The following is a 113,983-nucleotide window of genomic DNA, read 5'->3' as shown; positions in this document are numbered from 1 at the left end:
GACGTCCTCGATGGCCCCCGGCAGCGCCTCTTTGACGTGCGCGCCCAGCTCATTCAGCGTCTCGTCCATGTCTTTCCCGTAGTCGGTTCTTGTTGAGACCGGCGATCAGCGTTCGATCGTACCCGTACGGCGAATCTTCTTCTGCAGCAGCAGCACCCCGTAGAGCAGCGCCTCCGCGGTCGGCGGGCAGCCCGGAATGTAGATGTCCACCGGCACGATGCGATCGCAGCCGCGCACCACCGAATAGGAGTAGTGATAGTAGCCGCCGCCATTGGCACAGCTGCCCATGGAGATGACATAGCGCGGCTCCGGCATCTGGTCGTAGACCTTGCGCAGCGCCGGGGCCATCTTGTTGGTCAGCGTGCCCGCAACGATCATCACGTCCGACTGGCGCGGAGACGCGCGGGGAGCAAAACCGAAGCGCTCCACGTCGTAGCGCGGCATGGAGACCTGCATCATCTCCACCGCGCAGCAGGCCAGGCCGAACGTCATCCACATCAGCGAGCCGGTGCGGGCCCAGTTGATGAGATCGTCCGTAGCCGTGACAAGGAAACCCTTGTCGGCCAGCTCGGCATTCACCTCCACGAAGAACGGGTCGGTGGCGCCGATCGGCTTGCCGGTATTGGGGTCGATGATGCCCTTGGGTGCGGGAGCGACCAGCGGGCTGTTCGCGCTCAATCCCATTCCAGCGCTCCCTTCTTCCACTCGTAGACAAAACCGACGGTGAGAACGCCGAGGAAAATCATCATCGACCAGAAGCCGAGATCGCCCAGGCTGCCGAACGTGATGGCCCACGGAAACAGGAAGGCCACTTCGAGATCGAAGATGATGAACAGGATCGAGACCAGATAGAAGCGGACGTCGAACTTCATGCGCGCGTCGTCGAACGCATTGAAGCCGCATTCATAGGCCGACATCTTCTCCGGATCGGGACGGCTGAAGGCGACGAGGAACGGCGCGACCAGAAGCGCGAGGCCGATGACGGCCGAGACCGCGATGAAAATGACGACGGGCAGATAATCCTGCAGCAAGCTGCTCATGGACGGCTCCCTCCCCGGTCAACATACGTCATCCGACGCTGTATCGCAGTTGCGAAATATTCAAAGCACGCGGCAGGCTTATCGCACCGCCCTAGCCGAGGCAAGGGCATCCGATCCCATTCCCTCGGCACTGGTATACAGAATTCACAGCTTGAGCGCGACGGCAAGCGAGACGCCCCCACCCTTCCCAGACCCCCTGGCAAAAGTCGGGCGCTTTCCGGCACTTATTGCATCCGGCCGATCTGCCCTCCGCGCGGGGCGCCGAGAGCGTCTCGGGTATCCGCCGCCAACCATGACGGGCTGATGATACCGTATGCGCCTATGCCGCGATCATGCCCCGGCGGCGTCAGGCCGCGTCAGTGGCATGGGTGCCCGTGCAGCCCTGCATGACGCGGCGAGCCCGCCGACCTTCGACGGACGCGAAGACAGCCGCTCCCTACCCCGCGGCCAGCGCCACCACGGGATCGAGTCGCGAGGCGTTGCGCGCCGGCAGGTAGCCGAAAATGATGCCGATCGCCGAGGAGCAGAGCACCGCCAGGACGATGGACTTGGTCGAGTAGATCAGGCTGAAGCCGGTGTCGAACGCATCGAACGCCGCGCCAAAACCGAGCGCCAGCGTGATGCCGAGCACACCGCCGAGCAGGCACACCAGTATCGCCTCGATGAGGAACTGCTGCAGGATATCGCTGCGTCGCGCGCCTACCGCCATGCGTACGCCGATCTCCCCGACCCGCTCCGATACCGACACCAGCATGATGTTCATCACGCCGATTCCTCCCACCAGAAGCGAGATGACGGCGATGACGGCCACCAGCAGCGTCAGGGTTTCCGTGGTCGAGGTAATGGTGCGGCGGATATCGTCGGTATTGAGGATGAAGAAGTCCTTGCCCCCGTGCCGCTGGGTGAGCAGCGTCGTCACCGCCTGCTCGGCGAGACTGGTCGACACATCGTCCGCCACGCGGATGGTGATGCTCCGGAGCGAGCTGGAGCCGAGCAGGCGTGCCTGCACGGTCGTGTAGGGCAGATAGATCGAGAGATTCTGGCTGCCACCGAACCCGCCCTGCTGGGTCTGGATGATGCCGACCACGCGGGCGAGCACCTTGCCGATGAGAATCACCCGTCCCAGCGGGCTGCCCGCCTCGTCGGCGAACAGGGTCTTGCGCGTATTCTCGTCGATCACCGCTTCCTGCGAGAAGTCATCGACCGCCGCCGCCGAGAAGAACCGCCCTTGCGCCAGCTTGGTGCCACGGGCGGCGAAATAGCGCTCGCTCACACCATTGACGAGCGCATTGGCCTCCTTGGAGCCGTAGCGCACCACCGCCGAGCTGGAGACCGTAGGCGTGACGGCGGCCACATAGGGCTGGCCGGCCAGCGCGTCGGCATCGGCCACTACCAGCGTGCTGATCTTGGCCGAGCGCACATCGCCGAAGCTGCGGCCGGCAAACACCTCCAGCGTGTTGGTGCCCAGGCTGGAAATATTGGCGAGCACGCGCTGGCGCGACCCCTCGCCCAACGCCACCACGCACACCACGGAGGCGATGCCGATGATGATGCCCAGCATGGTCAGCAGCGCGCGCAGGCGGTGCGCGTTCATGGCGAGCAGCGCCATGCGGAAAGCCTCGCGCAGCCGCCCCGTCGCCGCGCCCACGGCGCTCGCCTTCGGCGCCCGCCGGTCGGCCATGGAGGCCGCGGCCAGCGCGCGCGGGGATGCCGCCGTGTCGGTGCGGCGATCGGAGATGATGACGCCGTCGCTGATCTCGACAATGCGCCGGGCCCGGCTCGCCACCACCGGATCGTGCGTCACGATCACCACGGTGCGGCCTTCGGCGTTGAGTTCGTCGAGGATGCGCAGAACCTCCTCGCCGCTGCGGCGGTCGAGCGCGCCGGTCGGCTCGTCGGCGAGGATCACGTCGGGGTCGTTCATCAGCGCCCGCGCGATCGACACGCGCTGCTGCTGGCCGCCCGAGAGCTGGCCCGGCCGGTGCCCGGCGCGGTTGGTAAGGCCCAGCCGCTCCAGCAGCGCATCGGCCCGCGCGCGCCGCCGTCCCGCCCCCGCCCCGGCATAGACGGCCGGCACCTCGACATTGCCGCGCGCGGTCAATTCGCCCAGCAGATGATAGCGCTGGAAGACGAAGCCGAAATGCTCGCGGCGCAGGGCGGCAAGCTCGCCCGCGTCGAGTTCGGCGGTCTCGCGCCCGTTGATCCGGTAGCTGCCGGCGGTCGGCCGGTCGAGACAGCCCAGTATGTTCATCAGGGTCGACTTGCCCGACCCGGACGCCCCGACGATGGCGACCATGTCGCCCGCCTCGATGGAAAGGTCGATCCCGTTCAGCGCGGATAGCCGATCTTCGCCGGCCGCATAGTCGCGCCGCACGCCTTTGAGCGTCAGCAGGGGCTCGCCCATGTCAGAAACCCATGGGAGGCGGAGGCCCGCCGGCCCCGAAGCCGGATGAGACCGCGCTCCCTTCCTGCAGGACGACGCGCTCGCCTTCCGTCAGTCCCGACCGCACCTCGACGGTGATACGGTCATCGAGCCCGGTCTCGATCTCGCGCGGCGTCGCGCGGCCATCCGGGCCGATCACCCGCACCTGCGCCTTGCCATCGACAGCGGTTCCCACCAGCGCCGCCGAGGGAATGGTGAGCACGCCCCGCGCTTCGCCAAGCACGATATGGACCTCGGCGGTCATGTAGGTGCGCAGGCGCCCGTCCGCATTGGGAACGTCGAATATGCCGTTGTAATAGACGGCCTCGGAGCTGCTCGAACTGGTGCTGCTCGACGACAAGGAGGAGCTTGAGGACGAACTGAAGCTCGAATCGCTGCGCACCGATTCCGGCGCCGGCTCAATGAACTCGAGCTCCGCCTCGTAGCGCCGGCCCGGCTCGCCGAGGATGGTGAAATAGACCGGCTGGCCGGAATGCACGCGCACCACATCGGCCTCGGAGATTTCCGCGCGGATCGTCATCGTGTCCAGCTGGCCGAGCACGACGATGGTGGGGGCGGACTGGATGGCGTTCACCGTCTGGCCTTCCTGGCTGACGATGGCCAGCACCGTGCCGTCTATCGGGGCGGTGATGCGCGTATAGGCAAGATCGGCCTCGGCGATCGCCACCGCCACTTCGGCCTCGCTGATCTGCGCCTGCAGCGCGGCGATCTGCGCCCGCGTCACCGCGACATCCGCCGTCGCGGTGTCGAACGTGGTGCGCGAAATGGCGTTGGTCTCGACGAGCGTGCTCTGGCGTTCCAGCGTCTTCTCGTTCAGGGTAAGGGTCGCCTGCTTCTCGGCCAGTTGGGCGCGCACCTTGGCCAGCACCGCCTGCGCGGTGCGCAGCTCGTTCTGCTGGGTGATGGAATCGATCTCGGCGATGAGGTCGCCACGCTTGACCCGCTCGCCGAGCTTCACCTTCACCGAGGTGATGCGCCCCGATACCTGCGCACCCACCGCCACCAGCTTGGAGGGCTTCAGCGTGCCGGTGGCCAGCACCGTCACCTCGACATCGCCCCGCGTGGCGGGCGTGCTGATATAGGCCGGCGCGGCGGTCGCGAACAGCTGCGAGCGCAAGGACCACCAGCCGCCGCCGGCGAGGAACAGCAGAAGCAGCAGCGGAACCAGCCAGCGGGCGCGGGACTGGCGGGGAGACGGGGGAAAAGCGATGGTCATGGCCTTCGGTCGGTTGGGTCATTGTCCGGCCGGGCAATGGCCACTCCGGAATAGGGAAAGCGTTCGGTCCACGAGATGTTCCCGATCAAACGATCGGCTCCAGCGGAGATGGGCAGTCTGGCGCGGCTACGCACCCCACGCCGGGCAGGACGAAAGGGGATGGCGGGCGCGCCGGATCGACGCGCCCGCCTCCGGAGGCCGATCAACGGGGGGGGATGTGATCGGGCTCCGGCTCCTCCGGCCGGGGTGGGGCCGGAAGAAGGGGGGTCGCGCCGCGAATGGCGCCGGGCGGCGGGCCGGGCATCCAGGCCGCGGCCTGAAGCCGACCGATCTGCTCGGGAGAGAGTTCCGCGCGCAATACGCCGATGGCGGCGGCCAGCCGGGTGGCCTGCTCGCCCTTGCGCACAAGCTCCTGCGCCAGCCGCTCACCCGGAAGATCGCTGCCGCCGACCGCGGAGGACAGGACTTCGGGCGGCATGGCGCCGAACGCTACGTCACCGGGCGGCATGGCGCCCGGCGGCGGCGTGTCCGGCCGGGTGTCGCCTGACGCTTTAGCCTCGGCCATGCCGGTGGGCAGGGCCGGGAGCGGGAGCGCCATCATCGCCTGGAGAGCTTCAGTATAGGCCCGCCAGCCATCCAGCTGGTCACGGGTGATGCCGAGATAGGTTTCCATCGCGGCGAGATGGCCGGCAAGGACCAGCGGGCCGCCCGGCGGCGGCGCGAAACCCGGGGGCGGACCGAATGGCGGACCCGGACGGAAATCTCCGGGCGCATCGCCGGGCGCGAATGCCGGCGACGGCGGACCGGGATTGGCCGCGAGGGTCGACACGCGCGCCTCGACCGCCACGCCGACAATGGCCAGCACAGCCATGACGAGAGTGAGGAGAACGGGCGTCAGGCGCATGGACATGATTTTCCTCGCATCCATCGGGGATGCCTGACATTCCCAGCCTTCCATTGCCGCCAGTGGTCGTATGATTGCCGAACGTGGACGGTTCAGGCCTTTTTGTTTCTCTAGGTGTCTGTAGCCTTTTGAGCAAAGTTGGCTTGCCATTCGTGCGTTGGAATGGGGAGCGCTGCCGGCCATTGATGGCGGGGCACCGGGCCATCAGGGAGCCAATCTTTCGGGAGCCAATACGTGGAAGCCAGTCCGCATATCCTGGTCGTCGACGACGACCAGGAAATCCGCAAGCTGCTCGGCCGCTATCTTCAGGGCCAGGGGTTTCGCGTGACACTCGCCCAGGATGGACGGCAGGCCGAAAAAAGCCTCACCTCGAACCGCATCGATCTGGTGGTGCTCGACCTCATGCTGCCCGACACGTCCGGGCTCGACTTCTGCCGGGCCCTCAGGGCGCGCTCGCAGGTGCCGATCATCCTGCTCACCGCGCTGAAGGAAGATGTCGACCGTATCATCGGGCTCGAGGTCGGTGCCGACGACTATCTTGGCAAGCCGTTCAATCCGCGCGAATTGCTCGCACGCATCCGCGCCGTGCTGCGCCGGACGGCGGCGCGCGAGGCCGCCGTGCCCGTGGCCCAGCAGCAAACCTATCGTTTCGCGGGCTTTGTCGCCTATCCCTCCACCCGCCGGGTGATCGACGCCTCCGGGGAGGACGTGCCGCTGACGGCCGGGGAGTTCGAGCTGCTCCAGGCCTTCCTGCTACGGCCGGGCCGCATGCTCTCGCGTGACCAGTTGCTCGACATCACGCAGGGGCGCAGCGGGTCGACCTTCGACCGCTCGATCGATGTGCTGGTCAGCCGGCTGCGGCGCAAGCTGGGCGACGTGGGGAGTTTCCGCATTCTCAAGACGCTGCGCAATGGCGGCTATCAACTCGCCGTCTCGGTTGAAACCGTCGACGCGCCGTCCCCGCCCGGACAAGAGCCATGAACACGCTGCGCGCCAAGATCACCGCCCTGCTGGTCGCCTCGGTGCTGCTGGTGGTTCTGGCCGCGACGGGCCTGTCGGTCCTGCTGCTGGCGCCGCCGCGCATGGACCAGGTCGACGACGCCATCGCCGCCCAGTGGGGCCTGGTGGCCGAGATGGTGGCGCGCGGAGCGCTGCCGGATACGCTGCAGAACGAATTCGTCGGCATTCACGACAGCGAGCCCGCCGGCGACATCATCGAGAACGCGACACACGGAATCAACGCCGCCCTCGCGCATAACGGCCGCAGCGAGCGAATCGTCGTGAAGGATGGGGCAGGCCTGCCCTGGCCCGTCGTCGCGGGCCGGCTCGCCGATGGCCGATGGCTGGCGATCCCCCTCGGCATGCCGCCACCGGGCCCGAAAAACGGCGGATGGGCGCTGGCCGGCTGGGCCCTGTTCATCGCGATCGGCACCACGCTGGTCATCGTCGTCGCCGTGCGCCGCCTCACCGAGCCGTTGGCGCTGCTGGAGCGCACGGTCGCGACATTGGGACCGGACGGCGAGCTGGAACCCTTGCCCGAGGCCGGGCCGACCGAGGTGCGCGCGGCGGCGCGGGCGATCAACCTGCTGTCGACGCGCCTGAAACGGGCGATGGAAAGCCGCATCCGCATGGTGGCGGCCGCGGGGCACGACCTGCGCACGCCGATGACCCGCATGCGGCTGCGGGCCGAATTTCTCGACGAGGAAGAGCGCGCCAACTGGATCGCCGACCTCGACGAACTCGACCGCATCGCCGACAGCGCGATTCGCGTGGTGCGGGAGGAAGTCGAGCGCTCCTCGCGCACATGCCTGCGCCTCGACGAACTGGTGAGCGAGGTCGTCGCCGAACTTGTGGCGATCGGGCTGGCGATCAGCCTCGCGTCCACCGCACCCGCCAGCGTCGTGGCGCGACCACTCGCGCTTCGGCGGGCGATCCGCAACCTCGCCATCAATGCCGCCACGCATGGCCACAAGGCAATCATCCGCGTCGAGGCGGAGCACGGGCGGGCCGCCGTGGTGATCGAGGACGAGGGCCCCGGAATTCCGGAGGAACTGATGCTCAGGGTGTTCGAGCCGTTCTTCCGGATCGACACGGTCAAGGATGCTCCGGTGCCCGGCGCGGGACTCGGGCTGGCCATCGCCCGCGAGATCATCACCGGCAATGACGGCACGCTGGAACTGCGCAACGGCCCGCGCGGGGGCCTGGTGCAGCGGATCGGCCTGCCCACCGTGATCACCAGCTGAGGTCCCTACCCGCGCCGGCTACGTGCCCTAGGTGGGGTCCTGCGCGGGATAAAGCCGCGCGATCAAGGCACTGGCGGCGTTTGCCGCGACATTGATTCATCAAACCACGCACATTCGCGCCACGCGCGACGGCACCCGCGCGCTGGCGCCCGCGCGGGAATGCCATCGGCGCCACCAGCGCATAAGGCGCCCGGTAGACGACACGCGCGACGGCGCCCGCGCGGGAATGCCATCCGCAGAACATGCCATCCCTGGGACGGCAGCGGAGATGTTGGGAAGCGCGCGGATCAGGAGGAGACGACCACCGAAAATGTCACACGCCGTTCCGGCAAGGTGTCACAGATTTCGAGGAAAAGGAGACAAGCCATTGAAGCAAATGGCGGGAGTGACGGGGCTCGAACCCGCGACCTCCGGCGTGACAGGCCGGCGCTCTAACCAACTGAGCTACACCCCCAAAGCGCCCCCGGCAAAGGAACCGCGTGGAGTGGGGCGGGTGTTAAGGCAGCCGCCGCCGGGTGTCAAGCGCCTCGAAAGTCATCCACAGCCCTCCCCTCATCCCGGCAGATCGGGACGGCGGCGGGCGATGACGCCGTCGGCCAGCGCCATGGCGGCGATCAGCAGCGGCACCGCAAGGAAAGTACCCGCCGGACCCCACAGCCAGGTCCACAGCGCCATGGACAGAAACACCGCGAAGGGATTGAGCGATACGCGACGGCTGATGATCAGAGGCGTCAGTACATGCCCTTCGATGCTGGTGAGGGCGACGAAGGCCGCGGCGGGGAGCAGCGCCTGGACGATGCCGGGAAAGCTCACGATGCCCGCAACGGCCAGAATCAGGGCCATCACCGCCGGCCCGAGATAGGGGATGTAGTTCAGCAGGCCCGCGAGTGCGCCCCACAGCAATGGACTTGGCAGGCCGAGCGCCCAGGTGATGAGCGTGGTCGCCACGCCGAGCCCGATATTGATGAAGGTGGCGGTGACGAGATAGGCGCCGAGGCGGTCCTCGATCTCGCGAAACACTCGCAGCGCCGCCAGTCGGGTCGAGCGCGGGCCGATGGCCTGCACCAGCCGGCGCTTGATCTGGATTCGCCCGGCGAGAAAGAACACCAGCGAACCCGTGAAGAGAATCAGCTCGCCGATGGCCGGCGTCACCAGCCCCAGCGCGCTCTCCAGCATGCGCGAATCGGCCAGGCGCACCGTCATGGGCGGCTCGGCGGCGCGGCCGATCGATTCGATCGTCTCGACGAAGGAACTCACCGTGTGCAGAGCCGGCTTCAGCGCGGCGAAGCGATCCTGCACGATGGCGCCGATTTCCGGGGCCCGGGCCGTCCAGTCCGCCAGCGGCGCCGCGAGAATGACCGCGGCCCCATAGAGCAGGCCCCCGAGCATGGCGACGATCAGGGCGGAGCCGAGCGGGGTCGGGACGCCCCGGCGCGCCATCGCTTCCATGGCCGGCCCGATCACGCTGCCGATGATGACCGCGGCGACGATGGGGACCAGCACGGCGCGCGCCACCACCATGGCGGCCGCGAGCACGATGACGGCGGTGACGATGATCGCGACCTGCGTGGCCCGGCGCCAAAGCCTCTCGCCGCGCTTCTCCTCGGGCGGCAGATCGCCGGGCCCGCCTCGCGTGCCGATCTGCCGGGCGCCACCCTGGCGCGGCTCCGCCGCCGACACGATGTGCCGCTTCATGTCCATTGCCCGCCCCCGCCTGTGCCCATCGAATGGAACGCGGCGTCGACCCTTCCAGTTCCCGCCGAAAGCGTGACAATAACGTGGACAAATTGACCTTTTGCGGCATGCTGCGGCGCGTCAACTGCGGCGCCATGCCATGCATCGTCAGATGTGTGCAACGGCGCGCGTCGCGTCAGCCGCCATGCCGTGCCGAAAGGGTCCGGCAACTTGCGAGGAACCTCATGTTGAGCACGGCCCCCATCCTTCCCGTCATACTTGCCGGGGGCTCCGGGACGCGGCTGTGGCCGGTCTCGCGCGACAGCCTGCCCAAGCAGTTCCAGATGCTGACCGGCGGCCACACGCTGTTTCAGCAGACCCTCAAGCGCGTGTCGGACCGCGCGCTCTTCGCCGCGCCGCTGGTGCTGACGCATGAGGATTTCCGCTTCTTCGCCCGCCGGCAGGCGCAGGAGATCGGCATCGAGGCGACGGTAGCGCTGGAGCCGGTGCGGCGCGATTCGGGCCCGGCGCTGATCGCCGCCGCGCTCATCGCCCAGCGCCTCTCCGGCGAGGGCGCGCTGGTGCTGGCGCTGGCCGCCGACCACGCGGTGCTCGACCCCGAGCTTTTCCTGGATGCCTGCCGCGCCGCCGCCCGCGCCGCCCGCGAAGGGCAGATCGTCACCTTCGGCATCACCCCGGCCGAACCCTCGACCGCCTATGGCTATATCCGCCCCGGCGAGCCGTCCGGCGAGAGCGGCGCCCGCAAGGTCGAGGCCTTCGTCGAGAAGCCGGATGCCGCCACCGCCGCGCGCTATCTCGGCGAAGGCTATCTGTGGAACTCGGGCAATTTCCTGTTCCCCGCGGCCCTGCTGATCGAGGAGGCCGAGCGCTTCGAGCCCGAGATGGTCGCGGCCGTGCGCGAGGCGGTGGAACTCTCCGGCGAGGATCTCGGCTTCATCCGGCTCGACGCCAAGGCCTTCGGCGCGGCGCCGGCGAAATCGATCGACTATGCCGTGATGGAGCGCACCAGCCGCGCGGCGGTCATCGAGGGGCGCTTCCGTTGGTCGGATATCGGCAGCTGGGACGCGCTCAGGGCGCTGGAGCCGGGCGACGCCGCCGGAAACGTGGTGCACGGGCCGGCGACGCTGTTGGACACCCGCAACAGCTTCGTCCACACCGATGGCCCGCTGGTGGCCACCGTCGGCCTCGACAATGTGTCGGTCATCGCGACCGACGATGCCGTGCTGGTCATGCCCTCCGACCGCTCGCAGGATGTGAAGGCGCTGGTCGCGCGGCTGAAGGCCGAGAACCACAACTCCGCCAACGAGCATCTGAAGGCGCACCGGCCCTGGGGCACCTACCAGACCATCTGCCGGGGCGATCGCTTCCACGTGAAGATGATCGTCGTCGAGCCGGGCGGGCGGCTCTCGCTGCAGAAGCACTATCACCGCGCCGAGCACTGGATCGTCGTCAAGGGCACCGCCGAGGTGACGCTGGACGAGCGGGTATTCGAGGTGCGCGAGAACGAATCCACCTATCTGCCGCTGGGCGGCGTGCACCGGCTCGCCAATCCCGGCAAGATCCCGCTGGTGCTCATCGAGGTGCAGACCGGCTCCTATCTCGGCGAAGACGACATCGTCCGGCTGGAGGACGTCTATAACCGCGGCTGAGGCGGGGCGTCGGTCCCGCGATGCCGGCCCCGCAGCTGGGGCGGGAGATGCCTGCGGAGGACGGCTGCGTTGCATCCGGCGCCAAGGCCGCTTATGACCCCCTCCGGCGGGTGGACATCAAGGCGGGCGCGGCACGGCTTCACGCCGGCGCCCGCAGCCGAGGGAGTAACGCTCAGGGCATGACCGCTCAAGGCAGCATCACGCAGGACGTCACCGCCGCGAACCTCCCCAGCGAGGGCCGCCCGGTGCGCGAGGCCTCCCCCCGCGATCCGGCCCGCGCCGCGCCGGCCTCCGGCGACGTCGGCCAGTCCACGGGCCAGTCCACGGACCTATCCGGCGGCGTGCCGGCGGTCGAGGGGGGCCCCGTCGATGCGGCGACGCTCGATTCGGTCCGCACCAGCGCGCTGCGCACGCTCGCCATCGAGGCGCGGGCGCTCGCCGCGCTCACCGCCAGCGTCGAGGGCGCGCTTGGCGACGCCATCGCCCGGGCCGCGCAGATCGTGGAGGCCGCGCGCGGCCGCATCATCGTCACCGGCATGGGCAAGAGCGGGCATATCGGCCGCAAGCTCGCCGCCACCTTCGCTTCCACCGGCACGCCGGCGCTGTTCCTGCACGCCGCCGAGGCGAGTCATGGCGATCTCGGCATGGTGACGCCCGACGATGTACTGCTCGCGATTTCCTGGTCCGGCGAGACCGCCGAACTCTCGGACATCGTGCATTATGCCGGTCGTTTCGCGGTGCCGCTCCTCGCCATGACCTCGCGGGCCGAGAGTTCGCTCGGGCGCGCGGCCGATGTCGTGCTGGCGCTGCCGCGTGTTGAGGAGGCCTGCCCGAACGGGCTCGCCCCCACCAGTTCCACTCTCATCCAGCTGGCGCTGGGCGACGCGCTCGCGGTCGCGCTGCTGCAGCGGCGGGGCTTTTCCGCCTCCGATTTTCGCGTGTTCCATCCCGGCGGCAAGCTCGGGGCGCGGCTTCTCAAGGTCGCCGACCTCATGCACCGGGACGAGGCCCTGCCGCTCGTCCGCCTCGGCACGCCGATGGCGGAAGCGCTGATCGAGATCACCGGCAAGCGGTTCGGCTGCTGCGGGGTGGTGGATGCCACGGGGCATCTGGTCGGCATCGTCACCGATGGAGACCTGCGCCGCCACATGAGCGCCGCCCTGCTGGCCCAGCCGGTGGAGAATGTCATGACCCGCTCGCCGCTCGTGGTCGAGCCGGCCGAACTCGCCAGCGCCGCTCTCGGCCTGATGAACCGGCGGCCAGTCACGGTGGTGTTCGCGGTGGCCGAGCGCACGCCCGTCGGCATCCTCCACATTCACGACATCCTGCGCGCCGGCGTCATCTGACCGCCCGCGCCCTTATCCTTAGCGCCTCGAGGGCCTTCCCATGAGCGGCACCCCCGCCAATTCCACCGTCGCCATTGGCGATGTCCGCTTCGGCAACACCCTGCCGCTCGCCCTCATTGCCGGCCCCTGCCAGATGGAAAGCCGGGAACACGCGCTGGAATGTGCCGCCGCGATCCATGAGATCGCCCGGCGGCGGCATATCGGCGTGGTCTTCAAGACCTCGTTCGACAAGGCCAACCGCACCTCGATCCACGGCCAGCGCGGCATGGGGCTGAAGGCGGCGCTGCCGGTCTTCGCCGAGATCCGCGAGCGCTTCGGCATGCCCGTGCTGACCGACGTGCACGAGAACGACCAGTGCGCGCCGGTGGCGGAGGTGGCCGATGTGCTGCAGATCCCCGCCTTCCTCTGCCGGCAGACCGACCTGCTGCTCGCCGCGGCCGCCACGGGCCGGGTGGTCAATGTCAAGAAGGGCCAGTTCCTCGCCCCCTGGGACATGAAGAATGTCGTCGCCAAGCTCACCGAGGGCGGCAATGCCAATGTGCTCGTCACCGAGCGGGGTGTTTCCTTCGGCTACAACACGCTGGTGAGCGACATGCGCGCGCTGCCGATCCTGGCGGCGACGACCGGCGCGCCGGTGATCTTCGACGCCACCCATTCCGTGCAGCAGCCGGGCGGCCAGGGCACCTCCTCTGGCGGGCAGCGCGAATTCGTGCCGGTGCTGGCCCGCGCCGCCGTGGCGGTGGGGGTGGCCGGCGTCTTCATCGAGACCCACCCCGACCCCGACAAGGCCCCCTCGGATGGGCCGAACATGGTGCCGCTCAACCAGTTCGAGGCGCTTGTCGCCCATCTCCAGGCCTTTGACCGCATCGCCAAAGGCGACGGCAACTGAGGGCCCGTCAGAGCCGGAGGGAGTGAGGCGATGCGCGTGGCCATTTTCCGCGACAGGGCGGCCTTCACACGGGCGCTCGAAGGGCTGGCGCGGCTGGGCGCCCTTGCCTGCCTCATCGCCCTGCCGCTGCTCGCGCTGCTGCCGGCGGGGGCGATCGAGCGCACCGGCGCGGGCAAGAATATCGAGCATTTCATCGCCTATTGCGGCACCGGCGCCCTGCTCTGCTTCGGCCTGGCCACGCCACGCCAGCGGCTGATCGGGGTGCTGGGGCTCATCGCGTTGGCGGGCGCGCTGGAATATGCTCAGAGCTTCACCGCCACCCGCTCATCGGAACTCGCGCAGTTCATCGCCAGCTCGATCGGCGCGGCCACCGGCTTCGCCGTGGCGAGCGTCGCGCGCGCGCTGCTGCGCACCAGCTGATTTCCGCGCCTTCCGCCTCAGCCCGCGCGCGCGGGCGCCGCGTCGAAGGCCGCGCGCAGCGGCCGTGCCCCGCGCCAAAGCTGCCATAGCCGGGAGAGCGGCCCGGCCGCCGGCACGCTCACGAAGGGATCGTGCGCCCGTTCCATTCGCGCGAGATCGCCCGGCACCAGCACCAGCGGCAGGAAGGCCGGCAGCAGCGCGGGATCGCGCCCGGCGAGATGGCCGAGCGCCAGCTCGTAATGCTTGCGCGCCAGCACGCGCATTTCGCCGAGCGCCGCCCTGAGCGCCGGACTGACCTTGCCGGACACCGCATCCGCCCGCTTGAGCCCATGGCTGGCGAGGATGTCGAGCGGCACATAGCACTGGCCCCGCCGCGCATGGATGGGGAAGGCTCGCAGCAGCCCGACGACCGCATAGGCGACGCCGGCATGGCCGGCGGCATCGGCCGAATTCGGGTCGGCTGTTCCCGTCAGGATGAGGCCGGCGAGCCGGATGAGCGCCGAGGAGGTCTCCCCGGCATAGCCCTCCAGGTCGTTCATCGTCGGCATCGGGTCGTCATAGAGATCGAAGATGCGGGCATCGAGCAGCGAGAAGAACGTCTCGCGCGGTAGGCGGTGGGCCTCGATGGCATCGAGCAGCGCCGCCGCCACCGGATTGGCCCGCACGTCGCCGCGCGCGCCGCCGATCAGCGCATCGCTCCACCATTGCAGCCGCACCTCGCCCGCCATCGGGTTGGTGATGGCCTCGCGCACCCGCGCCACCTCGACATTGAAGGCGTGCAGCGCGAACAGCGCCCCGCGCCTGTCGGCCGGCGCGAACAGATCGGCGATATAGCGGTCCCGGTCGAGCGCGCGTACCAGCTGCGCGCAATAGGCGGTATCCGGCTTGCCGCTCTCGGCCATGTTCATCGACCCGCCTCCGTCCGGCGTCACGGCAGCGCCAGCAGCGCGCACGCAACCGCCCGGCCCTCGCCCAGCAGCACATTATAGGTGGAGGCGGCGGCGCGGGTTGGCATCGCATCGACGGAAATGCCGACATCGCGCAGCCGCCAGCGCAGCGCGTCGGGGATCAACCAGGGATCGGTGCCGGTGCCGATGATCAGCAGCTCGATGCGATCCGCCTGGTCGATCACCAGTTGGAGCGCCGCGGCATCGATGTCACCGGGCGCCAGCGGCGTCCAGGCATGGATGCCGGATGGCAGGGCCAGCACCGAGCCAGCCGACGCCATGCCGGCGAAATGAAACAGCCCGCGCCCATAGCCGTCGATCGGCACCTGGTAGGGCAGATGAGCGTCGGGCGTCGCCATGTCGGGCTCCGGCTGGGCGACCCGCTCAGGGCGTGACGCGTTCGGCCTTCGACTTCGCCGCCTTGGCTTCCTTCTCCAGCTTCTCGGCATTCGCGCGGGTGGACACGCCGAGATAGATCAGCAGCGGCGAGGCGATGAAGATCGAGGTGTAGGTGCCGACCAGCACCACGCCGAACATCATCGTGACCGAGAAGGAATGGATCGCCCGGCCGCCGAACAGCACCAGCGCGAGCAGCGCCAGGGTGACGGTAACGTGGGTGATGACCGAGCGCGACAGGGTCGAGTTGATCGACTGGTTCAGCAATTCGTCCGTCGGCATCTTCTTGTAGCGCCGCAGCATTTCGCGGATGCGGTCATAGATGACGATGGTGTCGTTGAGCGAATAGCCGAGAATGGTCAGCAGCGCGGCGACGCTGGTCAGATCGAAGTCGATCCGGAAGATCGCCATGAAGCCGATGGTGAGCACGATATCGTGGAAATTCGCGATCGAGGCGCCGAGCGCGAACTGCCATTCGAAGCGGAACCACAGGTAGATCAGGATGCAGAGCACCGCCATCATCAGGCCGACAATGCCGTAGCTGAGCAGTTCCTGCGACACGCGCGGGCCGACCACCTCGATGCGACGATACTCGACGCCCTCTCCGAGCGCGGCACGCACCCGGCCGACCACGGCCTGCTGGGCCTGCTCGCCGCCGGGCTGCTGGGCGATGCGAATCAGCACCTCGCCATCATTGCCGATCGCCTGGATCTGCACCTCGCCGAGGTCGAGCGCCTCCAGCCTGGAGCGCACGTCGCCCATGTTCAGTGAGCTCGCGGGGTAGCGCACCTCGAGCAGCGTGCCGCCCTTGAAGTCGATGCCGAAATTGAGCCCAAGCGTGAGGAACGCCACCAGCGCCACGATCGACAGGAGCGCCGAGATCGGGAAGCTGATGCGCCGGAAGCGCATGAAGTCGAAATGGGTGTCGTCCGGGACGATGCGGAGCAGACGCATGGGTTTTCGACTTTCTCAGATCGGCACGTGCTGGGGGCGCCGCCAGCGCACCCAAACCGCCACCATCAGGCGGGTCAACGTGAAGGCGGTGAACACGGTGGTGATGATGCCGATGCCGAAGGTGATGGCGAAGCCGCGCACCGGGCCCGACCCGATATAGAACAGCACCGCCGCCGCGATGAAGGTGGTGATGTTCGAATCGAGGATGGTCGCCAGCGCGCGCGAGAAGCCCGCGTCGATGGCGGAGATGGCCGAGCGGCCCGCCCTCGCCTCTTCGCGGATGCGCTCATAGATCAGCACGTTGGAATCCACCGCGATGCCGACGGTGAGCACCACGCCGGCAATGCCGGGCAGCGTCAGGGTCGCGCCGAGCATGGCGAGCACGCCGAAGATCATGCCCACATTGATCGCCACGGCGACGACGGCGACGACGCCGAACAGGCCGTAGGTCGCGATCATGAACAGCGCAACCGCAGCCGCGCCCACCAGCGAGGCGATAAGGCCGGCGCGGATCGAATCGGCACCGAGGCCGGGGCCGACCGTGCGCTCCTCCACCACCTGCAGCGGAACGGGCAACGCGCCCGCGCGCAGCAGGATGGCGAGGTCGTTCGCCTGCTGCACGGTGAAGCTGCCGCTGATCTGGCCCGAGCCGCCAAGGATCGGCTCGCGGATCACCGGAGCGGAGATCACCTTGTTGTCGAGCACGATGGCGAAGGGCTTGCCGACATTGGCCTGCGTCGCCTCGGCGAAGCGGCGCGCGCCGTTGGTGTTGAAGCGGAACGTCACCACCGGCTCGCGGGTCTGCTGCTCGAAGCTCGGCTGGGCGTCGGTCAGGTCCTCGCCCGCGACCAGCACGCGCTGCTCGACGAGATAGGGAACCGGCGGGTTGTCCTGGGAATTGAGCACCTCGGTGCCGACCGGCGGCCGGCCCTGCAGCGCCTGCTGCGCGCTCATCGACGTGTCGACGAGCCGGAAGGTCAGCTTGGCGGTCTGGCCGAGCAGCGCCTTCAGCCGCGAGGGATCCTGCAAGCCCGGCACCTGCACCTGGATGCGGTCGGAACCCTGGCGCTGGATCGAAGGCTCGGTGGTGCCGAGCTGGTCGATGCGCTTGCGGATGATCTCGATGGATTGCGCGACCGCCTGGATGGTGCGCGCCTGAATGCCGGCATCGGTGGGCGCGAGGGTGATCGCGTCGCCGCTGAGCGACACCGTGGTGTCCATCTGCCCGCTGGTCGACATCGGGCCGCCGATCGGCGCCACGAGCGTGCGCAGCTGGGTCAGCGCCGCATCGCCATCCTGGGGATCGCGCAGGCGAACCTGCACGGCATCGCCCTGGATGTTCAGCCCGCTATAGCCGATCTTGGCGTCGCGCAGCACGCGCCGCGCATCGTCGCGCAGTTGCTCGAGGCGAGCCTTGCGCAGATCTGCGGCTTCCACCTGCAGCACGATGTAGGAACCACCCTGCAGGTCGAGGCCCAGCACGATCTTGCGCTGGAGGACGTGCGGCAGGCTGTCATAGGCGCTCGTCGACAACAGGCTCGGAACGACCATCAGGCAGATGATCGCCGAGACCGCGAGGATGGCGAGAGCCTTCCATTTCGAGAAATAAAGCATGTTCTTCCTTCCGGCCGCGCCCCGCGCCGCCGCAAGAGGTCAGCGTCAGGCGGCGCCGTCATCCTTGGCGGGCTCGCCCTTGGCACGCACTTCGGAAATCATGCTGCGCAGCTGGCGCACCTTCACGCCATCCCCGACCTGAAGCTCGATCTCGGTTTCGTCGACGACGCGGGCCACTTTGCCCACGAGGCCGCCGGAGGTGACAATGGTGTCGCCGCGGCGCACGTTCTTCACCATTTCCTGATGCGCCTTCACCTTCCGCTGCTGCGGACGCAGGATCAGGAAATACATGATCACGAAGATCAGAACGAAGGGCAGGAGCGACATCAGCATGTCGGTACCGGCGGGACCGCCGGTCTGCGCATAAGCGGGCGTGATGAACATGTCGGTTCCCTAGGTCCGTCGAAATCAGGCGGGCGAAAGGCCCGGCGAAGCGGCGCGGACTATACTGACGCGCCGGCCGAATGCAAACGGCGTCGCCAAGGCCGCAGCGTCACGTCTGCGACAGGCGTAACGGAGGTTACGGTTGTGCTTGTGCCGCGCGCCGCGGATGGCTATTCCGGCAGCGCCAAGGAGCACGCTCATGACCCCCACCCCGGACGATCTCGCGCATACCCTTTCGCGCATTGCCGACGCGCTGGAGCGCATCGCCCCCGCCCGCGCGGCCCGTGCCGATTTCACGGCCGCCGACGCTTTCGTGTGGATTGCCGCCGAGAAGCGCCTGGAGCCGGTGCCGCGGGTCAACCGCGTCGACATGGCCCTGCTGAGGGGGATCGACCGTACCCGCGATTCGCTGGTGGACAACACGCTGCGCTTCGCGCGCGGCCTGCCGGCCAACAACGCCCTGCTCTGGGGCGCCCGCGGCATGGGCAAGAGTTCGCTGGTGAAGGCCAGCCATGCGCAGGTGAATGGCGAGGTCGTCGCGCAGGGTACGCCGCCGATCAAACTGGTGGAGATTCACCGCGAGGATATTGAGACGCTGCCGGTGCTGATGGGGCTGATGCGCCCGGCGCCGTTCCGCTTCATCGTGTTCTGCGACGACCTGTCCTTCGATGGCGACGATACGTCCTACAAATCGCTCAAGGCGGTGCTGGAAGGCGGCATCGAGGGACGGCCGGAGAACGTGATCTTCTACGCCACCTCCAACCGCCGGCACCTGCTGCCGCGCGACATGATGGAGAACGAGCGCTCCACCGCGATCAATCCCGGCGAGGCGGTGGAGGAGAAAGTATCGCTGTCCGACCGGTTCGGCCTGTGGCTCGGCTTCCACAAATGCAGCCAGGACGAGTATCTCGCGATGGTCGAGGGCTACATCGCCCATTTCCACGTTCCGCTGGACGCGACAACGCTGCGCCGCGAGGCCCTGGAATGGTCGACCACGCGGGGCGCTCGCTCGGGTCGCACGGCGTGGCAATATGTGCAGGATGTCGCGGGGCGGCTGGGCGTCTCGCTTTCCGAGCCTCCTGCCGCCCCGCGCTGACCGGCGCCAAGGTCCTAGCGTCGCGCCGGTATTCAGGAGAACGGGGGCACGCCCCCGTCTCGAAACTGCGCGCGTGGATCAGAGACCGGCGAGATATTGCGAGGGATCCACCGGCTCGGAGCCCTTGCGGATCTCGAAATGCACCTGCGGCGAGTTGACGTTGCCGGTCTGTCCCGCCTTGGCGATCACCTGGCCGCGCTTCACCGCGTCGCCCTTCTTCACGTCCAGCTCGCTATTGTGGGCATAGGCGGTGACGTAGCCGTCGGCGTGCTTGATCAGCACGAGATTACCATAGCCCTTCAGCTCGCTGCCGGCATAGGCGACGACGCCGTCCTCGGCGGCCTTCACCGACGTGCCTTCGGGCACCGAGACGTTGATGCCCTCGTTCTTCTGCCCGCCGGGCTTGGGACCGAAGCCGGAGATCACGCGGCCACGCACCGGCCAGCGGAACTGGGCGCCGCTTGCGGTGCGCGCATCGTCCGGCGTCTCGGCCGGCTTGACGGCGGCAATGGTCTGCGGCTTTTCCACCGCTGGCTGGACCGGAGCCGGCGCGGGAGCGGCCGCGACGACGGCCGGCTTCTGCGCGGCGGGCGCGGCAGCGACGTGCGGGGTCGGCGCCGCCAGCGGCGCGGGCTTGGAGCCCGTGACCGGCGCGGCGGAGGCGACCTCATGGGTTGCCGGCTTGGGCGCGGCGGCAACGGGATTGCCGGCGGCACCGGCGCCGGGCACGACGAGCTTGCGGCCGATCTGCACCTGCGCGTTGAAATCGACGCCGTTGGCCGCGGCGAGAGCCGAGCGCGAAATGCCGTAATTGCGGGAGATCGAGCTCAGCGTCTCGCCCGGCTGCACAACATGGGCACCGGTCGTGGCGGCCGCCACCTGCGGCGCGCGGACGGGGGCCACGGCCGGCGCCGCGAGCTGCTGGGGCTGCGTGCCATAGAGCGGCTGCTGCTGCGCCACGGCCGGCGCCGGGTATTGCGGGGTCTGATACTGGGCGTTCGGGTATTGCGGCGCGGGCGCGGCGGCGTTCGGATAGCCCGGGTTGGGATAGGCCGGATTGGGATAAGCCTGCGCCGGGTATTGCGGCGCGGCATTGGCCGGGGTCGCGCTGGCGAGCTGCTGCTGGCTGTAGGGCGCGGGTGCGGCGCCATAGGGAGCGGGCGCGCCATAGGCTGGGGCGGGATAACCGGACGCGACCGCCGGCCCGCCGGGGGCGGTCATCGGCGCGCTCTGCACGGCACCGGTCGGCGCGGCGGCCAACGAGCCGGTATAGGCCGGTCCGCCCTGCCCCGCCGGGGCGCCGGCGCTGCTGAAACGCGCGCTATCGGAACTGCAGGCAGCCGCCGTTCCGCCGATGAGCGCGACAACGGAAAGCCGCATGAGTGGCTTGCAACCGGACGCCGACAGAATGTTACGCATCGCACCACACCCGAACTCTGATACCCGTCCGGATTAAAGGGTCGTATAGGTAAACGTCCGCTTAAGCCGCGCCGATTCCCGCCAACTCCGCGGCGGATTGACGGCAGTGTGTTCAAAGAACCGCCGCGATTCCCGGCAGCATCGGCACGAAGCGCACACGGGCCAGATCGCGCCGCTCCACCCCTTCGCGCCCACGGGTGAAGCGCACCAGCGTCTGGGTGTCCTCCGGCGGGCCGATCGGGGCGACGAGCACGCCCTCGGGCTCCAGTTGGTCGAACAGCGCGGCCGGCACCTCGCTCACCGCCGCGCTCAGCACGATGCGGTCGAAGGGCGCGCGCAGCGGATAGCCCTTGAGCCCGTCGGCCACCGCCACCTCGACATTGGCCAGGCCCAGCTCGCGCAGCCGCGCGGCCGCGGCCGTGGCGAGCGAGCGGAAGCGCTCCACGCTCACCACGCGCCGGGCGATATGGGCGAGAATGGCGGCGTGGTAGCCCGAGCCGGTGCCGACCTCCAGCACGCTATGGGCCGGCAGCAGGTCCAGCGCGTCGGTCATCAGCGCGACCACGGTGGGCTGGCTGATGGTCTGGCCGCAATCGATCGGCAGCGCCTGGTCGATCCAGGCGATGCGATGCATCACCGGCTCGATGAAGCGGTCGCGCGGCACCTGCTCGAAAGCGTTCATCACCAGCCGGTCGCGAATGCCGCGCTGGCGCAGCGAGAGCAGCAGCCGCGCGCGCTCCACCGCATCGTCGGTCTCGGCAGCTTCCACAAGCGGGTCCCCAGCCAACGCCTCTCCCCGCCTATCGGATCAGCGCGCGAAGACCTGCGCAAGCCGGGTCATCATCGGCTCGTCGGTCATGTCGAGGCGCAGCGGCGTCACCGAGATGAAGCCATTGTCGAGGGCGTGAAGGTCCGAGCCGTTCACCGTCTCGAAGATGCGCTTCTCGAAGGCGATCCAGTAATAGGGATTGCCGCGCCCGTCGGCGCGCTGGTCGATGCGCAGCAGGTTCTGGTCGCGCCTTCCCTGCGCGGTCACGGCGATGCCCTTCACCTCGTCCACCGGGCGGTTGGGGAAATTCACGTTGGCGACGATGCCGGGCGGCAGCCCTTCGTCCAGCAGCGTGCGCACCACCTGCGCGCCCCAGTGCTCGGCCACGGTGAAGGGCGGGGCCTGCTTGGTCTCGAAGCCATAGGCCTGCGACAGCGCGATGGAGGGGATGCCGAGCACCGTGCCTTCCATGGCGCCGGCCACCGTGCCGGAATAGCCGACATCCTCCGCCACGTTCTGCCCGCGATTGACGCCGGACAGCACGAGATCGGGCTTGTGATCCCTCAGGATGTGGCGCACCGCCATGATCACGCAATCGGTCGGCGTGCCCTGCACGGCGAAGCGCTTCTCGTCCACCTGCCGCAGCCGCAGCGGATCGGACAGCGAGAGCGAGTGCGACACGCCGGACTGGTCGGTTTCCGGCGCCACCACCCACACATCCTCCGACAGATCGCGCGCGATGCGCACGCAGGCCTCAAGCCCGGGAGCGTGGATGCCGTCGTCATTGGTGACCAGAATGCGCATGTGCCGTTCCATTTCCGCTCTTCAAACGTCATCCCGGCCGGCGGCCAAACCAATGGTCAAGCCGCTGGGCGGGATCGCTCGCCACTCGTCATACGCCCCCCGATCGCGCGGCGCGCGCCCGGAATGACCGCGAGACGTCAGGCCCGCTCGATGCGGGTGACGCCGCCCATATAGGGCACCAGCACATCCGGCACGGTGACGGAACCGTCCTCGTTCTGGTAATTTTCGAGGATCGCCACCATGGCGCGGCCGACCGCGACGCCCGAGCCGTTGAGCGTGTGCAGGAAGCGCGTGGATTTGGCGCCCGCAGGCCGGTAGCGCGCATTCATGCGCCGGGCCTGGAAATCGGTGCAGGTAGAGACCGAGGAAATCTCGCGATAGGCATTCTGCCCCGGCAGCCACACCTCGATATCGAAGGTGCGGGCAGACGCGAAGCCCATGTCGCCGGTGCACAGCGTCACCACGCGGTGATGCAGACCGAGCTTCTTCAGCACGGCCTGCGCACAGGCCAGCATGCGCTCCTGCTCCTCCAGCGACGTCTCCGGCGTGGTGATGGAGACCATCTCCACCTTGTTGAACTGGTGCTGGCGGATCATGCCGCGCGTATCGCGCCCCGCCGAACCGGCCTCGGCGCGGAAGCACGGCGTGAGCGCGGTGAAGCGCATGGGGAGCTCTTCCTCCGCGACGATGGACTGCGCGACGAGATTGGTCAGCGGGACTTCGGCGGTGGGGATGAGCCAGAGGTTGCTAAGTCTTGCTGCACGCTCACCGAACAGAGCAACACCTTCCTCATTCAAACCATAACGATGCCCGTCAGAAACGAGGTATCTGCTGATCCCCCCAAACCGCTCAATAAGATCGGAGTCATGGAAGATGATCTCTTTGAATAGCTCTCGTTCTTCCTCAGCAGAAAGAACCCGCTTGGCCGCAAACTGATCCTCGCGGAACTTCGGCAACTGCGCCGTGCCGAACATCGCCTCGTCCTTGACGAGAACCGGCGGCGCGACCTCGGTGTAGCCGTGCTCTTCCGTATGGGTGTTGATGAAGAACTGGCCGATGGCGCGTTCCAGCCGGGCGAGCTTGTTCTTCAGCACCACGAAGCGCGCGCCGGAAAGCTTGGCGGCGGCCTCGAAATCCATCTGGCCGAGCGCTTCGCCGATCTCGAAATGCTGCTTCGGCGCAAAGGCGAAGTTGCGCAGCGCCGGCATGGGCAGCGCGCTGTCGGGCGCTTCCGCATGCGCGGGGGCGTCGAACGGCACGTTGTCGTGCTCGTCCCGGCCCTCCGGCACGATGTCCAGCGGCACGTTGGGGATGGCGGCGAGCGTGTCGTTCAGTTCGGTCTCGACCGTCTTCACCTGCGCTTCCAGCGCGGGAATGTCGGTCTTGAGCGCGGCCACTTCGGCCATCAGCGCCTCGGCGCGATCATTCTCACCCGCCTTCTTGGCGGCGCCGATTTCCTTGGACGCGCCATTGCGGCGGGCTTGCAGCTCCTCAAGCTTCGCGATGCCGGAGCGGCGGCGCTCGTCCAGCGACAACAGGCTGTCCACCAGCGCCTGCGCTTCGGCGGCGGCGGTGCCGCGCCTCGTGAGCGCGCGGATGAGGCCCTCGGGCTCCTCGCGGATCCATTTGATGTCGTGCATGGACGTCTCGCTTTCGCGTCTGATCGGTCTGCGGCCGTGACGGGAACTATCCCGGGATGGGGACTACCCAATGACGGCGCCCGCGACAAGTGCGGCGCGCCCTGCCGGGCGCCCGCGCCGATGCGATGAATGGGTGTGCGCGTCAGGTGGCGGCGTTTTCCGCCGCCGCTTCGGCCGCCGCGCGCTTCTTCTCGATCATGCGCACCAGCACGACCGAAATCTCGTAGAGCAGCAGCGTCGGGATCGCGAGGCCGAGCTGGCTCACCACATCCGGCGGCGTGAGCACCGCGGCGGCCACGAACACGCCGACAATGGCGTAGCGGCGGAATTTCTTCAGCTGGTCGGAGGTGACGATGCCGATCTGCGCCAGCAGCGTGAGGATCACCGGCAGCTGGAAGCAGATGCCGAAGGCGAAGATCAGCGTCATGATCAGCGAGAGATATTCGCTGACCTGCGGCAGCATGGAGATTTCCGGCGAGTTCGGCCCCGCCGCCTGCTGCATGGAGAGGAAGTAGGTCATCGCCAGCGGCATGGCGACGAAATAGACGAAGGCCGCGCCGATGCCGAAGCATACCGGCGTCGCGATCAGATAGGGGCGGAAGGCGTTCTTCTCGTGGCTGTAAAGGCCCGGCGCGACGAACATGTAGATCTGCGTCGCCACCACGGGGAAGGAGATGAACGCCGCTCCAAACATGCCCAGCTTGATCTGGGTGAACAGGAATTCCTGCGGCGCGGTGTAGATCAGCTTCACGTGCTCGGTACCGCCGGCCGCGAACTCATACGGCCAGAGCAGGATGTTGTAGATGAACTTGCCCAGCATGAAGCAGGCGATGAACGCGACGAAAAACGCGATCAGCGACTTGATCAGCCGCGCGCGCAGCTCGATCAGGTGCTCGATCAGCGGCGCCTTGCTGGCGTCGATCTCATCCTGGCTCATGCCTGCGGCTCTTCATTTCCGGTCGTATCGCGGCCGGCGGGCGCTGCATCGCCCGGCTGGGTCACCGGCGGCTTGGATGCGCGGGGCTGGGCTATGCGGGGCTGGGCTACGCGCGGCTTGGATGGCTTGACGGCAGCCCCCTGCGTGGCCGGCGATGCGGGAGCACTCTCCGTAGCGGGCAATGCCGGCTTGGCACGCGCGCGGGTCAGCGCCGGTTTGGCCGAGGGATGCACGGCCGGATCGGCGGCCGTCGTCGCCGTCTTGCTCGCGACCCGGTTCGCTCGCGCGGCAGGCTTCGCCGCCTCGGTGGCCTCAACCGATGACGCATCGCCGAGGGCGAAAGCGGTCTGCACCCCTTCCACCTCCACCGGCGCCACAACCTTGCGACGCGGCACGCGCTTGGGCTTCTCGTCCGCCGGCGCATCGGCGATGGCGGACGACGGTTTCACGCTCGCAGGCTTGATCTCGGCCGGCTTGACGTCAGCCGGCTTCACCTCGGCCGGCTTCACCTCGGCAATCACCGGCGGGCTGACCGCGAGCGCGGGCACGGGCGGCGCGATGACAGGCGCCGGCGTGGTTGCCTCGGGCAGGTGAGCGGCAGCGGCGCGCACCTCGTCCTCGATCGATTCGAAGGCGTTGGGCTCCAGCTCGCTCGCCTCGGGGGGCAGCCCCTCCACCGCATCGGGAGGCAGATCCTTGCGCTCGACCGGCGACGTCGGCGCTTTCAGCGAATCCTCGATATCGTGCAGAGGATTGGTCGGAATGGCGCTGGCGATGCTCTTGTGCGCATCGGCGGCGAGATTGCCGAGATCGTTCTTCAGACCGGTGATGTTGTCCTTGAACTCGGACAGCTCCGCCTCGCGCAGCGCCTCGTTGAACTGACCCTGGAAATCGCCCGCCATGCGGCGCAGCTTGCTGACGCCCTGCCCAACCTTGCGCAGGACGGCCGGCAATTCCTTGGGTCCGATCACGACGAGCGCGACGACGCCGATCACCAGAAGCTCGGACCAGCCGATATCAAACATGAGCTACGCACGGGCCGCACAGCGCGGCCCTCCCCGATCGCTAAGGCACGCCCGCTAGAATCAGCCGACCTTGGTGCGCTCGGCGTCGCCGGTCGCCTGATGGTCGAGCGTGCGAACCGGCTCGGCCGGCTTGGCGGGCGGCGTTTCGTCATCCGCCATGCCCTTCTTGAACGCCTTGATGCCCTTGGCGGCGTCCCCCATCAGCTCCGACAGCTTGCCGCGACCGAAGAGGAGGAGCACGACAACCAGCACGATGATCCAATGCCAGATGCTCAACGAACCCATTTTACAACTCCCTGTCCAAAGCGCAGTCGGCCCCTCGCGGCCGCGCTTCGCAATCAGGAGCGGACACTAAGGGCCGGTTGCGGCGAAGACAAGGACTTCCGCCGGATCTATGTGCACGCCTACGTCATGCCCGCGAAACAGGCCCGCCAGGGTGCGACGCCGGGCCACAAGCGGGCGGTCCACCCCCTCCACCGCAACCTCGTAGAGATCGAGTTCCCCGAGAAACCGGTGCACCACCACGCGGCCGGGCGTACCCGAGCCGGGTGCCTTGAGATCCACGCCCTGCGGACGGATCGCCGCCACCGCCCGCGTGCCCTCGGCCAGGCCCGGCGCGGCAAAACTGCCGAGCGGCGTGTGAATCCGCCCGCGCTCGACCTCTCCCTCCACCTCGTTGATTTCGCTGAAGAAACGCGCCACCTGCAGATCCACCGGCCGCCGGTACAATTCCTCCGGCGTGCCGACCTGAATGAAGCGTCCCTGCCGCATCAGCGCGATGCGGTCGCCCAGCCGCATGGCCTCCTCGGGATCGTGGGTAACGATGATGCAGGTGGCGCGCGCCTCGCGCAGCACGTTCAGCGTCTCGGTGCGCACGCTGCTGCGGAGACGGCTGTCGAGGCCCGAGAACGGTTCGTCCATAAGGAGAATGCCGGGGCGCGGCACGAGCGCGCGGGCCAGTGCCACGCGCTGCTGCTCGCCGCCGGACAGGGCATGGGGAAAGCTCGCCGCGTGGTTTTCCAGCCGCACGCGCTGGAGCGCCCGCAGCGCCTCCCCCTGCGCCTCCTCGGGCTTCAGCGCCCGCAGGCCGAAGGCGACGTTCTGCAGGTTGGTGAGGTGCGGGAACAGCGCGTAATCCTGAAAGACCAGGCCGATATTGCGCTTCTCCGGCGGCACATAGGCGCCCGGCCCGGCCAGCACGGTGCGGTCGAGCAGGATCTGCCCGCCGGTCGGGCGCTCGATGCCCGCGATCAGCCGCAGCAGGGTGGTCTTGCCGCAGCCGGACTGGCCGAGCAGGCAGACGATCTCGCCGGGATGCACGACGAGCGAGATTCCACGAACCGATGGCCGCTCGCCATAGGCATGGGTGACATCGTCCAGCGTCAGCCGGTTGGCGAGCGAGACCGGGGTGCGTGCCAGCGCCTGCTGCATGGGGAAATCCTTGGGCCTTGGGCCTTGCGTCGCGTGCCATGGGTCCGGGGGCAGCCGGTGCCGCCCTATCCGCCCGGCTCGTCCCCGCCTTCCTCACGTTCCGGCTCGGAATCCGGCTCGGGAGCCAGCGACAGGTCGAAGTCGGATTCGAGCGGGTCCTCGTCGTCCTGCAGCGCGGCGTCGTCATTGGGCAGCGGAACGGTTAAGCCGGCGGAGACGCGCGCGTCAATGAGGCCGGTACCGCGCAGCTCGTCGAGGCCCGGCAGGTCGCGGATCGTATCGAGGCCGAAATGGACGAGAAAGGTCTCGGTGGTGCCATAGGTCACCGGTCGCCCCGGGCTGCGTCGGCGTCCGCGCAGCCGCACCCATCCGGCAGCGAGTAGCACGTCGAGCGTGCCCTTGTTGGTGGAGACGCCGCGAATTTCCTCGATCTCCGCCCGCGTCGCCGGCTGGTGATAGGCGATGATGGCCAGCGTCTCCAGCGCCGCGCGCGAGAGGCGGCGCGGCTCGGGCTTATCGCGGGCCAGCAGGAAGCCGAGGTCGGGCGCGGTGCGCAGCATCCATTTGCCAGCCACCCGCACCAGATTGACCCCGCGCGGCGCGTAATCGGCGGCAAGTTCGGCCAGCAGCGCCCGCACATCCGCCCCCTCGGGCAGGCGCGCCATCAGCGTCGCCTCGTCCAGCGGCTCACCGGCGGCAAACAGCATCGCCTCGACAAGGCGCAGCGCCGTGGGGCGATGCGGCATCGGGGCTGGTTCGCGCGGGGGCTGCGGCTCGCGTGCCGCCTCGCCGCTCACGCCTCCTCCCCGCCGATTTCCCCGCTCCCGCCATCGCCGGCGGTCCCTGGCTCGCCCGGCCCCGCCAGCCGGGTGCGGATCCAGATCGGCGCGAAGGCGCTTTCCTGCTGCACGTCGATGAGCCCCTCCCGCACCATTTCCAGCGTCGCGGAGAAGCCGGAGGCCAGCGCGGTGGCGCGCATCTTGGGGTCGGCGATCCAGTTGATCAGGAAGCCGTCCAGCCGCGCCCATTCCCCGCCGAGCGCGAGCCGGCCGAGGAGACGCTCCAGACGCGCCCGGGCGTCCGCCAGAGCGATGACGTTGCGCGGGGCGAAGCGCACCTGCGAGAGCGTGGCGCGCTGGCGCTGGGCACCATAGGCGGCGAGCAGGTCATAGAGCGTCGCCTCGAATACCGGCACGCCGGAGCGCGTCAACGGCTCGGGCGCGCCGCGCGCGAACACTTCATGTCCGATGCGGTCACGCGTCGCCATATGCGCCGCCGCCGCGCGGATCCGCTCCAGCCGACGCAGTCGCTCGGTGAGATCGGCGGCAAGATCGGCGGCGCTCGGGCCCTCTTCCCGTGGCGGCTCGGGCAGCAACAGGCGCGACTTGAGATAGGCCAGCCACGCGGCCATCACCAGATAATCGGCGGCGAGTTCCAGCCGGATGCTCCGGGCCGCCTCGACATAGGTCAGGTACTGCTCGGCCAGATCCAGAATGGAGATGCGCGACAGGTCCACCTTCTGGGTGCGCGCCAGCGCCAGCAGCAGATCGAGCGGACCCTCGAAACCGTCGACATCGATGACGAAGGCGGAATCCTCCCCCGGACGGAGCGGCTCCTGCTCGAACGCGAACTGGCTTTGGTCCATCTGAAAATGCGGCCACCGTTCAGGATGGCGCGATCATATCCGAAAAACGCGCGCGCGCCTGCGCCAGTTCGAGGTTCGCCGACGGGGCGAGGCACGCCAGCGCCGCCGCGCAACGCCGCGCCGCGTCGCCTTCGAGCCGCGGCGAATGGGCGGCCACGTCGCGCATCTCATCCAACCGGCCATTGCAATGGAGCGCGAGATCGCAGCCCGCCGCGAAGGCGGCTTGCGCGCGGCTCGCCAGCGAGCCGGCCAGCGCGCCCATGGAGAGATCGTCACTCATCAAGGCGCCGTCGAAGCCGATATGGCCGCGAATGACCTCGTCGATCACGCGCTTCGAGGTGGTGGCGGGATGTTCGGAATCGATCGCGGCGTAGACGACATGCGCGGTCATGGCGAGCGGCAGGTCGGCCAGCAGGCGAAATGGCTCGAAATCGGTCGCCTCCAGCTCGGTACGGGAGGTCTCCACCACCGGCAGGCTCTCATGGCTGTCGGCACGCGCGCGGCCATGGCCGGGAATGTGCTTCAGCACGGGCAGCACGCCGCCGGCGATCAGCCCTTCCGCCGCCGCCCGCGCCAGCGCGGCCACTTGCTCCGGCGTGTCGCCATACGCCCGGTCGCCGATGATACCGTGGCCCTCCGGCAGGCGCAGGTCGGCGCAGGGCACGCAATCGACGTTGATGCCGAGCGCCGCAAGGTCCTGCGCCATCAGCCGCGCCCCGAGCCGGGCCGCCTCGGCGCCGCGCGCCGCGCCCTCTTTCTCGGCAAGATCGGCGAAGACCGACGCGGGCGGATAGACCGGCCAGTGCGGGGGCCCGAGCCGCTGCACGCGCCCACCCTCCTGGTCGATCAGCACCGGCGCGTCCGGCCGGCCGACAAGCGCGCGAAAGGCCCGCACCAGATCCGCGACCTGGGCCGGCGTCTCGATGTTGCGGCGAAACAGGATGAGGCCCCACGGGGCCGTGTCGAGAAGGAAAGCCTCCTCCTCGACGCTGAGCCGGGTGCCGGCACAGCCGGTGATGAAGGCACGGGGCGGCACGGATACGGTCATGAACGAAGGTACCGCTCGATCAGTTGCGCTGGACGAGGCAGGAACCACCCTGCGCCTTGAGCGCCTCGCACAGGCTCACCGCATCGGCGCGGTTGGCGAAGGAGCCCACCTGCGCACGATAGGTGACGCCGCCCGAGGAGAGATCGGCGCGACGCACCGCTCCGGCCTGGCCCGCCAGCAGGCTGCCGAAGCGCGACTGCGCGCTGCGCAAAGCCGCCTGGGCGTCGGCCTCCGACGGCACCGAGGCCACCTGCACGACGAAGGCGCCATTGCCCGTGGAAGCCGCAGCCGCCGGGGCGGCGGCGGTGGTGGCAGCAGTGGCCGGCGGCATCTGCGACGGGCGAACCGGCGGCACCGGCACGTTCGGCACGATGGACGGGCGGGCGGACAGCGGGGTCGGATCAGTGGAGACCGGCGCGCCGGAGCCGGCGGAGAGAGCGATCGGCGTGGAAGCCGTTGGCTGCGACGACGAGACCGGCGGAGCGCCGCCCGGGACCGGCGCGGGCGACGCATCCTCGACGATGGTGCCGTCGGCCCGCACGGTCAGGGTACGCACACGCTTGGGCTCGGTCGCCGGATTGGCGCTGCCGGAAGCCTGGCCGGACGGCGTCGGAATCACGCGCGGCTGGGCCGCCTGCGAGACATCGACCGGCTGCTCCTCGCTGGAAACGACCTGCTCCTTGCCCGTGGTGGCGTTGCCGCCGACCCGGTCATAGATCAGCTTCTCGCCGGTCGCCGAAGGCTCCTGCGCGGCCTTGTCCGGCACGACCTTGGTCGGGCCACCCTCGGCATGGATCATCGGCGGCTCGCCGCCGATTCCGGTCGAGGAGCCGCCCGATCGCGACAGCAGCACATAGCCGGCCGCGACACCGCCCAACAGGATGACGACGGCCGCGCCAGCCAGAAGGAGGCGGCCGCGCCCGCGACGGGGGGCTTCCTCTTCCTCGACATCATAGCCCGCGCCGTCCGCCGGCTCGTCCTCATAAGTCTCTTCCGCGACGGCCGAGCTGCCATAGTCATAGGCTTCCTCGGCGGCGCTGAACCCGCGGGAGGCCGGCGCCTCGGCGCGCGTGGACGGCGCGGCGGCCGTAGCGCCGGGCGCGCCCCGGCTCATCCAGGCCGGCGGCGGCGCGGTCTCGGCCACAGGCTCCGTCCGCGGACGCGCCTCCGGACGGGGCTCCAACCGGGGTTCCGGACGGGGCTCGTCGTCGAATTCGAAAGGCTCGGCCAGCGCGCGCGAGACGGCATCGGCGGCGCTGTCGGAGAAATTGGGCGGCACGAAGCCGGCAACGGGTGCCGTGGGAGCGGGACGCGGCGCCACGGGACGCGGATCCGGCGCGCGCAACTGCGGGGCGCGGGGCTCTGGCGTACGCGGATCCGCAATCCGCGGCTCCTGCGGCGCGCGAGCCTCCTGCGGGGCGCGGAATTCCGGCGCGACGCGCGGCTCCGGCGGGGCACGGAACTCCGGCGGGGCTCGAAACTCCTGCGGAGCACGTGGCTCGTGACGGGGTTCCGTCGGCACCCGCGATTCGCGGGCGAGGCGCGGATCGGCCGTCCGGGCTTCCGGCGCGCGCGGTTCGCTTACGCGCGGCTCGCTGATCCGAGGTTCCGTGATCCGAGGTTCCGTGATCCGAGGTTCACTTGCCCGCGATTCGTGGGCAAGGCGGGTATCCTGGGACAGGCGGGGATCCAGCGGCGGACGCGGCTCATACCCGCGCGGCTCCACCGGACGCTCGGTGGGGCGCTCCGGGCGCACGTAATTGCGATTGAGGTCGCGCGCGGCATCTTCCAGCGACTGGCGCTCGGGACGCGGCGGCGGCGCGGCCGGGCGACGCGGGGACTCGGAATAAGCTTCGGCCGCCAGCGCCGAGAAGGAACTCGGCGGAGGCGCCGCCGGACGGCCGCCCATCGGCGGTGCGACGGGGCGGGTCGGGGCCGGACGCGGGGGCATGGGTGCCGCGCGCGTCGGCGCCGGCGCCGATGTGCCGCTTGCCGGCGCCGTGGGACGCGAGGCGGGCAGCTGGCGCAGCAGGTCGGCGAACTCGTCCTCCTGACCCATCAGGCGCGCCAGTTCGGCAAGCGGATCCTCGGCCGGATTCTCCTGCCGATTGCGCGTTGTGTCGTTGGCCATGTTCACCGAACCCGTTCGCTGCGTCTCACTACACCGCCGCCGGAGACGGCATCACCGCGGCGGCACACCCGCCACGCCGTCGCGACTGCTCACCGCATCTCCTCGGGAGCATCGACCCCAAGGATAGAGAGTCCTGAAGCGATGACCAGCGCAACCGCATGCACCAAAGCGAGTCGAGCATAGGTTGAATTTCGATCATCTTCTATAATGAAGCGTAAATGTGGCAAGTCCTTGCCGCGATTCCACTGCCCATGCAGCGCACTGGCCAGATCGTAGAGATAGAACGCGACCCGGTGCGGCTCGCGCGCCGCTGCGGCCTGATCAACCAGTCGCGGATAGGCGGCGATCAATTTGGCCAGCCCCACCTCTCCTTCGTCGTCGAGCCGCGACAGTTCGGCTTGCGCAAAAGCAGCTGGCTCCAGCGGCAGATCCGGGAAAGCTTCCTTTGCGTTGCGCAGGATCGAACGCGCGCGGGCATGGGCATACTGGACATAGAAGACCGGATTGTCGCGCGACTGCTCCACCACCTTGGCGAGGTCGAAATCGAGCACCGCGTCGTTCTTGCGGTAGAGCATCATGAAGCGAACGGGATCGACGCCCACTTCGTCGACCACGTCGCGCAGCGTGACGAAGGTGCCGGCGCGCTTCGACATCTTCACCGGCTCGCCATTGCGCAGCAGGCGCACCAGCTGGCAGATCTCGACATCGAGCTGGCCCTCGCCGGCCGTCGCCGCCTTCACCGCCGCCTGCATGCGCTTGATATAGCCGCCGTGATCGGCGCCCCACACGTCGATCATCTGGCTGAAGCCGCGATCGAACTTGTCCTTGTGGTAGGCGATATCCGCAGCAAAATACGTATAGGCGCCGTCCGACTTCACCAGCGGCCGGTCGATCTCGTCGCCGAACTGGGTGGCGCGGAACAGCGTCTGCTCGCGGTCTTCCCAGTCCTCCACCGGCGCGCCCTTGGGCGGCGGCAGGCTGCCCTGGTAGACGAGGTCGCGCGCGCGCAGTTCATCCATCAGCCGGTCGATGATCGAGGAATTGCCCCCCTCGCGGGCGTGTAGGGTGCGCTCGGAAAAGAACTTGTCGAAGCGGATATTGAGCGCGGCCAGATCCGTGCGGATCATCGCCATCATGTCGTCGATGGCGATGATGCGAACGAGCGGCAGCCACTCGGCCTCGCTCTTGTCCAGCAGCGTCCGGCCGTATTTGGCGACGAGGTCGCGGCCAACCGGCTTGAGATAGTCGCCGGGATAGAGCCCCTCGGGAATAGTGATCTCTTCGCCCAGCGCCTCGCGGTAGCGCAGATAGGCGGAGCGGGCGAGCACGTCGACCTGCGCGCCCGCATCGTTGATGTAATATTCGCGCGTCACGGCGAAACCGGCAAAGGCGAGCAGGTTGGCCAGCGCGTCGCCGAACACCGCGCCGCGACAATGGCCGACATGCATCGGCCCGGTGGGGTTGGCCGAGACATATTCGACATTGACCCGCGCGCCGGCACCGATCGACCCGCCGCCATAGCCGCGTCCCCGCGTCAGCACCGCGGCGAGGACGCGCGGCCAGAACGAGCCGTCCAGCGCGATGTTGATGAAGCCCGGGCCGGCCACATCCACCCGGCGCACGCCCGGAATGGCCCCGAGCCGGGCCGCCAGACTCTCGGCGAGATCGCGCGGCTTCATTCGCGCGTCCTTGGCCAGCACCATGGCGGCGTTGGTGGCGAGGTCGCCATGGCTCGGGTCGCGCGGCGGCTCGACCACGACGCGCGTGACGTCGAGCCCGGCGGGCAGGATGCCTTCGACCGCCAGCTCGCCGACAACGGCGCGAAGATGATCGGCGAAAATCGCGAAAAGGTTCATTCAGCACACTCCCGGCACGGCGGGCCCTTATGAGGCGACGCGGCGGCTGGCGCTACCCCAGTTCAATCGGCAAGTCAAAAGCGACCAATCTTTGCCGCACGCCCGGTCGGCCCGCGCACCCTCATGCCGAGCCCTGACGCACCGGTGCGTCCGCCCGCGGCACCGGCGCGGAACCCAGCAGCCGACGGTGCTCGGCAAGCGCATAACGATCGGTCTGGCCGGCGATGAAGTCGGCGATGCGGCGCGCGCGGGCGCCCTCGGTGCGCCCGGCGACACTGGCGCGCCATTCCGGTGGCAGCGCGCCGGTGTCGTCCATGTAGCGGTGGAACAGGTCGCGCACCACCTCGCCGGCGGCGTTCATCTCGGCCATCACGCGCGGATGGCGGTACATGCGTGGGAACAGGAAGGCCTTGATCGCCCGCTCCGCCGCCACCAGCCTCGGCGACAGGCCGACCAGCGCCGCCCCGGAATGGCGCACCGCTTCGGCGCTGGTGGGCTGGGTCAGCGCGGCGCGCCGGCTTGTCTCGGCGACGACGTCCTCGATGAGCGCGGTGATGACCCGCCGGCCGATCTCGTGGATGAACCGCGACCGGTCGATCTCCGGCCAGCGGGCGCGAATGTCGGCGATGATGTCGCCGACCAGCGGCAGCGAGGCGAATTCCTCGATGTCGAACAGCCCGGCGCGCAGCCCATCGTCGAGATCGTGCACGTCATAGGCGATGTCGTCGGCGATGGCGGCGACCTGCGCCTCGGCGCCGGGCCAGCTCCACAGCCACAGGTCCTGCCTCTCGGCATGCACCTCGATGGCGTGGGGAAGCGGCCCGGTGAGCGGCCCGTTATGCTTCACGATGCCCTCAAGCGTCTCCCAGCTAAGGTTCAGCCCGTCGAAATCGGGGTAGCGATTCTCCAGCCGCGTGACGACCCGCAGCGACTGGGCATTGTGATCAAAGCCGCCATAGGCCGCCATGCAGGCGTCCAGCACACGCTCGCCGGCATGGGCGAAGGGGGGATGGCCGAGATCATGCGCCAGCGCCAGCGCCTCGGCGAGGTCCTCGTCGAGGCCCAGCGCGCGGGCGATGGAGCGCGCCACCTGCACCACTTCCAGCGTATGGGTGAGCCGGGTCCGGAAATGGTCGCCCTCGTGATAGGAGAAGACCTGCGTCTTGTAGGCGAGCCGGCGGAAGGCGGAGGAATGGATGATGCGGTCCGCGTCGCGGCGAAAGGCGCTGCGGCTGCCCGCATCCGGCTCGGGGAACAGGCGCCCCCGGCTTTCCTCGGCCTTCGACGCCCATGGCGCACGCGGCTGTGCTCCGGCCACCGCCATGCGCGGACCTCCCCTGCAATGATCCCCCTTTGACTCGGGGGCGGCAGCACTTAACTATCCACCCAAGTCATATTCAACCCGAAGGCACGCGACATGAGCGCCAGCCCGTCGATTTCGGCCGGTTCCACCGACATTCCCTCCCTGCCCCCGGGCGTCGGCGTCACCGCCAGCGCCGCCCGACGCATCGCCGAGATCCTCAAGGGCGAGCCGCCCGAGAGCGTGCTGCGGGTGAGCGTGGAAGGGGGCGGCTGCTCCGGCTTCCAGTACAAGTTCGACATCACGACCGAGCGCGAGGCGGACGACATCCTGCTCGGCGATGGCGCGGCGCGCGTGGTGATCGACCCCGTGTCGCTGGAATACATGTCGGGATCGCAGCTCGATTTCGTCGACGACCTGATCGGCGCCTCCTTCCGCATCAACAACCCGCATGCCACCGCGTCCTGCGGTTGCGGCACCAGCTTCGCCCTGTGATGAGCCCGGTCGGCGTTCTCTGCGCGATCCCGCAGGAGCTGGCCTATCTCGCCGACAACCTCATCGCCCCGGAGATTTCCGAGGCGGCGGGCATGCGCTTTCACACCGGCCGCCTCGACGGCGCGCCGGTGGTGCTGGCGCAGGCCGGCATGGGCAAGGTGAATGCCGCCATCGCCTCCACCTTGTTGATCGAGCGCTTCGGCTGCCGGCTGGTGCTGTTCTCCGGCATTGCCGGCGGGCTCGACCCCGACCTCGCGGTGGGCGACGTGGTCATCGCCGATCATGTCGTGCAACACGACGCCGGCTACCACTCGGAAGCCGGCTTCACCGTCTATCAGGCCGGCCACCTGCCCTTCTTCAGCCCGCATGAGGGGCTGGGCCTCATGGCCGACGCGACGCTGCTCGCCCGCGTGCAGGGCGCGCTGGCCGACCTCGCGCTGGCCCCGCTTGCCGCCACCGATTCCCCGCGCCCGCCGCGCCTGCATGTCGGCCGGGTGCTCACCGGCGACCAGTTCATCGGCAGCGAAAGCCTGCGCGAGCGCCTGTTCCGCGAGCTCGGCGGAGCGGCGGTGGAAATGGAAGGCGCCGCCATGGCGCAGGTCTGCGCGGCGTTCGGCGTGCCCTGGCTGGTGATCCGCGCGCTCTCCGACCTTGCCGGTGCGCAATCGCATTTCGACTTCCGGCTGTTCCTCGAGGAAGTGGCGCTGTCCTCCGCGCTCATCGTCCGCCGGCTGCTGCCGGTGCTATAGAGAACGCGCCGATTCACGACTGCAGAAGGCCCGCCGATGCGCATCGCCACCTGGAACATCAATTCCATCCGGCTCCGGGTCGACAACATGATCACCTGGCTCAACGAGACCCGGCCGGATGTCGTGTGCCTGCAGGAGATCAAGTGCCAGGACGAGCAGTTCCCGCGCGAGGCGTTCGAGGGACTGGGCTACAATGTCGCCGTTCATGGCCAGAAGGGCTTCAACGGCGTCGCCGTGCTCTCGCGCCTGCCCTTCGACGAGGTGACGACCGGCCTGCCGGGCGGGGATGGCGACGTGCAGTCGCGCTTCATCGAGGTGGTGGTGTCGACGGCCGAAGGCGTGGTGCGGGTGTGCGGCCTCTATCTGCCGAACGGCAATCCGGTCGACAGCGAGAAATATCCCTACAAGCTCGACTGGATGGCCCGGCTCAAGGCGCATGTGGCCGGCCGGCTCGCCTTCGAGGAGCCGCTCGTGGTGTGCGGCGACTTCAACGTCATCCCCGAGCCCGAGGACGCCGCCCATCCGGAGGCGTGGGTCAATGACGCGCTGTTCCTGCCGCAGACCCGCGCAGCCTTCCGCGAACTCCTCAATCTCGGCCTCACCGACGCACTACGCGCGACGAGTGACGCGCCGGGGCTCTACAGTTTCTGGGATTATCAGGCCGGCGCCTGGCCGAAGAACAACGGCATCCGCATCGATCACCTGCTGCTCTCGCCGCAGGCCAGCGACCGGCTGGCGGCGGTGGGTATCGACAAGCATGTGCGCAGCTGGGAGAAGCCGTCCGACCATGTGCCCGTGTGGGCGGACCTCGCCATCAGGGCGTGAGGGGCGGCGAGCCGGATTAGCGCGCGGCCGGGGCGCCGCAGGAAGAACGACAGCTGCGCTCTCTCCGTCGGCGAGAGTTGGGTGAGAATTTTCCGGGGTCCGCCATCGCACAGCCCCTCCCCGACCCGCTTCGCGGGCCACCTCTCCCCAACGTGGAGAGGGAATTACAGGGCGCCGATCGCCATGGAGCGCCGCCTCAGCGGCCGGTCTTCACATATTGTTCGAGATAGACCAGCGCCATGGCACGCTCGTCCGAATCCGCGGTCGAGAACGCGTCATCATAGAGGTCGACCACCCATTTGTCGTCCGGGCCGGCCGCCGCTTCGCGCGCCAGAGTCAGCCACATCAGGCCGCGCGCGCCCTGGCGGGGCACGCCCTCATCGCCCTTGAACAGCAGCCCGCCAAGCGTCGCCTGCGCCTGGTACTGGCCCTTGTGCGCGGCCAGCCCGAGCCAGCGCGCGGCAAAGCGGGGATCGCGCGAGACGCCGTCGCCGTCGATATAGAGACGGGCGAGGTGATACTGCGCTTCCGGATCGCCGAAATAGGAGGCGGCATAGGCGAACATGTCGCGCGCCCGGCCGGGATCGCGGCGCACCTTGCTGTTGGGAATGCCTTCGAGATAATAGGCGCCGAGCGCCACGAAGGCATCGGCCACGAAGCGCGCCTGCGGTGTCGACGGATTATCGTCGGCGTGCATGTTGGCGACCTGGGTGAAATACTCGAACGCCTTGATGTCGTTGCGCTCGACCCCCTCGCCCTCGGCATACATGCGCCCGAGCTTCCACTGCGCGCCGGCATGGCCCTGGTCGGCCGCGTAGCGCAGCGAATCGATGCCCTTCTCCATGTCGCCGGACCTGAGCGCCTGCGTGCCGAAGCGCACGGCCTCCTCCAGCGGGCGAGCCTTCGCGGGCGCCACGACGCCGGGAACCACGGCCTTGGGAAGCGCGGGAGCCGCGGCGGTATCCGTCGACCCGTCGAACGCCAGCGCGGCGACGGGCGCGAGCGCGACCGCGGCGAGAGCGCCCATCAGGGCGAGGAGAGATGAACGGTCAAACATCCGCATAGCACGATGTCTCTGCCGCGCCGCCGGGATGGGTGACCGCCCCGTCACGGGCGGGTCCCACGGCTTGCGCGAACTTCCAGATGGCCCCCGAGCCGACGGGCGAAGGACGCGGCTTCCACTGCGCCTTGCGGGCCGCGAACTCCTCGTCCGAGAGCGCCACGTCGAGCGTGCCCTCAATGGCATCGATGGTGATGATGTCGCCGTCGCGGATGAGCCCGATCGGCCCGCCGACCGCCGCTTCCGGCCCGACATGGCCGATGCAGAAGCCGCGCGTGGCGCCGGAGAAGCGCCCGTCGGTGATCAGCGCCACCTTGTCACCCGCGCCCTGCCCGTAAAGCGCGGCGGTGGTGGAGAGCATTTCCCGCATGCCCGGCCCGCCCTTGGGGCCCTCATAACGGATGACCAGCACGTCGCCATCTTCATAGGCGCGATTAGCGACCGCCTCGAAGCAGGCCTCCTCGCCGTCGAAGCAGCGCGCGGGGCCGGAAAATGTCAGCGTCTTCAGGCCCGCGACCTTCACGATGGCGCCGTCCGTGGCGAGGTTGCCTTTGAGGCCGACCACGCCGCCGGTGACAGTGATGGGATCATTGGCCGGACGCACCACGTCCTGGTGCGGGTTCCATTTCACCGAAGCGAGGTTCTCGGCGATGGTGCGGCCGGTCACGGTGAGGCAGTCGCCATGCAGGAAGCCGTGCTCCAGCAGCGTCTTCATCAGCAGCGGAATGCCGCCGGCCTCGAACATGTCCTTGGCGACATAACGCCCGCCGGGCTTGAGGTCGGCGATATAGGGCGTGCGCTTGAAGATCGCGGCGACGTCGAACAGGTCGAACTTGATGCCGGCCTCATGCGCCATGGCCGGCAAATGCAGCGCGGCATTGGTCGAGCCGCCGGAAGCGGCGACGACGGTCGCGGCATTCTCCAGCGCCTTCAGCGTGACGATGTCGCGCGGGCGGATGTTGCGGGCGATGAGGTCCATCACCTGCTCGCCGGCGGCCATGCAGAAACGGTCGCGGATCTCGTAAGGCGCCGGCGCGCCGGCCGAATAGGGCAGCGCGAGGCCGATCGCCTCGGATACGGTCGCCATGGTGTTGGCGGTGAACTGCGCGCCGCACGCTCCAGCAGAAGGACAGGCGACCTGCTCAAGCTCGTCGAGGTCCTCGTCCGACATCAGCCCGACCGAGTGCTTGCCGACCGCCTCGAACATGTCCTGCACCGTGACCGGCTGGCCGCGGAACGAGCCCGGCAGGATGGAGCCGCCATAGATGAAGATCGACGGCACGTTGAGGCGCAGCATGGCCATCATCATGCCGGGCAGCGACTTGTCGCAGCCGGCAAGACCGACCAGAGCGTCATAGGCATGGCCGCGAATGGTGAGCTCGACGCTGTCGGCGATCACCTCGCGCGAGGCGAGCGAGGCCTTCATGCCCTCGTGCCCCATGGCGATGCCATCGGTGACGGTGATGGTGCAGAATTCGCGCGGCGTGCCGGCGGCGGCGGAAACGCCCTTCTTGACCGCCTGCGCCTGGCGCATCAGCGAGATATTGCAGGGCGCCGCCTCATTCCAGCACGAGGCCACGCCGACCAGCGGCTGGTGAATCTGCTCGCGCGTCAGACCCATCGCGTACAGATAGGACCGATGCGGCGCGCGCGCCGGGCCTTCCGTTACGTGACGACTGGGCAAATGCCGCTTGTCGATTATGGTCCTGACTTCCATTTCTGGTCGAGCATCCCGGTGCGGAGGTTATTCTCGGGTGACCACACCCGGAAATTACTTTCCTCCGTCTATCCGTCGGATTTCGTGCCGGTTTGTGGCGGCTTCACGGCATGGCGGACGACGCTTCGGAACATGGTTGCGAATGCATGACGGTGTTGCCGACGAGTCACAAATCCGCGATAGGAGATTTCTTAGATGTCCACCGGCCCGCCCGTCATCGAGACGCCGATTGCCGGCGGCCGCGGAAGCCTTTGCGATCCCGGTTTCCACGCGTTTTCGCGATGCGAACCGGGAGCCACATCACGCGGAAACTCTGCGCCCGGCGGGGCGGAACTCGGGGAGACGGACATGTCGAGCGGAAATATCGTCGAACGCCTGCGGGCCATGGCCGCCCATCTCGATCAGTTCCGCCGCGACAAGGTGGAGGACGAGCTTTCGGAAGCCGCCGACGTCATCGAGCGCCTGCGCGCCGAGCTGGACCGCATGGAGCAGCGGCTCGCGCGGGCCGGGCTGACCGATCCATCCGCCGGCACGGCGTCGGGCAGCACCACGCCGCCCGGCGCCTGACCCTCCCCTCGCCTCTCCGCCGAGGCAGGGGGCTCGTTCAGTCGGCGGCGCTGCGCGTCCAGGTGGCGGAGACGACCTCGGGCAGATGGCGGATGCGGGAGATGACCGCATCAAGCTCGGAAATGCGCACCGAGGTGTTGACCAGCGTCGCCCGCAGCTCGAACGAGCCATCCGCGCGCTCGTCCGGCTCGATCACATCGACCGGGAACTGCGCCTTTTCCAGCAATGCCGCGAGCTTGCCCCGCAGTTCCGCGGGGTCGGCGCGCGTCACCACGATGACGCCATAGGTCGCCTCGGTCTCCTCCTCCGAGCGCGGGATACGCTCCAGCGCCGAGACCAGCGGGCGCAGCATGGTATTGCCAGCCAGCACGAAGGCCGTCAGCAGCACGGCCTGCGCGATGAGGTCCGCGCCGGCGCAGGCGCCCACCGCCGCCGAGCACCACAGCGTCGCCGCCGTGTTGAGGCCGCGAATATTCGCGCCCTCCTTCATGATGACGCCGGCACCCAGGAAGCCGATGCCCGAGACGACATAGGCGACCACACGCACCGCCCCGTCCGGGCCGGCCAGGTGCATCGCCATGTCGACGAACTGGCAGGCGCCGATCGCCACCAGCACGTTGGTGCGCAGCCCCGCCGTGCGCTGGCGATACTGGCGCTCGGCGCCGATCAGCGTGCCCAGTCCGAACGCGGCGAGCAGGCTGACCAGCGTCGCGAAGAAATCGCCCGCGTTGAAGCTCTCGATGAACGGCATCGTCGATTCTCCGCCGCTCCCGGCTCCAGTACCCGCCCGTCTCAGGCTGCCTTGCCCAGCCGGCCCCCGCCGCCCAACTCAGGCTGCCTTGCCGAGCCGGGCCAGCGCCTCGCGAATGCGCGCGGCGCGTGCCTGCGCCGTCTCGCGACGCTCGCGCTGCTCCTCGATCACCTCTTCCGGCGCCCGCTTGATGAAGTCGGCATTGCCGAGCTTGGCATCGACCTTGGCGACGTCGTCCATCGCCTTGGCCAGTTCCTTGGCGAGGCGCGCGGCTTCCGCGTCCATGTCGATGATGCCGGCCAGCGGCAGCGCCGCCGTCTCGCTGCGCACCACCACCTGCACCGAGCCGGCCGGGGCCTCCATCTCGAACGCGACGCCGGACAACCGCGCCAGGCGCAGCAGCACGTCGTGCCAGACGACGATGCGGGCCTTCGCCTCCTCGCTGGCGCCCACCAGAACAAGCGGGATCTGCGCGCCGGCCGGCACGTTCATCTCGGCGCGGACGGAGCGGATCTCCGTCACCAGCTCGATCAGCCAGCCGATCTCCGCCTCGGCCTCCGGCGCTTCCAGCCCCGCGAGGCTCGACCACGGAGCCAGCACCAGCAGCCCCGCGCGCGGCGTGCCGGTCTCGGCGGTGCGCGCCCACAATTCCTCGGTGAGGAAGGGCATGAACGGGTGCAGCAGCTTGAGGATCTCGTCGAGCACGAAGGCGGTGGTGGCCCGCGTCTCGTCCTTCCAGCCGGCCCCCTCGCTCATGAATACCGGCTTGGCGAGTTCGAGATACCAGTCGCAGAAGATGTTCCACACGAAGCGATAGGCCGCGCCGGCCGCCTCGTTGAACTTGTAGGCTTCCAGCGCCGCGGTGATCTCGGCGCCGGCCTTCTGGGTCTCGCTGACGATCCAGCGGTTGAGCGTCGATTCCGCATTGCGCGGATCGAAGGCCGGGTCGCGCCGGCACTCGTTCATCTCGGCGAAGCGGGCGGCATTCCACAGCTTGGTCGCGAAGTTGCGGTAGCCCTCGACACGCGAGGTCGCGAGCTTGATGTCGCGCCCCTGAGCGGCCATCGCGGCCAGCGTGAAGCGCAGCGCATCGGCGCCGTACTGGTCGACCAGCGACAGGGGATCGATGACGTTGCCCTTGGACTTCGACATCTTGGCGCCCTTCTCGTCGCGGACGAGGGCGTGGATGTAGACGTCCTTGAACGGCACCTCGGGCATGAAATGCAGGCCCATCATCATCATCCGGGCGACCCAGAAGAAGATGATGTCAAAGCCGGTGATCAGCACCGATGTCGGGTAGAAGCGCGCCACCTCCGCCGTCTCGTCCGGCCAGCCCAGCGTGGAGAAGGGCCACAGGGCCGAGGAGAACCAGGTGTCGAGCACGTCCTCGTCGCGGGTGATCAGCGCCGCGCGCCTCGAAGGATCGCCCGCCAGTTCGCGGGCCTCGGCGTCCGTGATGATGCCGGCCTGCACGCAGTGCGCGAGTGCGCTGGCGACGGCCGCCTCCTCGGTCTCCTCGACGAACACCGTGCCATCCGGCCCGTACCAGGCCGGGATCTGGTGGCCCCACCACAGCTGCCGCGAGACGCACCAGGGCTGGATGTTCTCCAGCCAGTCGAAATAGGTCTTCTCCCAGTTCTTCGGCACGAAGGACGTGCGGCCCTCGCGCACGGCGGCCAGCGCCGGCTGGGCCAGCGTGTGCGCGTCCACATACCACTGGTCGGTCAGCCACGGCTCGATGACCACGTTGGAGCGGTCGCCATGGGGCACCATGTTGGTGTGCGGCTCGATCCTGTCGACCAGCCCGCGCTCCTCGAACAGCGCGACCACGGCCTTGCGCGCGGCCTCGCGGCTCTGGCCGTCCAGCGCCAGCGCGATGTCGAGTTCCGGGCCGGCCGCGACGCCGTCGAGGAATTCGGCATTGTCCTTCAGCGTCAGGCGCGCTTCGGCGTCGAGCACGTTGATCATCGCCAGCGCATGCCGGCGGCCGACCTCGAAGTCGTTGAAATCGTGCGCCGGGGTGATCTTGACCGCGCCGGTGCCCTTTGTCGGGTCGGAATAGGCGTCGGCGACGATGGGAATGAGCCGGCCGACCAGCGGCAGGCGCACCTTCGCCCCCGCCGCGACCAGGCCCTGATAGCGCGGATCCTCGGGGTGCACGGCGACCGCCGTGTCGCCCAGCATGGTCTCGGGCCGCGTGGTGGCGACGACGATATAGTCGCGCGTCTCGAATTCGAAGGGCTGGCCATCCTCATCGAAGGCGATGGGATGCTGATAGGTGACGCCATCGGCGAGCGGGTAGCGCAGGTGCCAGAGGTGGCCCTTCACCTCGACCTGCAGCACCTCAAGATCAGAAATGGCCGACTGGAACTTCGGGTCCCAGTTCACAAGGCGCTTGTCCTTGTAGATCAGCCCTTCCTTGTAGAGCTGCACGAACACCTTGACGACGGCGCGCGAGAGGCCCTCGTCCATGGTGAAGCGCTCGCGCGACCAGTCGCAGGAGGCGCCCAGCTTCTTCAGCTGGTTGATGATGGTGCCGCCGGATTCGTCCTTCCACGCCCAGACGCGCTCGACGAAGGGGCCGCGCCCCATGTCCCGCCGTCCGGGCAGCTGGCGCTCGGCGAGCTGGCGCTCGACCACCATCTGGGTGGCGATGCCGGCGTGGTCGGTGCCCACCTGCCACAGCACGTCCTTGCCGCGCATGCGCTCGAAGCGGCAGAGAATGTCCTGCAGTGTGTTGTTGAGCGCGTGCCCCATATGGAGCGAGCCGGTGACGTTGGGCGGCGGGATGACGATGCAGTAGGGATCGGCACCTACCCGCTCGGGTCGACCCGCCTTGAACGCATCGGCCTCCACCCATGTGCGGTAGATGCGGTCTTCCACGGCGGCGGGATCGAACCTGTTGTCGAGCATGATGGCTCCGGCACCTCAAATTGAACAGGTGCGAGACAAAGCGGAGCCTTGGCTGCAAGTCAACACGCCAAACCGTCAACCCATCCGCGACGGCCGGTAAAGCGCCCGATGAGGGCCGCGGACCCGCACGCGGCAGGTCGAGCACAAGCGAACCGGAGGAAAAGCCGCCGGCGCGCCCGTCATCAAAGTGGGATCACTGACCCTGGCGGGTGACGCGCTCGATCTCGGCCCGCACCAGCCGCTCGACCAGGGCCGGCAGGTTCTCGTCCAGCCATGCCTTGAGCATCGGGCGGACCGCCTCGGCGACGAGGTCGTCCACCGAGCGCGAATTCGACGCCACCGTGCGCGCCAGCGTGCCGAAGGCGTTGGAGACCGCAGCCGTGGTGATGTTCGACACCAGTCGCGAGTTGCCCTCGGCGACCGACGCCTCGGCGGCGACCGAACGCAGCGAGGGAGCGAAGCGGGGCTCGGCGAAGCGGCTGCCCGCGTTGGCCTCGGGCGCGCGATTGTCTTCCGCCGACTCGGCGGCATATGCACGCGACGAGACGGGGACGGGCTTGGCAGGCACCTGCATGTCGACGGTCTCCGGAACGGATGTAGCTTCAATCATGGCGAAGGCGGCGCGCAGCGACGCCGGAATATCAGTCAGGCCGTCCGCGGCGCGGGGCACGAAAGCAGAACGACGCTCATCCTTTACCGCTGCGCCCGACGGCACCAGCGAGCCCTCGCCGACACGAGATGACACCGCCGCATCCACGGCATCGGGCGCGTCCGGCAATCCGGCAAACCCGTCGGTCGCAAACGAGCCATGGCGCGGGTCGAAGGCATCGACGACCGGCTCGTTTTCGAGAGACGCATAGGCCAGATCATCGGCGGACGAAACCGAATGGGCCTCCTCGCCCCAGGAGGCCGGTGCCTGTTCCGGCGCGAGCGCATCGCCGGACGGCTCCCCCTCCTCACGCGGCAGCTCGGTAGCGCGCGAACGGGAACTCATGGCCATCTCGACCCGCGACGATTCAGCCGGCGCGGAAGGTGGGTCACCGGCAACATCGTCCGAGATGATGCGCCGGATGGAGGCGAGTATTTCCTCCATCGACGGCTCACTGGCCCGTGCATTCGCCGACATGTCCAAAATCCAGTCTCGAATCGCCACGCCGCCGTCTCAAAAACTGCGCGACCCGCACGAATCACTCGTGAACGCTTCGTAAATATGACACCGCCTATAGCATGGCGCCACGCGCAGGCCGGCGGTCATTTTGAAGAAGAGCAACCCCACACACAGGTTCCATCGCCCCGCGCGGACATGATGCACGACAAGTGCGCTCGGAGGCGCGGCGCTGGAGACGCGAGGCAGGAGACGCGAGGCAGGAGACGCGGCGCCCGGCATCCGACGGAAGACTTCCTGCGCGCCCTGCCCGCCCCGTGCACACAGGTCTGCCTATGGCCGGGAATGCCAGGGAACACCGAGACGACAGACAGATCCGCATGAAAAAGGGGCGGCTCATCGCCGCCCCTTTTCGTGTCTCGCGAATGCCGTCTCGCAAAGACGCCCGCTACCGGGCCGGTGGCTCAATCGCCGCCGGGGGTGCGCACGCCAACCCAGGCGTCGCGAACCTGCTCGTAGTGAACCTTGGGATTGTAGGTGGCAATCTTCAGCCCGAGCCGGGCCGCATTGAGGTCGCCCGTCGCCGACAGCACGGCGTAGGAGGCGACCACGCGGTCGCGCTGGGCCGTGACCAGGCTTGCGCGGGCGTTGAACAGCGCGGTCTGCGCGTTCAGCACGTCGAGCGTGGTGCGCTGGCCGACGCGCCATTCCTCGCGCACGCCGCGCAACGCGATCTCGTTCGCCGCAACGGAAGCCTGAGCCGATTCGATGGCCGCCTTGGAGGCCTGCAAGGCGCCCCAGTACTGGACAATATTGGCGCGAACCTGCTCGCGGTTGACATCCACCTCGATGCGCAGCTGGCCGAGCGTTTCCTTGGTCTGCCGAATGTTCGCATACTCCGCGCCGCCCTGATAGATCGGCACGTTGAGGTTCAGCGTGGCCGCGGCGGAGGTCGTCCGCTGGACATAGGACTGGCTGTTATAGTCCGAGGAGGCCTGCCCATTGAGGGTAAGCGTCGGCGAAAGCGCCGCCTCGGCCACCTTGACGTTGGACAGTCCCGCATCGACGGCGAACTGCGCCGACTTGATGGCGGGATGCTTGCCGATGCCGGTCTCCACCGCCAGCGGCAGCGTCTTGGGCAGCAGGCCGTCGATCGGGCGGCCCGGCGACAGCTTGTTCGGGCGCAGGCCGATCACCTGGAAGAACACGGCCTGCGAGGTGTTGAGGTTCGATTCGGCCAGAGCCAGTTCGCTCTGCGCCGTGGCGACGGACGCCTCGGCCTGGGCGACATCGGTGCGGGTGATCTCACCCACCGAGAAACGGTCCCGGGCCGCGCGAAGTTCCTCGCGCAGGGCCTGCAGGTTCTGCTTCTGCAGTTCCAGCAGCGCGGAGTTCTGCAGCACGTTCATGTAGGCGGTCGCCGCGTCGAGCAGCACGAGCTGCTCGGTGTTGCGAAGCAGCTCTCGCTGGCCACGGACCTGCGATTCGGCGCTGCGAACCGAGTTCGCCGTCTTCAGGCCATCATAGATGGTCTGACTGATCGTCACGCCGACGCCATACGGCCAGAGTGTTGAGTGAGTGGTTCCGCTGACGTTCTGAGACGTCAGCGTGGAGCTCCCCACCTTACTCTCGCTCCACTGCGTTCCATAATAAGCCGTACCGAAGATCTGCGGGCGATACCCCGCCAGAGCGATCGGCACGTATTCGTCGGTCGCGCGCGTTGCGGCGCGCTGCGAGTTCAGCGTCGGATTGTTCTTGTAGGCTGCCGCCAATGCCTCATCGAGAGACTGAGACCGGGCAGGATGGGAAATTCCCACAAGACATACGACCGCTGCGCACGCAAAGACCCTGCCCCCGGCAGCTGACAGCCACATCATCCAAACCCCTGCGAACGCTAGTTCGATGCGGAGCCGCCTGCCCTGGGCGACTCTCAGTTCATTTTCACACGGTGGTAGAATATGTGGTCGGTAACGAACTGTGAACCTTTGGCCCGGCCCACGCGTCGATTTAATCGCACACGCGGCAGATCAGCCACAGAGGGGTACTAAACCCTTCAAAACACAAAGCTTAAACGCGCTTCGAAGCCCGGCAAGGTGGGCACGGCGGCATCAAACACGACACGGCCGCCAATACTACCTGTGGTTTTGGTAAACACAGTCGCACGCCCGGCACGTCCCCGGCCGACCACGGCAACCAGCCGCCCGCCCGGCTTGAGCTGCGCGAGCAGCGTATCCGGGGCCGAATCGACCGAGCCGTTGAGCAGAATCACGTCGTAGGGAGCCTCGGCCGGCCAGCCGGCCGTCATCGGCCCCTGCACATAGGCGGCGTTGAGCAGACCGAGATCGACCAGCACGGCGGACCCTTGCGCGGCAAGCTCGGCATCTTCCTCCAGCGCCACTACCTGGCCGGCCAGCTTGGCCAGCACGGCGGTCGAGTAGCCGGAGGCGGCGCCGACATCCAGCACCAGCGCGTCCGGCCCGATCTCCGCCGCCTGCAGCAGCTTGGCCAGCACCATCGGCTCCATGAGGTAGCGCGAGGGGTTGCCCTCCTTCACCAGCAGGTCATCGTCGATATAGGCGAAGTTGCGCAGCCCGGCGGGCACGAAGCGCTCGCGCGGGGTCTCCATCATGGCGGCGACGATGCGAAGGTCGGTGACATCGTTGGCACGCACCTGCGCGTCGACCATGGCGCGACGCATCTCAGCGAAATCGATCATTCGGGGACAACCTCGATGCTGCACCCACCGCTCCCCAAAGGCACTGGAGCGCGGCACGGGTAAAAATCCGCAGCAGAATTGCGGCACGCGCGCGCGCAATGCAAGCCTTCGATACCGGCCTTCCCTTCGATACCGGCCTTCGATACCGGGGCGCAACGCCCGGCCTTCGACCTGCCCTGACAAGACGCGGTGCCCCAGCCGGCTCGGCCCAACGTTTCCCTCGCGGCTCGCCACGGATTCGCGGCGCGCGTCCCGGCGTCGCTCGCCTTTTGAACCCCGCGCCCGGTGGCGCGCCATCCCCAACTCGCGCGGGAGAACCGCCGAGAACCGCGCAAGGTCCGTTGCCGATCCCGGACGGCTCTGTTATGAGGCGCCCCGGTCATCCGGATGACGACGCATCGTCGCCCCGGACGGCCACGTGGCGGAGTGGTTACGCAGCGGACTGCAAATCCGCGTACGGGGGTTCGATTCCCTCCGTGGCCTCCAGTTCACGCGCGTGCCGCCGGCGGCCTGTTTCAGGAGGTCGCCGGCGGCACGTGTCGCCTGCCATGCCAGGGCCGGGCCGCGACGTGCCGACGTTTGACAACGCACCCCGAACGTCGTTGATGATGCCGCGCCGGGGGGCGGCCGCAGATGCACGCGTGCATGCAGGTGCCGTATTTTCACGATGCCGCTCGATATCAAGGGAACTGCCTGATGGTGCCGACCAAGCTGGCCAATGCCTTCCGTAACATAATCAGCCCCGAGACCCGGGACACGATCCGGCGGCTGATAATGACTGACGGACGCCGGCACTGGAAGGGCTATGCCATTTCCTTCGTCTTCATGGGCATCATGGCGGGAACCACGTCCGGCCTCGCCTATCTCATGGGCGACGTGGTCAACCGCATCTTCGTGCAGCAGAATTCGGCAGCCGTCTGGATTCTTTCCGGCGCCGTGCTGGCGCTGAGCATCACCAAGGGCTTCGCCACCTACGGCCAGGCGGTCTCGCTCTCGCGCGTGGGCAACCGCATCGTCGCCGACAACCAGAAGCGCGTGCTGAACCGGTTGCTGACGCAGGACGTGGCCTATTTCAGCGGCAGCCACACCGCCGAGATCATGTTGCGCTTCAGCAACGGCGCCCAGGCCGCGCGCAACGTGCTGAACCTCCTGATCACCAGCATCGGCCGCGATTTCCTCTCGGTGATCGGCCTTACCGCCGTGATGATCGCGCAGGATCCGTTCATGGCGCTCATCGGCCTGCTGGTGATGCCCATCGCGGTCGGCGGCGTGCGCAGCCTCATCCGCAAGGTGCAGAAGATCTTCCAGCGCGAGTTCCACTCGGCCGTGCAGATCATGACCGAATCGCTCGAAGCCTTCCAGGGCATCCGCACCGTCAAGTCCTTCACCATGGAGGACAACATGCGCACCAAGATCTACGGGCGCATCGACGGGCTGGAGAAGGCCTCCAACCGCATGATCCGCGCGCAGTCGCAGTCCGGCCCGCTGATGGAAGCGCTGGGCGGCGTCGCCGTCGGCCTGGTCATCATGTATGCCGGCTGGGGCGTGCTGCATGGCGGGCGCACGCCGGGCGAGTTCTTCTCGGTCATCACCGCGCTGCTGCTCAGCTATGAGCCGGCCAAGCGGCTCGCGCGCCTCAATATCGATATCACGCCCCAGTTGCTCGGCGCGCGGATGCTGTTCGAGATCCTCGACCGCAAGGCGGTGGAGGTTGACCCGCCGGGCGTGACGGATCTCAAGCTTGCGGGCGGCAGCATCGAGTTCAAGGACGTCCATTTCGGCTACCGCGAGGGAGAGCCGGTGCTGCGCGGCCTCAGCTTTGTTGCCGAGGGAGGCCGTACCACCGCGCTGGTCGGCCCGTCAGGTGGCGGCAAGAGCACGGTGATGAGCCTGCTGGAGCGCTTCTACGAGCTGGAATCGGGCAGCATCTGCGTCGACGGCCAGGACATCACGCAGGTTACCTATCGCTCGCTGCGCAATGCCATCGGCTTCGTGAGCCAGGACGTGTTCCTGTTCTCCGGCACGATCCGCGACAACATCGCCGCCGGCCGGCCGGGTGCCACCGATGAGGAAATCATCGCCGCCGCCCGCGCCGCGCACGCCCACGACTTCATCAGCGGCTTCGCGGACGGCTATGGCAGCCAGGTCGGCGAGCAGGGCACGCAGCTCTCCGGCGGCCAGCGCCAGCGCATCGCCATCGCCCGCGCCTTCCTGAAGGACGCGCCGATCCTGCTGCTGGACGAGGCCACCGCCGCGCTCGATAGCGAATCGGAAGCGGAAGTGCAGCGCGCGCTGCGCCAGCTGCAGATGAACCGCACCACCATCGTCATCGCCCATCGCCTGCAGACCGTGGTCAATGCCGACCGGATCTGCGTGGTCGATCAGGGCCGCGTAAGCGAGAGCGGGCGCCACGACGAGCTGATCGCGCGGCGCGGCCGCTACTTCAATTTCCACCAGCTTCAGTTCGCCGGACAGGAGCAGCGGCTCAGCGCCTGACAAGGTTATCCACATGGGCACGCGGTTCCCGCTTCACAAATGGGAACCACGTTGCTATATCGCCCACCTCCGAGGCGCTCGGCGCCTCCGGTCCCTGATAGCTCAGTTGGTAGAGCGTTCGACTGTTAATCGAATGGTCGCAGGTTCGAGTCCTGCTCAGGGAGCCACTCCCCCGTTTCCGGGGCGGCTCAGAATTTCCCAAACCCTTCGCCTATCCATCGCAATTGCTGGATGATCCCATCTCCAGCCTCCGCTCGCTGTCCCGGCCGGGATCAGCCAGAGCCACCCCATCCCGCGAATTTGCTGGCCTTGTTGTTGGTCTTGTTGTTGGCCTGCCGCCCATGTTTTCGGGATCCCAGCCATCCACAGGGATGGCGAACATGGCCTTGTCAGATGCCGAGTGCCGGACGGCGAAGGGCCGGGAAGGCGAGTAAACACTTTCCGACGGTGGCGGCCTCGATCTCTTCGTGAAGCCCGAGGGCGCCCGGGCCTGGCAGCAGGCCTACCGATTCGCGGGCAAACAGAAGAAGCTCACCCATGGGCCCTATCCGCTCCTTTCGCTGGCGGATGCGCGGCGGCTTCGGGACGAGGCCAAGAGGTTGTTGGCCTCGGGGGTAGACCCCGGAGCCAACAAACAAGCCGACACGGCCGCTATCGCGGCGTCTGTCGCGGCCGCAGCCAGCACCTTCGGGGCATTGCGACGATCTGCGAGGCGCGCTTGTCGCACCGACGACCAAGCACCGCGCCGCCATCGCGCGCCCGAAGCGGCTTGGCGAGCTTATGGCGGCCATCTATCGCTGGACGAAGGGACAGGAGACGACGGTCGCAGGCCTGAAGCTGCTGGCCCTGCTGGCGCTTCGCCCCGGCGAACTCCGCGCCGCCACATGGCACGAGATTGACCTTGAAGCGGGGGTCTGGACCGTTCCAGCCAGCCGAACCAAGATGCACCAGCGCGGAAGCCCGCGCCATAGCGGTTTCACAGCGCCGGCCTGCGATTTCAGGCGGCTCGTGGTAAGGCCGTCCGCGTCTCGCAGCCCTCACAATAGACCGTCGATATAGCCATCATAGAACGCACGCACATGGGGCAATAACTGTGCTGCGAGACGCCGCCGGTCGAGTTCCTCCGAGGTGGGCGTCACCTTCAGGCGCCGGTGGATCTCTGCCAGAGTCTCCGCCCGGTCGATCCGGGTGAAAGTGCCTTTGGTGTAGATGACCTCGCCTCCAACCACCACCGTGTCCACGCACTCGCGCTGCGCGCGGTAGACGAGCACGTCCTGCAGGGCGAGGTCGGGGTCTTGATAGGGATAGACAAGGCGGTCCCAGTCGAGCAGCACGATATCGGCCGCGCTGCCTGGGCGCAGCTGGCCGATATAGTTGCCGAAAGGCGTCGTTCCCGCGCCATGCTCTGTGGCCATGCGCAGGACGTCCGCCGCGCTCGGTTGGGAACTGTCGATGCCGGGCTGACGATGCAAGCGCAGGGCGAGGCGCATCTCTTGCAGCATGTCGCGGTCGTCGTTGATCCCCGCCTCGTCAATGCCCAGAGCAACGGGAATGCCGTGCGCTCTGAAGCGGTTGACCGGCGCGGTGCCGCTCTTCAGCCGCAGATTGGATGAGCAGTTGTGGCAGATGCGCGTGCCGGTATGGGCGCAGATCTCCATATCCTCCTCGCTCATCCATACGCCGTGGCCGAGGGTGAGATGCGGACCGGTCAGCCCGAAACGATGGATGTGGGCGAGCGCGGAGCCGCCGGTGCGCTTCAGGGCGTAAGCCTTCTGGTAGGGCGTCTCGAGCAGGTGCATATGCATCGGCGCGCCCGTCTCGGCGGCGATCTCGGCAGCGCTCGCCAGCGCGGCGTCGGAGAGCCAATGCAGATTGGAGGGCGCGATCTGGATGGCGATGCGCCCGTTGTCGGCGTAGCGGCGCCGCAATTCGCGGAACACTTCGATCTGGTCGGAGAGGGGCTGCGCAAAACGTGCGAAATAGGCGGCGAGCCCGGGCCGCAGCTCCGGCGGAATCCGGGCGAGGAAGGCCTCGTCCGCCTCGTAGACCAGCCGGTTCTGATCGCGCAGCGCGAACGAGTAGGAGGCGCGCATACCGATCTCGCCATAGGCACCGATAACCCGCTCGGCCGTCGCCAGCACCGCATCGAGCCCGCCCGGCACGCGCGAATGCAGGTGCTGGACCGTGGTGACACCCGAGGCGATCATCTCAAAGGCGGAATAGAGCGTGTCGAGCCGCATATCGACATCGCGCAAGCCCAGCCTGCTGGCGAACCACAGTTCCAGCGGATGGTCCGGTGAGCCAAGCTGGAACGGCGTTAAGCCAACATGATGATGGGCGTTGATCAGGCCCGGGATCGCGACGAAGCCCCGCCCCCCGAGAGCCGCAGCATCGGCATGGGCACGCGCAAGAGCAGGTCCGTCGCCAATTTCACGGACCTGCCCGTCCTCGATGAGCAGGCCCGCATCGCGGAGCCAGTCGGGGCTTCCATCGGCGGCAAAGCCCAGAAGCACGTGGTCGGCACGCAGGAGAGTGGTAGTCATGCGAGGCTCTCCGCCATCATGGCACGTCTATGGGCGAGACGCAGGGCGGACGGCAGCGGCTCGACCAGCCGCACATCGCGTTTACCCGCAAGTGCGCGCGCGGCGACAGCCAGCGGGCCACCGCCGATGACGACCGCCTCGGCACCCACCTTGACCGCGCGGCTACAGGCCTCGGCCAGTGCTTCGACGAGCCGGTCGGGCACCGCCATCACGTCGCGCGGGTCACCCGGTGTTAGAAAGGTGCCGAGGAAGGCCGGACCATGGCCATACGCCTGTGCGGAACGCGCGATCGCGGCGACAAGGTCGGGCGTGGTGGTGACTACCGCGAAGCGGCGCCCACCCTCCCCGGCTTCGGCCATTCCGGCTTCCGCCAGCCCGGTAATTGGCAGGGCTATCCGCGCCCGCAGGGCCGCGAGCCCGGGATCGCCAAAGGCAGCAACGATGACGCCTGCCGCCTTGCCGATGTGCTGGGCAAGATCGAGAACGGCGCGCCCGGCTTCGGCAAGCGCGGTCTCGTCGGTGATGAGCGGCGCGCCAAACCGCGCCGTCAGCCCTTCGACGCGGGCGTCCGGCAGGCTCTCGCGGGCAATGTCCAGCATTGCGGCGGTGATGCCGGCATTGGTATTGGGATTGATGAGGAGAATGGGCTTCACGGTATGTCACCCCGGTCCGTCGCGGCTTGGAAGGCGCGTGCGATGTCGATGCGGCGGGCCACCCAGAGGCGGCTCTCGCGCCGCTTCAGCTCCCGGATGATGGCCTGGAAGGCCTTGAACCGTGCCGGCCGGCCAACAATGCGCAGATGGAAGCCGATATTCAGTAAGCGCGCATGGCCGCGCTGAGCCTCCGCTTCCAGTACGTCGAGCGCGTCGACAACATAGTCGACCATCTCGTCCGCCCGCACGAAGCCGTTGGGGTGGAAGAACTTCATGTCGTTGCTGTCGAACGCATAGGGAACGACCAGCAGCGCCGTATGGGCATCGCAATACGGGAGGTCGTCGTCGAGGCCGTTCGAGGTGTAGACATACCCACGCTCGGCAAGGATCTGGCGCGTCCAGGGGCTTTCCGAGCCGCGACAAAAGAAGCCGAGCGGGCGCACGCCGGTCGCGGCCTCTATGGCGGCTGTCGCCCGATCTAGATCGATCCTTTCGGCCTCAGGGCTCGGATAGTCGGCATGCGGGCGCCAGCGCCAGCCATGACAGGCCGCCTCATGGCCGGCATCGACGAGCCGGCGCGCGAGTTCCGGAGCCCGCTCGACCGCGCGGCCGCAGAAGAAGATGGTCGCCAGCAATGCCGCACGCTCCAGGCATTCGGCGACGCGCCAGACCCCGGCGCGCATGCCATAGGCGAAGATCTGCTCCTGGCCGAAGTCGCGCCGACCCGGCTCGACCACCGAGAGCACTTCACCGAGGCGTTCGGAGCGCGGGTCGCCATCGCCGACCTGCTCCTCCGCCCCCTCCTCGAAATTGATGACGATCGAGACGGCGAGCTTCGTTCCGTTGGGCCAGGTAACATCCGGCCACTGGCCACCATAGCCAAGGAGATCGCGCGTCACGCGGCAAAACCCTTCGGTGTCGAGCGCGCCTGCCAGACGGGCAGGCCGAGACCGGCGCGCCAGTGATGGGCGATGGTGTCCCGGCGCGCGAACCAGACGCCGGGATGGCCCAGCGCGTGGTCAAGGAACATCTCCAGCCCGGCGATACGGGCCGGCCGGCCGATGATGCGCAGATGCAGGCCGATGGACAGCATGCGGGGCCGGGTGGCGCCCTCCTCATAGAGGCGGTCGAACGCGGCGCTACAATAGCGCGCGAAATCCTCCGCGAAGGTGAAGCCGCCGCGGTTGAAGTAGCGCATGTCATTGGTGTCGAAGGCGTAGGGCAGCACGACGTGATCGTGCCCCGCGATTGTCACCACATAGGGCACGTCATCATTGTAGGCGTTGGAATCGTAAAGGAAGCCGCCATGCGCGACGAGCAGGTCACGCGTGCGCACCGAGGTGGCCGAGCGCGTGTGCCAGCCGACCGGTGGCGTGCCCGCGGCCGCGGCAATGGCATCCACCGAGCGGGCGATGGCCCCGCGCTCCTCCGCCTCGTCCATGTGAACATGACGCTCCCAGCGCCAGCCGTGCGCGGCGACCTCATGGCCGTCCGCAACCGCCTCAGTGGCGATCCAGGGCGAGAGCGCCAGGGCGCGTCCGTTGGCATTCAGAGTTGCGGGGATGGCTCGGTCGGCGAGCGCCTTACGGATGCGCGGCCAGCCGGCGCGGGTGCCGTACTCGAAATGGCTTTCCATACAGAGATCGCGCGCGCCCTCTGTCGCCTCGACCGCCTCGTAGATCGACTCGTTGCGCTCATCGCCAGCGCCGATGGAGAGTTCCGCGCCCTCCTCGACATTGACCACCACAGAGACGGCAAGCCGGGCGCCGTTTGGCCAGCGAATGGCCGGCTCGCGACCGCGATAGCCGGCGAAGTCACGTTCGGGGCCTAGCGTAGACATGCCGCCTCCATGAATTGTTGCGTCTTGCCGGAATCCCAGAGCACCCTTTCGTGGCGCCCGGTGTCCTTGCGCATGAGCGCGGTGGAGACGATCGCGCCATCGGCGACGGCAAGCGTATCAGCGATGTTTTCCGCAGTGACGCTGCCACCGATCAGGATTGGATGGTGAACGCCCGCACGTTTGGCGGCGCCTATGCGCTCGAGGCTCTCCGTGAAGGTCGCGCCGGTAATGACCAGCGCGTCGGCACCAAGCTTGACCGCTCCCTTGGCGGCCTCTTCCGGCGTCACGTTGATCAAAGGCACGCTGGTACGGTCGAAGACGTCGGCGAGAATGGCGATGTCGTCGCGGCGCAGCTGGTGGCGATAAGTACGGGCCTCGGTGGCAAGCGCTTCGCGCGCGCCCTCCATTGTCATGGCGGCACCAACGAAGACCTTGAGCCGCACGAACTCCGCACCCGTCGCGTGGGCGATCGCAAGCGGAGCCACCGCGTCGTGGGCCTGCACGATGATGCCGAGCGATATCTCGGGATACGCCTGCTTCAGCGCGCGCCCGAGCGCGGCGGTGATGGCGATCGTCTCGGCGCTGGCCGGCCCCTTCTGGCGCGTCTGATCCTGCAGCATGATCCGCCGAATGCCCGCCCCGACGAAGACCTCCCCATTGGCGAGGACATAGTCCTCGAGGAAGGCGAGGGAGAGGTCGCGATCGATCGACAGGTCCGGCAGGTGCAGGGCGGCGACGATCAACGGGTCGCCTATGCTGGAACGAAGAAAACTCATGCGGCATCCAGGTCTGAAAAGATTGGTCGAAGCGGCTCGGCCAAAGCGGGGTCGAGCGTGGCGAGATAGGAGGTGAGGCGCGCGCGGGCGGTGTGCCGGGACGTGTCGAGAAGGTGGAACGGCCCGAACGCCTCCACCGCGAAGGAGGCGGAAACAGTGCCGAGGCAGATCGCGGCGCGCACATCCTCGAACAGCACGAGGCCGGCGAGGAAGCCGCCGCAGAAGGCGTCTCCCGCCCCCGTCGGATCGACGGCGGCCACCGGGAAGGCGGGCATCGTTTCGAGTGCCCCATCCGGCCCGAGCCGGCCGCACCCGCGCGCACCGAGCTTGACCACCACGATCGGCGCCCCCAGACGCTGCACGTGGAGCAGACCCGCGGCGAGACCGAAGCCGGGGACGAGAGCCTCCAGTTCCCTCTCGCTGGGCAGGAAGGCGCGGACGGCGCGGAACAGCTCCGCCAGATCGGCCGCGGGGTAGATGCCGGCATTTGAGCCGGGATCAACCGACAGGCCGATCCCTTCGCGGGACAGGCCCCGCGCCATCTCGACCTGCTGGTCCGGTCGGTTCGCCGCGAGATGGGCCGCGCGTGCCTGCCGGTACGCGGCCGGGACATCCTCAAGGCGGACCGGGTGGCTCCGCCGAAAGCTGGCGAAGTCGCGCCCCGCCGCCGGACGCAAGCGCAGGCGCTCCTCCAGAAGGCCGCGCGTGCGAGCATCCAGCCGGGTGCCGGGCGGATGCGGCGGCGGCTCATCAAGCGGCGCATGCAGATGGTCGGCGCGGCTGCCATCGGGACGGTAGAAGAACCACTCGCCCTCGGCGACGCTCTCCGCCTCGAAATGCAGCCCCTGCGTGTCGATACCGGCTACCGCCAGCTGCGCGACCAGTTCGCGAGGGTAATTTTCCGGCAGGCGACCGACAATGCCGACACCGTCGAGCCAGAGGCGCGCGCCGGCGGCCGAATAGACGGCGTTGCCTCCCATGCTGCGCGGGCCCAGGGTCCCGTCCGCCGCCACGACCGTGTCGAGGAGGATGCCGCCCGCGGTAAAGAGCCGTATCATAACGTCCTCAATGCAGCGGCGGCCGAACGGCGGCGCCGAGACCGAGAGCCGCCCGCGCCCTGGCAAAATGGTAGGCGAGCAGGTGTAGCGGCACGATCGACACCATCCCCGCCAGTGCGGGCAGCGTTTCGGGCACGCGGATCACGGCTGCGGCGCGCTTTTCGATTTCCGGTGCGCGAGCCGCCAGAATGGCGAGGAGCGGCCCGCCCACCTCCTCGGCGACCAGCGCGGTATCGAGGGCCCGCTCGGCGCTGGCCGGATCTGTGGCGACAAGGACGAGCGGGTCGCCGGCCTTTTGCGTGCGGTAATGGTGATATTCCTCCAAAGGCAGGGCGAAGGCATGCACCGGGGACAGTTCCCGGAGCTTCGCCGCACCGATGCTGGCCGCCGCGAAGTTCGGACCGAGGCCGGAATAGAGCACGAGCTCCGCGGGGGCCCAGCGCTCCGCCAATGCCTTGAGCTCGGCGTCAAGCTCAAGGCAGAGCCGGTCAATGATTTCCGGCAGATCGGCGAGCTCGCGCAGCATCGCGTCCCGCGCCACCGAGGCCGACGGCAATGTCGCCCCCAGCGCAATCAATAGAGCCATGGTGGCGTTGGTGGATTGTGTCGGCCAGCCCTTGCGGGTCGCATGGACCTGCAAAGCCGCGTCGAACTCGGTGAGAATCGGACTGCCCGCCGTATTGGAGACGCCGATGCAGCAGGCGCCACGTTCCGACGCAGCCCTGAGCGCCTGCATAACCGCTGACGTGTTACCGCCCGAGGAGATGCCGATAACCAGAGTGGCGACATCGGCAATCCCCGCTTCATAAGCGGCGTAGTCCAGCGCCTCGATAGCCTCCGCCGGCAGGCTCGTCATCGCTTCGAGCGCATGGCGCACTCCCTTGCCGGCAAACCAGGAATCTCCGCAGCCAACGACGACGATCCGGCTGAGCCGGCGGGCGGATAGCATCTGGGCGATGGCCGCCAGATTGGCCTGCGCGCCTTCAAGCGTTTGCCGGATGGCAGCCCCCTGCCCGAACAACTCGCTACGGGTGCGCTCGACGCGGGCGAGCCGTGCCGGATCGTCGGCCGTGTCGCGGGAGGGTTCCGCCGTCAGGGCTTTGAGACGGCTGGCGAAATCGGTCATGGGTAGTGGGTCCGGTTCTGCGAGGGGAAGTGGCGCCCGCGAGTGTTGCGCGCGCACGGCTTTCAGCGACCGAAGCGTTCGAGTCCGACCGCTCGGGCGATTACCAGCATCACCACGAGCGACAGGCCGATCTCGAGCGAGGAAATCGCGGCGATGAGCGGGGAGGATTCGAACTGCACGAGGTAGTAGAGTTCCACCGGCAGCGGGCGCGCCCGTACATCCGAGGTGAAGAGCGACACGGTGACGTTGTCGAAGGCTTCGATGAAGGTGAACGCCGCGCCGGCAAAGGCGGCGGGCGCCAGCTGCGGCAGCGTCACCCGGAAGAACGTTTCAAACTTGCCGGCGCCCAGATTGGCGCTCGCCTCGTCGAGCAGCGGGTCGAGCCCGGCGAGCCGCGCCATGACAATACGAACGACGAAGGGAAGGCAGAACACCGACAGCGACAGCACCAGCATCAGATCCGACGCGCGGAAGGAGATGTAGGCGCCGAAGAACAGCGAGGCGATGCCAATCACCATGCCCGGCATCATCTGCGGCGCGAGCAAGAACGCGTTGAACGCGGTCTTGGCGGGGAAGCGGCCGCGTGTACCCGCAAAGGCCGCGGGAATGCCGAGAACCAGGCAGACAACCATCACCATCACAGAGATGCGCAGCGAGACAAGGATGGAATCCAGCAGCTGCTGCCGCTCGAGCAGCGCCCAGTACCAGCGCAGCGAAAAACCGGACGGCGGAAAGGCGATGTAGCCGCGCGGCTCGAAGGAAATGGCGATGACGATCAGGCTGGGCGCGACCAGCAGCACGATCGACATGACCGTGAGGGCGATCAGCATCCCGCGTGCGAGCCGATCGCCGAGCGAGATCATCTGACGGGGACCACTCATCGCCGCACCTCGCTCCAGCGCGTCAGCCAGTTGCCGGCAGCGACGATAGCGAAGACGAAGACGAAGCAACTCGACAGAAGCAGGGTCGCCAGCGCCGCGCCGCGTGACCAGTCCAGCACCACGATGGTCTGCTCGTAGACCTGCACGGCGATGGTGGAATAATTCCCGCCGCCGAGCAGCTGCGGCACGATGAAGTTGGTGTAGGAGACCGCGAAGACCAGCGCGAAACCGGCGACGATCGCGGGCATCGACATCGGCACGGTCACCCGGAAGAACGTCACGGTCTGGCTCGCCCCGAGATTGAGCGAGGCCTGCTCGAAGGAGCGGTCGCGTTCCGACAGCACCGCGAGCAGTGGCAGGATCATGAAGGGCAGGTGGATCTGGGTCATGCCGATCAGCACCGCGGTCGAGGTATTGAGGATGTCGAGCGGCCGCTCGATGAGGCCCAGCGTCAGGAGTGTCTGGTTCACCAGCCCGCGCCGCCCACCAAGAATGACGATCCAGGCATAGGTGCGCACCAGCGCGCTGGTCAGCAGGGGTGACATGACCGCCACGAGCAGCAGCGTGCGCGCGGCGCCGCGCAGATGCCCATACGCATAAGCAACGGGATAAGCGAAGATCAGGGTGAGCGAGGTCGAGACGACAGCAATCCAGAAGGAGCGCCAGGTCAGGCGCCAGACAAGTGGATCGCTCAGCACCCCGACCATGTGGGAAAGGGTGAATCCGCCCTCACCGACGGTGCCGCGGTCGATGTCCACGAAGCCGAAGGTCAGCAGCGTCGCGATCGGCGCCACCATGAATACCAGGAGATAGACCAGAGCCGGCACAGCCGGCCAGATGCCGCCGCCATCGAGGAAGCGCGCGACGGACAAGCCACGCGGCGACAGGGGAGCGCTCGCCTCAGGCGAATGTCGGCTAAGCATGGTTCGGCTCCCCCGGCAGAACGACCGCCGCCGCTTCGTCGCGGATGCGGGCCGTCACCAGCGCACCCGGCTCGAAGGTCTCCACCCCGGCATGGCGCGGCAGAGCCGCGCGCACCGGGACAGAGAAGCCACAATCGACCTCATATTCGATGACCGGTCCGAGCGCGGTGAGGAACGTCACTTTGCCGGGCCAGCCCGGACCGCTGCCGGGTGTGAGATCGATGTTCTCCGGCCGCGCGACCAGCGTCGCGGGACCGTCAGGGAGCGCGGCGGCAATGGCCTGCGGCCCCTCGGTGCGCCCGGCGCGCACCTGCGTGGGCATCAGGTTGGCGCGGCCGATGAAGTCGGCAACGAAGCAGCTGCGCGGGCGATCATAGATTTCGAGGGGGCTGCCGATCTGCTCGATGCGCCCGCCGCGCATGATGGCGACGCGGTCGGACAGCGCCATCGCTTCCTGCTGGTCATGCGTGACGAAGATCGAGGTAATGCCGACGCGGTCGATGAGCTTGCGCAGCTCGACCTGCATGGAAAGCCGCAGCTGCGCGTCGAGGGCGTTGAACGGCTCGTCGAGCAGCAGCACCTGCGGTTCGAGCACCAGCGCGCGGGCAATGGCGACGCGCTGCTGCTGGCCGCCCGAGAGCTGCTTGGGATACCGGTCCGCAAAAGCGGCGAGTGCAATGAGGTCGAGCGCCTGCGACACGCGGCGGGCGATCTCCGCCTTGGGCACGCGCCGCACGACCAGCCCGTAGGCGATGTTGTCGCGGCAGGTCAAATGCGGAAACAGCGCGTAGTTCTGGAAGACATAGCCAACATCCCGGCGGTTCGGCGGCAGTCGCGAAATATCCTGCCCCTTCACCCGAATCCGGCCGGCATCCGGCGTGACGAAGCCGGCGATCGAGCGCAGCAGAGTGGTCTTCCCGCAGCCGGACGGGCCGAGCAGCGTGACCACGGAGCCCCTCTCGACCGTGAGATCGCAGGACTGGAGAACCTTGAGCGCACCGAACTGCTTGGTAACGCCGTCGATGATGAGCTGATTCATCGGACGAGGACCCCCTGGCCTGCGCAAGAAGAAGACAGCGGCGGAAGTGCCGCGCAAAGAGCCGAAGGCCCATGTCCGGAGACCACGAGGGTGCCGATGCGCTGGGCCGTGCGGCCCGCTTCGAGCGGGGGCGCCCCCTGCATCCGCGCCGCCGCGAACGCACCGACCGTCGCGTCGCCCGCCCCCGTCGGGTCGACAACGTCCGCCGTGAGGGCCGGCAGGTACCATTCCCCAATGCCCCGACCGTCGATGATGAACAGTCCCTCGGCCCCCCGCTTCTGTATCACCACCGGCCCTTCGGTGCCGGCCCTGCCCCGGGCGGCCAGATCGCGCGCGGCCGCGTCGTCCGACATTCCCGGCGCGAGAAGGCGGGTTTCCTCCCGGCTCGGCGCGAAAACGTCGAGAAACGGCAGCATTTCCAGTATCGCCTCCCCTTCGGTCGAGGCGAAGATCTCGTTGGTGTCGGCGACCACCGCCACGCCGGACCTATCGGCGCGAGCCAGGAAGTCGCCGAGACTTTTGGCCGGCATCGGGCAGGCCACCGCGACGCGATAGGCGGAGAGGTCGTCCGGCGGCGCGGGGGCATGCCGGCGGCTCGCCTCCCACCAGGCCGGATCGTCATAATGGCGCGAGCCGCGCCGGCCGTCGGCGGCATGGTCAATATGTGCCCGGCGGGACGGATATTCCTGCCTCGCCAGCTGGGAGGTGCCCACACCTGCGGCCTCGAGCGCGGCAATCCAAGCGGCGGGAAAATCCGTTCCGATCGAGGCGCAAAGATCGACCTGCGCGCCCGCCCGCGCCGCGCCGAGCGCGGCATAGAGGCCGGCACCGCCGGGCACGATGCGCGAGGCGCCATCGGCCTGTGTGACCGTATCAATGGAGAGATAACCCATGACGAGGAGGCGCTGCGAACTCATGAGGGTTACAAGCCCGTCCCGAGGAGCGAGCGGCGCGTCAGCATACGGCTGACGCGGAAGCGTTCCGCATCGTTCTTGAGGTGGAGGCGGGTGTCGGGATCGAGCCCGGCGGCCTCGGCCATTCGATAGGCGAGAAGCTGCAGGGGAATCGCGCTCGCAAGCGGCGCCAGCGCCGTATCGACCGGCGGCAGGGTGACGCGCCAGGTCGCGGTCTCGACCGGCGCGTCGGCCGTGTCGATCGCGAGGGTCGAAACGCCGAGTTCCGCAAGCGCCCGGGTCGATTCCCGGGCATAGCCGGCGACAACAGGGTGCGTGGCGAGGATCACGACCAGATCGGTGCGCGGCATCGACCAGTACTGGCTATGGGCGAACTCCTCCAGTTCGCCGCTCCAGACCGATAGCCGGGTCAGCTCGACGAATTTCGCCGCGCCATAGGCCGCCGTCCCCTGCTCGGCACCCGCCGCGAGGAGGCGCACGCCGGAAAACCCCTGCCGGGCGATCTCCGCAGTGACCGGCAGCGCCGCCGCGCGGGCGCCGCGCTGGACGGCGGCGAGCGGCGACAGATCCGGCTCCGGGCGCCCCGCCAGCCCTTGGGCGAACAGCAGCAGCGCGGCGAGCGTCGCGGTGTAGCTCGCGGTCCCGCACAGGAAGGGAGCGATGTCGGGCAGGTCGAGCGAGATCTTCCGCCGCGCCAGTGCGCCGAGCCGGCCGCCCTCCCCGTTCACCAGGGCGAGGATCGGCAGGCCGCGCGCTTGCGCCATCCGCGCCGCCTCGACGGTACGGTCGACATTCCCGGACATCGAGACGGCGATCACCCGGTCGCCGTCCCGCCGTTCGTCCGCGCCGACCAGCAGGTCGAGCGGCCCGACGGCGCGCCAGTCCAGCCCGAGGCGGCTCGCACTGGAGCACGCCGCCATCGCCGCGAAATGACCGTCGCCGCAGCTCGTCACCAGGACGCGCCCCTCACGCCCGCCCAGCACACCGGCGGCGGCGCGGAAGTCCGCAGCGCGCGACATCAGGCTCGCGAGGATGGCCGGCTGGCGCGCGACATCCTCCAGCATGGGTCGGCTCTCGGTCATCATCGGTTCCATCGGCTCACGAGGCGAACAGGCGGTCGAACTCTTCGACGATCGCCCCGCGCTTGGCGGCGATCGCCGACCAGTCGACGGTCTGCAGCGCGGCGACCTCTTCGGGCGTCGCTGGCGTGTAGGCGCGCGCCGCTTCCGGCACCTCGACGCCTTCGATGGTCGGACCGAAATAATAGGGCGCGCCGGCCGCCTTCTGCTGGTACTCCGGCGAGAGGATCGCGTTCATCCACTCATTGACCAGCTCGGGGTAGCGCGTGCCCTTGACGGCGGACATGAACGAGATCACCGCGATCGGGCCCGGCGCCGGCTTTACGAAGGCGATGGGCAAGCCCTTGTCGGCGGCGCCAGCGGCATCATTGTTCCAGATCGGCGCCATGACGATCTCTTCGCGCTCCAGCATCTGCAGCAGCTGGGAGGGCGAGCGGCCAACCTTCGGGTTCAGCTCCTTGAGCTTCTCCCAGCCCACCGTCAGGTCGGTTTCCGAACCGCCGAAGGTCTTGGCCGCGGCCACCAGGAAGCCGAGCCCGAGATTGGAGGACGCGCGCGGAATGCCGATCTGCCCCTTGTACTGCGGGTCCCAGAGGTCTTTCCACGCCGTCGGCGGCGTCTTGACCAGCGCGGTGTTGTAGGCGATGCCGATGAGCGAATAGCTCGCGGGGATGCCATAGCCCTTGCTCTTGGCCACGAAGGCCGGCACGGCCTTCGTGGCGTTCGGCACCGCCGCCGGATCGAGCGGCAGGATATAGCTGTCGCGGATGGCGATGAGATGCGGAGGCTCGCCATTGGGCATGGCGTCATAGGGCGAATAGCCCTGCGAGGCCTTGATCTGCGCGACGACATCCTGGCTCTCGCTCGGCACGAGCCGGATGGTGAGCCCCGGATGCTTGGCCTCCATCTGCCGTGCCAGCCACTGATGCGGCTCCTGCAGCTGTCCGGCGAAGGAGACGATGACGAGTTCGCGCTTGTCCTGCGCGCGCGCGAGGCTCGGCATGGCGAGCGCGGCGCCAAGCGCGGCACCCGATTGGAGAAAGCGGCGGCGGTTGGTGAAGAGGGTCATGAAAGGGCTTCCCTGGGGCAGACGGGCTCGGATGGAAGGGTCACATCACGCATGTCAAATGGCGAAGGTGCGGTCGAAACGTTCGACGAGAGCGCCGCGCACCGGGACGATCGTCTTCCAGTCGATCGTCTGCAGGGCGAGTACCTCTTCGGGCGTGGCGGGCGTATAGGGCGCGGCATCGGGCGGCACCGGCACGCCCTTGACCGTCGGTCCGAAATAATACGGCGCCGCCGCGGCCCGGCTCTGGTATTCGGTGCTGAGAATGCCGTTCAGCCATTCGGCGACCAGTTCGGGGTGCCGTGTCTTGGCGAAGCCCGAGAAGAACGAGATGATGGCGACGGCGCCCGGCGCCGGCTTGACGAAGGCGATGGGCAGCCCCTTGGCGGCGGCGGCCGCCGTGTTGTTGTTCCACAGCGGGCAGATCGCGATCTCCTCGCGCTCCAGCATCTGCGTCAGCGAGGCCGGCGAGCGCGCCGCCTTCGGCTCCAGCGCCTGCAGCTTCTCCCAGCCGACATCGAGATTGCCTTCCGATCCGCCATGGGTCTTCGCGGCGATGGCGAGTGTGGCGAGGCCGAGATTGGACGAGGTGCGCGCAATGCCGACACGCCCCTTGAATTCCGGCCGCCACAGATCGGCCCAGCGCGTCGGCGGCTCCTTCACCATATCCGTGTTGTAGGCGATGCCGACGAGGGAATAGGTCGCCGGCACACCGAAGCCCTCGCTCCTGGCGACGAGATCGGGATAGGCATTGGCAAGGTTCGGGATAGCGCCCTCGCGCTTGGCCAGATAGCCCTCGCGAACACCGATGAGATGGGGCGGCTCGTCATTGGGGCCGGCATCGAAGGGCGAATAGCCCTGCGCCGCCTTGATCTGGGCGACGATGTCCTGGCTGTCGGACGGCACCAGGCGGATGGTCAGACCCGGATGCCGCGCCTGCATCTCGTTCGCCAGCCAGCGGTGCGGCTCGGACAGCGCGCCGGGATAGGTGACGATCACCAGTTCCCGTGCCTCCTCGGCAAAGGCACTGCGCGTGGTCTTGCCCAGAGCCACCGCACCCATGCCTGCACCCATCATGTAAAGCGCCCGACGCCTGTCGATGCCCATGAATAAATCTCCAGCGATGAAGTATAGTGTAGGCAACGCGCGCCAGAGATCTCCTCAGCGCGACGGTGCGGTGACGCAAAGCGGGCGGCGTGTGGGACACACGCGCAACAGCCTGCGGCTTTGTGGAAGTGAGGAAGCCGTCAGCGCCGCGCGCAGAAATCGGCCATTAAATCAGGACCTTGATCCCTGGATCGCCGAAAGCAGCACCACGAACAGGCGCGAGGAGCGCGAAATCCATCGTGTGCTGCGCCGCCGCTTCGACGCATAGCCACGGCGCGACGCGGGGCGCCGGCCGTTTGACGTCGGAGAAGAGACGAGGGTGTGATCCATGCAAGGATGCTTGCATATGACCAAGATAAGCGCAAGGTGGACAGACCTTTACTTATGCACAATTTCCGTGCGCCATTGCTCATCCTGTCGGCATCCGCCGAAGGATTCTGCTGCGCCATCCGCTGTGGTGCGGCTGTCCTATGACGCTCCTACCGCGCCGCTGTCGGCGGACATGACAATTGGCGATCCAACGCGCGCCGCTGGAAGCGACGGTTTTTGCGTGGCGCTGAAAACCGCAAGCCACTTGCCACAGCTCCAGCTTCGCCATCGAGGGGGAGCGCAACGCGGGCTCAATCCGCCGGGGGTTGTTTTTCCCGTCTCGGCGGCGATCCTCGACCGGATCGAGGATTACCGGCGGACGCTGGAAAGCTGGCTTGCGCGCCTCCTCCCCTTCATCCACTGGGAGCCGACGCCGACCGGCAACGTCCGCAGGTCGAAGGCGCCTACGCGGCGGCATTCGCCTCGGATCCCGACGGGGAGTAGAGGCGCGGGTCAGGCGGCAAGACCACCGGACCCGCCGCCGGTGCGGCAACCCATGCGCGCTGGAGGAAGGCGGCGGCGCGCTCAGTCCCAGGCCAGCGCGCCGCCGTTCTGATATTCGATGACGCGGGTCTCGAAGAAGTTCTTCTCCTTCTTGAGGTCCATGGTCTCGCTCATCCACGGGAACGGGTTGGCGGTCTCCTGGAAGACCGGCACCAGCCCGATCTGCGCACAGCGGCGGTTGGCGATGAAGTGCATGTACTGCTCGCACAAGGCCGCGTTCAGCCCGAGGAACCCGTTCGGCATGGTGTCACGGCCATAGGCGGCCTCCAGCTCGGCGGCGTCCTTCAGCATGGCGCGGATCTCCTCCTGGAAGGCCGGCGTCCACAGATGCGGATTCTCGATCCTGATCTGGTTGATCACGTCGATACCGAAGTTCAGATGGATGCTCTCATCGCGCAGAATATATTGATACTGCTCGGCAATCCCGACCATCTTGTTGCGCCGGCCCAGCGACAGGATCTGGGCGAAGCCGGTGTAGAACCACATGCCCTCGAACACGACATAGAAGGCGACGAGGTCGCGCAGAAACGCCTGATCGGCCTCCGGCGTGCCGGTCGCGAATTCCGCGTCGTCGAGATGCTGGGTGTACTTGAGCGCCCACGCCGCCTTGTCGGTGATGGAGGGCACCTCGCGGTACATGTTGAACAGTTCGCCCTCGTCCAGCCCGAGGCTTTCCACGATGTACTGGAAGGTGTGGGTATGCACGGCCTCCTCGAAGGCCTGTCGCAAGAGGTATTGCCGGCATTCCGGGTTGGTGAGGTGGCGGTAGATCGCCAGCACGATATTGTTGGCGACCAGGCTTTCCGAGGCCGCGAAGAAGCCGAGATTGCGCTTGATGGCGCGGCGCTCATCCTCGGTGAGGCCATCGCGCGATTTCCATAAAGCGATATCGGCCTGCATCGACACTTCGGTCGGCATCCAGTGATTGTTGCAGCCGGACAGGTACTTCTCCCACGCCCACTTATATTTGAGCGGCAGAAGCTGGTTCACGTCGGCGCGGGCATTGATCATCCGCTTGTCGTCCACCGAGACCCGCCCGCCGGAGCGGTCGATCTCGCCGAGACCGCCGGCATCCGCCGCCGGGGCATTTTTGTCGAACGCGGGGTGAATGGTGCGGGCCGGATTGCGGTTGGGTTCTGACGCGTCGAGCATGGCTTGGTTCTCCTTCTCGCCGCTCACTGGCAGGCTTCGCAGTCGGGATTGTCGACGGAGCAGGCCTGCCCCCACGCCGCGTCAGGATTCACGACGATGGGCGCGGCGGTAACGGGGCCGGACGAGACGGCGTTGAGCTTGCCGTCGGTGCCCTTCAGGGTCGATTTCTCGACATGGGTGGCCGAACGCGAGCGCAGGTAATAGGTGGTCTTGAGCCCGCGCCTCCATGCCAGCCGGTAGAGCTCATCCAGCTTCCTGCCCGAGGGGTTGGCGATATAGAGATTGAGCGACTGCGACTGGTCGATCCATTTCTGCCGGCGCGCCGCTGCCTCGATCAGCCACGCGCTGTCGATCTCGAAAGCCGTGGCGTAGAGCGCCTTGAGATCGTCCGGCACACGGTCGATCGCCGACAGGCTGCCATCGAAATATTTGAGGTCCGATACCATCACCTCGTCCCACAGCCCGCGCTGCTTCAGGTCGCGCACCAGCGCGGCGTTCACCACGGTGAAGTCGCCCGACATGTTGGATTTGGCGAACAGGTTCTGGTAGCTCGGCTCGATCGACTGCGACACGCCGCAAATATTGGAGATCGTCGCGGTCGGCGCGATCGCCATCGTGTTGGAATTGCGCATGCCGATGCGGATCACGCGGGCCCGCAGGCTCTCCCAATCGAGCGTCGAGGAACGGTCGAGATCGAGCCCGCCGCGCGCCTCGGCAAGCCGCTCGACAGAGTCGATCGGCAATAGGCCCTTCGACCATAGCGAGCCCTCGAAGCTTGGATAGCGCCCGCGCTCCTTGGCAAGATCGACCGAGGCGGCGATGGTGTGGAACGACACCGCCTCCATGCTCTCATCGGCAAACCGCACAGCGGCATCGGAAGCGTAGGGCAGCCGCAGCGCCTGCAGTGCGTCCTGGAATCCCATGATGCCGAGGCCGACCGGGCGATGGCGCAGGTTCGAGCGGCGGGCTTCGGGGATGGTGTAGAAATTGATGTCGATGACGTTGTCGAGCATCCGCATCGCGGTGGTCACTGTGCGCCGGAGGCGGGCGTGATCCAGCCCCTCGCGCGTGACATGCGCCAACAAATTGACCGAGCCGAGATTGCACACCGCCACCTCGTCATTGGAGGTGTTGAGGGTGATCTCGGTGCAGAGGTTCGAGGAGTGCACCACGCCGACATGACCCTGCGGCGAGCGGATGTTGCAGGGGTCCTTGAAGGTGATCCAGGGGTGGCCGGTCTCGAACAGCAGGGTGAGCATGCGGCGCCAGAGATCGGCGGCGCGCACCTGCTTGAAGACCTTCAATTCGCCGCGCGCGGCCCGCGCCTCATGGGCCTCATAGGCCGCCTTGAAGGCGGGGCCGACGAGATCGTGCAGGTCCGGCGTCTCGTCCGGCGAGAACAGCGTCCATTGCGCATCGTCGGCGAGGCGCTGCATGAACAGGTCCGGCACCCAGTTGGCGGTGTTCATGTCATGGGTGCGGCGGCGGTCGTCGCCGGTGTTCTTGCGCAGGTCGAGGAACTCCTCGATGTCCATGTGCCAGGTCTCGAGATAGGCACAGACCGCGCCCTTGCGCTTGCCGCCCTGGTTCACCGCGATGGCGGTGTCATTGGCGACTTTCAGGAATGGCACGATGCCCTGGCTCTCGCCATTGGTGCCCTTGATGTGAGCGCCGAGGCCGCGCACGCGGCTCCAGTCATTGCCGAGCCCGCCGGAATATTTGGCCAGAAGGGCATTGTCCTTGATCGAATTGAAGATGCCGTCGAGATCGTCCGGCACGGTGGTGAGGAAGCAGGAGGAAAGCTGCGGGCGCGGCGTGCCGGCATTGAACAGGGTCGGCGTCGAGGCCATGAAATCGAAGGACGACAGCAGGTCGTAGAACTCGATCGCCCTCGCCTCGCGGTCGATCTCGCGCAGGGCCAGCCCCATGGCGACGCGCATGAAGAAGGCCTGCGGCAGCTCGAAACGCGTGCCGCCCACATGCAGGAAATAGCGGTCATACAGCGTCTGCAGGCCGAGATAGTCGAATTGCAGGTCCCGCTCAGGCAGCAGCGCCGAGGCGAGGCGCGCGAGGTCGAAGCGGCCAAGCTCGGGGTCGATCCGCTCGTTGGCGATGCCGGTCGCGACATAGGCGCGGAAGTAATCGGCATAGCGTGCCGGCATCTCGCCTTGCGTCGCCTGATCGGGCCGGCCGGTCGTGAAGCTCAGAGCCTCGCGGCGCAGCTTGTCGAGCAGCAGCCGGGCGCTCACCTTGGCGTAGTTCGGTTCACGCTCGATCAGGGTGCGGGCGGCGAGGATGGGGGCAAGCGCCAGCTCGTCCGGGCGAATGCCGTCATAAAGGTTGCGATGGGCCTCGATCCGGACGGCGTCGGGGGAAACGCCCTCCAGCCCGACGCAGGATTCCGTGATGAGCGCCGCCAGCCGGGCGCCATCCAGCGCCACCAGCGTGCCGTCGGCAAGCTTCATGCGCAGCGCGGGCGCCTCGGGGGCCTGCGCGGCGCTGGAGGCTTCGGCCCGCTCCTGCGCCCGCTTCTCACGATAGAGCACATAGGCGCGGGCAACCTTGTGATGCTCGCCGCGCATCAGCGCCAGTTCGACCTGGTCCTGAATATCCTCGATGTGGAAGCTGCGCCCGGAATCGGCCCGGCGCGTGAGGCCGGCGACGATCTGCTCGGTCAGCCCCGCGACGATGTCGTGCACCCGGCGCGAGGCGGCGGCGCTGTTGCCCTCCACCGCGAGGAACGCCTTGGTCAGCGCCACCGCGATCTTGGCGCCGTCGAACGGGGTCACCGCGCCATTGCGGCGGATCACCTGATAGCCCGGCTCGGCAGCAGGTTTTGCGACGATGGCGGTGGGAATGGGCGCGGAAATCGCCGCGCGGTTTTCGGTCGAGAGAGACATCGGCTTAAACCCCAGATGTTTGGGGGCAAAGGCCGAGCGGACACGATGGGATTCCCTATGGACGAGCCACGGAAGTGCCAGCGCACCACCGGGACACCCCGCCCAGGGACGTTTCATGAGTCGCGGCAGGTCTCCTGGCTCGCGGGTCATAGCCTCCGTCCGGCCTTCCCGAACCCTTGCGGGGTCAGTGACGCGGGTAATGGACGTCGGCTCGCCGCTTACAGTTGCGGGGGCAGCTCCGGTTTTGCCTGATAGCGCACCGAATTCCCTCTTAGCTCGCGAACCCGATGGATTCGAGAGACCGTGACTACCAGATATAGATGCGGAGCCTGTATTTTTGTCAATTGGTTGATCTCCATCCTCAATCGAGACCAGGAGCGGCCAGACGTGCGGTCGCACCGGCGCCTGTTCGCGTGTCCGCACGCGAGCCCGACAAGGCGCCGGATCAGCAGCCCGGCTTTTTCACGCGCGAGTTCGTGAGGGGGCTTCCGCAGGATCCGGCTTCTTGCCTCGCATCGCCACGACCGGGTCAGGAATGCCCGGCTCCGCGGGCCGTTCTGCCGCGCGGTCCCTGGCGACATGCGGCTCACGAGCGGCTGATTCCGTTGGGAGGAGCCCCGGCATCGCGCCATAATCGCGGCGCGCGCCCTCGCCCGCGGCGTGCCGAACTCCCGCTGAACTCGGTGCCGAGCGCGCATGCCACATCTCCTGCCCACACCCTTGGCTCACCGACGCGGCGCGGCGCGCAGCGGCCCGCCAACCGATCTGCGGAGCGGCGGAATGGCCGGAGCGGCCGCCGCCGCGGATGGCTGGGATCTCGGCGGCGGTGCCGAGCCGGTGGTGATCGGCTTCTATCTGGTGCCCGGCTTTCCGCTTCTCTCCGTCTCGGCGGCGATCGATCCGCTGCGGCAGGCGAACCGCCTGAGCGGGCGGACGCTCTATCGCTGGGTGCTGATCTCCGCCGACGGTGGACCCGTGCGCAGCAGCGCGGGGGTCGACGTGGCGGCGGATGGCTCGATCGACACCGCCCCGCCCTGCCATCTCGTCATCGTCTGCGCCGGTCTGGACACGACAGCCCATTACAGCCGACGGCTGTTCAGCTGGTTCCGCCGGCTCCGGCGGCAGGCCTGCCGCCTCGGGGCGATCAGCACCGGCGCCTATCTGCTCGCCCAAGCGGGGATGCTGGACGGACGGCGCTGCGCGGTGCATTGGGAGGCGGCGGCGGAATTCCAGGACGCCTTTCCCCGCTGCAGGCTGACGCGCGACATTTTCAGCGTCGACGGGCCGTTCATCACCTCGTCCGGCGGCACGGTCACGCTGGACATGATGCTCTACATCGTCGAGGCCGCGCACGGCCGCCCGCTGGCCGCCGCCATTTCCGAACAGCTCAACCACTCGCGGATCCGCCTCAACGACGAGGCGCAGCGCATGCGCCCACAGGCCAAGTTCGGCATCACCCACGCCAATCTGTGCGAGGTGATCCGCCTGATGGAGGAGCATATCGACGCGCCGCTCGACCTCGCGACGCTCGCCCGGCGCGTCGCGCTCTCGCGCCGCCAGCTCGAACGGCTGTTCCGCACCCATCTCAAGGACACGCCGTCCGGCTTCTATCTCCGGCTGCGCATGGAACGCGCCCGCACGCTCATCACCCAGAGCACGCTGGGCCTGCCCGAGATCGCGCGGAACTGCGGCTACGAGACCCTGGGCCCTTTCGGCCGGATGTACCGGCGCCAGTTCGGCATCACCCCGGCGCAGGCCCGGCGCGGTGCCGGCCTGTAGCCGCCACGCCGCGCCGGCGATGCGTTTGCGCGCATGTCGCGTCAGGAATGTGGGATGTCGCGTTACAGCATATCGGCACGGGGGCAATTCGTCTTAATTGCCCACACAGATCGGCGCCCCGAGCCACGCTGCCCGCCCCGCGGACGATGCCGGCGAAAGAGGGTCGAGCTGGCCGCCAGCCTGTCCATCTCCGCTTGTGAAAGCCGGCATTCTCCATGTCGAGGCGTCTCGCGTCCGCAGATTTCGGCCCGATACGGGCCATCCTCCCGCTCGTGCTCGCCATCGCCATCGTCACGGCCGGCAGCGGCCTGCTGACCACCCGCACGGCGCTGGAACTCTCCCTCGCCAAGGCCAGCGTGGGGGCGATACGAAGCGTCATCACCGGCTATCCCCTCGGCTTCCTGCTGGGCTGCGCCTTGGCCCGACCGATGATCGCCCGCATCGGCCATGGCCGGGCCTTCCAGCTGATGGCGGCTCTGACCGGCCTTGCGACGATGCTGTTCCTCGCCTCGTCGGAAGTGTGGGTCTGGACCGGGCTGCGCATCGTCAACGGCTTCGCCATGGCGGTGATCTTCACCGTCGCGGAAAGCTGGATCAACCTCGATTCCGGGCCGCGCAACCGGGGCTCGCTCATCGCCTTCTACATGATCATGAGCACGCTCGGCCTCGTCGCGGGCCAGTCCATGATCAATCTCGGCGACCCGACCGGCGCCGGCCTGATCCTGCTCGCCGCGTTGATCTGCCTGGCGGCCGCCCTGCCCTTCGCGGTGGATGGTCGCATGCGGCCGGCGGGCTATGATCCCTCCCGCGCCGAGCCGGCTACCGACGAGGTCGTCTCATTCGGCCGGCTGCTGCGCATCACCCCGCTCATCGTGGTGCTCGCCGTTCTGCAAACCGGCATGACGAACATGAATTTCGGTGTGCTGGCGCCGATCTACGCCACCCATACCGGCCATCCCGCGGGCACCGCCGCCGCGCTGGTGATCGTGTTCAGCCTCGGCGGCTTCATCGCGCAGTTTCCCGTCGGCTGGCTTTCCGACCGGATCGACCGGCCGCTGATCCTCGCCGGCGCGGGCCTCATCGCCGCGCTGTGCTGCCTGGCGACGGCGCTGTTCGGCCATCTGTCGACACCGCTGCTCTTCGTCCTGCTATTCGTCTATGGCGCGACGACGCTATGCATCTATCCCGTCGCCATCGCCTATGCCGGCGCGACGATCGAGCGACGCTTCGTGGTCGCGGTCTCCGGCCGGCTGCTATTCGTCTATTCGATCGGCGCGGTCATCGCCCCGCCCCTGTCCAACGAATTGATGGCCCGCACCGAGCCGGCGGCTTTGTTCCTGTTCCTCGGCGCGATCTCGCTCATCGTCGGCGTCGGCGGCGTGGCGGAATTCGCGCTCTCCCGGCGGAGAAGGACCGAATGACCGGCCATGCGACGCCTTTCACCGACCTGTGGACGGGATAGCCGCCCCTTTGGGAGACCGACGCATGAGCCTGAACGATGGCCGAACCGGCGGACCGCCGCGCGATTATGCCGGCTATGGACGCTTCGCGCCCAAGGTGCGCTGGCCGGGCGGCGCCAAGGTCGCGATCAATCTGGTGCTGGTCTATGAGGAAGGTTCGGAGATCGACTTCGCCACGGACGGCGTCAATGACAGCTGGGGCGAGTATGGCCTGCCCTCCATCGACAGCGGCCGCGACCTTGGTACCGAGACGCATTTCGAGTTCGGCTCCCGCGCGGGCGTGTGGCGGCTGACGCGGCTGTTCGACCGCTATGATGTGCCCGTCACCGTCTCCGGCACCGCGGTGGCGCTGGAGATGAACCCCGAACTGGTGGACTGGATCCGGCAGCGCGGGCACGACGTGCTCGGCCATGGGCTGCGCTGGACCGAATACTGGACGCTGCCGCGCGAGGAAGAGCGCCGGCAGTTGCATGAGGCCATCGCGCTCTACACGCGCGTGCTCGGCGCACGCCCGCTTGGCTGGAACTGCCGCTCGCGGCCAAGCATCCATACGCGCGATCTCCTCGTCGAGGAGGGCGGCTTTCTCTATGATTCCGACCCCTGCAACGACGAACTGCCCTATTTCGTCGACGTTCAGGGCAACCGCCTGCTGGTGGTGCCCTATTCCAAGACGTTCAACGACAGCCGCTATCTCATCGCGCCGGGCTATTCCAACCCGGGCGACTTCGCGCGCGACTGCTGCTGCGCCATCGACTACCTCGCCGACGAAGCCGAGGAGATCGGCGGGCGGATGATGACCATTGCCGTACATGCGCGCTGGACGGGGCAGCCGAACCGCGCCTCCGGCCTGCGCGATGTCATCCGGCACGTGCGGGCACGCGGCGACGTCGCCTTCCTGCGGCGTGCCGACATCGCCTCTTTCTGGCTCGACCATCACGCGGACGGGCCGGCGACATGAGCCCGGCCCGATGACGCGCGTCGATCGCCTGCTGGCCGGCGCGCGGGTCGTGCATGCCGACCGGGTCGCGGCGGCGGATGTCGCCGTCGCGCAGGGGCGGATCGTCGCCCTGCTGCCGCCAGGCACGCCGATCGAGGCGGACCACGTCGTCGACCTCGCGGGGCGACTGCTGTTTCCCGGTCTCGTCGACGCGCATGTGCACCTGCGCGAGCCCGGCCTGACGCACAAGGAAGACATCGTCTCCGGCACGCGCGCGGCGGCGGCGGGCGGCGTGACGACGCTGCTGGTCATGCCGACCGACGAGCCATGGACACAGGCGCCCGGGCATCTCGAACAGAAGACGGCGCTGGCGCAGGGGCGCGCCCATGTCGATCTCGGCTTTCAGGCGGCACTCGCCCGCGAGGGCGCGGATCCTTTGGAACTGGCCCGGTCGGGCGCCATCTCCATCGAGGTGTTCACCGCCGATGTGCCGGCGCTATTCCTGCACGATAGTCTGGCGAGCGTCATCGCCGCGCTCGCCCGGATCGGCCCGGCTGGCGTGGTCGCGGGCATCTCGCCGGGGGACCAGTCGGTGCTCGACGCCGCGGAGAGGCTCGGCGGCGCGTCGATCGAGGCGTTCGGCGCCAGCCGTCCGCCGGCTGCCGAGGCGATGGGCGTCGCGCGGGCGATCGCCGCCGCGGCCGCCACCGGTGCGCGCGTGCATATCCGGCAGGTCAATTCCGCGCTCGGCCTCGCGACGCTCCGGGCAATGAAGCCGCTCGCCGACGTGAGCGCGGAGACGACGGTGCAGAACCTGCTCTTCACCGCGCGCGATTATGTCCGCCTCGGCGCGGCCATCAAGGCCTCGCCCCCGTTCCGCCAGCCGGCCGATGTCGAGGCTCTGCGCGCGGCGGTGCGCGACGGCACGATCGACATGGTCGCCACCGACCATGCCCCGCACAGCCCGGCCGAGAAAGCCGCACGCTACCCGCGCTTCGGCGACATTCCCGGCGGCATGCCGGGCGTGCAGACGCTGCTGCCGATGATGCTGCACCTCGCCGCGACGGACGTGCTCGCGCTGCCCGATATCGCCCGGCTGTGCGCCGCCAGTCCCGCCGCCCGCTTCGGCCTCGGCACGCGCAAGGGCCAAATCGCCGAGGGTTTCGACGCCGACATGGTGGTGGTCGACCCCGCGCGGGAGAGCACGATCCGTTCGGCCGAGCAGCTCAGCAAGGCGGCGGCGACGCCGTTCGACGGCGTGCGCGTGCCCTATCATGTCGAGAGCGTGTGGCTGGCCGGACGCCGGATCGCGCAGGATGGGGTGCCGCTCGGCCCGGCTCTCGGCCGGGTGGTCACGCCCCGGCGGGACGGGCTGCCTGCGTGAGCGAGGCGCGGATGAAATCGGCGGCGCGGCGCCGACCGGACAGGCTCGGCTCGATCACCACGATGTGTCGGGCATAGGCGGCACCGGAAGGCGGGGCGAGAAGCGTCACGCCCTCCCCCGGCAGGCCGGCCCAGGCCGGCACCAGCGCATTGCCCAGCCCTTCGGCCACCAGCAGGGCGATGGCTTCCAGCGCATCGAGATCGCACAGGATGGGCGGCGCGATCCCCATATCGGCCATGTAGCGCGCCACCAGCCGGCCGCCGAAGCTCGACGGCTCGTAGCGGATGAAGGGATGGTTTGAGGCATGGCGCGCAATGGCCTCCGGCGGCAGTTCGTCCCGCGTCATGTAGACGAGCGGCTCGCTGCGGATCCGCGTGCTGGCCAGCGTCTTGGGCAGGGCGAAGGGCGGCTCGACCAGGATCGCCATGTCGAGATCGCCGGCGATCAGGCTCTCCAGCAGGGTGGAGGATGACCCCGGCACCAGCCGTAGCCGGAGCCGCGGCGCCCGCGCCGCCGCATCGCGGATGGTGGCCGGCAGCAGGCCGGTAAGCGCGGTGGAGATGGCGCCGATGCGCAGTTCGCCGGTCGGCTCCTCGCCCGCGACGTCGGCCCTCAGCGCTTCGCTTTCGCGCAGGATGGCGCGGGCCCGCGGCAGCAGGGCGAGACATGGCTCGGTGGGCCGCACGGTATGGGCGCCGCGGGCCAGCAGCGTGCAGTCCAGTTCGCGCTCCAGCGCCTGGATGCGCTGGCTCAGGGCGGCGGCGGTCAGCTTCTCCCGCCGCGCCGCGCCGGCGATGGAGCCGGTTTCCACCACGGCGATCAGGCTGCGGAGAAAGCGCGTATCCAATGGTTTTTCCTGTGCTCAGACCCAGACGGACGGCGGTTTTTCTTGAGGTGGCATGGTTTAGCATGGGGCGAACGCGTGCAGGAGGCCTCATGAAATCGCTGTTCCACCTCGCCTATCACGTCACCGATCTGGATGAGGCGCGCGCCTTCTATGGCGGCGTGCTCGGCTGCACGGAAGGCCGCAGCACGGACACCTGGGTCGATTTCGACTTTTTCGGCCACCAGATCTCGCTGCATCTTGGCGAGCCCTTCGCGGTGACGCGCACCGGCAAGGTCGGCGATCACATGGTGATGATGCCGCATCTGGGCGTCGTGCTGCCGCTGGATGGCTGGCTGGCACTGGCCGAGCGGCTTCAGGCCGGCGGCATCGCCTTCGACATCCCCCCGGTGATCCGCTTCGAAGGCGAGCCCGGCGAACAGCGCACCATGTTCTTCTTCGACCCGAGCGGAAACCCGATCGAAGTCAAGGGCTTCAAGGATTTCGACAGCGTCTTCGCCCATTAGGGCGCCGCGCGCTGCCCGGCCCCGCGAACCTATGCCGGGCCGGGCGCCTCCGCCGGGTCCGGTCAGGCGCGCAGCCGCGCGCCGGCCGCGTCGAAGGGCGGCGCATCGAGCAGTACCGCCGGGTGATCGCGCCCGAGAATGGCAACGGTGAGCCGATCCCCGGGTGCCGCGCGCCCCGCCTCCACATAGCCGAGCGCCAGCGACATGCCGACCGAGTAGCCATAGGCGCCCGAACTGACATGGCCGACCGGCGTGCCGTCGGCGAGGAAGATCGGCTCGCCCCCGGTTGCGTCGGTGCCCTCGGCCTCCACCTTCAGCATGACAAGGCGCGAGCGGGCCGGCCTGTCGGCGATGGCGAGATAGGCGTCGCGGTTGAGGAAGTCGCCCTTGTCGAGCTTGACCAGCCGGTCGAGCCCGGTCTCCTGCGGCCAGTATTCCGGCGAATATTCCCGGCCCCAGCTGCCATATCCCTTCTCGATGCGCAGCGAGGCCAGCGCCCGCCCGCCAACCGGGCCGGCCCCCAGTTCCCGCCCCGCATCCAGCAGCGCACCGTAGAGCGTCGTCTGGTCGGCCTCGGCGCAATGCAGCTCCCAGCCGAGATCCCCCGTGAAGGAGACGCGCAGCGCGGTGACGTCGACGCCGGCCACCTTCATCCGACGCGATTGCGCGAAGGGAAAAGCCTCGCTGGAAAGGTCCTGGTTGGTCAGGCGCTGCAGCAATTCGCGCGAGCGCGGGCCGGCCACGCTGAAGCCGCTCATCGTCTCGGTGATGGAGCGGAAAGAGGTGCCCTCCGGTAGTGGAACCGCCTTGAAGAAGCGCTGGTGGTAGCGCTCGGCCATGCCCGAGCCGATGACGAGATACTCGTCCTCGGCGATGCAGGTCACGGTGAAGTCGCCGGCAATGCCGCCGCGCTTGCCGATCAGCGGCGTCAGGCAGGAGCGGCCAGCCGCGCGCGGCATGCGGTTGGCGAACACCGCGTCGAGCCAGGCCTGCGCACCCGGGCCGTTTACCGCGTAGCGGGCGAAGTTGGAGATATCGATGATGCCGGCGCTCTCGCGCAGCATGCGGGCCTCGCGCCCCGCCGGCTGCCACCAGTTCTGCCGCTCGAAGCCCGCCGTCTCCTCCCGCGCCTCACCCTCCGCCGCGAACCAGAGCGGGTGCTCCCAGCCATAATTGAGGCCGAACACGGCGCCGAGCGCCTGCTGCATCGCATAGGCGGGGCGGGTGCGGACGGGGCGCCCGGCGGCGCGTTCCTCATTGGGGAAATGGATCTTGAAACGGTGGCTGTACTGGTCCTCCACCCGCGCCTTGGTGAAGGCCTTGCCGGCCCAGGCGCCGAAGCGCGACAGGTCCCAGCCGAACATGTCCATCGAGGGCTCGCCTTCCACCATCCATTCGGCGGCGAGCCGGCCGAGGCCGCCCGATTGCGAAAAGCCGGGGATGATGCCGTTGCAGCAGAAATAGTTGCTGAGCTCGGGCACCGGTCCGAACAGGGCGGCGCTGTCCGGCGACCAGATCATCGGACCGTTGATGACGCGGCGGATGCCGACCGCGCCGACGGCGGGCACCCGGTCTATGGCGCGCATCATGTTGGGCTCGATGCGGCCGAGATCGTCGGGAAACAGTTCGTGGCCGAAATTCAGCGGCGTGCCGTTCTCCGCCCAGAAGCGCATGTCGCGCTCATAGGCGCCGACCAGCAGGCCAAGCCCTTCCTGGCGCAGATAATATTCGCCGTCACGATCGGCGACCGAGGGCAGGCGACGGCCGAGGCCGGCGATTTCGGGGATCGTTTCGGTGACGAAATACTGATGCTCGGTCGGGATCAGCGGCAGTTCGAGCCCCGCCATCGCGGCCACCTCGCGCGCCCACAGGCCAGCGGCGTTGATCACCCATTGCGCGCGGATGTCGCCCTTCTCGGTGCGCACGATCCAGCTGCCATCGGCCTGCGGCTCGGTGCCGGTGACGGGGGTGAAACGGTGGATCTCCGCCCCCATCTGCCGCGCGCCCTTGGCATAGGCATGGGTGACGCCGGAAGGATCGACATTGCCGCCCTCGGGCTCGAACATGATGCAGCGAATGCCGTCGAAATCGACCAGCGGATGCAGCCGCTCGGCCTCGTCGCGGCTGACCTCGTGGAAATTCATGCCGTAGCGCCGGGCCTTGGCCGCCTGCAGGCGCAGCTGATGCTCACGCGCCTCGGTCTGGGCGAGATAGAGCGAGCCGGGCTGGAAGATGCCGCAACTCTGCTCGGTCTCGATCTCCAGCTCCCGGTAGAGCTTCATCGTGTAGTGCTGCAGCCGGCTGATATTGGTGGAATCGTGCAGGCCGTGAATATTGGCCGCCGCATGCCAGGTGGACCCGGAGGTCAGCTCGCTGCGCTCCAGCAGGACGGAATCGGTCCAGCCGAGCTTGGCGAGATGGTAGAGGATCGAGCAGCCGACCAGACCGCCGCCGATCACCACAGCCTGTGCATGAGTCCGCATGGAGGAACGTCCTTGTTGAATCGAGGGTCGCACCGGGCTGTGCCGGCGTGGTGTCATCAGGTGGCGACGCGCGTGGGCGCGCCCGGCGTGCGTTCAGTCTCAATAGCCGCGCTGGGGATCGACGACGTTTGCCAGCCCCTCGCCCCGGCGATAGGCGGCGAGATTGCGGGAAAACCGCTCGAAGGAACGCGCCGACCACTGCGCGTCCGCCGATGAGCAATGCGGGGTGACGAGCACCTTCTCGTGCGTCCAGAACGGATGTCCGGGCGGCAGCGGCTCGGTGAGAAAGACATCGAGCGCCGCCCCGCGCAGACGCCCGCCATCGAGCGCTGCCAGCAGCGCGCCCTCATCGACCACCCCGCCGCGCGAGACGTCGATCAGCACCGCCGTGGCGCGCATCGCCGCGAAGGCGGCGGCATCGACCAGCGCGCGCGTCGCGGCCGTCAGCGGCAGGCAGCAGGCGATGTAGTCGGCGCGGCCCCACAGGGCGGGCAGGTCCGCTGCGGCGTGAACCTCGTCGAATGACGCGGCCGGCGCGGGCCGGGCGCGGACGCCGAGCACCTTCATGCCCATCGCCTTCGCCCGCTGCGCAAGGGCCTGCCCCGTGCCGCCCATGCCGAGCACCAGCAGTGTGCGGCCCTGGATGGGCTCCGGCTGGTGCGACGCCCATGTCCGTGCGTGCTGCGCGCGGGCGAGGGCCGGAAGGCCGAGCGAGAAGCTCAGCATCATGCCGAGGATGTATTCGGCCATGAGATCGGCCGCCACGCCGGCCGCGTTCGTCACCGTTACCCGCGCCGGATCCCAGCTGTGGAGATGATCGGTGCCCGAGCCTCCCACCGAAATCCACCGCACGCCGGCACTGCCGAGCAGCGCCGCGCGGGGAAAGGGTTCACCGCGCATGAACCGGGTGGAATAGACGACCTCCGCCTCGCTCGCGCGGATCGCCTCGGCGAGGCCGGCATAGCTGTCGCAGATGGCAACCGGCAGGCCGGGGTGGTCGCGGGCGAGGATTTCCCGCCCGATGGCCGCTTCGTCGCTATGGATCAGGACGGACGGACTGCGCATGAAGACCCCGCTCACGCCGCGCGCCCGGGGCGGCATCCGGCAATGACCGCCGGCCGCCGACGCGCCGCCGGGGGCGGAAGGTGACGGGCGGTGGGATCATCCCGACGGAGGGCCGATTTCAGGAGACCGAAGACCATCTCACGCTCTTGTCGTCGAGAAGGCGCGGCGAGCCTGCCGCGTCGGCGTTTCTCGATCGTCATGCTCCGACCCAGGGCCCCGGCCCCGCGCCACACCTGGCTTCTGCACGAATGAACTCTAGGCGCCGGACCGGTGGCGATCACGCAAGATCGCCGGGGGCTATGGCCTCGAAATAATCGTGGGAGGCGTGGCAGTGTCCACGGCATGCCCGGCCTCGCGATCCACGCGGGTGAGAACGCTCAGCCATCGAACGCGATCACGAACGCCGTCAGCAGTGCGATGGCGGCGGCGAGATCTTCCATTTCCATGGCCTCGTCGGGATTGTGGCTACCATTCCGGTTGCGGACGAAGACCATGGCGGTCGGCACGCCGGCTTCGGCGAAGGCGGCGGCATCGTGGCCCGCGCCGCTGGGAATTGGGGGCGCGGCAAGCCCACAGGAGACGGCCGCGCGCGACAGCCCTGCCATCAGCCCCGCATCCATCACCGCCGCGTTCCAGCGAAAGGTGGGGCCCAGCTCGAAACGCACGCGGCGGCGGGCCGCGATGTCGGCGCAGATGCCGGCGATGCGACGCTCCAGCCCGGCCAGGATCGCCGCGTCGATGCTCCGCAGATCCAGCGTGAAGCCGAGATCGCCGAGCACGCGGCTGCCGCCATGCTGGGCGGGATCGGATTCGACACGGCCGAAGGTAATGGTCGCTTCGCCCCCGCGCTGCTCGATCGCATCCCATTCCCGCTCCAGCGCGGTGACGAAATCGTTGAAGCCGAGCACCGCGTCGTGCCGGGCGAAACGCGGCTCGGCACCGGAATGGGCATAACGGCCGATGCAGCGCCCGCCCGTGTAGCGCAGCCCGCCGGCAATGCCGGTGACGATGCCGACGGGCGCACCGGCGGCGACAAGGCGCGGACCCTGCTCGATGTGAAGCTCGATGAAAGCGGCGATGTCGCGCGGGGCGATCTGCGCGATGCCCCGCCGCACCGGCTCGGGATCGAATCCCGCCTGCGCCATGTGGTCGGCGAGGCTGCGGCCGGTATCGCTCCGCAGCGCCTCCAGCGCCTCCGGCGGCAGACGGCCCAGCGCGGCGAGGCTGCCGGGATAGGCCAGCGGAAACCACGCGGCCTCTTCGGCGCGGGTGATCAGCACGGTCAGGTCGCGCGGCAATCGGGCGCCCTGCGCGACGAGGTTCGCCATCACCGCGACACCGCCGGCCACGCCCGCCGCGCCATCGAAATTGCCGCCATGCGGCACGCTGTCCGCATGCGAGCCGATGACGAGAGCCGGAAGCTCCCGCCGCCGTCCCGGCAGGGTCAGGTAGAGATTGCCGAACGCATCGACGCGCCGCTCCGCCCCGAGCGCGACGGCGGCCGCGCCGAGCCGCGCATGGGCATAGTGCTCGCCCTCCCCGAACGCCGCGCGGGTGATGCCGGGCGGATCGGCCGTGGCGCGGGCAAGATCGGCGAGGAGCGCATCGGCGAGACGGGCGCCGGGGAGAAGCGCGCCAAGGAGAAGCGCGCTGGATTCGGCAACACGCTGGGTCATGGCATATCGCCCGCGACGGCTTCGGACGTAGGATGCGCGAGGCACCTCTTCGAGCGGCCGGCGCGGCGCCCGGGCGGGCCGCCACGCCGGAAGGGAAGCCGCGTCAGGACATCCAGACCTTGACGATGTCGATCTCGCGCGAGGGATGCGCGGCATAGCCATGCACCTTGGCGCTCGACAGGTTGTAGACCGGCCGCCAGACCGGCTGCACCATCACCGCGTCGTCCTGCAGGATCTTCTCCACCTTCTCCATCTTGGCCTTGCGGGCCTCGACCGCGACGGTCGATTCCGCATCCGCCAGCGCGGCGTCGAAAGCCGGGTTGGAATAGTGGCTCTCGTTCCACGGCACGCCGCTGCGATAGGCGAGGCCGAGCGTCATCGTACCCAGCGGGCGGTGGCTCCAGGAGGTGATGCCGAACGGAGTGTCCTTCCAGATCTCCCAGTAGCGGGTGGTCGGCACGACATTCACCGCCAGCTTGATGCCGGCGTCGGCGAGCTGGTCGCGCAGCGCCTCGCACACGGCCTGATGCCACGGACCATCGGTGTTGCCACAATCGATGGTGATCGACAGGCCGTCGGCATGGCCGGCTTCCTTCAGGAGCGCCTTGGCGCCCGCGACATCCCGCTTGAGCGGCGGCAGCGGGAAATATTCCGGATGGACCGGCGCGACGTGGAAATTATAGGCGGGCACGCCGCCTTCCGGGAACAGCAATTGCTGGATCGCGTTATTGTCGGCCGCCTTCACGATCGCCTGCCGCACGCGGATATCGTCGAACGGTTTCTTGTCGTTCTGCATGCGGCAGCACACGGTCTGCGCCGACACGGCGGAATAGATCTTCACGTCGGGCAGCGACTTGGCCAGTTCGAGCTGGTCCGACGTCAGTTCATAGATGGCGTCGACCGTGCCGGAGGCCAGCGCCGCGGTCTGGTTCTCCAGATCGAAATTGAAGAACTGCACCTCGTCCAGATAGACCTCGCCGCCCCAATAGACGAAATCCTTGCCATCCGTGGTCTTCTTCACGCGCTGGAGGATGCAGCGATCGCCGACCGCGAGCTGCTTGAGCGTGAACGGGCCGGTGCCCAGAGGCGCGTCCGAGAACGGCGCCTTGAAAGAGGGGTGCACGATCTGGGTGGGGTACTGCGCGCAGTCCTCCGGCACCGACAGCACCGCCCGCGCGAGGTTGAGCTTCACCGTGTGCGTATCGACCACCTCGATGCCATTGGCGATCGGCCGGCGCATGGCCTTGCCCTTGGCATCCTTCTCGCCCGTCTCCTCGGACAGCGAGCTGAAGGTCGACAGGCCGATATTGGACGAGCCGAGCTTGGAATCGCACCAGCGGCGCAGGTTGAAGGCCACGTGCTCGGCCGTCAGTTCCTCGCCATTGTGCCACATCACGCCCTTGCGGACGCGCAGCACCCAGGTCTTGAGGTCGTCGGAAGGCTCCCAGCTCTCCAGCAGCATCGGCCGGGTGATGTTGTCGGGCCCGAGCAGCGCGAGGTGCTCGATGATCGGGCGGGTCTGGTTGGACATCTCGTTCCAGCTGTAGAGCGCCGGGTCGTCCAGCTTGGCCACCCGCTGGCCGATGCGCAGCACGCCGCCAGCCTTTGCGTCGGGGTCGATCCGGGGCCAGGGCATGGCGGCGGGCGCCGGGTTCGCCGCCATGGCGGGGCTGACGAGCCCGGCCATCGATCCGGCGGCGCCGACCGACACGCCGAGCAGCGCCGCCATCCGGACGAAGCTGCGACGGTCCATCTGGCCCTCGTCGAGCTGACGCTTGAGTTCGCGGATGAGCGGCTTGTCCTGAAACCCGGTCATTTGTTCCCCTTTTTCATCTGATTGCGGAAGGTTGATGCGACGCACGGACGGCCGGAACGATGGGTGCCGCGGAGCCTGTATCGACACGGAAGGCGGGCGATGCGCGGCGTCGACACGCCACGCCGACAGGATACCGCCGACAGGCGACCGCCGATCGCCATCGACCCATCGACCGAACGCACCGCACGATGGGGTGCGGCGACTTCCAGATCGACCGGATGCCGTGTCGTTGCGTCTTTTATGGCTCGATTGACCCAAGCCTATCGTGGGCAAGCGGGCAATCACGCAAGAAATTTACGGCCATTGCCACGATTTTTTTTGCGCTGCAAAAGGGATGCGCATTGCCGGCGGGGAATGCCATCACTAGGCTCGCACGGATGACCTGTCACCCGGATACCGCATGAAGCCGCCGGCTCCCCTGAACTATATCCGCTCCTTCGAGAGCGCGGCGCGCCATCTCAGCTTCACCGCTGCCGCGCAGGAACTGGGCTATACGCAGGCGGCGATCAGCAGCCATGTGCGCGCGCTGGAGCAGTATATCGGGCGCCAGCTGTTCATCCGCTACCCGCGCAGCCTCAAGCTCACCGACATGGGCGAGGCGTTCCTGCCCACGCTGCGCCAGGCGCTGGCGGAAATCGACAACGCCACCGAGGCCATCGTCGCCAAGGGTCGCAACCGCACCGTCGTCGTCACCTGCCCCGTCAGCCTCGCGGAAAACTGGCTGGCCGCCGTGATGGCGCCTTTCCACGGCGTGCATCCCGCCATCGAGGTGGTGTTGCAGGGCACGGTATGGGAGGACACGGATGAGCAGCTCTCCGACCTCACCATCGCGATCCGCCGCTTCGACGACCAGCCGTCTTCCGGCACGCTGCTGTGGGATGACGAACTGGTGCTCGTCTGCTCGCCCCGGCTTCTGGAGGGCAACGTGCCGCTGCGCACCGGCGCCGATGTGATGCGGCAGCCGTGGATCCAGGTTCTGGGGCGGCAGGAATGCTGGCAGATCATGGCCGAGGCGCTGCATCTTGGCGCCGCCGAACGCCCGCGCAGCCTCGCGGCGAACTCCACCAATGTGGCGCTCGAACTGGCCTCCCGCGGGGCGGGAATCGTCGCCACGCAATGGTCGCTGGCGCAGGTCTATATCGAGCGCGGCCTGCTGGTGGAGCCGCTGCCGGTGCGGCGGCCGAGCCCTTGGGCCTATTATCTCGTCGAAAATCCGCTCTCCAAGGGCAATTATTGCCGGGCGGTGCGGGAATGGATCGTCGCGCACGCCGCCGCGAATAAAACAAACCCGCCACGTGCCACTGCAAAACCTTAAGCGATAGTCCTGAAGCGCCTGCTTCACGCGCGTCGACCTCCGCCCGGCCCGAAAGCGCCCTACCCGCCCCCCTCATCAGGAAAGGCGGGGCCGCCGGCGCAAAGCCGCGCGGCGACGCGAGCCATCGCCTCGGCGGGCCCAATCGTCACCCTCAGGCAATGGCCAAGCCCGTAGCCGTCCATGCCGCGCAGCAGCAGGCCCTCCGCGCGCAGCGACCTGTCGGCCGCGCGGCACGCGCGCGGGCTGGCGAAGGGGATGAGCAGGAAATTGGTGTGGCTGCGGGGCGGTGCGAAGCCCGCCGTCCGCAGCGTGGCGGCGAGCGCCTCGCGCGCCCGGCGGGTCTCGGTGACGATGGCGCGCATATGCGCCCCGTCGCGCATCGCCGCCGCCGCCATGGCCTGGCTCACGGCGCCGACATTGTTGGGGTTGAGCAACTTGCGGGCCTCGACGCCGATCGCGGGGGGAAAAAGCCCCCAGCCGACGCGGGCACCGGCCAGCCCATAGGCCTTGGAAAAGCTGCGCAGCACCACCGTGCCGCCGCCGGCCACGAGATCGAAAACCGGACGCGCGTCCTGGTCATCGAACTCGCCATAGGCCTGGTCGACCACCAGAAGCACCCGCGCGGGCAGGCCGGCGCGCAGGCGGATGATCTCGGCATTGGCGATGCGCGTGCCGGTCGGGTTGGCCGGATTGCAGACGAAGACGATCCGCGTGTCGGCCCCGACCGAACGCAGGAGGCTATCGACGCACACGGTGTAGTCCGTCTCGTCGGCACAGACATAGCGGGCGCCGGACTGCCGGCAGGCGGTGGCGACGAAGAGATAGCCGAAGCGTGAACCGAGCACCTCGTCGCCCGGCCCGCTGAAGGCCCGGATCACCGCGCCGATCAGTTCCATCGACCCCGCGCCGCAGAGAATGCTCTCGCCCGACACATCATGCACCGCGGCAATGGCCGCGCGCAGGTCGCTCCAGTCGGCATCGGGATAGAGCGCGCCACGGGCCAGCGCCGCCGCCCCCGCCGCCAGCGCCCGCGGGCTCGGGGGAAAGGCGCTCTCGTTCTGCGCCAGCGAGATCGCCCCTTCCGGTGCCGGATCGGCCAGCGGATAGGACGCCATGGCGGCCACGGCCGGGATCGGGGCAATCATGCGCGAGTCATTCCGCGAGGGAGGGAGTGAGCGGGAGAGCGGCAGGCTCAGCCGATGGTGATGGCGAGATCCGAGACCGGCCGGCTGGAACAGGCGAGGATATAGCCCTCGGCCTCCTCCTCCGGCGTGATGCCGCCATTGTGGTGCAGCGCCACGCTGCCGCGTTCGAGCTTGACCATGCAGGTGCCGCACAGGCCCTCGCCGCAGCCGCAGGGGATGATGACACCCTGGCGCAGGCTGGCCTGCAGCACCGTCTCGTCCGCGCGTATCGCCAGTTCCCGCCCGGCCGCCCAGAGCTGGAAATCCCCCGCCGGGTTTCCGTTCGCCGGAACCGCCGCCGGGCTCGCCGGCGCGGCGACGCCCCCACCTTCCGCGTGGAAGCGCTCCGTGTGGAAGCGTTCCTTGCGCCCGCCCTCCGCCGCGTGAATGAGCCGGATTTCCTGCATGAAGGCGGACGGCCCGCAGCAGAACACCTCGCGCGCGGCGAAGTCGGGCACCATGACCGACATCCGGCGCCGGTTGACCCGTCCGCGATAGCCAAACCAGCCGGCACCGGGATGGCTGACGGTGATCGACGCCGCGAGGTTCGGCATGCGCGCCTGCAGTTCCGCCAGCGCCTGCGCGAACAGGATGTCGTCCTCGCGGCGGGCAGCGTGGACCCAGGCGACATCCGCCTCGGGATCCGTCCGCGCGAGTTCGCGCAGCATGGCGATTAACGGCGTCACGCCCGAGCCGGCGGAAATGAAGGCAACCGGCCCGCCGCTGCGTACCGCCAGCGTGAAGGCGCCACGTGCCGCCCGTGCCGGCAGCGTCATGCCGGGCTCCAGCCGCTCATGCAGCCAATGGGTGGCCCCGCCGGGCGCCTGCGCCTTGATGGTCATCTCGAGGGCGCCATCCGCGCCGGCCCCCGAGATGGAAAAGCTGCGCCAGTGTCTCTCGCCGGCCCGTTCGATGGCGAGCATCATCGCCTGACCCGGCACGAAGGAAACCGCGACGCCCTCGCCGGCGCGGAAGCGGAAGGTCTTCACCCCCGGCGCCTCGGGGCGGATGTCGATGCAGGTAAGCATGAGGCCGGCCGTCCCGGCCGGCATGTCGATGGTCATGCGGCTCACTCGGCGGCGATGCGGTGCGCGGGGCCGTGCACGTAGTCGGACATCTTGCCGTAGTACCACTCCGCAAAATTCTTCAGCATGAACTCGGACGGCGCGAAGGGACCGGGGCGATAGGCCCGCGACTGGATGCCCTGGTGATTATGCTCGGCGAGGATGCGGTCCTCGTCATTGGTTTCGGTCCACACCTCGGTCAGGCGCTTTATGTCGTAGTCGACACCCTCCACCGCGTCCTCATGCACCAGCCATGTGGTCTTCACCGCGGTGCGGTTGGGGCCGAGCGGCAGCACGCGGAAATGGATGATGTGGTCGGCAAGGAAGTGGTTCCAGTTGTTCGGCACACGGAACATGCGCACCGAGCCGAGATCGGGCTCGGTGAAATCGGCCAGCAGCTTGTTGCAGGCCGGCGCGCCGTCACGGGTGAAGGACACGCAATCCTCGTTGAACGGCAGGCGGATGCAGCGGAACTCGATGCCGCCATCGGCGGGCTTGTGCGGCAGGCCCAGGCGATCCCAGCGCGCGGTCGAGGTGTCCATCAGGTTCTTGAAGGTGGCATTGGCTGCCGGGTGGTCCGGCAGGGCGAATTCCACCAGCGTCACCAGCAGCGCCGGGTGATTGCCGGCGCAGTGATAGCATTCGCGATTATTCTCGATGACCAGCTTCCAGTTCGCCTCCTCGATGATGGTGGAGGAAAACGCCACCTTGGTGCGGTCCGGCTGGTGCGGCGCGATATAGGGCGTGACCGTGTCGCGGAAGCGCGCGAACGAAGGCGGGTTTTCGGCGACGCTGACATAGACCATGCCGCAGATCACCTCGACATGCACCGGCACCAGCGAGTAGCCGCTCTTGTCGAAATCCGCCGGCATCTGCCGCGCGTTGATGAGGCGGCCGTCCAGTTCGTAGACCCATTGATGGTAGGGACAGACCAGCCGGTTGGCCCGGCCGCTCTCATGCAGGCAGATACGCGAGCCGCGATGGCGGCAGGTGTTGAAATAGGCTTTCACCTCGCCGTCGCGATCCCGCAGGATCACCACGGAATCGCGGCCGATTTCCATCGTCACATAATCGCCGGGCCGCTTGATCTCCGCCACGCTGCAGGCGAACAGCCAGTCCGAGGCGAAGACCGCCTCAAGGTCGGCCTGGAAGATCTCCTCGTCCACATAGAAGGCCTGCGGCATGGAGAAGCCAGAGCGGCGTTCGTTCAACAGGCCGGCAATTCGCTGTTTCAGCATTCAACCCCCATCGGAGTGGGACCGCATGGAACCGGGCCCGCACCCGGCGAGCAGCTAGGCTCGGGGCGGGACATCGCTCATTCGCCGGCAGCATAACGCCGCGCCGGGGAGACCTCGCAATCAAATAGGGCGGGGGCAATGACCCGGATTTAATTGAGGCAAGCCCGTCCGGGACGAGCCGCCCCCGCGCGGTGAGGCCCTGCCGGATCCGAGCCCGCGGGCGCCGGAGGCCATGCGAGCGGTCGTGCCGGGCTTCGGCACCGCGCCGTCTGCCGACGGTCCAACCGGAGGATGCACCGAGAGGCGGCATCACCTTGATCCTGCATTAACGACCGCCGGCCACGAGGAAGCAGGGGGGCGGGCGCGCAGGAAGCGCCATGGCTGCGGGCTGGCCAAAGATTCAAGGGTCAATGACGACGAATTCCTCGCGTGATCAGCGATGAAGCACAGCCTAATTTAACGCCATGAGAATCGGAATTGCCCCCATGGCCCGGATTTTTCGCGCGTCAGAACGTGAGTGCCCCCACCCCGCGCCACACGTGGCCAGCGGGTCGCGCCGCGCGCTGAGCCAGGCTGGCCGGGCATGAGCGAGGTGGCGCACGCGGATGTGGTGATCCTCGGCGGCGGCATTGCCGGTGCGGGCGCCGCCTATGAGATCGCCAAGACCCGCTCGGTCATCCTGCTGGAGCGCGAGAGCGTCTGCGGCTACCACGCCACCGGCCGCTCGGCGGCGAGTTTCACGGAGAATTACGGTACCGGCCTCGTCCGGCGCCTCGCCCTCGGCAGCCGGCCGTTTCTCGCTTCTCCGCCGGCCGGCTTCTGCGAACACCCCCTGCTCTCCCCGCGCGGCATGCTCACCATTGCCCGCGCCGACCAGATGGAACGGCTCGACGCCGAACTGGCGCGGGCGCGGCTTCTGGTGCCCAGCATCGTGCCGGTCTCCATCGACGACGCCCTCGCGCGCGTGCCGGTGCTGCGGCGCGACTATCTCGCCGGCGCGATCCTCGAGCCGCATTCGATGGATATCGATGTCGACGCGCTGCAGAACGGCTTCCTGCGCGGCGCCCGCGCGGCCGGTGCGCGCATCGTCACCCGCGCGCAGGTGCGCGGCATCGCCTGCCGCAACGGTGAATGGCAGGTGGAAACGCCGGCGGGCCTGTTCGCAGCGCCTGTCATGGTCGATGCGGCGGGCGCCTGGGCGGACGAGGTGGCGCAAATGGCCGGCATCGCCCCGCTGGGGCTGCAGCCGCTGCGCCGCACCGCCTTCAACATTCCCGCGCCGGTGGGCCATTCCATCGCGCATTGGCCGCTGGTCAACGATGTGGGCGAGGAATTCTACGTCAAGGTCGCTGGCGGGCAGCTCATGGTGTCTCCGGCCGACGCCACACCGAGCAAGCCGATGGACGCGTGGGCGGACGACATGGATGTCGCGATCGGTGCCGAGCGGCTGGAGCGCGCGACCCATCTCACGGTCACGCGCGTAAGCCATTCCTGGGCGGGCCTGCGCACCTTCGCGGCCGACAGGTCGCCCGTGGTCGGCTTCGATCCGCGGGCCGAGGGTTTCTTCTGGCTGGCGGGACAGGGCGGCTACGGCATCAAGACGTCGTCCAGCCTCTCGCGCATCGCCGCCGCGCTGATCGGCGGGCAGGACCTGCCAGACGATCTCCAGCGGCTCGGCATATCGGCCTCCGACCTGTCGCCCGCGCGGTTCGCGCCCGCGCCGCAGGTGTCTTCCCCGTCCACCACCAGAGGAGCGGCCTGATGACGATCAACCGCATCGAGAACGGCACCCGCTTCTGCCGGGTACTCACCCATAACGGCACCGTCTACCTCGCCGGCATGACCGCCGACGATACGTCGGGCGACGTCGTGCAGCAGACGCGCGACACGCTCGCCAAGATCGACCACTTTCTCGGCCTGGCCGGCAGCGACCGCTCGAAGCTGCTCAGCGCCACCATCTGGCTGCGCGACATTGCCGATTTCGACCGGATGAACGGGGTGTGGGACGATTGGATCGACCACTCGGCCATGCCGGTGCGCGCCACCGTGGAAGGGCGCCTGGCCGGTGAGGCCTACCGGGTGGAAATCATGGTCATCGCGGCGCTCTGAAATCGCGCGCCCCGCGCGCACTGCCGGCCGACGCACTGCCCCCTCGCACCCGCCCCGACGTGAACCGAAGAGAGACCGATCGATGGCGAGGCTCATCGCAAAGCGGCTGGGGCAGATGCTCCTGATCATGGGCGTGACCTCGCTCCTGCTCTTCGCGATCTTCGATACCGACCAGTTCCGCCGCCAGATTGCCGTGTCGGAGCTGGGCGGCTTCGGCGTCGCCACGCTGAACGCGGCGGATTACGAGGGCTGGCTGGAGAAGAAGGGGCTGAACGAGCCGTTCCTGTCGCGCTATGTCACCTGGGTCGGCGATGTGATGCAGGGCGACCTCGGCCGCTCAATCGAGAAGAACATGGCGGTGTCGACGCTGCTGGCCGACCGGTTGCAGCGCACCGCCATCCTCGCCTCCTGCTTCTTCGTGCTCATGGTGCCGATCTCGCTCACGCTCGGCGTGCTGGCCGGCATGCGCGAGGGTGGGAGGCTGGACCGGGTGATCTCCATCGTCGCCGTCGTCACCACCTCGATCCCGCAGATCGCGACGGCTGTGCTGCTCACCGTGTTCCTCAGCCTGGGGCTGGGGTGGGTGCCGGCGAAATCCGCCATGGTGGGCGGCTTCTCCTTCCGCGAACTGGTGCTGCCGCTGCTGACCCTGCTGATCTACGACATCGGCTATGTCGTGCGCATGACCCGCGCCTCCATGGCGGAGGTGATGTCCGCCAACTACATCCGCACCGCCGTGCTCAAGGGCCTCGCCGGGTCGCACGTCATCGTAGGGCACGCTCTTCGCAATGCGCTCATCGTGCCCTTCACGCTGATCTTCCTGCAGCTCAACTGGCTGCTGTCGCATGTCGTGGTGGTGGAGGTGTTCTTCCAGTATTCCGGCTTCGGCCGGATGCTCTACGAGGCGGCGATGTTCGGCGATATCGCGGTGCTGCAGGCCGCCACGCTGGTGGCGGTGGCCGTCGCGGCCCTCTCGCAGCTTCTGTCCGACATCGCCTATATCCTCCTCAACCCACGCGTGGGAGCGGCCGGATGACGCTCTCCTCTCCTCCCGTGCCGGCAACCCATCCCGAGCGGGCATCGTGGCGCCCGACAATCGCCCGCCTGCCGGTGGTGGTGGCGCTGCTCGCGCTCGTCTGGTGCTCGCTGGTCGCCTATGTGGTGTTTCCCGATGCGCTGGGCCCTGCCCATGCCGCCGCGCTGATCCCCTCGATCCCGGCGGTGCTGGTTCTCTATGGGCTCGGCATCGTGTCGTGGCGGGAATCGGCCATTGCCCGCATCGGCCTCACGCTGGTGATGTTCTGGATCCTGATGGCGGTGGCCGCGCCCTACCTGCCGCTGGTCGATCCGAACCGCCCGATCGCCCCCTTCGCCCCGCCCTTCACGGCGAAGGCGGGACACTTCTTCTGGCTCGGCGCGGACATGCGCGGACGCGACATGCTCTCGCGCACCCTGTGGGGCGGGCAGCGGGTGATCGTGTGGGGCATCACCGCCACCGCCTGCGCCTATGTCGTCGGCGTCGCCTTCGGCCTCATGGCCGGCTACCTGCGCGGCTGGTGGGACGAGATCCTGTCCTTCATCGCCAATATCCTGCTGTCCTTCCCGGTCATGGTGCTGCTCATCCTGGTGCTGAACTTTCTCGGCCAGAGCGGCTTCTCGATCATCCTCGCCGTCACCTTCTCCTCCGCGCCGGGCATCATGCGCATCGTGCGCGGGCTGGCGCTGGTGGAATCCACCCGGGATTACATCCAGGCCGCCCAGACGCGCGGCGAGAGCGCGCTGTGGATCATGGCCGTGGAGATCCTGCCCAATGTTCGCGGGCCGCTCATCGTCGATGCCTGCCTGCGGCTCGGCTACACCACGGTGGCCATCACCACGCTGACCTTTCTCGGCCTCGGCCTGCAGCCGCCCGATCCCGACTGGGGTCTGATGATCAAGGAGGCCGCCAGTTCGGCCCTGCTGTGGAAGTTCGCCTACATGATGATCGTGCCCTCCGTGGCGGTCAGCAGCCTGATCCTCGGCTTCAACCTGATGGCCGACGGATTGCGCGAGATGAGTCTGAGGGATTGAGCCGATGGACACGCACTCCCCGCAGGCGGCGACGGCCAGCCCCTCCCCCATCCTCGAATGCCGCAATCTCTCAGTCTCCTACGAGACGCGGGCGGGGCTGGTGCCGGCGGTGGTGGACTTCAACCTGAAGCTCATGCCCGGCGAGGCGCACGGACTGGTGGGCGAATCCGGTTGCGGCAAATCCACCATCGCGCTCGCCATCATGCGCTATCTCGGCCGCAACGGGCGGATCACCGGCGGGCAGGTGCTGTTCGAGGGACGCGACCTGCTGACCCTCTCGCCAACGGAACTGCGGCGCGTGCGCGGGGCCGACATCGCGATGATCTACCAGGAGCCGATGGCCTCGCTGAACCCGACCCTGCGCATCGGCCGCCAACTCGCCGAGGTGCTGACCGTGCATCAGGGCCTCGATCGGGCGAGCGCGCTCGACCGCGCCGCCGCCATGCTGGAGCGGGTGCGGCTCGCCGATGCCGGGCGCATCCTCGCGGCCTATCCGCACCAGCTCTCGGGCGGGCAGCAGCAGCGCATCGTCATCGCCATGGCGTTGCTGGCCAACCCGAAGGTGCTGCTGCTGGACGAACCGACCACGGCGCTGGACGTGACGGTCGAGGCCGGCATCGTCGACCTCATCCGCGACATCTCCACCGAGTTCGGCACGGCGATGCTCTATGTCTCGCACAATCTCGGCCTGATCCTGGAGACCTGCCAGCGCCTCACCGTGATGTATTCGGGCGAGGCGGTGGAGACCGGGCCGGTGGACGAGGTGTTCCGACGGGTCCGCCACCCCTATACGCGCGGGCTTTTCGCCTCCATCCCCGTGCCCAGCGCGGACAAGGCCAGCCGGCCGCTCGTCACCATTCCCGGCCAGTTGCCCTCGCCGACCAACCGGCCCCACGGCTGCTATTTCGGGCCGCGCTGCGCGTTCTTCGAGCCGGGGCGCTGCGACGAGGCCGCCGTGCCGATGGCGCAGGTGTCGCGCACCCACGCCTCGCGCTGCCGGCGCATCGCCGAGATCGACTGGGACACGCCAGCCGCCGGCGCCGTGACGCGCGAGGAAACGAAGATCGGCCGCACCGTGCTGCAGGTCGAGGGGCTCTCGAAGCGCTATCACGCGGTGCGCGCCAACGAGGACCTCACCTTCGAGGCGCGGGAGGCCGAGACGCTGGCGATCGTGGGCGAATCGGGCTGCGGCAAGTCGACCTTCGCGCGCATCCTCATGGGGCTGGACCAGGCCACCTCCGGCTCGATCTCGCTGATGGGCGAGGAACTTGCCCGCCTGCCGGTGACCAAGCGCGACCGCGTCACCATCCGCAGCCTGCAGATGGTGTTCCAGAACCCGTTCGACACGCTCAACCCCAGCCAGACGGTCGGCTTCCAGATCGCCCGGGTGCTGCGCCGGTTCGGCGCCCGCATGAGCGAGGCGCAGATCCGCGAGCGGGTGCTCGAACTGCTCGACACGGTGAAGCTGCCGCGCGACTTCGCCGGGCGCCGCCCGCGCCAGCTCTCCGGCGGGCAGAAGCAGCGCATCGGCATCGCCCGCGCCTTTGCCGGGGACCCCGCAGTGGTGGTGGCGGACGAGCCGGTCTCGGCGCTCGACGTCTCGGTGCAGGCGGCCGTCACCGAACTCCTGATGGACATCCAGCGCCGCAACGGCACGACGCTACTGTTCATCAGCCACGATCTCTCGGTGGTGCGCTATCTCTCCGACCGCGTGGTGGTGATGTATCTGGGCCGCATCATGGAACAGGGCCGCACCGGCGACATCTTCGCCCCGCCCTACCACCCTTATACGGAAGCGCTGCTCGCGGCCGTGCCGATCGCCGATCCCACCATCCGCAAGCGCAAAGTGGTGATCTCTGGCGAGATGCCCTCGCCCAGCAACCCGCCCGCCGGCTGCCCGTTCTCCACACGCTGCCCCTACGCCATCGAGGACCTGTGCGAACGGACCGTGCCGCCCGCCCAGCTCTTCGGCGAGGGCCACGCCATAGCCTGCCACCTTCCCCGCGAGACGCTGCTGGCGATGGAACCCATCATCCTCGCCGCCGACAGCCTGAACGAGGCAAACAACCATCATGCATGAACGGGTCATCACCAATGGCCGCGTCGGGCTTTCCGACGGCTGGACCCATTGCGACATCGGCATCGACGACGGCCGCATCACCGCGCTGGGCGAGGGCCTGAAAGGGGCGGAAATTCTCGACGCGGCGGAGCTCTGGGTGCTGCCGGGCGGCGTCGATACCCATTGCCACCTCGACCAGCCCAGTTGGGGCGGCACCGAGGGGGCGGACGGGTTCGGCACCGGCAGCCTCGCCGCGATATTCGGCGGCACGACCACCATCGTCCCCTTCGCCATGCCGGCGCCGGGCACCACCATGCCGCAGGCGGTGGAGCGCTCGCTGGCGCTGGCCGAGGGCCGCAGCTTCGCCGATTACAGCCTGCACGCCATCGCCACGGAGGCGACCGGCCCCGCGCAGGACCAGATGGACTGGCTCTGCGCGCAGGGCATCCCCTCGGTGAAGGCATTCATGACCTATGAGGGCTTCGCCGTCTCCGACGAACGGATGTTGGAACTGATGGACGGCGCTCGCGCGCGCGGCATGACGGTAATGATCCATGCCGAGAACGATGCGATCATCCGGCACAGCCGCGACAAGCTGCTCGCCGCCGGCCGCACCGCGCTGCGCTATCACCTCATCGCCCACAGTGCGGCCGTGGAGCGCGAGGCCATCCACCGGGTGGCGACGCTGGCGGAGGTGACGGGCGCGCGCGTGCTGATCGTCCATATCTCGTCGGCGCAGGGGATCGAGGAACTGACGCGGGCCCGGCTGCGCGGCACCGACGTGACCGGCGAGACCTGCCCGCAATATGTGCTGGTGCCGCCCGCCGCGCTGGACGGGCCGGCGGAGGACGCCGCGCGCTTCCTGTTCTGCCCGCCCGGACGGGAAGCCGCCAGCCATGCCGCGCTGTGGCAGGCGCTGGAAGCGGGCGACATCGCGCTGTGGTCCTCCGACCATTCGCCCGGCCCGCTGGCCGACAAGGTGGCGGCGGAGGATTTCGACAAGGCGGTGAGCGGCATACCGGGACTGGAGACCCGCCTGCCGCTGCTGTTCTCGGAAGGGCTGGCAAGCGGGCGCCTGTCGCTGCCGCGCTATCTCAGCGTCGCCGGCGCGGCGGCGGCCCGCTATTACGGGCTCGAGCGCAAGGGGGCGATCACGCCCGGTTTCGATGCCGATCTCGTATTGTGGGATCCCGCCGCGCGCTGGCAGGTCCGCGCCGCCGAGCAGCGCTCGCGCGCTGGCTACACGCCTTTCGAGGGGCGCTGGATGAGCGGCCGGCCCCTCACCGTGCTGCTGCGCGGCCAGACCGTGGTCGCGGACGGCCGCCTCGCCGACCGGCCGCCGCAGGGCCGCTTCCTGCCGCGCCGACCGCTCGATCCCTCCACCTTCCGCCTGCCCATCGAGGACACCACGCCATGGCTCGCCGCCTGAACGTCGCCGTTTGCCAGACCGGCCCGATCGCCCGTGCGGAGAGCCGGGCGGACGTGGTGGCGCGGCTCATCGCCCTGCTGGAAACGGCGGCGGCGGGAGGCGCCGAACTGGCGGTGTTCCCGGAAATGGCGCTCACCACCTTCTTTCCCCGCTGGGATCTGACCGACCCGGACGAGATCCGCGCCTTCTACGAGCGCGAGATGCCCGGCCCGGACACCGCCCCGCTATTCGCGGCGGCCCGGCGTCTCAAGGTCGGCTTCGCGCTCGGCTATTGCGAGAGCGTGGTGGAGGACGGACGCGAACGGCGCTTCAACACGATGGTGCTGGCGGGGCGCGACGGGGCGGTGATCGGCCGCTATCGCAAGATGCATGTGCCCGGCTCCGAGGCGCCGGAGGAAGGCGTGACGGTGCATCTCGAGCGCCGCTATTTCGAGCCGGGCAATCTCGGCTTCCCGGTATTTTCCTTCGAGGGGGTGCGGATCGGCATGGCGATCTGCAACGACCGGCGCTGGCCGGAGACCTACCGCATGCTGTGCCTCAACGGCGCGGAAATGGTGCTGATCGGCTACAACACACCGCTCCTCCTCACCGAGACCCCGCGGCTTGCGCATCTGCGCATGTTCCACAACCATCTGCCGATGCAGGCCGGCGCCTACCAGAACACGGTGTGGATCGCCGCCGCCGCCAAGGCCGGGGTCGAGGAGGGGCAGGCACTGATCGGCGGCTCCTGCATCATCGCCCCCAGCGGGGAAATCGTCGCGCTGGCCAACTCGCTGGGCGACGAGGTGATCGTCCACCGCGCCGATCTCGCCATGAATGAGGACTGCGCGAAGGCGGGCTTCGACTTCGCGCGCTACCGCCGCCCGGACGAATACGCGCTCATCGCGCAGGCCGCCGGACCGCGCCGGCCGGCCACCGCCGGCTGAACCCGCTCCGGCTTCCGCTCCTGCTTCTGCTCCTGCCCGCACCGGAAAAGGCGCCGCATGACGCCCGCGACCACCGCCCTTATCCTCATCGACCTGCAGAACGAGTACCGCCCCGGCGCCACCTGGGCGATCATCGGCTACGACAGCGTCCTCGCCAACGCCGCGCAATTGCTGGCGACCGCCCGGAAAGCCGGCATCTGTGTCGTGCACGCGCAGTTCTATGTGCGGGACGAGGAACGCGGCGACTATGCGCTGCACGATGAAGCGGCCGGCGAGACGTTCCGCTCGGCCGTCGCGGGCGAACCGGGCGCGGAAATCTGTGCGGAGGTCGCGCCACAGGATGGCGATATCGTCCTCCACAAGAACTGGCCGAGCGCGTTCCGCCATACCGATCTGGAGGCGCGGCTGAAGGCGCGCGGGATCGAGACGCTGGTGGTGGCCGGTGTGCTCACCGACAGCTGCGTGACGGCGACGGTATTCGACGCCGTCTATCTCGGCTTCCACGTCTTCCTGGTGAAGGAGGCCTGCGGCAGCCTGAGCGAGGCGATGCACCGCACCGGCATGCTCGACATGGCGAACCGGCTCTATGGCGGGGGGATCCTCCGAATGCCGGAGGTGCTCAAGGCACTGGAGGGCAAGGCTTTCCGGGGCTGGCTCTGCACCCGCCCGGTCGAGTTCGCCTATTCGCTGGATAATGTGAACGCGCTCTACGACAGCCTGTGAACGGGGCGCAACCCGGCGCCCGTTGGAAACCGCAATCGCGCGAATTTTTCGGGGTCTGCGGCTCGCAATGCCGATCCAGCCTACGGATGCCGGATCGAACCGGAGCCAGACGAGCCTGTGTTTCCGCCGATGGCCGATGGGCTTGATCCGATGCCGTCTCCATGTAAGTGATACATTATATCATTTCACACATGGAGCGCGTCCCTATGTCCGATTCACGCCTTCCGGTCACGGTGCTGTCCGGCTTTCTCGGCGCCGGAAAGACCACCCTGCTCAACCATGTCCTCGCCAATCGCGAGGGGCTGCGCGTGGCGGTCATCGTCAATGACATGTCGGAAGTGAACATCGATGCCGAGCTGGTGCGGGCGGGCGACGCCAACCTTTCGCACACGCAGGAAAAGCTGGTCGAAATGACCAATGGCTGCATCTGCTGCACCCTGCGCGACGATCTGCTCGCCGAGGTGCGCCGGCTCGCGGCCGAGGGGCGTTTCGACTATCTGCTGATCGAATCCACCGGCATTGCCGAGCCACTGCCCGTCGCCGCCACGTTCGAGTTCCGCGACGAGGACGGCTTTTCGCTCTCCGACGTCGCCCGGCTCGACACGATGGTGACGGTGGTGGATGCCGCCAACCTGCTCAAGGATTTCGGCTCCCGCGATTTCCTGCGCGATCGCGGCGAGACGGCGGGCGAGGAGGATGAGCGCACGCTGGTCGACCTGCTGACCGACCAGATCGAGTTCGCCGATGTCATCGTGCTCAACAAGGTCTCGGACGTCGTCCCGGCGCGGCGCACCGAGGTGCGGGCCGTGGTGAAGGCGCTGAACCCCGACGCGCGCCTCATCGAGACCGATCAGGCCCATGTGCCGCTCAAGGACATTCTCGGCACCGGCCGGTTCGATTTCGAGGCCGCCCATGAACACCCGACCTGGTTCAAGGAGCTGAACGGCTTCAAGGACCATGTGCCGGAAACCGAGGAATACGGCGTTTCCAGCTTCGTCTATCGCGCCCGCCGGCCGTTCCACCCGGAGAAGTTCGACGCCTTCCTCGCCCGCACCTGGCCGGGGCTGGTGCGGGCCAAGGGCCTGTTCTGGCTGGCTACCCGCCCGCGCCGGGTGGGGGAGATGTCGCTCGCGGGCGCTATCTGCCGCACCGGCTCGATCGGCCAATGGTGGGCGGCGATCCCGACCGAGCACTGGCCGACGCAGCCGGACTGGCGTTCCTGGCTGCGCCAGCACTGGACGCCCGGCTATGGCGACCGGCGGCAGGAACTGGTCTTCATCGGCGTGAACATGGATGAGGCGGCGATCCGCGCCGCGCTCGACGCCTGCCTGGTCGGTCCGATGAAGCCGAACGTGTTCGATCCCGAGCCGTTCAAGCACCTGCCCGACCCGTTCCCGACCTGGGAGCGCGTACCGGCCTGAATGGAGCGGAAAGAGGCAGAAGGCCGGATCCGTTCCGGCCGCCGCACTCCATCTCCCCCAAGGCTTCCCAGGGCGCGCCGCGCTGGCGCCCCTCGCGGCCTCAGGCGCCGTTCAGGCGGCCTCCGGCTGCCACGGCGTCATGGCGAGCACATTGCCCCCGAGCCGGGAGAACGCGCGCTGGCGGCAGGAGAAGACCAGGATCTGCTGGTCACGCGCCTGCAGGTGCAGGGCGTTGAACATGCGCTCGATGCGGTCATCGTCGGAATAGACCAGCGCATCGTCGAGGATGACCGGCGCCGGCCGGCCATCGCGCGCCAGCAACCGGGCGAAGGCGAGGCGCGTGAGCACCGAGAGCTGCTCGCGCATGCCCCCGCTCAGCCGGTCGATCTCCTCGTCCTGCCCATTGCGGCGGATGGTCTGCGGCAGCAGGGTCTTCTCGTCGAACACGATGGAAATATCCTCGAACAGCAGGCCGAGCAGCGGCCGCAACTCGGTCAGCACCGGCTTGAGGTAGAGGTCGCGCGCCGCCGAGCGCGAGGCTTGCAGGGTCGCGCGCAGCCGCTCGAGCGCCGCCACCTCGGCGGCAAAAGCCCGGGCGCGGCCGCGCGCGGCTTCCAGCGCCTCGCCCGTCTCGCGCCACGCCTCTTCCACGGCGTCGTCGGCGCGGGTGCGGATCTGCCCGTTCAGCTCGGCGAGTTCGCGGCCGAGCCGGCCCTCCTCCTGCGTCGCCGCGTCCTCGGCCGATTTCGCGCGGCGCAACGCCGCCTCGGCGGAGGGAAGATGGGGCGCGGCCTGGCGCAGCGCCGTGGCCTGCGCCTCGTGCCGTGCGAACAGCGCCTCGCGCTCCTCGCGGCCCTGCGCCAAAAGCTGCGCGCGGGCGGGGCGCTCTGCCGCGTCACCGAGAAACGCGTCGAGCCGGGCGAGTTCGCCGCCGAGCCGCGCCACCGCCGCTTCCGTGGCGACGAAGGCGTCATTGGCCCGCCCCTGCTGCGGCTGCGCCTCGCGCACGCCGTTGCGCGCCGCGTCGACGCGCAAGCCGGCTTGCGCCAGCTTCAGCCGCGTCTCCTCGGGATCGGCCTTCAGCTCCAGCAACTCCGGCGCAAGCGCCGCGCGCCGCGCCACTTCCTCGCGCAGCCGCGCCAGCCCCTCGGGCGCCAGATGGCGCAGTTCCAGCCGCAGCCCGTCCAGCTCGGTGCTTTTCGCACGTGCCGCCGCCTGCCGGGCGCGCGCCGCGGGAAGATCCGCCACCCCGAGCGTTGCCAGCAGATCGGCGCGCTTGCGCTCGGCCGCGCGGCGGGCCCGGTCGGCGCCCTCCGGGCGGTGCGAGCACAGGGTCAGCGTGCCGATGCCCGGGATATCGAGGCGCGACAGGTCGCGGATGGGATGCTCCTCGCCCTCATTGAGCGGTGCTCCGTCGAGCACCAGCGGCGCGGCCGGTTCTCCCGCATAGGCCATGTGCAGCGTGGGCAGGGCTGCCTCCTCGGCCGCGCGCAGCCGGGCGATCTCGATATCGAGTTGCTGCAACTCGTCGACCGCCGCATCGGCAATGGAAAGAGGCGCGAGCGCCGCCTCGCTCTGCTCCTGCCGGGCGCGCAGCACCTCCGCTTGCTGGAGACGCGCGTCGAGCGCGGTCCGCTCTTCCGCTGCCTGCCGAGCACGCAGCGCCGCATCCAGCCGCACCAGCAACTCGCGGGTCGCCTGCTCCTCGCTCTCCGCCGCCGCAACCGCGGCCTGGGCCTGCTCGATCGCGAGCAAAGCCGCGCCGCGTCGGGCCCTCGCCTCCTCGCGCGCGGCATTGGCGGCCGCCAGCTCGCTCCCCAACCGCTCCGCCTGCTCCAGCGCCTCGCGGAAGGCGGAAACCTCGCGCACCGCCGCGTCGCGACGGTCGCGGGCGAGCGCGGCTTCCGCTTCGGCCGCCTTCAGCTTCTGCGCATGCGCCTTGGCCGCCTCGAAAGCCGCCTCCGCCTGCTCCACGGCGGCGCGGCGGGCGGCCTTCTCCTCGGCATTGCCGAGTTCGGTGAGGCGTTTCAGCGCCCCCGCGCGGCGGTCCAGCGCCTCGCGCAGCGCCCGCACCTCGGCGGAGAGGCGTCGCTCCTCTTCGGCGAGGCGCGCTTCCTCCTCGACGGCGGCGGCGTAGGGACCGCCGCTCCTGGGGCGCAATGTGGCGGTGACGAGCCGGCCCAGTTCCTCCTCGCAGGCCGCCATGATCTGCGACATGCGCCGTCCACCGGTGATCGCCTCGACCTCGCCCTGCACCGAGGCGAGCAGGCTCTCGCGCACGCGGCGCTCCTCCTCCTCCTCGCTCTTCTTGCGCTCCTCGAGGCCGGTAATGCCCTGGCGCACCCATAAAAGCCCTGCCGGACCGGCGCTGCCGCCGCGGATCAGGCCGGCGATGAAGCTCTCGGCCTCGTCGGCCTGGGCGACCAGTTGCGCGCCGCCGAAGCCGTCGAGCCGCTCGACCTGCGCGCGCTTGCCGCCGATGAACTGCTTGGTGAGGCGGAACCGTCCTTCCGCCACCTCGATCTCCGCCTGCACGATCGGGTTGCCGCCGCTATAGGGCTTGAGCCGCTGCACGTCCTTGGCAACGCTGGTGTGCGGCAGGAAGAACAGCGCGTGCAACGCCTCGAAGCTGGTCGACTTGCCATATTCATTGGCGGCGCACAGCACGTTGACGCCATCGCCGATGTCCTCGATGGCGACGCCCTGCCGCGCGAAGCGCTTGACGTTGTAGAGCCGCAGCGCCGCGAGCTTCATGAGGCGATCTTCTGGCAATAGGAGAACAGCCGCACCAGCGCGGCGCGGGCGATGTCCCGATCACCCGCCGATGTCGACAGATCGAGGCTGGCGGCGCTCAGCGTCTCGGCCGCCTCGCGCAGGGCGCCGGCGCGGTCGATCAGGTCGAGATCGGTCGCCTCGCACTCGGTGGCGAGGTCGCCATCCTCAAAGTCGAGCAGGGCGAATTCCGGCGCGGCGTGCGCGATGGCGGCGGCCAGCGCGGTTCGGCCGGCAAGGCTCGCCCGGCCGGTGGCGGCGATCCGCAGCAGGCTCTGGCGCCGCTGCGGGCCGGCCGGCAGCAGCCCCGCCAGTTGCGCGGGGCCGTCATCCCCAGGCAGCAGATGCAGCGGCACAATCCGCCAGTCAAACGAGCCGGTGGGGAACGGCGTCACCTCCGGCAGCGCGCCGGCGGCGGCGACATGGACAAGCAGCGCCTCTCCCGGCCGGCCATGCTTGAAGCGGTCCGGCTCGGGCGTCCCGCTATAGCGGGTGCGCGCATCCACCGCGATGGCGCCATGCCAGTCGCCGAGCGCGAGATAATCGAGGCCGGCACGGGCGGCGCGGTCGGGGGCGAGCACCTCGGTCGCGTTGCCCTCCTCGGAGAAATCGCGGATGGCGCCATGGGCGAGGCCCAGCCGGATCGCGCCCTCCGGCGTCGGCGCTCCGGTCATCCATTCGGTGAGATCGCGGCCGGGGCGGCGGGTCGTGCAGGGCGCGGGCAGCAGGCTCACGCCCGGCGCCAGCGTCAGCGGCGCGGGCTCGGTGGCGAGGATCACATTGGCCGGGGCGCCCTCGCGCAGCGCGCTCCACAGCGACGTGGCCTGCAGCGAATCATGATTGCCGGGCAGCAGCACGAAGGTCAGCGGCGCGTGATGGCCCATTTCGGCCAGCGCCTGGCGGCGAATTTCCGGCGAGGGCGTCTCGGTGTCGAACGTGTCGCCGGCCAGCAGCACCACGCTCGCCCCGCTTGCCCGCGCCTCGGCCGCCAGACGGCCGATCACGCCATGGCGCGCCTCGCGCAGCCGCCCGCGCAGTTCCTCGGGCAGGTTGCCGAAGCGCTTGCCGAGATGAAGGTCGCTCGTATGAATGAAACGGAACACGGACACGCTGACTTTTGGGCTCGGGAGTACAGGATAGCCACTCCGCCGCCGCGGTCCAGCATCCGGCGCGACTAGAACGGCTCCGGCAGGGGATCGACCGCGATAATCTCGGCGGTGCCGGCCGGCAGGCGGATCTCGTCGCCCACCCATTTGCCCATCAGCGCGCGGGCCACCGGGGAAATCCAGGCGATGCGCCCTTCGCGCGGGTCCGCCTCGTCCTCGCCGACGATGCGGTAGGTGCGGCGACGGCCCTCCTCGTCCTCGATGGTGACCGCCATGCCGAAGGTGATCGCCTCGCCGCTGGCCGGCGGATCGACCGGCTCGGCATTGGCGCGGCGCGCGCTCCAGTAGCGCAGCTCGCGCGAGGCCGCCGCCACGCGGTCGCGCTCTCCCGCCGCCCCGGCCGCCGACAGCGCCTCGCGCTGGCGCGCGCTCTCCTGCTCGATGAGCGCCAGACCCCGCCGGGTGACGAGATTGCGCTCGCTGTTGACCGGGCGTTCGGGCAGCGCTTCGGCACCGCTATCTTCCTTGACGAAGGCACGGCTCATGACGTCTCCAGACCCCGAACGGACGTTCCTGGGCAAAAATGCCCGTACAAACCCTTGACATCGGCAAAGTTCGTTGACTTTCCGGGCTTTATCCGTATGGTGCAACGCGTCGTCTGACCATACCCGACTGATGCGTTCCGCGCGACGACGATGCAGCCATCCCCGGTTACGGCTCGGGGCTCCGGTGAGCGGTGCGCAGCCGCAGAATTGACCCCAGATGCTTTTTAACGAACTGGGCCTGAGCGACAAGGTGCTCTCGGCCGTTGCCGACACTGGATACACCGAGCCTACGCCGATCCAGGCGCAGGCCATTCCGCATGTGCTGGCGCACCGCGACGTCCTTGGTCTCGCGCAGACCGGCACGGGCAAGACGGCTGCCTTCACCTTGCCGATGCTCACCCTGCTGGAGCAGGGCCGCGCCCGCGCGCGCATGCCGCGCACGCTGATTCTCGAACCCACGCGCGAACTTGCCGCGCAGGTGGAAGAGAATTTCATCCGCTACGGCAAGAACCACAAGCTCAATGTCGCGCTGCTCATCGGCGGCGTCTCGTTCGGCGACCAGGATGCCAAGCTGGTTCGCGGCGTGGACGTGCTGATCGCCACGCCGGGCCGCCTGCTCGATCATGTCGAGCGCGGGCGCCTGCTGCTGTCGGGCATCGAGATTCTCGTCATCGACGAGGCCGACCGCATGCTCGACATGGGCTTCATCCCGGACATCGAGCGCGTCTGCAAGCTGGTGCCCTTCACCCGGCAGACCCTGTTCTTCTCGGCCACCATGCCGCCGGAGATCCAGCGCCTCGTCTCGCAGTTCCTGTCCAATCCGGTGCAGATCGAGGCCTCGCGCCCCTCCTCCACCGCCTCGACCATCACCCAGCTGCTGGTCGCCTCCTCCAAGGAGGATTTCGCCAAGCGCGAAACCCTGCGGCGGCTGATCGACAACGCCGAGGCGCTGCAGAACGGCATCATCTTCTGCAACCGCAAGAGCGACGTCGCCATCGTGCACAAGTCGCTGCTGCGCCACGGCTACAAGGCGGTGGCGCTGCACGGCGACATGGACCAGCGCTCGCGCATGCAGGCGCTCGACCAGTTCCGCACCGGCGAGGCGACCCTGCTGGTGGCTTCCGACGTCGCCGCGCGCGGGCTCGACATTCCCGCCGTGAGCCACGTGTTCAACTATGACACGCCGCACCACGCGGAAGACTATGTGCACCGCATCGGCCGCACCGGCCGGGCCGGTCGCGCCGGTGCCGCGTTCACCATCGTCACGCCGGCCGAGACCAAGTCGGTGGCGGCGATCGAAAAGCTGATCGGCCGCTCGATCGACTGGATGGAAGGCTCCTCGCTGGAGACCCTGCCGCCGGTCGAGCCGCGCGCGCCGCGCCGCGAGGGCGGCAGCGAACGCCGTGGCAGCGAGCGTAGCCGCGGTGGCGGCGGTCGTGGCGAGCGCGGTGGCGAACGTGCCCGCGAGGAGCGCGCGAGCGAAGAGCGCCGTGGTGCCCGTCCGGCTCGTCGCCGGGTGGAGAAGGCCGCCGACGAGACGGCTGTCGATGCCCCCGCCGAGGTGGCAAGCGCGGCCATCGCCGAGGATCTAGCCCCCGCCCCGGCCCGCAAGCCGGCCCGTCGCGCCGCCAAGGCTTCGGTGGCTCCGGTGGCCGACGCGCCGGTGTCGGCACCCGCACCCGCGCCCCGCGCCGCCAAGCCGGCGGCGGGTTCCGAACCCAAGCGCGCGCCGTCCCGCGCGCCGGTGACGCCGCTGACGCATCACCGCCAGGATCGCCATCCGGCGGACGAGCCGGCCGATACCTCGCACCTGCCGGCCTTCCTTCTGCGTCCGGTGAAGATAAAGGCGGGCTGATCGCCCGTCAGGGGAGGATCAAGGCGGGCCGATCGCCCGCCGACCTTCTCACCTTGCCGTGCGAACGCCCTCAGGCGTTCGCCTCGCGCGGCGGCAAGGAGGACGTGGCCAGCATCGCGTTCTTCAGCAGGCCGCGCAGATGGCGGATGAGATCCCCGCGCACCGCGCCGGCCTCCCCCGCCGCCGCCCAGCCGGAAAAGGCGATCTCCACACGGTCCAGCGCCATCTTCGAGATGGCCGCCCCCGGGCCCGGCTCGGGCTGCACGCGGGAATCCGCCTTGAGGAAACCCAGCCCCTCGGCCAGCACGGCTTCGATATCGGCGTCCGGCTTCAGTTCCAGCGTGAACGCGAAGCTGCGCGTGCCATAGACCGACCTGTTGACGATCGGTGCGCCCCACACCTTTCCGTTCGGCATCAGCACCTGCACATTGTCGCCGTAGGCGAGTTCGGTGGTGAACAGGGTCAGCCCCTTCACCGTGCCGGCCATGCCGCCGATCTCGACCTGGTCGCCGAGCTTGAACGGGCGGAACAGCAGCAGCATCACCCCGGCCGCGACGTTGGACAGCGTGCCCTGCAAGGCGAGGCCGACCGCGAGGGAGGTGGCGCCCAGCACGGCGATGATGCTGGTGGTCTGAATGCCGAAGCGCTGCAGCACGGCCACGCCGACAAACACCAGCACGCCATAGCGCGCGATCGAGGCGAGAAACACGCCCACCGTGGGATCGACCCGGTGCGCCGCGCCGAAGGCCCGCAGCACGAGCCGCTCCACGAAGGAAGCGGCGTACCAGCCGAGGAGCAGGAGGCCCAGCGCATAGAGCACGTTCAGGCCGTAGAGAATGAACAGGTTGCCGAGCTTGCCGAGTTCGCCGGTGGTGCCGAAAGCGTCGAGATTCATGCAGCGTCACTCCATGGGATACCCATGGAAACGATGGGAACCGGGCAAGGTTCAACCGCGGGGACGCCGCGGCGGCTTCATCGCCTTGGCGGCGAGCGCCAAGCGTAGCGCACGGGCGGCAAGTTCCGCCGCCGCCTCGGCGTCATCCAGCGCGGCATCCGGCAGCGACCAATAAGCCATCCTCACCTGCCGCCCCCGCGCCTCGTAGACGAAGGGCTCGGCGCCGTGCTGCGCGAGTTCGGCGGCAAAGGCCGGGTCGGTCTTGAGATAGATGCGATCATCGGCGACCAGACCGAACATCACGCCCTCGGCGTAAAGACCAAGGCCGCCGAACATCGCCCTGCAGCGCACCGGCCGGAAGGCGGCGAAGACATCGCCGATCGCCGCCTCATCCATGGGTGCGCGCCCATTCAGGCGTGCGCGTCGGCGATTTCCGAGCGCACCGGGGTGATGGCGACGGATTCGCCACAGCCGCAGGCCGAGGTCTGGTTGGGATTGTTGAACACGAACTGGGCCGAGAACTTGTCGGTCTTGAAGTCCATCTGCGTGCCGAGCAGATAGAGAATCGCCTTGGGGTCGATCAGCACCTTCACGCCCTTGTCCTCGACCACCTCGTCGAAGCGCCCGGCTTCCTCGGCGAATTCGACCGTGTATTCCATGCCGGCGCAACCGCCATTCTTCACGCCGACGCGCAGGCCCGCGACGGGCTTGTCGGAGCGGGCGATGATGGAACGCACGCGCTCGGCGGCGGCATCCGTCAGGCTCATGACGGCGGGACGAGGGCGGGCAGGACGGGGGGTCGGCTCGGTCATGTCGTCTCTCCACATCGACGCCGGTTCAAGGCCGGCGGATCGGTCATCTTAAGATGGGGCAGTCGAGGCGCCGGCACAAGATCGTCGCGCGCGCAACTGGCAGCTGCCTTTCGCGGGGCTGACGGTGCGCTCAATAATTCGCCCACAGTCCCGGCGTCGCGAGTTCCACGAGATGGCCGTCCGGGTCGCGCAGGTAGAGGCTGGTGCCGCCCCCCTTCCAATCGACCCGACCCTCGATACCGATCCCCTTCACTGCCAGATGGACGATCCATGGATCGAGGCTGTCGACGGGTATCGCCAGCGCGAAATGCAGCGGACCATGGCCATCATGCGCAGGGATCACACCGCCCGGCAGGGTCAGCGGCTCCAGCGTCGCGCCGCGCCGGAACAGCAGCAGAACGCTCGCCGGCCCGGCATTATAGGCGCAGAAGCGCTCATCGGCGACCATGGGACTGAGGCCGAGCACGCCCTCGTAGAACGAGCGGGCGCGCGGCACGTCGTCGACATAGAGCCCGGTCTCCAGCACGCCGGCGATCGGCGGCGGGGCGTTCGCGCCGGAGGGCTGCGCCATGGCGCTCACCAGAGATTGAGCGCGAGCCGGGCTTCTTCCGACATGCGGCCCTGATCCCATGGCGGATCGAAGGTGAGGTTGACCGCCACGCCCGACACACCGCCGACGCTCGCCACCGCGCCTTCCACCATGCCGGGAAGCTCGGCGGCGGAGGGGCAGTTCGGCGTGGTCAGCGTCATCTCGACGGCGACCTGCCGGTCGTCGGCGATGTCGACCTTGTAGATGAGGCCGAGTTCATAGATGTCGACCGGGATTTCCGGGTCGTAGACGGTCTTGAGCGCGGCGACGATCTCGTCGGTCAGCCGGTCCAGCTCTTCCTGGGGAATGCTGGAATCGATCGCGGGCACATTCGGTTCAACGGACGTCGGGGTTTCGCTCATGCGAACAGATCCTGAGCCTTGATGAGGGCGTCGGCGAGGGCGTCGACTTCCTCATGCGTGTTGTAGAGCGCAAACGACGCCCGGCACGTCGCTGTCACACCATATCGCCCCAGCAGCGGCATCGCGCAATGGGTACCCGCGCGCACGGCGACGCCGGCGCGGTCGATGACGGTGGCGATGTCATGGGGATGGGCACCCTTCACGTCGAAGGCGAAGATGGCGCCCTTGCCCGGCGCATCGCCATAGATCTGCACCGAGTTGATGGCGGAAAGCCGCTCCCGCGCATAGGCGCCGAGCGCGGCCTCGTGCGCGGCGATGCGCGCGCGCCCGAGGCTCTCCATATAGACCAGCGCCTCGCCGAGGCCGATGGCCTGGACGATGGGCGGCGTGCCGGCCTCGAAGCGGTGCGGCGGCTCGCCATAGGTGACGCCGACCTCGGTGACGGTGCGGATCATCTCGCCGCCGCCTTCATAAGGGGGCATCTTTTCCAGCAGCGCCCGCTTGCCATAGAGCACGCCGATGCCGGTCGGCCCATAGAGCTTGTGGCCGGTGACGCCGTAGAAATCGACGTCGAGGTCCTGAACGTCGACCGGCATGTGCACGGCCGCCTGCGCCCCGTCCACCACCACGACCGCGCCGGCCTCATGGGCCAGACGGGCGATTTCCTTGATCGGCGTCACCGTGCCGAGCACGTTCGACATATGGGTGATGGCGACGATCTTCGTCCGCTCGGTGAGCAGGTCCTTGAACGCCTCAAGGTCGAAGGCACCGTCTTCCAGCACCGGCGCCCACTTGATCACCGCGCCCTTGCGCTCGCGCAGATAGTTCCACGGCACGATGTTGGAGTGGTGTTCCATGATGGAGAGGATGATCTCGTCACCCTCGCCGATCGACTGGCCGAGCGAGGACGCCACGAGATTGATCGCGCCAGTCACCGAGCGGGTGAAGATCACCTCTTCCAGCGTCGGGGCATTCAGGAAGGCGCGGCAGCGCTCGCGCGCCTGCTCATAGGCCTCGGTCATCGCATTGGCGAGGTAGTGCAGGCCGCGATGGACGTTGGAATACTCGTTCTCATAGGCGAAGCGCATGCGGTCCAGCACCTGCACCGGCTTCTGCGCCGAGGCGGCATTGTCGAGATAGACCAGAGGCTTGCCGTAGACCTGTTTGGACAGGATGGGGAAATCCTGCCGCACGCGGGCGACGTCGTAGGTGCCGTCGGTGACGGCGGGGTGGAGAACAGGGGGACTGTTGGTCATGGCTCGACCTTTCTGACGACCGCACGCAGCTCCCTCTCCCCGGCGGGGAGAGGGCTGGGGTGAGGGTCTTGATCGCTACGCGATCGCGCGCCCCCTCACCGACCCGCTTCGCGGGCCACCTCTCCCCATGGGGAGAGGGAAGTCTCGTCTCGTCATCCCGGCGCGCACTGCGCCAGCCGGGATCGCGGGATGACGACAGCGATGGCCGGCGGCGCGCGCCTCAGCCCCGCGCCGCGAGCCAGGCTTCGGCGCGCTCGACCAGCGCTTCGCGCAGGCCCTCATGCTCGACCGTCTCGATCGCCTCGCCGACAAAGGCCTGCACGAGCAGGCTCTGCGCATCCTTCAGCGGAATGCCGCGGGCACGCAGATAGAAGAGCAGATCGTCGTCGATCGCGCCGCAGGTGGCGCCGTGGCCGCACTGCACATCGTCGGCGAAGATCTCCAGTTCCGGCTTGTTGTCCATTTCCGCATCGTCGCCGAGCACCAGCGCGCGGCTCATCATCCGCCCGTCGGTCTTCTGCGCCGCCTGCCGGACGACGATCTTGCCCTGGAACACGCCACGGGCGCTGTCGTCGAGCACGGTCTTGAACAGTTCCCGGCTCTCGCAGCCCGGCACCTGATGGTCGAGGAAGAGCGTCGCGTCGGCGTGCTGGCGGCCCTTGAGCAGGAAGGCGCCGTTGAAGCCGACCTGGCTGTCCTCGCCCTCGAGGCTCGCATAGAGCGTGGTGCGCGCCACGCCGGCGCCGATGCCGAAGCTGAAGGCATGCACCTTGGCCGCGCGGCCGATCTCGAACAGCAGGGTCGAGAGGTGGAGGGCGCTAGCGCTGTCCTCCTGCAGGCGCACCACGTCGAGATGCGCCTCATCGCCCACCACGAACTCGGTGGCGCTGTTCACCTGGTAGGCAAGGCCGGCCGGCCCCTCGAAGCTCTCGGCATAGGTGAAATGCGCGCCGGCGCCGACCACGACGAGGCTGCGCGCGAAGCTGGCCGCCGGCCGCTGGCCGGAGACCACATGCGCGACATGCACCGGCCGCGCGATCTGCGCGCCCTCGGCTATCTCGATCACCACGCCATCGGTGGCGAGCGCGGTGTTGAGTGCCAGCGCCGCATCGTAGCGGCCGGGCTGCAGCGCGCCGAGCCGGGCCAGCGCCTCGCTGCCGCCCGCCAGCGCCTGCGCGAGGGGGAGGATGGACAGCCCAGGCTCCAGATCGGCGAGATCGGACAGTTCGGGCACCACCACGCCATTGGCGACGACGATACGGCGCAGGCCGGTGTCGAGCAGCAGGCTCTGGTGCGCTTCCACCTGCGCCACCGGGGCCGGGGTGGCGAGCGGCAGCGCCTCGCGCATCAGCGTGCGCAGATCGGTGTACTTCCACTCCTCCACCCGGCGGTGGGGAAGGCCGTTGTCATGGAAGGCCTGCGCGGCCGCCTCGCGCAGCGCCGCGATGCGTGGGCCGCCGGCGCGGGACAGAGCTTTCAGCTCGCCCGACAGGCCCTGCTCGGCCGGGGTGCGGATCGGACGGATCTCGGCGTTCATCTCAGCTTCCTCACGCCGCGTCCTGCTGGTACTCGGCATAGCCATTGGCTTCGAGTTCCAGCGCCAGCTCCTTGCCGCCCGAGCGCACGATGCGGCCCTTGTTCATCACGTGCACAAAGTCCGGCACGATGTGATTCAGGAGGCGCTGGTAATGGGTGATGACGATCATCGCCCGGTCGGGCGAGCGCAGCGCGTTCACGCCTTCGGACACGACCTTGAGCGCGTCGATATCGAGGCCGGAATCGGTCTCGTCGAGGATGCACAGCTTGGGCTGCAGGATGGCCATCTGCAGGATTTCGGCGCGCTTCTTCTCGCCGCCGGAGAAGCCGACATTGACGCCGCGCCGCAGCATGTCCTGGTTGATGCCGAGATGGCCGGCGCGCTCCTTCACGAGGCGCAGGAAGTCGGGCGTGGAGACCTCGGCCTCGCCGCGCTTCTTGCGCTGGGCATTCAGCGCCGCGCGCAGGAAGGTCATGGTGGCGACGCCGGGCACCTCGATCGGATACTGGAAGGCGAGGAACACGCCCTTGGCGGCGCGCTCGTCGATTTCCATGTCGAGCAGGTTCTCGCCATCGAACGTCACCGCGCCGTCGGTGACCTCGTAATCGTCCTTGCCGGCGAGGATATAGGACAGCGTCGACTTGCCGGAGCCGTTCGGCCCCATGATGGCATGCACCTCGCCGGGATTCACGGTGAGCGAGAGACCCTTGAGGATCTCCTTGCCGTGGTCGCCGCCGATGCGCGCGTGGAGGTTGTCGATGTCGAGCAGGGCCATGTCATCAATTCCGTGTCTGGAGCGCGACGTCCCGAAAGGGGCGCGCTGAAATCTGGGAGACGATCCCGGCGCGCGGCCTTGCCGCGTCCGGGATGACGATTGCAAGGGGCGTCAGCCCACCGAGCCTTCGAGGCTCACCGAGATCAGCTTCTGCGCCTCGACGGCGAACTCCATGGGCAGCTGCTGCAGCACGTCCTTGACGAAGCCGTTCACGATCAGTGCCGTCGCCTCCTCGGGGTCGAGGCCGCGCTGGCGGCAGTAGAACAGCTGGTCGTCGGAGATCTTCGAGGTGGTGGCCTCGTGCTCGAACTGGGCGCTCGAATTCTTCGATTCGATATAGGGCACGGTATGCGCCCCGCATTTGTCGCCGATCAGCAGGCTGTCGCAATTGGTGAAGTTGCGCGCGCCGGTTGCCTTGCGGTGCGCCGAGACGAGACCGCGATAAGTATTGTCCGAGCGGCCCGCCGCGATGCCCTTGGAGATGATGCGGCTGGACGTGTTCTTGCCCAGATGGATCATCTTGGTGCCGCTATCGACCTGCTGGCGCCCGTTCGAGATGGCGATCGAGTAGAACTCGCCCTGCGAATTGTCGCCGCGCAGGATGCAGCTCGGGTATTTCCAGGTGATGGCCGAGCCGGTCTCGACCTGGGTCCACGAGATCTTGGAGCGGTCGCCACGGCAGTCGCCGCGCTTGGTGACGAAGTTGAAGATGCCGCCCTTGCCGTCCTTGTCGCCGGGATACCAGTTCTGCACCGTCGAGTACTTGATCTCGGCATCGGCCAGCGCCACCAGTTCGACCACCGCCGCGTGCAGCTGGTTCTCGTCGCGCTGCGGCGCGGTGCAGCCTTCGAGATAGCTCACATAGGCGCCTTCATCCGCGATGATCAGCGTGCGCTCGAACTGGCCGGTATTGCGCTCGTTGATGCGGAAATAGGTGGAGAGCTCCATCGGGCAGCGCACACCCTTCGGCACATAGACGAAGGAGCCGTCCGAGAACACGGCGGAGTTCAGCGTGGCGAAATAGTTGTCCGTCACCGGCACCACGGAGCCGAGATATTTCTTCACCAGCTCGGGGTGTTCGCGGATCGCTTCCGAGATCGGCATAAAGATGACGCCGGCCTTTGACAGCTCTTCCTTGAAGGTGGTGGCCACCGAGACGCTGTCGAACACCGCGTCGACCGCGACCTTGGTGCCGCCGCTGGCGATGCCGAGCAGCGCATCGCGCTCGCGCAGCGGGATGCCGAGCTTCTCATAGGTGGCGAGGATCTCCGGGTCGATGTCGTCGATCGACAGCTGACTCGGCCGCTTCGGCGCGGAATAGTAATAGAGGTCCTGATAGTTGATCGGCGGGTAGCTCACCCGCGCCCAATCCGGCTCGCGCATGGTCTGCCAGCGGCGGAAGGCCTCGAGCCGCCATTCCAGCATC

99 protein-coding genes, 3 tRNA genes and 1 riboswitch (2 of these 103 running past the window's edge) are annotated in these 113,983 nt (G+C 68.3%); of the genes, 31 read left to right on the top strand and 71 right to left on the bottom strand.

Annotated features, from left to right (window positions below):
• From FHS55_RS05130 to FHS55_RS05105, 6 genes are all read right to left on the bottom strand, one after another.
• Positions 1-69 carry the 5' end (the start) of an NADH-quinone oxidoreductase subunit C gene (locus FHS55_RS05130; RefSeq protein ID WP_183188529.1) on the bottom strand. It extends 546 nt beyond the left edge of the window, so 69 of the gene's 615 nt are visible here — the first part of the coding sequence; it begins with the start codon at positions 67-69; the stop codon falls past the left edge of the window.
• A 36-nt stretch (positions 70-105) separates the two neighbouring features.
• A complete protein-coding gene (locus FHS55_RS05125) occupies positions 106-684 on the bottom strand; it encodes a NuoB/complex I 20 kDa subunit family protein (RefSeq protein WP_183188528.1) in 579 nt (192 codons plus the stop codon).
• Positions 675-1,040 carry an NADH-quinone oxidoreductase subunit A gene (locus FHS55_RS05120; protein ID WP_183188527.1) on the bottom strand — a complete coding sequence of 122 codons (366 nt, stop codon included), beginning with the start codon at positions 1,038-1,040 and terminating at the stop codon, positions 675-677. Before FHS55_RS05120 ends, FHS55_RS05125 begins: the two co-directional genes overlap by 10 nt.
• Before the next feature lie 436 nt (positions 1,041-1,476).
• On the bottom strand, positions 1,477-3,444 hold the full coding sequence (locus FHS55_RS05115) for a MacB family efflux pump subunit (RefSeq protein WP_183188526.1): 1,968 nt from the start codon (positions 3,442-3,444) through the stop codon (positions 1,477-1,479).
• Position 3,445: 1 nt separating this feature from the next.
• The gene (locus tag FHS55_RS05110; RefSeq protein ID WP_183188525.1) at positions 3,446-4,699 is read right to left on the bottom strand and encodes an efflux RND transporter periplasmic adaptor subunit; all 1,254 of its coding nucleotides are present in this window, start codon (positions 4,697-4,699) and stop codon (positions 3,446-3,448) included.
• Between the two features lie 202 nt (positions 4,700-4,901).
• On the bottom strand, positions 4,902-5,609 hold the full coding sequence (locus FHS55_RS05105; protein WP_183188524.1) for a hypothetical protein: 708 nt from the start codon (positions 5,607-5,609) through the stop codon (positions 4,902-4,904).
• Between the two features lie 228 nt (positions 5,610-5,837).
• Here FHS55_RS05105 and FHS55_RS05100 point away from each other — a divergent pair, with 228 nt between their 5' ends.
• Entirely contained in the window at positions 5,838-6,584 is a 747-nt protein-coding gene (locus FHS55_RS05100; protein ID WP_183188523.1) for a response regulator, read from the top strand.
• A complete protein-coding gene (locus FHS55_RS05095) occupies positions 6,581-7,846 on the top strand; it encodes an ATP-binding protein (RefSeq protein ID WP_183188522.1) in 1,266 nt (421 codons plus the stop codon). Before FHS55_RS05100 ends, FHS55_RS05095 begins: the two co-directional genes overlap by 4 nt.
• A 377-nt stretch (positions 7,847-8,223) precedes the next feature.
• On the opposite strand, the gene FHS55_RS05090 is transcribed toward FHS55_RS05095, so the two are convergent.
• Positions 8,224-8,300 (bottom strand) — tRNA-Asp (locus tag FHS55_RS05090).
• Between the two features lie 98 nt (positions 8,301-8,398).
• Positions 8,399-9,541: an AI-2E family transporter gene (locus FHS55_RS05085; RefSeq protein ID WP_183188521.1), complete on the bottom strand. Its 1,143-nt coding sequence runs from the start codon at positions 9,539-9,541 to the stop codon at positions 8,399-8,401.
• Positions 9,542-9,765: 224 nt separating this feature from the next.
• Here FHS55_RS05085 and FHS55_RS05080 point away from each other — a divergent pair, with 224 nt between their 5' ends.
• The 4 genes from FHS55_RS05080 (at position 9,766) to FHS55_RS05065 (ending at position 13,845) form a co-directional block, all read left to right on the top strand.
• Positions 9,766-11,190: a mannose-1-phosphate guanylyltransferase/mannose-6-phosphate isomerase gene (locus FHS55_RS05080; protein WP_183188520.1), complete on the top strand. Its 1,425-nt coding sequence runs from the start codon at positions 9,766-9,768 to the stop codon at positions 11,188-11,190.
• A 179-nt stretch (positions 11,191-11,369) separates the two neighbouring features.
• Complete coding sequence (locus FHS55_RS05075; protein ID WP_246339820.1) at positions 11,370-12,536, top strand: KpsF/GutQ family sugar-phosphate isomerase; 1,167 nt, start codon at positions 11,370-11,372, stop codon at positions 12,534-12,536.
• 40 nt (positions 12,537-12,576) lie between these two features.
• Complete coding sequence (gene kdsA, locus FHS55_RS05070) at positions 12,577-13,425, top strand: 3-deoxy-8-phosphooctulonate synthase (RefSeq protein ID WP_183188519.1); 849 nt, start codon at positions 12,577-12,579, stop codon at positions 13,423-13,425.
• 30 nt (positions 13,426-13,455) lie between these two features.
• Positions 13,456-13,845: a VanZ family protein gene (locus FHS55_RS05065; RefSeq protein WP_183188518.1), complete on the top strand. Its 390-nt coding sequence runs from the start codon at positions 13,456-13,458 to the stop codon at positions 13,843-13,845.
• Between the two features lie 17 nt (positions 13,846-13,862).
• Here FHS55_RS05065 and FHS55_RS05060 read toward each other — a convergent pair whose 3' ends face one another.
• The 5 genes from FHS55_RS05060 to yajC are packed head-to-tail and all read right to left on the bottom strand — an operon-like array spanning position 13,863 to position 18,140.
• Positions 13,863-14,753, bottom strand: coding sequence for a phytoene/squalene synthase family protein (locus FHS55_RS05060; protein ID WP_343055981.1), 891 nt, complete (start codon positions 14,751-14,753; stop codon positions 13,863-13,865).
• A gap of 20 nt (positions 14,754-14,773) precedes the next feature.
• The gene (locus tag FHS55_RS05055) at positions 14,774-15,151 is read right to left on the bottom strand and encodes an Mth938-like domain-containing protein (RefSeq protein ID WP_183188517.1); all 378 of its coding nucleotides are present in this window, start codon (positions 15,149-15,151) and stop codon (positions 14,774-14,776) included.
• A 25-nt stretch (positions 15,152-15,176) separates the two neighbouring features.
• A complete protein-coding gene (gene secF, locus FHS55_RS05050; protein ID WP_183188516.1) occupies positions 15,177-16,142 on the bottom strand; it encodes a protein translocase subunit SecF in 966 nt (321 codons plus the stop codon).
• Positions 16,143-16,157: 15 nt separating this feature from the next.
• Positions 16,158-17,756, bottom strand: coding sequence for a protein translocase subunit SecD (gene secD / locus FHS55_RS05045; protein ID WP_183188515.1), 1,599 nt, complete (start codon positions 17,754-17,756; stop codon positions 16,158-16,160).
• Positions 17,757-17,801: 45 nt separating this feature from the next.
• The gene (gene yajC, locus FHS55_RS05040; protein WP_183188514.1) at positions 17,802-18,140 is read right to left on the bottom strand and encodes a preprotein translocase subunit YajC; all 339 of its coding nucleotides are present in this window, start codon (positions 18,138-18,140) and stop codon (positions 17,802-17,804) included.
• Positions 18,141-18,339: 199 nt separating this feature from the next.
• On the opposite strand from yajC, the gene FHS55_RS05035 reads away from it, so the two are divergent.
• The gene (locus FHS55_RS05035) at positions 18,340-19,236 is read left to right on the top strand and encodes an ATP-binding protein (protein WP_183188513.1); all 897 of its coding nucleotides are present in this window, start codon (positions 18,340-18,342) and stop codon (positions 19,234-19,236) included.
• Between the two features lie 78 nt (positions 19,237-19,314).
• On the opposite strand, the gene FHS55_RS05030 is transcribed toward FHS55_RS05035, so the two are convergent.
• The 14 genes from FHS55_RS05030 to FHS55_RS04965 all read right to left on the bottom strand — a co-directional run bounded on the left by FHS55_RS05030 (position 19,315) and on the right by FHS55_RS04965 (position 35,265).
• A complete protein-coding gene (locus FHS55_RS05030) occupies positions 19,315-20,616 on the bottom strand; it encodes a peptidoglycan DD-metalloendopeptidase family protein (RefSeq protein ID WP_246339818.1) in 1,302 nt (433 codons plus the stop codon).
• A 151-nt stretch (positions 20,617-20,767) separates the two neighbouring features.
• Entirely contained in the window at positions 20,768-21,442 is a 675-nt protein-coding gene (locus FHS55_RS05025; RefSeq protein WP_210286834.1) for a protein-L-isoaspartate(D-aspartate) O-methyltransferase, read from the bottom strand.
• A gap of 21 nt (positions 21,443-21,463) precedes the next feature.
• Positions 21,464-22,228, bottom strand: a complete 765-nt coding sequence (gene surE, locus FHS55_RS05020) for a 5'/3'-nucleotidase SurE (protein WP_183188511.1) — start codon at positions 22,226-22,228, stop codon at positions 21,464-21,466.
• A gap of 137 nt (positions 22,229-22,365) precedes the next feature.
• A complete protein-coding gene (gene serS, locus FHS55_RS05015) occupies positions 22,366-23,868 on the bottom strand; it encodes a serine--tRNA ligase (protein ID WP_183188510.1) in 1,503 nt (500 codons plus the stop codon).
• Positions 23,869-24,010: 142 nt separating this feature from the next.
• The gene (tatC, locus tag FHS55_RS05010; protein ID WP_183188509.1) at positions 24,011-24,805 is read right to left on the bottom strand and encodes a twin-arginine translocase subunit TatC; all 795 of its coding nucleotides are present in this window, start codon (positions 24,803-24,805) and stop codon (positions 24,011-24,013) included.
• Positions 24,802-25,830 (bottom strand): Sec-independent protein translocase protein TatB, encoded by a 1,029-nt coding sequence (gene tatB, locus FHS55_RS23240; RefSeq protein ID WP_210286833.1) that lies wholly within the window; start codon positions 25,828-25,830, stop codon positions 24,802-24,804. Before tatB ends, tatC begins: the two co-directional genes overlap by 4 nt.
• A gap of 60 nt (positions 25,831-25,890) precedes the next feature.
• Positions 25,891-26,115, bottom strand: coding sequence for a twin-arginine translocase TatA/TatE family subunit (locus FHS55_RS05000; protein ID WP_183188508.1), 225 nt, complete (start codon positions 26,113-26,115; stop codon positions 25,891-25,893).
• A gap of 66 nt (positions 26,116-26,181) precedes the next feature.
• On the bottom strand, positions 26,182-27,261 hold the full coding sequence (locus tag FHS55_RS04995) for an ABC transporter ATP-binding protein (RefSeq protein WP_183188507.1): 1,080 nt from the start codon (positions 27,259-27,261) through the stop codon (positions 26,182-26,184).
• A gap of 65 nt (positions 27,262-27,326) precedes the next feature.
• Positions 27,327-28,007 carry an SMC-Scp complex subunit ScpB gene (gene scpB / locus FHS55_RS04990; RefSeq protein WP_246339816.1) on the bottom strand — a complete coding sequence of 227 codons (681 nt, stop codon included), beginning with the start codon at positions 28,005-28,007 and terminating at the stop codon, positions 27,327-27,329.
• A 47-nt stretch (positions 28,008-28,054) separates the two neighbouring features.
• Positions 28,055-28,906 carry a segregation and condensation protein A gene (locus FHS55_RS04985; protein ID WP_183188506.1) on the bottom strand — a complete coding sequence of 284 codons (852 nt, stop codon included), beginning with the start codon at positions 28,904-28,906 and terminating at the stop codon, positions 28,055-28,057.
• 19 nt (positions 28,907-28,925) lie between these two features.
• Positions 28,926-29,954 (bottom strand): beta-N-acetylhexosaminidase, encoded by a 1,029-nt coding sequence (gene nagZ, locus FHS55_RS04980; RefSeq protein WP_210286832.1) that lies wholly within the window; start codon positions 29,952-29,954, stop codon positions 28,926-28,928.
• 19 nt (positions 29,955-29,973) lie between these two features.
• The gene (locus tag FHS55_RS04975; RefSeq protein WP_183188505.1) at positions 29,974-32,085 is read right to left on the bottom strand and encodes an SPOR domain-containing protein; all 2,112 of its coding nucleotides are present in this window, start codon (positions 32,083-32,085) and stop codon (positions 29,974-29,976) included.
• Between the two features lie 89 nt (positions 32,086-32,174).
• The gene (gene argS / locus FHS55_RS04970; protein ID WP_183188504.1) at positions 32,175-33,941 is read right to left on the bottom strand and encodes an arginine--tRNA ligase; all 1,767 of its coding nucleotides are present in this window, start codon (positions 33,939-33,941) and stop codon (positions 32,175-32,177) included.
• Between the two features lie 121 nt (positions 33,942-34,062).
• A complete protein-coding gene (locus tag FHS55_RS04965; protein WP_183188503.1) occupies positions 34,063-35,265 on the bottom strand; it encodes a deoxyguanosinetriphosphate triphosphohydrolase in 1,203 nt (400 codons plus the stop codon).
• A gap of 93 nt (positions 35,266-35,358) precedes the next feature.
• Here FHS55_RS04965 and FHS55_RS04960 point away from each other — a divergent pair, with 93 nt between their 5' ends.
• The 3 genes from FHS55_RS04960 to xth are packed head-to-tail and all read left to right on the top strand — an operon-like array spanning position 35,359 to position 37,310.
• Positions 35,359-35,736, top strand: coding sequence for a HesB/IscA family protein (locus FHS55_RS04960; RefSeq protein WP_183188502.1), 378 nt, complete (start codon positions 35,359-35,361; stop codon positions 35,734-35,736).
• Positions 35,736-36,485 carry a 5'-methylthioadenosine/adenosylhomocysteine nucleosidase gene (locus FHS55_RS04955; protein ID WP_183188501.1) on the top strand — a complete coding sequence of 250 codons (750 nt, stop codon included), beginning with the start codon at positions 35,736-35,738 and terminating at the stop codon, positions 36,483-36,485. The genes FHS55_RS04960 and FHS55_RS04955 overlap by 1 nt, the downstream gene beginning before the upstream one ends.
• 36 nt (positions 36,486-36,521) lie before the next feature.
• A complete protein-coding gene (gene xth / locus FHS55_RS04950) occupies positions 36,522-37,310 on the top strand; it encodes an exodeoxyribonuclease III (protein ID WP_183188500.1) in 789 nt (262 codons plus the stop codon).
• A 196-nt stretch (positions 37,311-37,506) separates the two neighbouring features.
• Here xth and FHS55_RS04945 read toward each other — a convergent pair whose 3' ends face one another.
• Both FHS55_RS04945 and ilvD read right to left on the bottom strand, forming a co-directional pair.
• Positions 37,507-38,367 carry a tetratricopeptide repeat protein gene (locus FHS55_RS04945; protein WP_425485784.1) on the bottom strand — a complete coding sequence of 287 codons (861 nt, stop codon included), beginning with the start codon at positions 38,365-38,367 and terminating at the stop codon, positions 37,507-37,509.
• A complete protein-coding gene (gene ilvD, locus FHS55_RS04940; RefSeq protein WP_183188498.1) occupies positions 38,360-40,087 on the bottom strand; it encodes a dihydroxy-acid dehydratase in 1,728 nt (575 codons plus the stop codon). Before ilvD ends, FHS55_RS04945 begins: the two co-directional genes overlap by 8 nt.
• A gap of 348 nt (positions 40,088-40,435) precedes the next feature.
• On the opposite strand from ilvD, the gene FHS55_RS04935 reads away from it, so the two are divergent.
• Positions 40,436-40,654: a hypothetical protein gene (locus tag FHS55_RS04935; protein ID WP_183188671.1), complete on the top strand. Its 219-nt coding sequence runs from the start codon at positions 40,436-40,438 to the stop codon at positions 40,652-40,654.
• A gap of 37 nt (positions 40,655-40,691) precedes the next feature.
• Here the strand turns inward: FHS55_RS04935 and FHS55_RS04930 are convergent, their stop codons facing one another.
• The 5 genes from FHS55_RS04930 to FHS55_RS04905 form a co-directional block, all read right to left on the bottom strand.
• A complete protein-coding gene (locus tag FHS55_RS04930) occupies positions 40,692-41,405 on the bottom strand; it encodes an MgtC/SapB family protein (RefSeq protein ID WP_183188497.1) in 714 nt (237 codons plus the stop codon).
• A 78-nt stretch (positions 41,406-41,483) separates the two neighbouring features.
• Positions 41,484-44,318 carry a valine--tRNA ligase gene (locus tag FHS55_RS04925; RefSeq protein WP_183188496.1) on the bottom strand — a complete coding sequence of 945 codons (2,835 nt, stop codon included), beginning with the start codon at positions 44,316-44,318 and terminating at the stop codon, positions 41,484-41,486.
• Between the two features lie 193 nt (positions 44,319-44,511).
• Positions 44,512-45,471 carry a DUF2497 domain-containing protein gene (locus tag FHS55_RS23365; protein ID WP_425485773.1) on the bottom strand — a complete coding sequence of 320 codons (960 nt, stop codon included), beginning with the start codon at positions 45,469-45,471 and terminating at the stop codon, positions 44,512-44,514.
• A 416-nt stretch (positions 45,472-45,887) separates the two neighbouring features.
• Complete coding sequence (locus tag FHS55_RS04910) at positions 45,888-47,297, bottom strand: TolC family outer membrane protein (RefSeq protein WP_183188662.1); 1,410 nt, start codon at positions 47,295-47,297, stop codon at positions 45,888-45,890.
• A 179-nt stretch (positions 47,298-47,476) separates the two neighbouring features.
• Positions 47,477-48,139: a protein-L-isoaspartate O-methyltransferase family protein gene (locus FHS55_RS04905; protein WP_183188495.1), complete on the bottom strand. Its 663-nt coding sequence runs from the start codon at positions 48,137-48,139 to the stop codon at positions 47,477-47,479.
• A gap of 412 nt (positions 48,140-48,551) precedes the next feature.
• On the opposite strand from FHS55_RS04905, the gene FHS55_RS04900 reads away from it, so the two are divergent.
• The 3 genes from FHS55_RS04900 (at position 48,552) to FHS55_RS04890 (ending at position 50,802) form a co-directional block, all read left to right on the top strand.
• Positions 48,552-48,625, top strand: a tRNA-Cys gene (locus FHS55_RS04900).
• A 210-nt stretch (positions 48,626-48,835) separates the two neighbouring features.
• Positions 48,836-50,635, top strand: coding sequence for an ABC transporter ATP-binding protein (locus FHS55_RS04895; protein ID WP_183188494.1), 1,800 nt, complete (start codon positions 48,836-48,838; stop codon positions 50,633-50,635).
• Between the two features lie 91 nt (positions 50,636-50,726).
• Positions 50,727-50,802 (top strand) — tRNA-Asn (locus tag FHS55_RS04890).
• A gap of 222 nt (positions 50,803-51,024) precedes the next feature.
• On the opposite strand, the gene FHS55_RS23360 is transcribed toward FHS55_RS04890, so the two are convergent.
• Positions 51,025-51,174 (bottom strand): hypothetical protein, encoded by a 150-nt coding sequence (locus tag FHS55_RS23360; RefSeq protein WP_246339882.1) that lies wholly within the window; start codon positions 51,172-51,174, stop codon positions 51,025-51,027.
• Between FHS55_RS23360 and FHS55_RS04885 the strand changes: the two genes are divergently transcribed.
• Entirely contained in the window at positions 51,103-51,534 is a 432-nt protein-coding gene (locus tag FHS55_RS04885; protein WP_343055976.1) for an Arm DNA-binding domain-containing protein, read from the top strand. The two genes, FHS55_RS23360 and FHS55_RS04885, sit on opposite strands and share 72 nt — an antisense overlap.
• A gap of 138 nt (positions 51,535-51,672) precedes the next feature.
• On the opposite strand, the gene FHS55_RS04880 is transcribed toward FHS55_RS04885, so the two are convergent.
• The 16 genes from FHS55_RS04880 to FHS55_RS04805 form a co-directional block, all read right to left on the bottom strand.
• Entirely contained in the window at positions 51,673-53,148 is a 1,476-nt protein-coding gene (locus FHS55_RS04880) for an amidohydrolase family protein (RefSeq protein WP_343055975.1), read from the bottom strand.
• A 26-nt stretch (positions 53,149-53,174) separates the two neighbouring features.
• Positions 53,175-53,831, bottom strand: a complete 657-nt coding sequence (locus FHS55_RS04875; RefSeq protein ID WP_210286831.1) for an aspartate/glutamate racemase family protein — start codon at positions 53,829-53,831, stop codon at positions 53,175-53,177.
• Positions 53,828-54,730, bottom strand: a complete 903-nt coding sequence (locus tag FHS55_RS04870; RefSeq protein ID WP_183188492.1) for a polysaccharide deacetylase family protein — start codon at positions 54,728-54,730, stop codon at positions 53,828-53,830. Before FHS55_RS04870 ends, FHS55_RS04875 begins: the two co-directional genes overlap by 4 nt.
• Positions 54,727-55,671 (bottom strand): polysaccharide deacetylase family protein, encoded by a 945-nt coding sequence (locus tag FHS55_RS04865; protein WP_183188491.1) that lies wholly within the window; start codon positions 55,669-55,671, stop codon positions 54,727-54,729. Before FHS55_RS04865 ends, FHS55_RS04870 begins: the two co-directional genes overlap by 4 nt.
• Complete coding sequence (locus tag FHS55_RS04860; RefSeq protein ID WP_210286830.1) at positions 55,659-56,414, bottom strand: BtpA/SgcQ family protein; 756 nt, start codon at positions 56,412-56,414, stop codon at positions 55,659-55,661. Before FHS55_RS04860 ends, FHS55_RS04865 begins: the two co-directional genes overlap by 13 nt.
• 29 nt (positions 56,415-56,443) lie before the next feature.
• Positions 56,444-57,505, bottom strand: a complete 1,062-nt coding sequence (locus FHS55_RS04855) for a carbohydrate kinase family protein (protein WP_183188489.1) — start codon at positions 57,503-57,505, stop codon at positions 56,444-56,446.
• 7 nt (positions 57,506-57,512) lie between these two features.
• Positions 57,513-58,631, bottom strand: a complete 1,119-nt coding sequence (locus tag FHS55_RS04850; RefSeq protein ID WP_183188488.1) for an SIS domain-containing protein — start codon at positions 58,629-58,631, stop codon at positions 57,513-57,515.
• 62 nt (positions 58,632-58,693) lie between these two features.
• On the bottom strand, positions 58,694-59,512 hold the full coding sequence (locus FHS55_RS04845) for an ABC transporter permease (RefSeq protein WP_183188487.1): 819 nt from the start codon (positions 59,510-59,512) through the stop codon (positions 58,694-58,696).
• A complete protein-coding gene (locus FHS55_RS04840) occupies positions 59,509-60,435 on the bottom strand; it encodes an ABC transporter permease (RefSeq protein ID WP_183188486.1) in 927 nt (308 codons plus the stop codon). The genes FHS55_RS04845 and FHS55_RS04840 overlap by 4 nt, the downstream gene beginning before the upstream one ends.
• Positions 60,428-61,474: an ABC transporter ATP-binding protein gene (locus tag FHS55_RS04835; protein ID WP_183188485.1), complete on the bottom strand. Its 1,047-nt coding sequence runs from the start codon at positions 61,472-61,474 to the stop codon at positions 60,428-60,430. Before FHS55_RS04835 ends, FHS55_RS04840 begins: the two co-directional genes overlap by 8 nt.
• Positions 61,471-62,391 carry a carbohydrate kinase family protein gene (locus FHS55_RS04830; RefSeq protein ID WP_183188484.1) on the bottom strand — a complete coding sequence of 307 codons (921 nt, stop codon included), beginning with the start codon at positions 62,389-62,391 and terminating at the stop codon, positions 61,471-61,473. The genes FHS55_RS04835 and FHS55_RS04830 overlap by 4 nt, the downstream gene beginning before the upstream one ends.
• Before the next feature lie 5 nt (positions 62,392-62,396).
• Entirely contained in the window at positions 62,397-63,473 is a 1,077-nt protein-coding gene (locus FHS55_RS04825) for an SIS domain-containing protein (RefSeq protein WP_183188483.1), read from the bottom strand.
• A 13-nt stretch (positions 63,474-63,486) separates the two neighbouring features.
• On the bottom strand, positions 63,487-64,536 hold the full coding sequence (locus tag FHS55_RS04820; protein WP_183188482.1) for an extracellular solute-binding protein: 1,050 nt from the start codon (positions 64,534-64,536) through the stop codon (positions 63,487-63,489).
• Between the two features lie 54 nt (positions 64,537-64,590).
• Complete coding sequence (locus FHS55_RS04815; RefSeq protein ID WP_183188481.1) at positions 64,591-65,640, bottom strand: ABC transporter substrate-binding protein; 1,050 nt, start codon at positions 65,638-65,640, stop codon at positions 64,591-64,593.
• An 894-nt stretch (positions 65,641-66,534) separates the two neighbouring features.
• Positions 66,535-67,665 carry a ribonucleotide-diphosphate reductase subunit beta gene (locus FHS55_RS04810; RefSeq protein ID WP_183188480.1) on the bottom strand — a complete coding sequence of 377 codons (1,131 nt, stop codon included), beginning with the start codon at positions 67,663-67,665 and terminating at the stop codon, positions 66,535-66,537.
• 23 nt (positions 67,666-67,688) lie between these two features.
• Positions 67,689-70,565 carry a ribonucleoside-diphosphate reductase subunit alpha gene (locus tag FHS55_RS04805; protein WP_183188479.1) on the bottom strand — a complete coding sequence of 959 codons (2,877 nt, stop codon included), beginning with the start codon at positions 70,563-70,565 and terminating at the stop codon, positions 67,689-67,691.
• Between the two features lie 107 nt (positions 70,566-70,672).
• A riboswitch (cobalamin riboswitch) is annotated at positions 70,673-70,886 on the bottom strand.
• 459 nt (positions 70,887-71,345) lie between these two features.
• Between FHS55_RS04805 and FHS55_RS04800 the strand changes: the two genes are divergently transcribed.
• From FHS55_RS04800 to FHS55_RS04785, 4 genes are all read left to right on the top strand, one after another.
• Positions 71,346-72,344 (top strand): GlxA family transcriptional regulator, encoded by a 999-nt coding sequence (locus tag FHS55_RS04800; protein WP_183188478.1) that lies wholly within the window; start codon positions 71,346-71,348, stop codon positions 72,342-72,344.
• A gap of 215 nt (positions 72,345-72,559) precedes the next feature.
• The gene (locus tag FHS55_RS04795; protein WP_183188477.1) at positions 72,560-73,765 is read left to right on the top strand and encodes an MFS transporter; all 1,206 of its coding nucleotides are present in this window, start codon (positions 72,560-72,562) and stop codon (positions 73,763-73,765) included.
• A gap of 64 nt (positions 73,766-73,829) precedes the next feature.
• A complete protein-coding gene (locus FHS55_RS04790; protein WP_183188476.1) occupies positions 73,830-74,762 on the top strand; it encodes a polysaccharide deacetylase family protein in 933 nt (310 codons plus the stop codon).
• 10 nt (positions 74,763-74,772) lie between these two features.
• Complete coding sequence (locus tag FHS55_RS04785) at positions 74,773-76,125, top strand: dihydroorotase (protein ID WP_183188475.1); 1,353 nt, start codon at positions 74,773-74,775, stop codon at positions 76,123-76,125.
• Here the strand turns inward: FHS55_RS04785 and FHS55_RS04780 are convergent.
• Positions 76,094-76,972: a LysR substrate-binding domain-containing protein gene (locus FHS55_RS04780; RefSeq protein ID WP_183188474.1), complete on the bottom strand. Its 879-nt coding sequence runs from the start codon at positions 76,970-76,972 to the stop codon at positions 76,094-76,096. The genes FHS55_RS04785 and FHS55_RS04780 overlap by 32 nt on opposite strands.
• 89 nt (positions 76,973-77,061) lie before the next feature.
• Between FHS55_RS04780 and FHS55_RS04775 the strand changes: the two genes are divergently transcribed.
• Positions 77,062-77,475 (top strand): VOC family protein, encoded by a 414-nt coding sequence (locus FHS55_RS04775; protein ID WP_183188473.1) that lies wholly within the window; start codon positions 77,062-77,064, stop codon positions 77,473-77,475.
• A 62-nt stretch (positions 77,476-77,537) separates the two neighbouring features.
• Here the strand turns inward: FHS55_RS04775 and FHS55_RS04770 are convergent, their stop codons facing one another.
• From FHS55_RS04770 to FHS55_RS04755, 4 genes are all read right to left on the bottom strand, one after another.
• A complete protein-coding gene (locus FHS55_RS04770; RefSeq protein ID WP_183188472.1) occupies positions 77,538-79,958 on the bottom strand; it encodes a GcvT family protein in 2,421 nt (806 codons plus the stop codon).
• Between the two features lie 99 nt (positions 79,959-80,057).
• Positions 80,058-81,023 (bottom strand): D-2-hydroxyacid dehydrogenase, encoded by a 966-nt coding sequence (locus tag FHS55_RS04765; RefSeq protein ID WP_183188471.1) that lies wholly within the window; start codon positions 81,021-81,023, stop codon positions 80,058-80,060.
• Between the two features lie 377 nt (positions 81,024-81,400).
• Positions 81,401-82,699 carry a hydantoinase/carbamoylase family amidase gene (locus FHS55_RS04760; protein ID WP_183188470.1) on the bottom strand — a complete coding sequence of 433 codons (1,299 nt, stop codon included), beginning with the start codon at positions 82,697-82,699 and terminating at the stop codon, positions 81,401-81,403.
• A gap of 103 nt (positions 82,700-82,802) precedes the next feature.
• Positions 82,803-84,515: an ABC transporter substrate-binding protein gene (locus FHS55_RS04755; protein WP_183188469.1), complete on the bottom strand. Its 1,713-nt coding sequence runs from the start codon at positions 84,513-84,515 to the stop codon at positions 82,803-82,805.
• A gap of 400 nt (positions 84,516-84,915) precedes the next feature.
• Here FHS55_RS04755 and FHS55_RS04750 point away from each other — a divergent pair, with 400 nt between their 5' ends.
• Positions 84,916-85,830 carry a LysR substrate-binding domain-containing protein gene (locus FHS55_RS04750; RefSeq protein WP_183188468.1) on the top strand — a complete coding sequence of 305 codons (915 nt, stop codon included), beginning with the start codon at positions 84,916-84,918 and terminating at the stop codon, positions 85,828-85,830.
• Positions 85,831-85,889: 59 nt separating this feature from the next.
• Here FHS55_RS04750 and FHS55_RS04745 read toward each other — a convergent pair whose 3' ends face one another.
• The 3 genes from FHS55_RS04745 to FHS55_RS04735 are packed head-to-tail and all read right to left on the bottom strand — an operon-like array spanning position 85,890 to position 89,316.
• The gene (locus FHS55_RS04745; protein WP_183188467.1) at positions 85,890-86,975 is read right to left on the bottom strand and encodes a pyridoxal phosphate-dependent aminotransferase; all 1,086 of its coding nucleotides are present in this window, start codon (positions 86,973-86,975) and stop codon (positions 85,890-85,892) included.
• Between the two features lie 47 nt (positions 86,976-87,022).
• Positions 87,023-88,078 carry an FAD-binding oxidoreductase gene (locus tag FHS55_RS04740; RefSeq protein WP_210286829.1) on the bottom strand — a complete coding sequence of 352 codons (1,056 nt, stop codon included), beginning with the start codon at positions 88,076-88,078 and terminating at the stop codon, positions 87,023-87,025.
• 5 nt (positions 88,079-88,083) lie between these two features.
• Entirely contained in the window at positions 88,084-89,316 is a 1,233-nt protein-coding gene (locus tag FHS55_RS04735) for an aromatic ring-hydroxylating oxygenase subunit alpha (RefSeq protein WP_183188466.1), read from the bottom strand.
• A 583-nt stretch (positions 89,317-89,899) separates the two neighbouring features.
• On the opposite strand from FHS55_RS04735, the gene FHS55_RS04730 reads away from it, so the two are divergent.
• The 9 genes from FHS55_RS04730 to zigA all read left to right on the top strand — a co-directional run bounded on the left by FHS55_RS04730 (position 89,900) and on the right by zigA (position 100,053).
• Positions 89,900-91,078: an NAD(P)/FAD-dependent oxidoreductase gene (locus tag FHS55_RS04730; RefSeq protein ID WP_183188465.1), complete on the top strand. Its 1,179-nt coding sequence runs from the start codon at positions 89,900-89,902 to the stop codon at positions 91,076-91,078.
• Positions 91,078-91,425: a RidA family protein gene (locus FHS55_RS04725; RefSeq protein WP_183188464.1), complete on the top strand. Its 348-nt coding sequence runs from the start codon at positions 91,078-91,080 to the stop codon at positions 91,423-91,425. The genes FHS55_RS04730 and FHS55_RS04725 overlap by 1 nt, the downstream gene beginning before the upstream one ends.
• 82 nt (positions 91,426-91,507) lie before the next feature.
• Positions 91,508-92,461, top strand: a complete 954-nt coding sequence (locus tag FHS55_RS04720) for an ABC transporter permease (RefSeq protein WP_183188463.1) — start codon at positions 91,508-91,510, stop codon at positions 92,459-92,461.
• Positions 92,458-93,495 (top strand): ABC transporter permease, encoded by a 1,038-nt coding sequence (locus FHS55_RS04715; protein WP_246339814.1) that lies wholly within the window; start codon positions 92,458-92,460, stop codon positions 93,493-93,495. Before FHS55_RS04720 ends, FHS55_RS04715 begins: the two co-directional genes overlap by 4 nt.
• Before the next feature lie 4 nt (positions 93,496-93,499).
• The gene (locus FHS55_RS04710; RefSeq protein ID WP_183188462.1) at positions 93,500-95,575 is read left to right on the top strand and encodes a dipeptide ABC transporter ATP-binding protein; all 2,076 of its coding nucleotides are present in this window, start codon (positions 93,500-93,502) and stop codon (positions 95,573-95,575) included.
• Positions 95,568-96,983, top strand: a complete 1,416-nt coding sequence (hydA, locus tag FHS55_RS04705) for a dihydropyrimidinase (protein WP_183188461.1) — start codon at positions 95,568-95,570, stop codon at positions 96,981-96,983. Before FHS55_RS04710 ends, hydA begins: the two co-directional genes overlap by 8 nt.
• Positions 96,968-97,909 (top strand): nitrilase-related carbon-nitrogen hydrolase, encoded by a 942-nt coding sequence (locus FHS55_RS04700; RefSeq protein WP_183188460.1) that lies wholly within the window; start codon positions 96,968-96,970, stop codon positions 97,907-97,909. The genes hydA and FHS55_RS04700 overlap by 16 nt, the downstream gene beginning before the upstream one ends.
• A gap of 57 nt (positions 97,910-97,966) precedes the next feature.
• A complete protein-coding gene (locus FHS55_RS04695) occupies positions 97,967-98,632 on the top strand; it encodes a cysteine hydrolase family protein (protein ID WP_183188459.1) in 666 nt (221 codons plus the stop codon).
• A gap of 206 nt (positions 98,633-98,838) precedes the next feature.
• Entirely contained in the window at positions 98,839-100,053 is a 1,215-nt protein-coding gene (zigA, locus tag FHS55_RS04690; protein WP_183188458.1) for a zinc metallochaperone GTPase ZigA, read from the top strand.
• A gap of 111 nt (positions 100,054-100,164) precedes the next feature.
• Here the strand turns inward: zigA and FHS55_RS04685 are convergent, their stop codons facing one another.
• The 3 genes from FHS55_RS04685 to greA form a co-directional block, all read right to left on the bottom strand.
• The gene (locus tag FHS55_RS04685) at positions 100,165-102,807 is read right to left on the bottom strand and encodes an AAA family ATPase (protein WP_183188457.1); all 2,643 of its coding nucleotides are present in this window, start codon (positions 102,805-102,807) and stop codon (positions 100,165-100,167) included.
• Positions 102,804-103,928: a metallophosphoesterase gene (locus FHS55_RS04680; protein WP_183188456.1), complete on the bottom strand. Its 1,125-nt coding sequence runs from the start codon at positions 103,926-103,928 to the stop codon at positions 102,804-102,806. The genes FHS55_RS04685 and FHS55_RS04680 overlap by 4 nt, the downstream gene beginning before the upstream one ends.
• Before the next feature lie 71 nt (positions 103,929-103,999).
• Positions 104,000-104,476 (bottom strand): transcription elongation factor GreA, encoded by a 477-nt coding sequence (gene greA, locus FHS55_RS04675; protein WP_183188455.1) that lies wholly within the window; start codon positions 104,474-104,476, stop codon positions 104,000-104,002.
• A 217-nt stretch (positions 104,477-104,693) separates the two neighbouring features.
• Between greA and FHS55_RS04670 the strand changes: the two genes are divergently transcribed.
• Positions 104,694-106,331 carry a DEAD/DEAH box helicase gene (locus FHS55_RS04670; RefSeq protein WP_183188454.1) on the top strand — a complete coding sequence of 546 codons (1,638 nt, stop codon included), beginning with the start codon at positions 104,694-104,696 and terminating at the stop codon, positions 106,329-106,331.
• A 70-nt stretch (positions 106,332-106,401) separates the two neighbouring features.
• Here FHS55_RS04670 and FHS55_RS04665 read toward each other — a convergent pair whose 3' ends face one another.
• The 9 genes from FHS55_RS04665 to sufB form a co-directional block, all read right to left on the bottom strand.
• Positions 106,402-107,226 carry a mechanosensitive ion channel family protein gene (locus FHS55_RS04665; RefSeq protein ID WP_183188453.1) on the bottom strand — a complete coding sequence of 275 codons (825 nt, stop codon included), beginning with the start codon at positions 107,224-107,226 and terminating at the stop codon, positions 106,402-106,404.
• A 51-nt stretch (positions 107,227-107,277) separates the two neighbouring features.
• Positions 107,278-107,622 carry a TfoX/Sxy family protein gene (locus FHS55_RS04660; RefSeq protein ID WP_183188452.1) on the bottom strand — a complete coding sequence of 115 codons (345 nt, stop codon included), beginning with the start codon at positions 107,620-107,622 and terminating at the stop codon, positions 107,278-107,280.
• Positions 107,623-107,636: 14 nt separating this feature from the next.
• Positions 107,637-108,038, bottom strand: coding sequence for a Fe-S cluster assembly scaffold SufA (sufA, locus tag FHS55_RS04655; protein WP_246339813.1), 402 nt, complete (start codon positions 108,036-108,038; stop codon positions 107,637-107,639).
• Between the two features lie 130 nt (positions 108,039-108,168).
• Positions 108,169-108,609, bottom strand: coding sequence for a VOC family protein (locus FHS55_RS04650; RefSeq protein ID WP_183188451.1), 441 nt, complete (start codon positions 108,607-108,609; stop codon positions 108,169-108,171).
• A gap of 5 nt (positions 108,610-108,614) precedes the next feature.
• Positions 108,615-108,989, bottom strand: a complete 375-nt coding sequence (locus FHS55_RS04645; RefSeq protein ID WP_183188450.1) for an SUF system Fe-S cluster assembly protein — start codon at positions 108,987-108,989, stop codon at positions 108,615-108,617.
• Positions 108,986-110,245, bottom strand: coding sequence for a cysteine desulfurase (locus FHS55_RS04640; protein ID WP_183188449.1), 1,260 nt, complete (start codon positions 110,243-110,245; stop codon positions 108,986-108,988). The genes FHS55_RS04645 and FHS55_RS04640 overlap by 4 nt, the downstream gene beginning before the upstream one ends.
• A gap of 220 nt (positions 110,246-110,465) precedes the next feature.
• The gene (gene sufD, locus FHS55_RS04635; RefSeq protein WP_183188448.1) at positions 110,466-111,782 is read right to left on the bottom strand and encodes a Fe-S cluster assembly protein SufD; all 1,317 of its coding nucleotides are present in this window, start codon (positions 111,780-111,782) and stop codon (positions 110,466-110,468) included.
• 10 nt (positions 111,783-111,792) lie between these two features.
• Positions 111,793-112,557 (bottom strand): Fe-S cluster assembly ATPase SufC, encoded by a 765-nt coding sequence (gene sufC / locus FHS55_RS04630; RefSeq protein WP_183188447.1) that lies wholly within the window; start codon positions 112,555-112,557, stop codon positions 111,793-111,795.
• 111 nt (positions 112,558-112,668) lie between these two features.
• On the bottom strand, positions 112,669-113,983 hold the 3' portion of the coding sequence (sufB, locus tag FHS55_RS04625) for a Fe-S cluster assembly protein SufB (RefSeq protein WP_183188446.1). It continues 158 nt past the right edge of the window; 1,315 of the gene's 1,473 nt are visible here — the last part of the coding sequence; the start codon falls outside the window, past its right edge; it ends in the stop codon at positions 112,669-112,671.

The sequence above is a fragment of the Ancylobacter tetraedralis genome (assembly GCF_014195655.1).
GTDB lineage: Bacteria > Pseudomonadota > Alphaproteobacteria > Rhizobiales > Xanthobacteraceae > Ancylobacter > Ancylobacter tetraedralis.
Note: the sequence above shows the minus strand (reverse complement) of the source record. Positions and strands in the feature narration are given on the sequence as shown.

What these genes read in the sequence shown, in the direction of transcription:
- FHS55_RS05125 (WP_183188528.1), bottom strand. Translation starts at nt 684, where the DNA reads ATGGGATTGAGCGCGAACAGCCCGCTGGTCGCTCCCGCACCCAAGGGC.
- FHS55_RS05120 (WP_183188527.1), bottom strand. Translation starts at nt 1,040, where the DNA reads ATGAGCAGCTTGCTGCAGGATTATCTGCCCGTCGTCATTTTCATCGCG.
- FHS55_RS05115 (WP_183188526.1), bottom strand. Translation starts at nt 3,444, where the DNA reads ATGGGCGAGCCCCTGCTGACGCTCAAAGGCGTGCGGCGCGACTATGCG.
- FHS55_RS05110 (WP_183188525.1), bottom strand. Translation starts at nt 4,699, where the DNA reads ATGACCATCGCTTTTCCCCCGTCTCCCCGCCAGTCCCGCGCCCGCTGG.
- FHS55_RS05105 (WP_183188524.1), bottom strand. Translation starts at nt 5,609, where the DNA reads ATGTCCATGCGCCTGACGCCCGTTCTCCTCACTCTCGTCATGGCTGTG.
- FHS55_RS05095 (WP_183188522.1), top strand. Translation starts at nt 6,581, where the DNA reads ATGAACACGCTGCGCGCCAAGATCACCGCCCTGCTGGTCGCCTCGGTG.
- FHS55_RS05085 (WP_183188521.1), bottom strand. Translation starts at nt 9,541, where the DNA reads ATGAAGCGGCACATCGTGTCGGCGGCGGAGCCGCGCCAGGGTGGCGCC.
- FHS55_RS05080 (WP_183188520.1), top strand. Translation starts at nt 9,766, where the DNA reads ATGTTGAGCACGGCCCCCATCCTTCCCGTCATACTTGCCGGGGGCTCC.
- FHS55_RS05075 (WP_246339820.1), top strand. Translation starts at nt 11,370, where the DNA reads ATGACCGCTCAAGGCAGCATCACGCAGGACGTCACCGCCGCGAACCTC.
- kdsA (WP_183188519.1), top strand. Translation starts at nt 12,577, where the DNA reads ATGAGCGGCACCCCCGCCAATTCCACCGTCGCCATTGGCGATGTCCGC.
- FHS55_RS05065 (WP_183188518.1), top strand. Translation starts at nt 13,456, where the DNA reads ATGCGCGTGGCCATTTTCCGCGACAGGGCGGCCTTCACACGGGCGCTC.
- FHS55_RS05060 (WP_343055981.1), bottom strand. Translation starts at nt 14,753, where the DNA reads ATGAACATGGCCGAGAGCGGCAAGCCGGATACCGCCTATTGCGCGCAG.
- FHS55_RS05055 (WP_183188517.1), bottom strand. Translation starts at nt 15,151, where the DNA reads ATGGCGACGCCCGACGCTCATCTGCCCTACCAGGTGCCGATCGACGGC.
- secF (WP_183188516.1), bottom strand. Translation starts at nt 16,142, where the DNA reads ATGCGTCTGCTCCGCATCGTCCCGGACGACACCCATTTCGACTTCATG.
- secD (WP_183188515.1), bottom strand. Translation starts at nt 17,756, where the DNA reads ATGCTTTATTTCTCGAAATGGAAGGCTCTCGCCATCCTCGCGGTCTCG.
- yajC (WP_183188514.1), bottom strand. Translation starts at nt 18,140, where the DNA reads ATGTTCATCACGCCCGCTTATGCGCAGACCGGCGGTCCCGCCGGTACC.
- FHS55_RS05035 (WP_183188513.1), top strand. Translation starts at nt 18,340, where the DNA reads ATGACCCCCACCCCGGACGATCTCGCGCATACCCTTTCGCGCATTGCC.
- FHS55_RS05030 (WP_246339818.1), bottom strand. Translation starts at nt 20,616, where the DNA reads ATGCGGCTTTCCGTTGTCGCGCTCATCGGCGGAACGGCGGCTGCCTGC.
- surE (WP_183188511.1), bottom strand. Translation starts at nt 22,228, where the DNA reads ATGCGCATTCTGGTCACCAATGACGACGGCATCCACGCTCCCGGGCTT.
- serS (WP_183188510.1), bottom strand. Translation starts at nt 23,868, where the DNA reads ATGCACGACATCAAATGGATCCGCGAGGAGCCCGAGGGCCTCATCCGC.
- tatC (WP_183188509.1), bottom strand. Translation starts at nt 24,805, where the DNA reads ATGAGCCAGGATGAGATCGACGCCAGCAAGGCGCCGCTGATCGAGCAC.
- tatB (WP_210286833.1), bottom strand. Translation starts at nt 25,830, where the DNA reads ATGTTTGATATCGGCTGGTCCGAGCTTCTGGTGATCGGCGTCGTCGCG.
- FHS55_RS05000 (WP_183188508.1), bottom strand. Translation starts at nt 26,115, where the DNA reads ATGGGTTCGTTGAGCATCTGGCATTGGATCATCGTGCTGGTTGTCGTG.
- FHS55_RS04995 (WP_183188507.1), bottom strand. Translation starts at nt 27,261, where the DNA reads ATGCAGCAGGCGCTGGCACGCACCCCGGTCTCGCTCGCCAACCGGCTG.
- scpB (WP_246339816.1), bottom strand. Translation starts at nt 28,007, where the DNA reads ATGCCGCATCGCCCCACGGCGCTGCGCCTTGTCGAGGCGATGCTGTTT.
- FHS55_RS04985 (WP_183188506.1), bottom strand. Translation starts at nt 28,906, where the DNA reads ATGGACCAAAGCCAGTTCGCGTTCGAGCAGGAGCCGCTCCGTCCGGGG.
- nagZ (WP_210286832.1), bottom strand. Translation starts at nt 29,954, where the DNA reads ATGACCGTATCCGTGCCGCCCCGTGCCTTCATCACCGGCTGTGCCGGC.
- FHS55_RS04975 (WP_183188505.1), bottom strand. Translation starts at nt 32,085, where the DNA reads ATGGCCAACGACACAACGCGCAATCGGCAGGAGAATCCGGCCGAGGAT.
- argS (WP_183188504.1), bottom strand. Translation starts at nt 33,941, where the DNA reads ATGAACCTTTTCGCGATTTTCGCCGATCATCTTCGCGCCGTTGTCGGC.
- FHS55_RS04965 (WP_183188503.1), bottom strand. Translation starts at nt 35,265, where the DNA reads ATGGCGGTGGCCGGAGCACAGCCGCGTGCGCCATGGGCGTCGAAGGCC.
- FHS55_RS04960 (WP_183188502.1), top strand. Translation starts at nt 35,359, where the DNA reads ATGAGCGCCAGCCCGTCGATTTCGGCCGGTTCCACCGACATTCCCTCC.
- FHS55_RS04955 (WP_183188501.1), top strand. Translation starts at nt 35,736, where the DNA reads ATGAGCCCGGTCGGCGTTCTCTGCGCGATCCCGCAGGAGCTGGCCTAT.
- xth (WP_183188500.1), top strand. Translation starts at nt 36,522, where the DNA reads ATGCGCATCGCCACCTGGAACATCAATTCCATCCGGCTCCGGGTCGAC.
- FHS55_RS04945 (WP_425485784.1), bottom strand. Translation starts at nt 38,367, where the DNA reads ATGTTTGACCGTTCATCTCTCCTCGCCCTGATGGGCGCTCTCGCCGCG.
- ilvD (WP_183188498.1), bottom strand. Translation starts at nt 40,087, where the DNA reads ATGGAAGTCAGGACCATAATCGACAAGCGGCATTTGCCCAGTCGTCAC.
- FHS55_RS04935 (WP_183188671.1), top strand. Translation starts at nt 40,436, where the DNA reads ATGTCGAGCGGAAATATCGTCGAACGCCTGCGGGCCATGGCCGCCCAT.
- FHS55_RS04930 (WP_183188497.1), bottom strand. Translation starts at nt 41,405, where the DNA reads ATGCCGTTCATCGAGAGCTTCAACGCGGGCGATTTCTTCGCGACGCTG.
- FHS55_RS04925 (WP_183188496.1), bottom strand. Translation starts at nt 44,318, where the DNA reads ATGCTCGACAACAGGTTCGATCCCGCCGCCGTGGAAGACCGCATCTAC.
- FHS55_RS04910 (WP_183188662.1), bottom strand. Translation starts at nt 47,297, where the DNA reads ATGTGGCTGTCAGCTGCCGGGGGCAGGGTCTTTGCGTGCGCAGCGGTC.
- FHS55_RS04905 (WP_183188495.1), bottom strand. Translation starts at nt 48,139, where the DNA reads ATGATCGATTTCGCTGAGATGCGTCGCGCCATGGTCGACGCGCAGGTG.
- FHS55_RS04895 (WP_183188494.1), top strand. Translation starts at nt 48,836, where the DNA reads ATGGTGCCGACCAAGCTGGCCAATGCCTTCCGTAACATAATCAGCCCC.
- FHS55_RS23360 (WP_246339882.1), bottom strand. Translation starts at nt 51,174, where the DNA reads ATGGGTGAGCTTCTTCTGTTTGCCCGCGAATCGGTAGGCCTGCTGCCA.
- FHS55_RS04865 (WP_183188491.1), bottom strand. Translation starts at nt 55,671, where the DNA reads ATGTCTACGCTAGGCCCCGAACGTGACTTCGCCGGCTATCGCGGTCGC.
- FHS55_RS04855 (WP_183188489.1), bottom strand. Translation starts at nt 57,505, where the DNA reads ATGATACGGCTCTTTACCGCGGGCGGCATCCTCCTCGACACGGTCGTG.
- FHS55_RS04850 (WP_183188488.1), bottom strand. Translation starts at nt 58,631, where the DNA reads ATGACCGATTTCGCCAGCCGTCTCAAAGCCCTGACGGCGGAACCCTCC.
- FHS55_RS04845 (WP_183188487.1), bottom strand. Translation starts at nt 59,512, where the DNA reads ATGAGTGGTCCCCGTCAGATGATCTCGCTCGGCGATCGGCTCGCACGC.
- FHS55_RS04840 (WP_183188486.1), bottom strand. Translation starts at nt 60,435, where the DNA reads ATGCTTAGCCGACATTCGCCTGAGGCGAGCGCTCCCCTGTCGCCGCGT.
- FHS55_RS04835 (WP_183188485.1), bottom strand. Translation starts at nt 61,474, where the DNA reads ATGAATCAGCTCATCATCGACGGCGTTACCAAGCAGTTCGGTGCGCTC.
- FHS55_RS04830 (WP_183188484.1), bottom strand. Translation starts at nt 62,391, where the DNA reads ATGAGTTCGCAGCGCCTCCTCGTCATGGGTTATCTCTCCATTGATACG.
- FHS55_RS04825 (WP_183188483.1), bottom strand. Translation starts at nt 63,473, where the DNA reads ATGATGACCGAGAGCCGACCCATGCTGGAGGATGTCGCGCGCCAGCCG.
- FHS55_RS04820 (WP_183188482.1), bottom strand. Translation starts at nt 64,536, where the DNA reads ATGACCCTCTTCACCAACCGCCGCCGCTTTCTCCAATCGGGTGCCGCG.
- FHS55_RS04815 (WP_183188481.1), bottom strand. Translation starts at nt 65,640, where the DNA reads ATGGGCATCGACAGGCGTCGGGCGCTTTACATGATGGGTGCAGGCATG.
- FHS55_RS04810 (WP_183188480.1), bottom strand. Translation starts at nt 67,665, where the DNA reads ATGCTCGACGCGTCAGAACCCAACCGCAATCCGGCCCGCACCATTCAC.
- FHS55_RS04805 (WP_183188479.1), bottom strand. Translation starts at nt 70,565, where the DNA reads ATGTCTCTCTCGACCGAAAACCGCGCGGCGATTTCCGCGCCCATTCCC.
- FHS55_RS04800 (WP_183188478.1), top strand. Translation starts at nt 71,346, where the DNA reads ATGGCCGGAGCGGCCGCCGCCGCGGATGGCTGGGATCTCGGCGGCGGT.
- FHS55_RS04795 (WP_183188477.1), top strand. Translation starts at nt 72,560, where the DNA reads ATGTCGAGGCGTCTCGCGTCCGCAGATTTCGGCCCGATACGGGCCATC.
- FHS55_RS04790 (WP_183188476.1), top strand. Translation starts at nt 73,830, where the DNA reads ATGAGCCTGAACGATGGCCGAACCGGCGGACCGCCGCGCGATTATGCC.
- FHS55_RS04785 (WP_183188475.1), top strand. Translation starts at nt 74,773, where the DNA reads ATGACGCGCGTCGATCGCCTGCTGGCCGGCGCGCGGGTCGTGCATGCC.
- FHS55_RS04775 (WP_183188473.1), top strand. Translation starts at nt 77,062, where the DNA reads ATGAAATCGCTGTTCCACCTCGCCTATCACGTCACCGATCTGGATGAG.
- FHS55_RS04770 (WP_183188472.1), bottom strand. Translation starts at nt 79,958, where the DNA reads ATGCGGACTCATGCACAGGCTGTGGTGATCGGCGGCGGTCTGGTCGGC.
- FHS55_RS04765 (WP_183188471.1), bottom strand. Translation starts at nt 81,023, where the DNA reads ATGCGCAGTCCGTCCGTCCTGATCCATAGCGACGAAGCGGCCATCGGG.
- FHS55_RS04760 (WP_183188470.1), bottom strand. Translation starts at nt 82,699, where the DNA reads ATGACCCAGCGTGTTGCCGAATCCAGCGCGCTTCTCCTTGGCGCGCTT.
- FHS55_RS04755 (WP_183188469.1), bottom strand. Translation starts at nt 84,515, where the DNA reads ATGACCGGGTTTCAGGACAAGCCGCTCATCCGCGAACTCAAGCGTCAG.
- FHS55_RS04750 (WP_183188468.1), top strand. Translation starts at nt 84,916, where the DNA reads ATGAAGCCGCCGGCTCCCCTGAACTATATCCGCTCCTTCGAGAGCGCG.
- FHS55_RS04745 (WP_183188467.1), bottom strand. Translation starts at nt 86,975, where the DNA reads ATGATTGCCCCGATCCCGGCCGTGGCCGCCATGGCGTCCTATCCGCTG.
- FHS55_RS04740 (WP_210286829.1), bottom strand. Translation starts at nt 88,078, where the DNA reads ATGACCATCGACATGCCGGCCGGGACGGCCGGCCTCATGCTTACCTGC.
- FHS55_RS04735 (WP_183188466.1), bottom strand. Translation starts at nt 89,316, where the DNA reads ATGCTGAAACAGCGAATTGCCGGCCTGTTGAACGAACGCCGCTCTGGC.
- FHS55_RS04730 (WP_183188465.1), top strand. Translation starts at nt 89,900, where the DNA reads ATGAGCGAGGTGGCGCACGCGGATGTGGTGATCCTCGGCGGCGGCATT.
- FHS55_RS04725 (WP_183188464.1), top strand. Translation starts at nt 91,078, where the DNA reads ATGACGATCAACCGCATCGAGAACGGCACCCGCTTCTGCCGGGTACTC.
- FHS55_RS04720 (WP_183188463.1), top strand. Translation starts at nt 91,508, where the DNA reads ATGGCGAGGCTCATCGCAAAGCGGCTGGGGCAGATGCTCCTGATCATG.
- FHS55_RS04715 (WP_246339814.1), top strand. Translation starts at nt 92,458, where the DNA reads ATGACGCTCTCCTCTCCTCCCGTGCCGGCAACCCATCCCGAGCGGGCA.
- FHS55_RS04710 (WP_183188462.1), top strand. Translation starts at nt 93,500, where the DNA reads ATGGACACGCACTCCCCGCAGGCGGCGACGGCCAGCCCCTCCCCCATC.
- hydA (WP_183188461.1), top strand. Translation starts at nt 95,568, where the DNA reads ATGCATGAACGGGTCATCACCAATGGCCGCGTCGGGCTTTCCGACGGC.
- FHS55_RS04700 (WP_183188460.1), top strand. Translation starts at nt 96,968, where the DNA reads ATGGCTCGCCGCCTGAACGTCGCCGTTTGCCAGACCGGCCCGATCGCC.
- FHS55_RS04695 (WP_183188459.1), top strand. Translation starts at nt 97,967, where the DNA reads ATGACGCCCGCGACCACCGCCCTTATCCTCATCGACCTGCAGAACGAG.
- zigA (WP_183188458.1), top strand. Translation starts at nt 98,839, where the DNA reads ATGTCCGATTCACGCCTTCCGGTCACGGTGCTGTCCGGCTTTCTCGGC.
- FHS55_RS04685 (WP_183188457.1), bottom strand. Translation starts at nt 102,807, where the DNA reads ATGAAGCTCGCGGCGCTGCGGCTCTACAACGTCAAGCGCTTCGCGCGG.
- greA (WP_183188455.1), bottom strand. Translation starts at nt 104,476, where the DNA reads ATGAGCCGTGCCTTCGTCAAGGAAGATAGCGGTGCCGAAGCGCTGCCC.
- FHS55_RS04670 (WP_183188454.1), top strand. Translation starts at nt 104,694, where the DNA reads ATGCTTTTTAACGAACTGGGCCTGAGCGACAAGGTGCTCTCGGCCGTT.
- FHS55_RS04665 (WP_183188453.1), bottom strand. Translation starts at nt 107,226, where the DNA reads ATGAATCTCGACGCTTTCGGCACCACCGGCGAACTCGGCAAGCTCGGC.
- FHS55_RS04660 (WP_183188452.1), bottom strand. Translation starts at nt 107,622, where the DNA reads ATGGATGAGGCGGCGATCGGCGATGTCTTCGCCGCCTTCCGGCCGGTG.
- sufA (WP_246339813.1), bottom strand. Translation starts at nt 108,038, where the DNA reads ATGACCGAGCCGACCCCCCGTCCTGCCCGCCCTCGTCCCGCCGTCATG.
- FHS55_RS04650 (WP_183188451.1), bottom strand. Translation starts at nt 108,609, where the DNA reads ATGGCGCAGCCCTCCGGCGCGAACGCCCCGCCGCCGATCGCCGGCGTG.
- FHS55_RS04645 (WP_183188450.1), bottom strand. Translation starts at nt 108,989, where the DNA reads ATGAGCGAAACCCCGACGTCCGTTGAACCGAATGTGCCCGCGATCGAT.
- FHS55_RS04640 (WP_183188449.1), bottom strand. Translation starts at nt 110,245, where the DNA reads ATGACCAACAGTCCCCCTGTTCTCCACCCCGCCGTCACCGACGGCACC.
- sufD (WP_183188448.1), bottom strand. Translation starts at nt 111,782, where the DNA reads ATGAACGCCGAGATCCGTCCGATCCGCACCCCGGCCGAGCAGGGCCTG.
- sufC (WP_183188447.1), bottom strand. Translation starts at nt 112,557, where the DNA reads ATGGCCCTGCTCGACATCGACAACCTCCACGCGCGCATCGGCGGCGAC.